The sequence below is a fragment of the Nitratireductor aquimarinus genome, from assembly GCF_017255295.1.
Lineage (GTDB): Bacteria > Pseudomonadota > Alphaproteobacteria > Rhizobiales > Rhizobiaceae > Nitratireductor > Nitratireductor aquimarinus.
Window position 1 is genome coordinate 1 of sequence record NZ_JAFKDE010000004.1, and the last position, 115,343, is coordinate 115,343.

The window sequence follows — 115,343 nt, forward strand, 5'->3', positions numbered from 1 at the left end:
TGGCGAGGTCGATCGCCAAAATATGCACGTCTGACATAGTGTCCTCCTTCGAATGTGCCGCAGCGGCGAAGATGGCATCATACGACGCCGCTCGAAGGGGCATCCACCGCATCAGTTCAACTTGATTGGGGCGGTCGATCTGCATCTTCCTCAGCAAGTACGGATAGACAGGATGCTGGGGATGCGGCTGACTGGTTCTGGGCCGTTTGTAGATCGCCTCCAAGCCCATCTTTGCCATCAACTGCCTGACGCGATGACGGCCAATGGTCGTTCCTTCTCTTCGCAGATAAGCTGCGATCTGGCGGCTACCGAAGAACGGATATTTGGTGAACACGCGGTCGATCTCTTTCATCAGCGCCAGCGTGTCCGGATTGACGCCGACCGGTGTGTAGTAGAAGGCCGATCGTGACAACCGCACCAGCTTGCATTGCTGGCTGATGCTCAGTTCAGGGTGATCCCGTTTGATCATCGCGCGTTTCTTCTCCGGGCTCACCGCTTCAGCCCTTCGGACAAAAAATCATTCTCGACAGCCAACCTCCCGATCTTGGCGTGCAGCTCTTTCACCTCGGCCTCGGTAGGCCCACTCTGCTTCCCGCCCGAGAACACATCGGCCATGCCTTCGATGGCTTGACGCTTCCATGTGCTCACCTGGTTCGGATGCAACTGATGCTTTGCCGCGATCTCTTGCACGGTCTTGTCACCACGCAGCGCTTCCAACGCCACCTTGGCCTTAAACTGGTCTGTAAAGTTCCGGCGCTTCGCCATGCTCGTATCCCTTCAAAGGCTTGGGATACACCTTAGCTGACTGTCCGATTTTCCGGGACCACTTCAGTGTGGCCGGGGTAGGGTCGCCAAGCCCGCACAAAAATTAAAGGTAGGTACTTGCGCTCAGGAATATTGGGGCGGTGCAGTCAGCCATTCAAAATGGACAGGCACACTCTACCCCGCACCGCAACGCAAAACCGCTGAAGCGAACTCAAAACTGGGCAGAACTCGGCGGCAAGGTTACCTACGACGACGATCATACCGATGACCACACTCGACGGACGCCCGAGGCTCATCTAATAATTATGGCAGTTAATTAGGAAGTGGATGGGCGTCGTGGGATATTTTGATCTGTCAGCAAGTGTCAGTGCAGCGCTACTGTTGTCAACCATTTCATCGACCTCGGTTTCCGCCAACGACACAATCAATAAAATTGCACTAAATCAAAAACTCCAAACGCAGGCGACAATCCTAAGTGAATGGCTGCAACACTATTCTTCGTTACTTCCTCCTATAGACTTAACCCAAGGGAGCAATGAGAACGCCTTTCCCGAAGAGGCCGCAGATCCCTATACTGACCAAACGGCGAGCGATATTGGTCTGGTTTCTGAGGGGAGCGATTATGAGATTGTCTTCTCGTGCGACTTCACCAGCATGCGAGTGACTCTGGCGGCCATCGGCAAAAATCTACCCGCAATGAAAACGGTGGAGATCGGCTTACTTCCGAACCCGCTTACTGATGTCACCCGGGATTCATTCAACCCGGACTTCTATGCGGTGCGCGGTGAGTGGGCGGTCGCAACGAAACGCGTTATACCGAATGGAGACCACGGCATTATCATCGGGCAATGGGGAGGCAAGTACGTAAACGCCTGTCGGGATAACGGCGAATTTCGCGATGTTGACGCACTCTACTGTTCGCGCTCGAGTACGGGCAAGCTCAATAGCAGCTACGACAGAGCCAGCCTATCATCTGCGGGTGCACCGACACAGTTTTTTGACTTCAGAAACTGGTCTGATTTTGAAACGATAAAGATATCGCTGCTGAATGGCACCGAATACATCTTTACGCAGGATTTTGCTCCGAATCAGGAGCCTTTTAGGAGCTTTTTCAGCTCCTGCTCGCCGGAACGAGCCAAGTTATTCGGCGAGGGTTTCTACAAGGGTGCAGTAATTTTTAGTCCGGATTTAGCAGGTCGGTTCAGAGATCGCCCCGAGGAGGCGAAAGCATTCTTTGAGAACGAATTGCTGACAACTCGTGAGTTCAGGAAGCTGGTAGAGTGAACGCGTTGGGCGGGGAAGGCATTCGGGAAGCGGTTAGTAACTACTACGCATATGTGCGAGAACCGAATCATAGATACAGATCGTGGGAGCACTGCTACCGCTTCTTTTCCCAACGAGCAGACATTGATAGAGATCGCGCATGCCTCCATCTTGGGTTCTATCTTGCCAGCTGGGGCATGCTTCGTGGTTCTACGAAACTTCTCCAAAAAGACTATAAAGTCCACGAAGAAGCGGTTGATATTATACTTTCACCCCAATATGACTGCCTTCATGGACTACCCTTGGAAAACGCCTGTATTCTTCAGAGTCATTTATTCAGTCTTATATCAAATCTTCGCGAAGCATACAGAATTCTATTACTAACAGAAATTAGAGGAGGGATATCTGACACCTTAATAACAAAAATCCTTCTTGGAACTATGGGATGCATACCGGCATACGACCGCTTTTTAGTTAGAGGACTACGCGATGCGGGGCTCCCCTACTCTGGCTTAAAACAGAGAAACTTCAGTAAAATTATTGAGTACTGTAACATCCATCAAGAATGCTTCAATCTCGCACGCTCTGAAGTCAATCAGAGCTCACAGAAAGAAGAAGTAAACTACCCCATAATGAAGGTGGTTGATATGTACTTCTGGATGCGCGGAGCGAACCTTGCGGCATCGAACTAATCAAACAGCAGCTGACCGTGATTGGTAAAGATCGAGCGCACTCCCTATAGCAAATCATGAAGCCCCGCACACATTCTAGATCGCGCGGACAAGTTGAAGCATTCTCGAAGCTGAATTTCTTATAAGGCAATGAATTCGCAAGAAGACTGATTACCCCCCTTCATAACCCACCAACCATCTAAAGTAAGCGGTGCGCCGGTCACACTGCCTGGTCGTAGTTCCATGGCAGGAGTTCACCGATCCGGGATTGTTTGTGGCCATTAGGGCTGAGACTCAATCATAGCCAGAATGCGACGAGTGTTGCGAGGGCGACGGCGGACAGGAAGTTCCTGGCGAGTTTGTCGTAGCGAGTTGCAACGCGTCGGAAGTCCTTCAGGCGGCAGAAGGCGTTTTCGATGAGATGGCGGCTCTTGTAGCGTCTGGTGTCATACCGGATGGCGCGCTTGCGGTTTGACCGGCCCGGTATGACCGGGACAATGTGAGATTGGCGCAGGTGCTTTCGCAGGCTGTTTGCTGCGGAGCGACAAACAACGTGAGAGTTCAGCGTCAATCAGGATGAGAATGCCGACGGGTTGGAACGCAGGGAGGGCGTAGCCGGGACTATCCTGATTTTTGTGCCCTGACGTGGTAACTGCTCTGAGAGGAGACCCACGTATGAGCATCGACAAAGACCTTCTAGACCGGCTGATGGAAGGCCGCTCGCCTGGCGATCTGTTTGGCAAGACCGGCATCCTGGCGGAACTGACCAAGGCGCTAGCGGAACGTGCGCTGAGCACTGAGATAGACGTCCATCTGGATGAAGAGCGTGCAGAAGAAGCACCTGAGGGCCAGAACCAGCCCCCCAATCGCCGCAACGGGCGCAGCCAGAAGACGGTTACCACCGACAGCGGCAAGGTTGTCCTGGACATTCCTCGTGACCGCAATGGCACCTTCGATCCGGTGCTGATCGCCAAATATCAGCGGCGCTTCGCCATGCTCGTATCCCTTCAAAGGCTTGGGATACACCTTAGCTGACTGTCCGATTTTCCGGGACCACTTCACATCGGCTGGGGCTGGTTCTATCTGTCAACGATCCTCGACGACTACAGCCGGTATATCATCGCATGGAAGCTCTGCACGACGATGAAGACCGAGGATGTGACCGACACCCTCGACCTGGCATTGCAGGCATCGGGGTGTGATCAGGCAACGGTGCTGCACAAGCCGCGCCTGCTCTCGGACAACGTCCTATATCGGGAAGATTTTGGCTGCTTAGGTCAGCAGGTCATGGGGCATCCGGTGTCCCGGATGCCCTGATATGGTTGCCCAAGCGGTCTCCGCCGTCAAGAAGCGGTCTCTCCCATAGCAAACACAGGGTACGCACGATTGCGGCCCTCACCGTCCTTAAGACGAGATCCAAATTCCAAGCGGAAGACCTGAACATTATCTACGAGGTCAGCGAACTGCCTCCACCTGGGCTCACCCCCTCGAAGAAGGGGCGATAGGGTTCGCCGTGCTTGACCACAGCGTGTACGGTGCGCGCCATCTTGGCCGCGATGGCGGTGTAGGCCTTGCGGCGCAAATGGGCGTTATGTCGATCTCGTGCGATGTAGCGTTCGAACTTGTCGCGGAAGCTGTTCGTGCGTTTGAGTACGGCAACCTGCCCAGCCATCCAGAAGGTTCGGCGGAGTCGGGCATTGCCGTATTTGGAGATCCGGCTCTGGCCGCGGAACATGCCGGACTGGACGGTGGCGAGGTCCATGCCGCAGAACTTCAGGAATTGGCGGTGATGGCGAAAACGGCGCAAATCCCCGGCCTCTGCCAGGATGGTCAGGGCGTTGATCGGGCCGATCCCGGGGATGGTTGTCAGAAGCTGGTAATCGGGATGATCGGATAGAAGCTCGACGGCCCGCGCCTCGATCTCGTTGCGTTGGCGAACCAGGCTTCGGCCTTCGGCCAACACGAGGCGGAACATGCGCACGGCGTCGGAATCCGGGTGAACCGGCAGGCCCACAGAGCCAACCGCCGTTGAGTAAATATCTGAGAGCAGGCGCTCTTTGGACACCTTGCGGCCGACCACCTGCCAGGCGTCGGCGACGAAGACCTCCTTGCGCATGGCCGTGATCATGCCGGGCGTTGGATACTTCTCGAGAAAGGCGAGAAACCAGTCGGTTCGCGAGCTTCGATGAAACCGTTCGGCCTCGGGAAAGTAGAGCGGCAGGTAATGCGTCAGAATGCGGTGCCAGAGCTCGGTCTTCGAACGCGAGACGATCTCATGGGTCTTCGACAACTCCTGGATGTCGGCAACGCCGGTCGCAAGCGGATCGTGGAAGAACTGCACCGCGCCGATCTCCAGCATGCGCAGGATGACCTGGGCGTCCTTCGGATCGTTCTTGTCCCAGCTGTTGTGCAGGGCCTCACGCGTTCGAGCCAGGCCAACAGAGGACACGAGCTTCAGATCGAACCCGGCCTGGCCGAGATGATGCGCCAACGGTCGATGATAGTTGCCGGTCGCCTCGAACCCGATCCTCACAGGCAGACCGTAGTCCATAAGTATGGCGGCCAAGCGCCGAAAGTCGTCGAGTGTGTTTGTGATCGTCAATCGACGGCGGCGCTTCTTGCCAGGCGCGCCGATCAGCACCTCATGGCGGTGCTTGGAAATGTCGATGGCGACCAACAAGGTCGAGGCGGTAGTATCGGTGGCGGTCATAGCCGGTCTCCTCAGCGGTGTGATTTGTGCAAAACCACTGTTGAGACCTGAGACCCGGTTATGGCCACCCGCTGCGCTATTTGGGGGCTGCGCGCGCGGCCATAACCTCAAACAAGCGCTTCTTCCCGAGGTGCTACGGGTCGAGCTACATCTCCGGCGAACTGGCGGATTGGCTTGAAGATCAAAAGATGGATCACGTCCGAGGCGCGCCGTATCACCCGCAAACCCAGGGCAAGATCGAGCGCTGGCATCAGACCCTGAAGAACCGCATCCTGCTGGAAAATTACTATCTGCCGGGCGATCTTCGGCAGCAGATCGAGGCCTTTGTCGAGCACTACAACCATCGCCGCTACCACGAGAGCCTGCAGAACCTTACCCCGGCAGACGTCTACTTCGGACGCGGCCAGACCATCTTGAAACAACGAGAAAGGATCAAACGGAAGACCATCGAAACCCGGCGCGTGCTTCACCGCAAATCCGCCGCATAATCAAACCAACCAGATGCGCCAGACCCTCTCTTAGCTCAGGCTGCCAACTGGCCCAAAATCTCTGACGACGGACATACTCCGCCGTTGACATCGTGGACATCTTCCAGCCCGACGAATGCGCCAATTACTTCAGCTCCTGCGGGTATGAACCAGAATGATCGGAAAACGCTCTAATGCAACAGACCCGACAGGACACTTGGCAAAAAACACGAGGTTGCGACAAAGCCATCCGGTTCTAGTTCACAAGTTCACGCGACATGGTACTGGACGATCCATGATACGCATCAAGCTTTTGGGCAGCTATCACGACCTCAACCCTATTGCGTGCGTTCAATTTCTGCATCAACGTTGTCATGTAGTGCTTCACGGTTTTTTCCGCGATCTGGAGCTGTAAGGCGATTTCCTTGTTTGTTCGACCGCACAGTAGAAGCCTGACAATCTGATCTTCGCGAACCGTGAGCTTGAGTGGTTGAGCGGACCTTTCCAGCGATTGGTTTCGAAGCGACGCAATCACCTTCGCCGCCAGGCTGGGAGTGATGAATGTTTCTCCGGCCACAATACTGTCGATTGCGGCAAACAGATCTTCATCGGTGCTCCCCTTGAGCACGTAACCACGAGCGCCCGCCTCCAAAGCCCTGACAGCGTGATCGATTCCGGAAGATGCGGTAAACACCAGCACTTTGGTGTCAGGAGCGACCTCTTGAATTGTCCTTATCGCGCCAAAGGCATCGCCTGGCATATTGAGGTCAATCAGCAATAGATCCGGATGGACGCTGGTTGAGATTGAAACGGCATCCTGAGCGCACTGTCCTTGCTCAACGACCTTGAAGCGCCGAAGCGAGGCAAACATACCCACTAAGCCCTTCAGCAATACAGGATGATCGTCGATGAACGCGACGGAAACTCTACTAACCATGCAGCACCCCCTTAGGCTGCCCAGTTCAATTTTATTCACTTTTTTGGGGCAGCAGCTACCCAAGCAACATCACCAGCAAACGCCCTTCGCTTCACCGGACCAATTACCTGTTTGCTAATTCTCGACCCAAACAGCGCTGTTGATCTTCATTCGTTGCCTCTGCCATTTCAGCGGAACCGATATTTGTTGTCCACTAGTCCATTTGGCGGATGCGAAGCGTCTTGACGCTAACAGAGCACCTTATCACGTATACCCAGTTTACCATAACCGACAGTGATACCCCCTGGCCACTACGTTTGACACCAAGAAACAGAACTCCCAGGGTATGTTCTCAAATCAGCCTCAAGCTGAGCCTGTGAGAAACGGAGGCATTTTGATAAAAACTTCGGTCGGGATAGTCGCATGTGACGATGCTGTCGCTAAAGTCTTAAGAAGCCGCCCACCAATCCAGAGGGCATTCCCCATTTGCGCAAAGTCAAGAGAGTTACAACAAATACGATCACGAATTCGCGGTCGCTGGAAACGTAACCGATACGGTTGTCCCCGCCTGTGGTTCTGAACGAATTTCAACGCGTCCACCGAAGGCCTGCACCCGGTTATGAATCCCGCGCAGACCAAGTCCCGCAATCCTAGGCGACTGCCCCTCCTCCGAACCGATACCGGGGCCGGCATCGGATATCTCCAGTCTTAAAACACCATTGATAAAATGGGCGCGCACCCTTTGGCCTGCGCCATGAGCATGCCTGAATGAATTGTTCAGCGCCTCCTGAACAATCCGGTACAAGCAAATTTTCATGGCTGTGGAGACCCTTGCCGGCAACATTCCTATGACCGTTTCGACCTTGCTGCCCGTCAGGTTTTCATGCCGGTACGACGCCAAGCGAATGGTGTCCTCGGTGGAGATATCGCCGATCTCCGGAAGAACAAGGCCCGTTGACAATGTTCGGAGTTCCTGAACCACGCTTGCCGCTAAATCACGCATCTCCAGGACAGTTTCACGACCTTTGGCAGAGTTCCTCAGTTTGAACGTCCCCAGCCTCAGGACCAATAGAGTAAGAAGCTGAATGGGTCCATCGTGCAGATCCTGACCGATTCGGCCAATCAATTCTTCATTCGCCTCATTCGCTTCCAGCCTTGCTCTCTCAGCGGCAAATCTGAGCGCCTCATTTTGCGATGCCATTTCCTGGTGCACGGACATGCGCCGCTGCAACTCTACCTGTTGCGCCGCGATCTTTCTGCTTCCTTTTTTGACAATGGAGTAGAGCACAAACAGCATAACCAAGGTGGTTAGGCAAACAACTATCCATGTTTTTATGCTGCTTAGGCGCAGCTGCTCCGCCAAGGCAGTGGAATTTTCATATATTTCTCCAACTGCGATCACATTGCTCGTCCCCTGCTTAAACAGGGGGGCATAGACTTCGATGATTGAAAAACTGAGCGCCTGCTCATGCAGGCTTTCAGCACTCACCATGTCTTCAAATTCAGAAACTATCTCGCCTCTGGCTGCTCGTGCCACGTCATTGGATACATGCTTCTCTCCGATGACTTCAGGCGCCAAGCTGCTGTAAAGTATCTGTCCGTCAGTACTCCATATTTTTGCCGAAACGATGCTCTTGGCGATTGGCGTATCCACAAAGATCTGGTCGAGCATTTCGATGCTTTCGGCGGACAGGTGTCCACCCGGTTCAAGGCCCTGGGTGGCTGGTTCCAGGAAGGCGTTGATGAGGGCAACGCCCCCCTCTCCCGATGCGGCCAGCACACCGCGCGTAATCTGTCGATTGATCCATGTCCCCAAGATGGCCATCGACAAAAAAAGTACGATTGTCGCAGCAATCAGGAATTGACTTGCAAGGCTCAGCCTCCGGGTACCGAACTGGCCGGCAGAAAGCCATCTCTGCAAACAAGTTTTCTTTAGCCCAGCCTGTCTATGCACCACTCTGGTTCCCGCTGCTATCAAGCCACCCGCAACCAATCCACAGAACCGTAACACTGTCCAGCTTGCTGCCAAGTATGCAGATCAACCGCAATTCCCTGTAAATGCCAAGCTGACGCAGGGCTTTACCTTTCTCTAAAGGCCCGCTGGAATTGGTCGGTGAGAGGCTTAACCAGATAGGATATGGCGGTACGGTTCTCAGTCGTGACATAAACTTCAACTGGCATGCCAGGGAGTAATTTTTCCGCGCCGAGCTTTTCCAACTCCGCCGTCGGTACATGGATGTCACCGAGATAATGGACTTCCCCAGTGGCAGCATCGCGATTGGTGGCGGGAGAGACATGGATGACTTCACCAATCAACTCGGGGGTGGTTCGCTGATTGAATGCGGAAAAGCGGAGTCGTGCCGGCTGACCGGTTACTACCTGATCAATACTCACCGGTGCGATTTTTACCTCCACTTTCAGCCTTGCATTGTCCGGCACGATGGTCACAAGGACCTCGGCGGGAGTGATAACCCCACCAATCGTGTGCACGTTGAGCTCGTTCACGGTCCCTGAGATGGGTGCTCGGATGTCAGTTCGAGCAAGGCGATCCTCGATGGCAATCCTGCGATCATTTAGTTCCGACAACTTGGTTTCAACGAGGCTGAGCTCGCGCTGTGCTTCGGTGCGGGCTGTTTCGTCAATGGATATGATCTGTAGTCTGACCTCTCCGATACGGGTCTTGGCCCTGGCTATGGCTGCGCCGATCTCGCCTCGCTCACCCATCAGGCGTGCCTTTTCACGGTCCGAAGCGTAGAGACGATTGCCTTCGATCAGCTGCTTTTCTACAAGGCCCTTGATCTTTCTGTGCTCGATGTCCAACAGCGCAATCTCGTCATCCTTGGAGCGGCGTTGGGCTTCCAGGCCATTGATCTCATCGCCGATTTGTTCGATTCCCAATTCAAGCTGCTGCTTCTGGCTTTCACGATGCGCCCTGTTGCCGTCGAAGAGCCTGGTTTCGCCATTCATGGCCGAGGTTGTCTCTGCCTCAAGGAGATCCGCCATGGTGGGAAATTCGATTTCCGCCAGCAGATCTCTTTCCGCCAGCAATCGGGCCTTTCTCACCTTCAGTTCCACCAACTGCGAGCGCACAATAGAGCGTTCCGCCTTGGTCTGAGCGTCTTCAAGTCGTATCAGAACCTGCCCTTTTGCCACCTGATCGCCTTCGCGAACTGCAATGTCGCTGACAATGCCACCATCACGATGCTGGATCGACTTCAGGTTCTGATCCACGACGACAGAGCCCTGAGCGATAACCGCGCCCGTCAGCTGGGCGGTGGCAGCCCATCCGCCAACGCCGCCAACAAGCAAAAAGCCAAGCGTCACCCCCATGATGACGCGCGGCCCGACCCTGAATGTTTTTTCCCTGTCCCGTTGCGGTGTTCCAGCCGGTTCTGTTCTGTTAGCCATACTCCTGCTCCCCATCATGCGTGCTCGACGAACACCATAACGTGGTGCCCCTGAAGAGTGACTGTGATCTCGTAGATGTCATCTTCATCGAAGTCTGTTTCGACAAAGGTTCGCCGCCTGTCGTCTGTATCGTCATGGGAGAACCTGATGGGACCGTTATTCGCCTCGCGCTTGTCGCCATAGATCTCCTCAAACTGGTCCTCGAGTTCGTCACGGACCTCTTCGAAGAGATCGTACTTGGACATGCGGATGCGGTCTCCCACCTTGAAGTCCAAAATCTCATGCATGACCGAGAATGTGGCAGCCGTACTTTGATGAAACTCGAAGATGTTTTCACCATCTCCACCGGTCAAAATGGTAGGCACACTATCCGTGATGAAGTGGTCGTCACCCGCACCGCCAACCACGTTCTCGAAACCGGAAATCGCATCGTCCCCGATCTCAATGCCACTTGCGGTCCCGGTAAGGAGATTGACAGTGACGCCTTTGGACGTTGTCGAATAATCAAGCGTGTCGCAACCAGCGCCGCCATCATACACATCGTCGTCACCGTCGGCGGTGGCCATGACGATATCGTCACCCACGCCGCCATGGAGAGTGTCCTCGCCATCACCATCGGCCAGAACATCATCGCCCTCATAGCCATACAGGGTCTCGGCTTCGCTGCTGCCGGCCAGATCGTCATCGCCGCTACCGCCTCGAACGACTTCGAAGCCAGCCACACTGTCACGGCCAGTTTCGGAACCGAAGACCGTACCTGCAGCAAGGTCAACGATCACGCCCTCCGAAGTCGCTGAGTAATCGAGCGTGTCGTCGCCCTCTCCGCCATGATAAACGTCATCGTCACCGTCTGCGGCCGCCACGATGACATCGTCGCCCGCGCCGCCATGGAGAGTGTCCTCGCCATCACCATCGGCCAGAACATCGGCGCCCTCATAGCCATACAGGGACTCGGCTTCGCTGCTGCCGGCCAGATCGTCATCGCCGCTACCGCCTCGGACGACTTCGAAGCCAGTCACACTGTCACTGCCAGTTTCGCGACCGAAGACCGTACCTGCAGCAAGGTCGACGATCACCCCCTCCGAAGTCGCTGAATAATCGAGCGTGTCGTCGCCCTCTCCGCCATCATAAACATCGTCGTCGCTGTCGAGGGCAGCAACTACCAGATCATCACCCGCTCCCGCTAGAACGGTGTCGCCACCGTCTCCGTCAAGAATGGTATCGTCTCCCTGGCCACCCGACAGCAAATCGTCACCTTCGCCACCACTCAACCTGTCGTCCCCGGAGTCTCCGAAAACGATATCGTTGCCCTGTTCTCCAAAAAGGCTGTCATCACCGTCACCGCCAGATATGTGGTCGTCTCCCGCACCGCCGAAGATTATGTCGTTTCCCTCACCACCGATGATGGTGTCATCACCCGCTCCTCCAACGATGTGATCGTTACCTCCACCGCCCGAAATGACATCATTTCCGGCACGTCCATCGATATTGTCGTGACCGTTACCACCATGAATATCGTCGGCGCACATCGTCCCCAGAAGCATATCATCGGTTTGCCCCCCCTGAATGGGGACCCTGACAACCGAAAAGTGTGCCGTTTGAGCGATATTGAATTCGCCATCAGAGATCTTGTAGCTGATCGTGACGGGACCCACGAACTGCTGCGCACTCTCATAGATCCAGACGTCCCCCGACCGGGTCAGGCTTCCCGACGAGACCGTCAATGCGCTGATCGTCAGCTTGTCGCCATCAGGATCAGTTGCGTACCGCAAAAATTCCGCCAGCCCGATCGCCAATACTGCACAGCTTGATACATCCCTCAGATAGACGGGCCCCGAGACCCGTGGGGCACGGTTTGCTGCGGGGGCTTGTTCCTCGCCGCAGGGTTCCGTGGGGCTGTTTTCTTCGCAGCTTGAGTTGCACGGCGCTGGAGGTTCATCGTTATCTGAACCAATATCACCTGAGGCAGGATCATCCAGGCTGCCGTCAATCGAGTCAGCTGGATCCGTGTCATCATGGCTGATCGGGCCGGAAACGCCCGAATCGAAACCAACGTGGCGCGGACCGTCGACTGAAGTCCAATTGCCGTCACCCAAATTGTCATTGGCGGCCCGGTCGCGGAGAGAAAGCGGCATGAAACCGCTGAGGAAATTTTCGACTTCAGACGGCGCGAATTCAAAACTTGGCGTTTCGATCGACATGAAGTCGATCGGCTGCACCGGCCGGAGACTGCTGCTGTCAGACCCGACAAGACCGTCTGCTGCCGCCACACTTCCTGTAGGTTTGTGATCGAGCGCAGGTTCCGCTCCCTTGGACTGCGCCATTGCGGGCTCGGCTTTTCCTGCCGGCTTTTTTTCCTCGCCAGGCTTTTCCGTCTTGGTTTCAACGAAACCAGGAAAGATCGTTTTAAGATAAAGCGCTATACTGGTCAGAAACAATCCGAACACGTATGGCGTTTTTGATTTCTTCTCGGTGTTCTTGAGAACATAGTGCTGGGCGGGATCCGTTTCCCGCGCCTGAGTTTTACTACCCTTGACATCGATCATGTCGTCACCCGCGCGGACAGGCGTGCGCCCGTCGCCTTATGTTGCTGGTTTTCGGCAGCGGTCTCATCGCGACGCACCGTCTTCCCGATTATCTCGTCCTTGGGCCCAAAAGCCGTCATCTTGCCGTTCTGGATGACGGCCACGAGATCCACGGCCGCCAACGCGCTGGGACGATGGGCGATCACCACGACAATACCACCGCGGTTCTTGACCCCTTCTATAGCCGCAGTGAGAGCGGCCTCCCCTTCTCCGTCCAAGTTCGAATTCGGTTCGTCGAGGACGACCAGAAAAGGGTTGCCATAGAGTGCGCGCGCGAGACCAATGCGCTGGCGCTGGCCGCCTGAAAGCGAGACACCGAGCGGCCCTAGTTCGGTGCGGTAGCCATCCGGCATACGCACGATCATTTCATGCACCCCCGCCGCATTGGAGGCCTCAACGATTGCGCGCGCATCAGGAACTTCCTCCAGGCGGGAGATGTTCTCATCGATGGTAGCGTCGAGCAAAGCCACTTCCTGAGGCAGATAACCGAAGAATTTTCCCAATGCCTCGTCATCCCACTGCGTCAGCTCCGCGTCGTCCAGGCGCACGCTGCCGCGTAGCACCGGCCAGACGCTGGTGAGCGCACGCACCAGTGTGGTCTTTCCGCCACCACTTGGACCAACGATCCCGAGCGCTTGGCCGGCCTTCAGTTCGAATGCGACTTCGCTCAGCAGAACGCGTCCCGATCCGGGCGCAGCGACGGTGATGTTTTCCACCTTTAGCGAGGCTTTCGGAGCCGGCAGTTCCAAAGGTTTGTCACTGTCCGCTAGCGCCATCGCGGTTTCCTTGAGCCGGGCAAAGGCAGTGCGGGCGGACACCACGCTCTTCCAGTTGCCGATAGCGAGATCAATGGGGGCCAACGCCCTGGCCGAGGCAACCGAGGCTGCGATGATTGCACCCGCAGAAATCTCGCCCTTGATAGTCAAGAACGCGCCAAGGCCAAGAACCGCCGACTGCAGGATCATACGCAGGACGCGCGAGATTGCGCCGAATGTACCATTGATATCGTTTGTGCGAGTCTGCAGTTCGAGATGATCTTCATTGGCGCGGCCAAAGCGCGCCACTGCACGCCCGGCAAAACCCATCGCCTTGAGAATCTCAGCGTTACGGGCGTTGGAATCGGCAATAGCGTTGCGGGCGATCACGGCCTGATTGGTGGCGCTACTCAGCCTGCGGGTCATCAACTCAGTGACGATGGTTAGCACCGTCAGCACAAATGCCCCACCCGCCGTTAGCGCGCCCAACCAAGGATGGAGGCTATAGACGAAAATCAGAAACAGCGGCATCCATGGCAGATCGAACAGTGCCATCGGCCCCTGGCTACCCAGAAAACCGCGTACCGTGTCGACGTCCCGGCCACGCTCAAGCGCCTCGGCCGTCGAGAACCCGAAACGCGGCATGTCAACTGCGACCTGATGGGCAATTGGAGCTACCTTGCGATCAAGGCGTGCGCCGATGCGCACCAGTATCTGCGAGCGTATCACGTCGAACAGGCCCTGGAAGAAGTAGAGCCCGATGGCGAGTGCCGAGATGGCCAATAGGGTGGGAATGCTGCCGCTGGTCAGGGCGCGATCATAGATCTGCAGCATGTAGAACGCTCCGGTGAGCGCAAGAATGTTTATAATCCCCGACAACCCGAACAAGTACAGGAAGATGCTTCTGAAGCCCTTGGTCAGTTGCTCGGCAGTCTTACGCCTGGTGGAGCTCATCGAATCTCTGGATCGCATGGCTGCTTCCCCCGCAGTGCCCATATGTTTGCGTCCGGGGCAAGGAATGCTGCCCCGGACACTCAAAGCTAGAGATTGAAGTCACTGGCGTTCAGCTCGTGCGACCCCTTGATGCTCAACTTGAAGTCGGCATCCGGGCCTCCCGTCGTGTTGCCCTCGACGACGGTATAATCCTCGCCGTCCCGGATCTCTTGCTTGATCATCAGCTGTCCGCGCCCACTGAAGGCGTCGGAAACCAGCGTGAAACTCTGGTTACCCGAAGCGCAGCCATTGGCGTCCATCGCGCTGAAGTCGATCTTGTCTCCCGGTTCGAAGCCGATGATTGTATCGCCATCAGCGTGGGCTGCTGACAGAAAGCGGAATACATCCTCGCCGCCACCACCATCGATCACATTGACCGCACCACTGGCTGTAATCCTGTCATTACCGGACCCGGCTATGATGTTCTCGATCCCCCAGACCGTATCACTTCCGGTCTGGATGCTCTCGACACTGCCTCGCCCAAGGAAACCGGTGCCCAGGTCGGCGGTGATGGCTGCCGTGATTGCCGACATATCGAGCGTGTCGTTGCCATGCCCGCCAACCATGTCATCGCCATAATAGGTGTCGTCACCATCATCCTGTTCAGCCACGATGATGTCGTCGCCACTGCCGCCGAACACAGCGTCTCGGCCCGCCCCCCCATTGATGAAGTCGTTGCCGTTCTCACCGAGGATGCGGTCATTGCCATCGTCACCGTAGAGCATGTCCGCTCCACCGCCACCCATCACATCATCGTCGCCAGCCCCGGCAAAGACCACGTCACGATCGCCAAGTCCCATAATCGTGTCATCAATCGCCGTTCCGATCAGGGGATCAGCCTGCTCCGTCCCGACTGAAGTCGAAGGCGGCGTATCGATACCATCTTCTCCACCCTGATCGCCCTCATCGTTGTTGCCAACGGGCTGCGTGTCGTCGTTCTGAGCAGCATTTTCTTCATGACCGACGCTGAACTGCGGCAGGCCACCTACGCTGGTAAACGTGACCGTGTGGCCCGCACCATGAAGCGAATTGGTGCCATTCAGATTGTCGATGATCTCGTAATCGTCGATGGCCGTGCCATCAGGCAGCACCACGACATCCTGTGGGCGCAATGTTCCGACAATAACGTCGTTGCCGCCCTTGGTCTTGAATACGATACGGTGCGCTGAAGTCAGGGATGAGATGTCGACACTATCGTCGCCGCTGGTGCCCGTGATGGTGATGGTGTTGGGCCGGAGGCTCGTCGCAGTGTCGAAATTGCCATAGATCTCGAAAGTGTCTCCGCCGGCGGCTCCATTGCCAGACACATTCGCGCCATTGACTACGATCTCTTCGATCTCAACAAGGACGGAGATGACTGTTTCCGCCTCGCCGGCCGTCTGGCGCGTAACCACGATTTCCGGCTCAAAATCTCCACCTGCATCCTCTTCGGAGAAGCCGATCCGCGCGACTGCTTCCTCGAGTGTGTAGATGCGATAGGTTTCGCTTTCGCTATTGCCAGTAATCACAAGCGTGTCGCCGTTGGGACCTTCAAAACCGCCATGGATGGTGTCGGTTCCGTCGCCGGCGTTCCAGATGAAGGTGTCGTCATCGGTCGCACCGGACGTGGCGTTGTCGCCCTCTGCAAGGTCACTGCCGAACAGATTGTCATCGCCGAGACCACCTACAATCACGTCATTCGCGGCGCTGCCCCGGATTTCGTCGTTGCCGTCGCCACCAAGAATGATCGACGCTTCGGTCGCTTGGAGTGTGCCGTTGGCGCCTGGAGCATCTGCCACGATTGCCATGCTGGCCCCATCTGCGAAGGCCAGCCCTTCGATGTTCGTCAGCGTATCCGTACCGCCGAAACCGGAGAGGTCCGTCATTGAAGTTAGACCGGTGCCGGTAATGTTAAACGCATAGTCAGCTGCTGACCCGGTAAACACCGCCACATCCGTACCGCCCCGGCCGTTCAGCGTGTCGTTGCCAGCGCCGCCAGCGAGACGGTCATTGCCGGCACCGCCGTTCAGGATGTCGTTACCAGCGTTGCCGACCAAGGTGTCGTTGCCACCCCTACCGTTCAGGGTATTGTTTCCGGAGTTGCCAATGATGACATTGTCCTCACCATTGCCTACGCCATTGATGTTGGCCGTTCCGATCAGGGTCAGGTTCTCAACGATGCCCGTGACGTGCTGGTTGTTGCTAAGATTCCGGGAGACCGACGAATAGATGGTGTCGAGGCCGCTCCCACCAGTTTCATTGACGAAGTCGCCACCATTGTTGACGACGTAGGTGTCGTTGCCGACGTCACCGACCATCGTGTCAGCGCCGGCGCCGCCGATAAGGATGTCGTCTCCGGCGCCACCCAGCAACTCATCAATCCCGTTGAAACCGAGTAGGACATCGGAACCGGATCCACCGGAAACCGCGCCTGCCCCGACGTTCGAAGCATTGTTTCCGCTCGCAATAGCGTAGGTTATGCCACCGACCTTGATCTGCTCGATGCTGGTCAGGGTGTCTGTCCCACCAGCCGCGCTGGTCACAGTGATGTTGCCACCACCGATGAACGCGAACTGATAGTCGGTGATATCTCCGTTGAGGACCACGGTGTCGATTCCGCCGCCGCCATCAAATGTATTGTCGGCCGCATTGCCTGTGAATTCATTTTCACTGGCATTGCCCACGCCGCCGGTCGCGCCGTCGAGCAGGACCAGATTCTCAACATTGGCTGTCAGTATGTAGCCCGAGAGCGCGGTGCGAACCGTGTCATTGCCTTCTGACGCATTTTCCATCACCACATCACCGAGAACATCGACGAGATATGTATCGTCACCCACACCCCCGGCCATGTTGTCCTCACCCGCACCGCCGTCGATCAAATTGTTCTCGCCGTTGCCGCTAAGTGTATCGGCAAACCCGCTGCCGACGAGATTTTCAATCCCAATGAGGGTGTCATTGCCCGAACCGGACGTATTCTGCTGCTCATTTGAAGCGAGCGTAACGGTGACCCCCGCCGCGGCATCAGAATAACTAGCGGTATCGATACCGGCGCCGCCATCAATATGATCATCTCCGGCTCCGCCATTGAGTAGGTCGTCACCCTCCTCGCCAAAGAGCCGGTCATTGCCGCCATTGCCTTCGAGCAAATCATTGCCGAAGCCGCCGCGCACTGTGTCGTCGCCGCCCTGGCCGGTCATCACATTGTCAAGACCGTTGCCCAGCAATAGATCAGCGTGAGCGCTGCCATTAACGTTCTCGACACCTCGGATGAAAGAGAAGCCCGTGGCCAGCCCCGCCAGCAGGTTCACCGACACGCCGCTATCTGTCGCAGCGCCATAGGTCAGGGTGTCGTTGCCAGAACCGAGATCGAGTTGCGCGCTTTCAACGGAATTGATCGACGCCCCGGCCGCGTTGTTGATGACGCCGCCAGATACCGTGACCTCGGCGTTGGCGTCGCCGGCGCTCTTGTCGATAATGCTCAGCGTATCCTGGCCAGCGCCGCCATCGATCGTTGCGCCGCCTTCTCCGATCGCGTGGACAATGATGTCGTCGCCGGCCCCACCGTGAATGGTGTCATTGCCGGCTCCGCCGTCAAGCGTATCAGCGCCCTCACCACCATCGATTGTGTCGTCACCATCGCCACCATGGATGATGTCGGCGCCTGCGAGGCCCTGAATGGAATTGGCACTGTCACCACCGAAGACTTCATCGTCACCGACAGTTGTGCCGCCTTCAGCATCCCCGGAAGCACCATCGATTTCTATGGCATCGGACAAAATAAAGTTGCCGACCGTTGCCGTGACTGCCGACTTGACTTGATGGGTGAAGCCGAGATCGTCGGTGTAGTCGACGACGACCTGAATATAGTGTCCCACCTGCTCCCCAGCAGGCGTAAAGGAACGGCTGTTTCCTCCCTGGTCGGCAGGCACATCGATCCAGGGTCCCGAGCCTGTGACCGAGTATTGCCACTGATAGGTCAGCAATGACTCTTCAAATGCGTCGGAAGTACCATCAGGGTCAATGAAGGCCACCGTTGCGGTCAGTTCCTGCCCTTCGGTAGGGGTCATATCGCTGATCAACAACGGGCCGACCGGCGTGTCATTGAGGCCGATAACCACATCAGTGGGCGCCGAGGTAACGGTCTCGATCACGCCACCGCCATCGATATAGGTGCCGATGACACGGATGCGCAGCCCTACATGCGCATCGTCCGGGGTGAAACTGTCGCCCGAAACATTCGCTATGTTCACATAGTCGCCAGTGCCGTCATTGCGCTCGACTTGCCAGCGATAAGAGATGTTGGTTACGACCCCGTCCGGATTGTTGAGATCGTAGATCTGCGCGGCCGAAACCGTGAGCGGGTTGCCCTCGGTGGCGGGCATGCCGCTGATTATCAGCCGGCCTGTCGGGTCGACGTTACCGGTCTGCCGGATTGTGACGATCTGGTCGGCGAACTGGATGCGTTCGATACCGACGAGTGTATCGGTGCCTTCACTGATTTGAGGATCGATCTCCTCCATCTCTCGACGGGCGACCTTTATGATGCCGCCATCAAGCTGGGTGATTTCGTACCAATCCCTGTTGCCGGCAAAGACCGCAGTATCAACATCACCGGTCGGATCTTCGTCGTATTTGATCTCGCGCACAATATGCATCTGGCTTGGCTTGATCGTACCCGACAACAGCAGTTCCGAAAGCGCCTTGCCTTCCCATGATGGATCGCCCGCATCTTGCTCAGTGAATACATGCGTCAGCGTGTCGACAGTCGCGATCTCGTTTTCTTGCGTGTTCTCTGCCCCAACGTCGACCAAGCGGATGCGCACATTGAGCCAGGCGTCGCCATGGATGAAATCATCGCCGCCACGACCTTCGATGACGTCGCTGCCATCGCCGCCGATCAGGATATTGCCCGCCTTGAAAGCGATCAGATCCTCGAAATCACCTGCATAGTCTTCCGGCACCGCCGCGACCAAATCCCCCAACAGCTCCGCCAACCCCGCAATGCGGTTGACCCCGGCCTGCGTGAGTTCGTGGTTCGTCATGTCGAACTCAGCCTCGATCTCCTGGCCGTCACCACGGTCGTCCCCACGTAGGGTGTCATTGTAGATCCAGCCTGAAAGACCTTCGGTCTGGTCAAACCGGTCGCGCAGAATATCGTCGGCTACATTGGTGAAGATTGGGATGCGCATGTCGGAATCCGCTGCGACCCGGCTGCCTTTGTGGATCGCCCAGTCGAAACCGAACATGCCTTCATTGCGCATGACACTTTCGCCCTGAACCATAATGTCGTCACCAGACTCGGCGTCGAAATCATTCTCGTTCTCGCCAGCGAACAAAACGTCATGGCCTTTGATGGTTGAGTTGAAGAAAAGCTCCGAGTTGTCGCCGGCAAGCGTATCGAACCCGTCGCCACCTTCGATCCAGTCGTCGCCTTCGTTGCCCATGAGGAAATCGATGTCGGCGCCGCCCAAAATGAAGTCGTCCCCTTCACCGCCGAACACTTCCGTGCCGTCGACGCCAACCAGGAACACATCTTTGCCATCGCCACCCATCAGCACATCGAGGCCGTTGGAGTTCGCGATGACGTCATCACCATCCTCGCCCTTGATGAAGTCGCCGCTATCGCCAGAATCGGTGATGATGTCGTCGCCCGCTCCTCCAAGGATAAAGTCGACGCCAGCGCCACCTTCGATGCGATCGTTTCCAGCGCCGCCCCAGATTGCATCATCACCGTAGTCGGCAATGATCGTGTCGTCGTTTGCCGAGCCGGCAATGACCGTGTGCTCGCCACCGATGAAGCGGATGTAGTTCTTTGTCGCAGCTTCATCGGCATCGGTAAGGAAATCATCGCGCTGCACCTTGGTCATGCCCATCGCATTCAGCGCGGCGTCATCATGCTCCGGATCCGCCTCGATCTGCTTGTCCGGATCGATATTGAGCACATAATCATGCTTGGCGAAGGGATCGATGCCGGTCGGGAAATTGATCTCGCCATCATCCGCGGTACCGCGGATTCCATCGGCACCGGGATCGATCATGTCACTGTTGGCGGCGATCATTTTTGAGAACGCGTTGTTCTCAAGCTCATTCAGGAGGTTAAGGCCCTGTGTGCGGGTCAGATAGTAAAACCGGTCGAGATCCTGCAGCATCTCCAATTGGGCCTCAAACACCGCGTTAAAGGTTGAGCCCAGCATACCACCGAAAGGCATCTTCTTTTCAGCCAGCCCACCGATCCACATGTCGATCTCGTTGAGACCACTGTTTTCCGGGTTCCATGCACCGGTACTGTTTAGAAAGGCGAGCCGGTCCGTCGGTGCACCGCTGCCTCCCATCACGAGCAGCGTCGCCGCCTCGCGCAGTTCCTGCATGGTCTTGTCACGGAATTGACCGCTGTCCGGCGACGTTTCCACCTGACTGGTCAGCGTCGGGTGCTTGCCATAAGCTGCAATAAAATTGATTACTGAGGCTGGCGTCTTCAGATTGCCGGCAAAATCCGCCCAGCTCGCATAGGGTTTCACGAAGGTCGAGTTACTTGCCTCGTAAAGCTGCTCGCGCGCCTGGTTTAGGCTGGGCATACCCGCATCGCGGCCACGCGCAATGTTAATCGCGGCGAGGTCGAGCGGTAGACCGAGCAGGTTGGTGCGCAGTGCATCGACGATAAACTCGTCGATCTCGTTGCCATGAACCAGGCTCATGCCACGGAAAATCGCTCCTGCAGCCTGGTCGTGAGTGATCACACCGTCCATGTCGAAAGCGACCGGGTTCAGGAAGGCCTCGATCAACCCGGTGTCCTGTCCCCATCCGCCCAGTTCGGCGGGTTCGACCGCAACCGCTGTTCCGTTCTCGTAGCGGATGGGCTCACCCTCCGTGTTCAGGAACAGACGCGTGATCTCTTCGGTCAGCATCGAGTGGCCGAAGCGGTACACCACGTGGGCGAACTCGGCGAAGATCGCCGGGTCTATGTCCGTGATCGTATTGAACACGAACACGTCGATCATCGGCTGCACCTTGCGGCCGAACTCCTCGAAGACGAGATGCTGATACTGCATCTCCGTCGCGAAACGAGCAGTCTGGAACAGACGTTCGCCATCCCAGGAAAGCGCCACCCCATTGAGGTCCGCACCGCTCAGATAGTGCTCCAGATTGCCGGTCATTCCGGCAAGCACAGCATCAAGTTCATCCTGCGTGATATCGTTCAGAAGCCACTCATTGATGAACTCCAGATCACCGGTCTTCAGGATCTCCAGTTTGTTCGTGACAACCTGGCGATTGTGTTCCGAATGGAACACATGATGGACGGCTGTCAGACCGAAATTCTCATTGCCGCGCCCGTCGCCGGTAATGAAGTGCCTGTCGAGCAACTCATTGTCATATTCGGTGTTGCGCCCCGTCAACGGATCGAACTGAACCGCGTTGCCTGCCGGATCGACGCCGGGAACGTCGTCGCCATCGGTGATCAACAAACCTTCCGTGTCGAGCACTGGCACAGCGTTGTGGGCAATATCATCAAGGAATGAATGCGATGTGCGGATAGGCTCCGTACCACCAACCGATGGATGAGGGTTGAGCTTGACCGGATCACCCGGCGTACCACTCATCGTGATGTCGTCGTCAGTGTTGGGAATTCCGTCCGGTCCAAGACCGATGATCACTTGCGCGAAACCGGTATCCGGGTCGCGAATGAACTCGCCATAGAGGTCGGTTCGGACCATCGGGATGTTGAAGACATCGCGATCGGTGAGTTCAATTCCGAGCAGGTTCTTGGCCTGCGACTTGATATCGGCCCATGTCGGCAGGCCGCCATCGGCGCCGTCAAGCAGGCGACCCGTCGCCAGTGGCTTGCCGTCAACGAGCGTGTATTCACGTAGGAACACCTGATGCGATGGGTGCGATGTATAGGTCTGGTTCTGGTCGACGAATGGCGTGGTGACGTTTATCGCCTCGCGCTGGGTGTCATCCGCCGTGCCGAGCACACCGTCGGCACCGGGGCCTGCAACCTGCGTCGCGCGCGTCAGCACCATGAAATTGGTAAAGCCACCCGGCACATAGAGCGGATCGTCCGGCTCCAGCGGCACATAGATAGTGCCGTCTCCACCCTTGGAGATCAGGTCAAGACCATGGTCAAAAAACTGGCCGAAGAAAGTCATCCAGCCGTTGAATGGTGCAGACAGACCTTCATCCGGCGCGACATTCGGAAGCTTTAGGGAGGTGCCGTCGATTTCGAACTCGATGCCAAGTTGGGAGGCAACGTGATCCAGGACATTCTGCGCCCCGGTGATCGTGACGGGCGCGGTGCCGGGGTCTCCATCATCATCTACATTGGGTAGTGAATGAGCCTCAGCGTCCTGAAGCGCGGCCGCCGCAGCCGTCTGGGCTGCCGCAAGGTTGCCCTCCAGAGCTGGCTTTAGGATGATAAGGTCGGGGCTCGGAGACTGCCCGGCGTCTGTGGCAGCCTGTATGGCCGCTTCGACATCATCGAGCGTCTTCTGCCAGCTGTCGACGCGCGCATTCGCCACCTTAAGGGCATGTATCAATGCGAATGGCTCGGTTATGGACGCCATTTTCGCCGTCAGGTCACCTTCATGACCAGCGTGACGCAGCGCTGCGATCAGAGCTGCAGGATTGTTAGGCGTCTGGTCGGCAATCAAATTGGAGATGATGCGGGGATCGGCATCGGCGATGCTGCCACCAGTACTTGGCGTTTCGCCGCCACTATCATAATTGCCATCGACAATTGGGGGAGCGGGTTGTGTCGGGCCGTCCGGATCGAAACTGTCGCCATCGGCCTCGTCGCGCCAGTATGGGTCAAACATACGCGGCATAGTTTGATCCGCCGCACCCCACAACTCGCGACCAGGCAGAATGTTGTTGTAGGTGCCATCAACTGTGCGCAGCCCGTATGGCAGATGCGGCTGAACGATCATGTCGGTCAGCGGCGTGCCCGCGCTATGCGCCTCGGCGATCTTGATCTGCTTTAGAATGAATTCCAGGTCGTGCTTATTGAGTTTGACAGCCATGACACCCTCCGTCCGATGGCACCTATGCTTCCAGCGCTGCTGGAGCGGTCGGCACTGATCCCTTGTTGGGATCGCGCCCTCCCTAACCATTCGGTTTTCCTGCTATGGCCTGCCCATCAGGCAGTGAATGAAACGATAAAAACCGAATGAGCCTGATGCTGACAGAGTGACGGGAGCAGCGAACAACCGGTAGATCGGAAGGTCCAACAACTAATGACCCCTTTGGTCCACCATCGGATCGGACCAAAGTCCCAATTAAGATCAGACTATGGTCTACACTTGGCCAATGAACTGGCCCCCTTTTCGACTGGACACTCGGGCATGACCATGGAGGCTTATGGATATCCCTAAGCGCGTGCTTATGTCTGACTATGAGATCATCACCGATGGCGGTCGCCGACGCCGCTGGGCTTCATCTGAGAAGCTACGGATCGTCGAGGGGCGCTGGAGGAGAACGCCAGCATCTCGGTCGTGGCGCGCCGCAATGGCGTGGCACCGAACCTGCTGTATCGTTGGCGGCGTCTGATGTTGGAGGGAGGGGCCGTGGCCGTGTCTGGAGACGATGACGTCACAAGCAATCGCGCCGTCCGCCAGATGGAAGAGCGCATCCGCGAGTTGGAGCGCCAGCTCGGGCGCAAGACGCTCGAGGTCGAGATTCTGAAGGAGGCGATGGGACTATCCTGAATTTTGTGCCCTGACGTGGTAACTGCTCTGAGAGGAGACCCCACGTATGAGCATCGACAAAGACCTGCTGGACCGGCTGATGGAAGGCCGCTCGCCTGGCGATCTGAACTGATGCGGTGGATGCCCCTTCGAGCGGCGTCGTATGATGCCATCTTCGCCGCTGCGGCACATTCGAAGGAGGACACTATGTCAGACGTGCATATTTTGGCGATCGACCTCGCCAAGCGAAGCTTCCAGGTCTGTGGCACCGATCGGGGTGGGGCGTGTGTGGATGCCCCCTGTTTGGCAAGCAATATCTTCGGTTTGTCGGCGGGGTCTTCGATCGGACGTGTGTTAGGCCTCTGAGCGTGGCCTTCCATGACGCCACGGGCCGGTATGCTGTTCGGAAGGCTGGGTTCACATCGGTTCAGAGAGCTGCAAGCGCTCGAGCCCCGGGACTGAATCTCCCGCCTTGAACTTCGAAGTCCGTGTCGCCTACTCCTCGTCGATCGCTCACCCCGGCCTTGCGGCCATGCCGTGTCCAGACCCTGCTCGGGCTCAGATCACGCCATTCGATAATCCTCGTTCTTCGTTGTCATGGCCCAGATCATGCGAGCCATCTTATTCGCTAACGCGACGGCCGCGACCATCCTGGGCTTGCGCGCCACCAGCGCAGCCAGCCAGCGGTTCGCACTGCCGCCCTTGCGAACCACCCAGCGGATCACGCTCATGGCGCCGACAATCAGAAGGCGGCGGATGTCGGTCTGGCCCATTTTGCTGACCGAACCCAGCTTGGTCTTGCCACCGGTGGACCTCTGCCGGGGCACCAGGCCGAGCCACGCTGCGAAGTTTCGCCCGCTGTCGAATGTGTCGAGGTCCGGGGCGAACGCCGAGACCGCGCCAGCGGTGACCGGGCCGATCCCGGGGATGGTACACAATCTTCGCAGCTGTGCATCTGTCTTCGATGCCGCCTCGAGTTCGCCCGCCAGCTGTTCAATCACCTCGGTGAGCCGCGCGATTTGGCCAAGGTAAATCGTTCCCATTTCCCGAACCGGGTGTGGCAGGTCCGTGGCCTCGTCTTCCAGCGCGTTGTCCAGCACCTTCAGGCTCGCCGGTCCCTTCGGCGCCACAAGGCCGAACTCGGCCAGATGTCCTCGAAGCGCGTTGATGAGTTGCGTGCGTTGCCGGACCAGACATTGATGCGTCCGGAATGCGACCGCGCGCCCCTGGGTCTCGGCGCTCTTGACCGCCACGAAGCGCATGGTCGGGCGCAAGGCCGCTTCCGCGATGGCTTCCGCGTCCGCCTTGTCGTTCTTCTGACGCTTCACAAACGGCTTCACGTAGGCCGCCGGGACAAGTCGAACCTCGTGGCCGTGCCGTTGTGCCACCCGGCCCCAGTGATGCGACGTGGCGCAGGCTTCCATCGCAACGATGCACGCGGGCTGCTCGGCGAGAAGCGTCGCCAGACGCGTCCGCGACAAACTTCGGTTGTATAGAACCGTCCCCTCCGGCCCGACGGCGCAAACCTGAAAGCTACCCTTCGCAAGGTCGATCGCCAGCATGCTGATATTCGTCGTCATCAATGTGCCCTCCGTTCGGTTCCAATGGAACCATCATGGCATATGAGATGCCGTTGGTGGGGGCATCCACCGCATCAGTTCAATCTGTTTGGCAAGACCGGCATACTGGCGAAACTGACCAAGGCGCTAGCGGAACGTGCGCTGAGCACTGAGATAGACGTCCATCTGGATGAAGAGCGTGCAGAGGAAGCACCTGAGGGCCAGAACCAGCCCCCCAATCGCCGCAACGGGCGCAGCCAGAAGACGGTTACCACCGACAGCGGCAAGGTTGTCCTGGACATTCCTCGTGACCGCAATGGCACCTTCGATCCGGTGCTGATCGCCAAATATCAGCGGCGGTTCCCCGAGTTCGACCGCAAGATCGTCAGCATGTATGCCCGCGGAATGACCACCCGCGAGATCCAGGGTCATATCGAGGAAATCTATGGCGTCGAAGCCTCGCCCAGCCTGATTTCCGCGATCACCGATGCGGTAATGGAGGAGGTCACCGCCTGGCAGAACCGCCCTCTGGAGCCCTGCTATCCGATCGTCTTCATGGACGCGATCCGGGTCAACATCCGCAGCGATGGAGCCGTCTCGAACAAGGCGGTCTTCGTGGCCCTGGCGGTTTTGCCAGATGGAACGCGCGACGTTCTGGGGCTGTGGTTCCAGGCCAATGAGGGCGCGAAGTTCTGGGCCAAGGTTCTCAGCGACCTGCGCAACCGAGGCGTCCAGGACATCCTCATCGCCGTCGTGGACGGGCTGAAGGGCTTCCCTCAGGCTATCGAGGCGGCCTTTCCCCAGACGCGGGTTCAGACTTGTATCGTCCACCTGTTGCGCCATTCCATGAACTTCGCCAGCTACAAGGACCGCAAGGCCGTCGCCGCCGGTCTCAAGGCGATCTACACGGCGGTGAATGCCGACGCGGCCGAACTGGCTCTGGCAGAGTTCGAGGATAGCGATCTGGCCAGGCGGTATCCGGCGATCGCGCCCAGCTGGCGACGGGCCTGGAACGAGGTCATCCCGTTCCTCGACTACCCGCCCGAGGTGCGCAGGCTGATTTACACCACGAATTCCATTGAGGCCTTGAACGCGAAAATCCGCCGCGCCGTCAGAACCAGGGGCCACTTCCCAAGCGACGACGCAGCGGCGAAATTGATCTATCTGGCACTCAATGCTACATCGACCGAGTGGAAGCGCTCGGTGCGCGAATGGCACGCCGTCAGAAGCCAGCTCGCCATCATGTTCGAAGAACGCTTCCCAATGGCGTAAAAAAACGCGTCAGGCACAAAATTCGGCACAGTCTCGCTCCTATGGCGGCAAGCCGTCAGTCGTGATCGACAACACCCTTGCCCGGCAGTTCGATGTCGATGCGCCGGACAGGGCGTGGGTGACTGACATCACCTATATCCGGACCCAGGAGGGCTTTGCCTATCTGGCCGTGGTGATCGACCTGTTCTCGCGCCGCGTCATCGGCTGGTCGCTGCAGAGTCGGCAGACCACTGATGTCGTGCTGCAGGCGTTGCTCATGGCGGTGTGGCGTCGAAAGCCGTAGAGCAAGATTCTGGTCCATTCCGATCAAGGATCGCAATTCACCAGCATGGACTGGGCGGCGTTCCTGAAGCAGCACAATCTTGAGCACTCGATGAGCCGTCGCGGTAATTGCCATGACAATGCCGTGGCGGAGAGCTTCTTCAATCTCCTCAAGCGCGAGAGGATACGGCGCAAGACCTACCGAACACGCGAGGCGGCAAGGAAGGACGTGTTCGACTACATAGAGATGTTCTACAACCCCAAGCGCAAGCACGTCAGGAACGGGATGCTGTCACCCGTCGAATTCGAACGGCAGCAGGAAATGTAACCCGAGGGCGTCCACGAAACTCGGGGCTATTCACTCTGCTGCAAATTCGCCCCTTTGGTATAGGGCAAGAAAAGGCCAAGATCAGAAGCCGTTGGGGGCAGGATCATGCATTTTGAAGGCATTGCCCTCCACCCGGTAGATGGAGCAGTTGCGCTGGACCGCACCCGATGACGAGAAACGGAACGAGCCCAGCACGCCCCGGAAACCGGAGCGCGAGGTGAGCGTGCCGCTTGTCAGCCCGGCAGCCCCTCTGGCGCGGGCGATGCCGATGGTGAGGGCTGCCGCATCGAAACCATAGGCTGCATCCCGCGACATGGCCCTGCCGAATTCGGTGCGGTAGCGCTCGGTGATTTCGCCGACGGCCAGCTGTTCGACACGGCACATGAGAACGCCTGCGCCTGCGGGACCGGGCGGAAAGTCAGGCGTGGCGAGAATGAGCGCGCTGGCCGGCAATGTGCCGGTGGCGCGAAGCCCCGCCAGCGTGGCTGCCGGCGAACGCAGGCCGGGCGCAAGAACGATGGCCTGCGCCCCCTGAAGCAGCGCGGCTCTGGATGCCAGTTCGCTGGTGGAATTTGCCGAGACCGGAATGTCTGCGATGACCGTTCCGCCCCTGGCCGCAATGCCGGAACGCAGGCGCGCAAGACTGGCCTGATCTGCATCGGCGGCGTGAACGATCACGATCTTCTTGCGGCCAGCGCCAATGGCGTAAGCCGCAGCCTCAATGCTGCTATCGACCGCATCGGACAGGAAGGCGAAGACGCCGTTTTTGCGCTGAGCGCCATTGGTGACGAACGCCACCACAGGCGGATTGCCGCCCGATGGAACAGCGTTCAGAAGACCGGCCTGCGCCGGGCCGATGATGATCTTCGCGCCGCGTTCAACGAGCGCATCGACGCCGGTTTTCGTACCGGCGGCATTGGGCTTTGCATTGTAGATGGCCAGCGTGACCGCATCTCCGCCAAGCTGCTGCGCGGCGAGCTTCGCGCCATCACGGTAATCGCGTTCAGAGGCGCGCGCGGCGCCTGCAAGCCCGGTGACCATGCCGATTGTCACGGGCCCGGAGCCGATGGTCTCAAGCCCGGCTGCGGAGGATGCAACCTTGCTGTCTTCGACCTTGAGTGTGTCTTCCACGCCGGACGACTGGCACGCGGCAAGAGCCAGCATGGCGCAGACGGCAAGAGGCCGCGTCAGACGCGCGAGCGAAAAGACACAGTCACCAGAGCGTTTTTGCGCAATTTCGGACGGAAAACCGGCTTCCACTTCTCCTGGAATTGCTTCAGGGCGCAGCAACGGCTCGGCAGACACTCTCATCGGGACACCAGGCACCCGCATCAACGGCAGATCAATACATGTACCGAACCATGCGAGAGTGGAAACACTCGCACTTGTTCAGATAGTCCTCATCTCGGTAGGCGGACTGGAGGTAGCCATAGGCCTTGCCGCAGGCGACCTTGGCCTCGGAGGCCCAGACGAAGGCGGGGCGGCCCGAATTGATCCATTGCGGGCTGTCGGCAACGGCGACGGCCTCATCCATGAGGCGGACGACCTCATTGGTGAGGGTGGCGTTGCTTTCGATGGTGAGAAGTTTGGCATTCCCGGCCACAGGGCAATAATCGCCGGTGGAGAGATCGGCAGACTGCGCCCCGCCGGCCAGAATGGTCCCGACAACGACAGCAAGCCCCAAAGTAAGCTTCTTCATAAGTCCCCCGTGGCGTTGCCGCCTGTGGTGTGTTGTGTTCCCTAGCCGGGAAATTACACGGTTCCCGGCGGTTTATCAAACATGCGGCCGCGCAATGGCGGCCGCATGTCGTGTCATTTCACTCAGAATGTGCCAGAAGTGTCACTGCCATTATCGTCCTTGTAGAGGATCGTGATGGAAGCTGGGGGTTGCACATCAAATGTGGCGACTGTCACCCAGTCATCTCCGCCGGCGGTTCCGTCCGCATCCACCTGCAGTTCCTTGCCGTCGCCGGGGTTGAGCCTGACGAAATCACCGATACTGTCGTCGGGCGTGGTCGAGAGCGAAACCAGCTCGGAGATATCCACGACGTCTTCGGAGCTGAAGCCGATGATCTCATCCGGGTTCATGCCGGTGAGTGCGGAAGGATCGAGCACCACCGTATCGATGGCGCCGTCGGTATCGGTCAGATCGTAGGTGTTCTGCCCTTCGCCGCCGATCAGCACGTCCGCACCATCGCCGCCGATGAGGAAATCGTCACCTTCGCCGCCATCCAACAGATCGGCTGCATCGCCACCGACGAGAACCTCATCCGCATCCGTTCCGGTGATGGTACTGCCCGAGACGCCGGTGACGCTGACATGTGCATCGTCGGTGAAGCCGCTGCCATCGGAGACCGAGTAATCGAACCCGCCGCTGGTGAAGGATGGCGTCGGCGTGTACTCGACGTTGACATTGTCGAAATAGACTTCGGCGAATTCACCGCTTTTCGTTTTCTGAGTAAGCAGACCGCCCAGCGCCAGTGTGTGATCACCGGCAGACAGATCGATCGTCGTGGTGAAGGTTTTCCAGCCGGTCACGGCGTCGCCGCCGCTGCTGCCGGATGCACCCAGAAGTTCATCAACGACGCCGCCCGATCCAAATGCTTCGCCATCGACACCGGCCAGAACGCGGACATCTTCGCCCACATCCGTTTCGGCCGTCAGCATTGCGTAATAATCGAACGTGATCGTCACGGTCGCTGCCGATGCAAGGTTGAAGGCTCGCGTGAACGCGCCATTCACATTGTAGCGGTCGCTACCGCCGCCATCGCCGAGCTCGATCTTCATCGCACCGCCACTGGCCGGCCCGCTTGTGGAGCGGAACCCATCGGCTTGCGAACCCGTGCCCGGATAATAGGCGTCACGATAGATGAAGGAGCCTTCACCGCTGCTGAAGTCCTCATCCACGAACTCTACCGGCGTGCTGGATGGTGTGAAGGTGACATCGCCGGCCAGGCTCACACCGCCATTTTGCGGATTGCTCGCCCCGTCGACACTGAGCGGGCTCGCCGGAGCCGGATCATTGTGCAGCAGGGCTGCCGTCGGGATATCGATTGCCGAGTAATCGGTGATATTTGTCAGCACCACGTCATCCGTTGCGCCCGGAGGCGGCAGGATATCGATCGTCAGCGATGCGCCGCTGGTGTCACCATCATTGTCGACCAGAACATAGTCGAAGCTCTCGGTTCCGGGCGTTGTGCCGCCATCGGCCTGATAGCTCCACGCGCCGGTCTCGAAGTTGAACGAGAGTTCGCCGCCAAGTGCACCGTCCACGACAAGGCTCGACCCGCTGATGGCCGGCTGGCCGCCATCATTGAAGATTTTGTCCGGGCCAACCTGGTAGGTGTAAGTGACGCCATCCACCGTGATGGAGAGAATACGACCGCCATCGGCACCAAGGATGTCGTCGTCACCACCGCCAACGGCATTGTCGTTGCCGAGCAGGACATTACCGGAGACATCCACCTGATTGGTGAGATCGAGCAATGCAGTGACCAGATCATCAAAGTTCGAAACCGAGACCACCACATCGCTGCCATCGGCCTCATCGAGATCCTGCAGCTGTTCGTTATCAATGTTATTGCCAATACCGACCGTCTGCACAGTCACGTCATTGTCCTGAACGAAATTGTTCCAGTCCGTCTGCGTACTACCATTGAGCGAATGTCCATCAGTGCCAGTCTGGTCATTCGGATTGCCATCGCTCAGGAAGAAGACCTGATTGTTGTGATCCGAAAGCGGCGTGTAGACGGCCATGGTCTTTTGGATGGCCGCTGTGAAGTTGGTGCCGCCGTTGTAAGGGCGGGAACCGCCCTCATCAGGGTTCCAGGCATTGATCTGCGCTGCGAAGGACACATAGTCGGTGAACGGTCCTGCAGCCCTGGCGCTGGATGAGAAAGCGACCAGCTCGATCTGCACATTGCCCGAGGTTCCATCGAAGAAGGCCTGACCGGCCGCCTTGACCGCGTCGAGCATCGCATCGAGTTCGTTCTTACTCACGCTGCCGCTGAAATCGAGGACGAAAGCGATGTTGAAGTTCTCGGTGCCGAGCGTCAGGCTTGCATTGTCGGCAACGGCCTCCGGTGCATCGTCGAGCACATTGACCTTCAGCGTATCGACGGCCGAATAGTCGCCATCATTGTCCTTTGCACGAACATTGAAGCGTTCCGCCACGCCTTCGGGCGTGCCCTTGCCGGGTCGCACATTATGGTCGAGCGAGTTCTGATTCAACTGGTAAGAGCTGGAGTAACCGCCACTGCCATTCGCCGTGACCGTCAGCAGGCCGAACTTGCCCTGCACCGTGCCACCGCCCGTGACATCGACCCAGTTGCCATTGACGTCGCTCACCTCGAGCGTGTCCAGCGTGTCGCCCGATGCGAGCGCGATGCTGAGCGCGCCCGTGTCCATCGTGCTCGCCGCACCCTCTTCAGAGCCCCCCGCAAGACCAGCCTCGTTGACCTCGGTGGTGAACGCACTGATCGTGGGGGCTGCGTCGGGCTGAAGCGTGATGTCGATCTCGGCAGGAGCCGTATCGCCATCTCCGTCAACGATCTCGATGGGCAGGGTGAAGTCCACCGGATCCGTGCTCACCACGGATGTGCCGAACCCGGTCATGGCGAAGTCGTCGCCCGAGATATAGAGCACTTCGAGGCTGTTATAGCCATCCGCCGTGAAGCTGGTGATTGTGACCCGCGTGTCCAGAACGCCCGTGACCTCTGCCACACGAGCGCCACCCACCATGACGAAATCGACCGTGTAGCTGCGGTCGGCAAGGCCGCCCGAGCTGCCAACCGTGACCGTGGTCGGGTAGGTGTCCTGCTGATCATAGGTGATGACCTGGTTTTCACCGTCATAGGCGATCACGATGCTCGTGATGTCGTCGCCTGTTCCGTCTCCAACCGTAGTGTTGCCGTCCGGGTCATCGAAAGCGCTCAGCTGGATTGTGGTGTCTGACGAACCATCTCCGAAAGTGACCGCTGCGCCATTCACCGTGTAGTGGCCATCGAACAAGTGATCCTGCTGACCGACGTTGCCCTGGTAATCCGCCGGCGCACCGGCCGGATCGCCAGTCAGATCGTGAACGAAGTCCAGCCGGATGCCCTCACCGGTACCAATGTTCTGGCCGCTGCTGCCGCTCCCGCCAACACCAGCCGAATTGGCATTTCCATTGATCGAGGAGCCACTCGCGCCGATCGGCGTCAACAGCAGATCACGGGAGTTATCATCGACCGGCGAGCCGCTTTGCACACTCCCGTCCTGTCCATTGGGCACGAAACCGGCCCACGGATCGTTGCCGCCGACGAAATCATAGATGCCCGGATCGAAATCGACCTGGGTAAAGGCATCGACCGGACGATCCATATCCACAGTGTAGGTGCCATCTGCAGGATCAAGCGTGACCGTGAAGACCGTCGTGCCCTCTGCCCCGCCGACCTTGGCGGTCAGAGCCGTGCCGCCGGCAGACAGGTGGTAGGTGATCGGCTGGCCGCCTGAAGTGAGGCCGCTGTCCTGCCCGTCCGTCACAGTAAAGCGCACCGTACCTGCGCCATCGGTACCGTAATTGTCGGTGACCATGCCATCGAGATCCAGATCGAACTCCCGCGGGGTGCCCGCCGAGTTGCTGAGAACGGCATCTTTCGGGACGATAATGGTAGGACCGTCATCCTCGATCTCGAACACACCACCCGACAGATCGAGATCCGCCGTCACGCTGTCGCCGTCCTGATCCGTCACCGTCTGCTGCAGAACAAGCGTGTCCGCTGCAAGCGACAGCACCTCGGCATCATCCGCATCTTCGACATCGCTGTGCCAGATGTTGTTCAGCTGCGTGAACGTCACCGTGCCCGTGTCATCAACCGTGATCGTGAAGTAATCCTCGCTATCGGCCGAGCCGGTGATCGTCTGGCCGTCCGCGCTCAGGCTGAGCGTGATCTCCGTGCCCTGCGTGAACGTGCCATCGACGCTGTTCAGCGCATAAAGGCCAGACGCCACAGGATCGCCTGACCCTGACAGCGCAAAGCCATAGGTGGTCGTGCCGGCACCATCCGTCCCGTAGTTCACCGCCGCGAAGTGGCCGGCAAGCGCAAGCGTATCGCTCGCAAGGCCGCCGTCAGAAGCCAGGCTCTCATCCAGCGTCAGGGCGCCGGCGGCAACAGCCGTCACTTCGCCAAGAACAGGACCGTCATCCTCGATCTCGAACACACCACCCGACAGATCGAGATCCGCCGTCACGCTGTCGCCGTCCTGATCCGTCACCGTCTGCTGCAGAACAAGCGTGTCCGCTGCAAGCGACAGCACCTCGGCATCATCCGCATCTTCGACATCGCTGTGCCAGATGTTGTTCAGCTGCGTGAACGTCACCGTGCCCGTGTCATCAACCGTGATCGTGAAGTAATCCTCGCTATCGGCCGAGCCGGTGATCGTCTGGCCGTCCGCGCTCAGGCTGAGCGTGATCTCCGTGCCCTGCGTGAACGTGCCATCGACGCTGTTCAGCGCATAAAGGCCAGACGCCACAGGATCGCCTGACCCTGACAGCGCAAAGCCATAGGTGGTCGTGCCGGCACCATCCGTCCCGTAGTTCACCGCCGCGAAGTGGCCGGCAAGCGCAAGCGTATCGCTCGCAAGGCCGCCGTCAGAAGCCAGGCTCTCATCCAGCGTCAGGGCGCCGGCGGCAACAGCCGTCACTTCGCCAAGAACAGGACCATCATCCTGGAACTTGATCAGCGCGCCGAGTTCGGCCGTGTCGCTGGCGGTGTCGCCATCGCCATCGGTCAGAACAACGTTCAGCGAAACGAGACCGCTGTTCATCACCTCCGGCGTCAGGCTTTCGTCATGAGCTTCAGCGTCCGAGCCGGGATTCTGGTCGTGGAACAGCGCACGCGACTGGGAAACGGTGATATCGCCCGTGTTTGCATCCACGCTGATGCGGAACACTTCGTCGCCGCCCGTCTGCGTGCGACCAACGATTGCGCCGCCTTCTTCGCTTAGAACGACCGGCTCGCCCGAGAGCGTGTCGGTGAGGCCGGTCGCGCCGGCGTTCAGGATGAGCGAGTAGACCTTGGACTGCGCGCCATCGGCACCCGGCGTCGCCGTTTCCGTGAAAAGAGCGGAGCCAGGAACGGTGAGGTCAGCCAGAAGGCCGCCCACATCGCCGTCGTCGGCATCATTGTCCGTTTCATCAAGGACAATCTCGCTTTCTGCCGCAGGCGCGAGGTCGATGGCAGGCCCGTCATCCGTAATGGTGATGGTGAGCTCGTCGGACGCCGTGTCGCCATTGCCGTCGGTGACGACGAAATCGAACGTGTCGGTGACCACATCGTCTGCGCCAGTCTGGCCGGCATTGGCGTGATCGATGGTGTTGGTGGTCAGCACATATTCGAAACTGTAGGTGCCATCGCCATTCGGCGTGACGATGAGCTCGCCATAAACACCCTGAATGCTGCCGCCATTGGTGACGTCGACGCTGACGCCGGACGCATTGGTGACGACAAGCGAGCCAAGGCCATCATCGCCCGGATCGACCAGAACATTGCCCAGCGTGCTGGTGGTGCCGCCACCGGATCCACTGGCAAGCGCGCTCTCATTCACCTGTCCGGGCGGCGTTCCGAGGCTCACAATGCTGAGCTCGGGGAAATCGTTCTCCCGGTTCGAGGGGAACAGCTCGCGCCGCTCCAGCGTGCCGAACTGCAATGCCGTGGGAGGCAGAAGATCGATCACGGGGCCGGCATCGCCGATATCGCCATTGGGCGTGTTGAAGCCGCCGCCGCCGCTCTGGGAGGCGGCGGACACCACGGTCAGCGCGCCATCGGGACCGGCCGCGACGTCGATGCCGTTGGCCTGAAGGGCAGCGGCGAGCGCGAGTTCGGGGATTTCCACATCGCCGATCAGGAAGGTGGGCACCTTGAGAGCGGCGTTGAGAATGGTGACGGTCGAGCCGTCGGGCTGCACGAGAACCAGATTGTTTCCGTCGAGCCTGATCTCGTCGATCGAGACACCCTGCGGAAGGCGGACAACATTGTCTGCATCAGCCGCCAGCTCAGCTGGAAGGGACGCAGCGGGCACTTGCGCATCAGGCTGCCCATCCGACTCGACCGTTGCCGGATCCACTGGAACCGGCTCTTGGGCATCTTGGGCCAATAAGACAGAGGATGCATTCTCATCACCAACTGACGAAGGCATCCCCTTGCCAGATGTGATCGTACCACCCGTGAACTTATGATTGGCCATGACAAACCCCCATGTTCGATTTTCTAAAAATCAAGCACGGCAATCATCAACAGACAATGCTAGGGAGTTTCAATTGATATAATCAGATATACAAAATAGAAATAAATTTAACTTGGTTAATGAGGTGAAATAATATTATATATCAATTCTTCTTCGATCGCACCGTTACTAGACCATGAAGCCAAAAGCCGAGTGGACGATGAACGATAAAACCCAAAGCCCAGAACAGACTTTAAGATAAATCACTCTCCCCTCCATCGATACAACGATCAGCTGCGAGGAACCAGTCATCGCGATCATTTTCGTTCACGGTCTCAGCCGTCAATTGGGTAAAACAAAAGCGATGATAGCATCCCTATCTATCATGGGGGCCAAAATTGCGTTGAGCTGCCCACGGACCGTTTGTCCGGCAACCCCAATGACGAAGCCAACTGTCGCCAGACCAGTTCCTTCGGCCTTCAGCCTATCGATCAGTTCGGCAAACGGCATGGCAAGGGATAAGTGCACGCCTTGATTAGCCTTGTGTAACGGAAACCGCGTCTGCACAAAATGAATGAATGCCGGATTTTGTGCGATCAGACGCTTATCATCCGAAAGCGCAAAGCAGGGTGTTGGGCAGGCTTGGACCTGATTTTCTACCGCGTTCAGTTCGCTAACGGACCGGATAGCTTCGCGTTCATTGCGCAGATACTCTACCGCTTCTACACGCAGGGCGGAAGTAAGATTGGCACCTTCATTTAAGCGGCCCTCACACTGGGCAATGACCTCTCCAAGGGGTTCGCCTCTGGAAGCGGCAAGATCATCAAGGGCCTCCCAATAGACTTCTTCCAAACGTATTCCGCGACGTTTCCCGCCGACCCGAACCAAGCGAAAGCGCGGCGCGAGGGCCCATTTCTCATTTGATTTGTGATCATCGCTCATCGTCGCGCACCGCCCCCAAAGCGTTTCATGCAGCTTCTTCTTTTCCGAATTCTCCAGTCAAGCGCGAATGCCCCCTAACTACAATCATATCAACATGGGTGGAGTTGCCAACTTGTTTGCGCATGATTGAGAAGAGCGAGCCCTTCGCTTGTGAGATAGTCCATAAACATCCGGGAACGCCCCCCTCTTCTTGAAGCAATTTCAAGCGCGACAGGGTGCCTACCACTGACCCAATCCGCCAAATGATATCCCGAACAACCCAAAATGCCACCGGCAATGATCAGCCGCCATGCACGGGGCGTAACAGTGCACCTGTTGCCCGACGCAACGAAGTTCACTGGGCCAGATTTTCCGCTGGTGCAGATTACCATCGCACGATGTATTGACGGCGGCCGACCTTACCTTGCGGAACCGTCCGAGTGTCATGCGGTTATTCAGGAGCCATTTTTGATGCAGCAGGAACCGCCGATGAGCCTTTCGAGAATGATCTCGGCGGCCAGTTATCGTTGCGCCATGCGGTCGATCACTTGACAGTTTTTTCTGGTCCCGGTACGAGCGTACAAGATGACTAAACGCGAATGTCAGATATTTGATTGCGAAAATCAATGATTTAGAAGGATTGGAGGTTCGAATCCCTCCTCCGCTACCATTCCAAACAAGCAAGCAATATTGACGAGCTTTATGGAACAGAATTCCCTTGGGCTCTGGAACCTCGCGCACATGTGGGCGCAGGATCCCATCACTTGCGGTTCTGGGGAGACGTTTGGGCATTCTTACGGTTTATCTGGGGCTGTTCCTCAGCGCCTTTGCAGCGGCCACTCTGTTTCCGATGCAGTCAGAGGCTGCTCTTGTCGGCCTGCTACTCACCGATTCCCACGCGGTCTGGGCACTGGTGGCTGCGGCAAGCTTCGGCAATGTGGCGGGATCGTTCGTTAACTGGGTGCTCGGACGCAGCATCGAGCGATTCCGCGACAAGCGATGGTTTCCAGTATCCGAAAAAGCGCTTCAGCGTGCGCAGCGATGGTATCGTCGATACGGAAGATGGTCTCTGCTGTTGAGCTGGATGCCGATCATCGGAGATCCACTGACGCTGGCCGCTGGAATAATGAAAGAGCCGCTGTCTGTGTTCCTCGTGCTTGTCACCATTGCTAAAACTGGACGATATCTGGCGCTCACCGCAGCGACCATGAATCTCATGTAACTTCCGCTCCCGGTCCCTGGCGAATGCCCGAACTCAGGCATTTTGCCGCTCGAACCCGGATGAGCTGAACAGATTGGCGCATCGCCGCTGGTTCGGGTCCCGAGAGGTCATGCGTCAGCTCGATCCAGTCAATCCCGTTTGCACGCTGAAGCTCGCGCACATAGGCAATGACAGCGCTCAGATCGGCATCGGTAAACTCCGGCTGAAGAGGCGTGTTTCCAAACTTCCAGTGATGCGCCCGCACACCATTCTTGACGGCGAGTTCAAACGCCTCGTCTCCATGATGTGATGGCTCATGAATTCGGTGAACCAGCGGCGGGCCGGCATCACTTCCAGCGGCATTGGCCCCATGGCAGGCAGCGCAGGTCGAGTTGAACGCCCTTTGCCCCATAAGCGCGGCCCCTGAAAAGGTATCCGGGAGGGTGACGTTCACCACCGTTTACGTTGTCGTGGCGGACCCGCCCGGATCGCCGCGTCCCCAGATCGTAGCGGCACCGACACCGGCTGCGAGCACCGCCAATAAGACCGTGTTTCTCTTGTTCATTGGACGTCCTTCATTTGAATGCCAGGACCGACGACAGGGCCATGCCACGGACAGATTGCGTCTTTATCGCGTGTCCGGTCGAATGGTTCATCCAGAGCCGCCTGTTTTAAAAATAGCCACGGGACACTCCCCGTGGCTATCGCGATCAACCATCAGGTTGAAACGTCACTCTGGCAGCCGCCACCTGAAGCCGCTGCGCCATATGTGGCAGGCTTCATCATGCTATGGAGCCGGCAGGCGACCATTTGCTGACGGCCCGCCGGGTGCGGTTCATGAGGCACTCACGCGGTCACCCTGAACTCGGTCATCATGCCCGACTCGAGATGAGGCATGTGATGGCAATGCAGCATCCAGTTCGCGGCCTCCCCCGCATCCAGAGCCACTGTGACCATGGACATTGGTGGCACATAGACCGTATCGCGCCGCGCGCCCGCAAAGCGGCGGTTGTTGATGCCAACAACCTGGAAGGCATGACCATGCAAATGCATCGGATGACCCATCATCGACATGTTGTGGAACATTAGTTCCACTCGTTGACCGCTGGTCGCCTGTATCGGCCGATGCCTGCCCCAGGTAGCGCCATCGATGGTCCAGATATAGGGCTGCATGGAACCGCCAAGCATAACCATATGGGTGCGATCCGCCTCACGGGCCGGCAATGTATCGATGGCCCGCAGACGGGCTTCCTTTCCCAGATCGATATCGAAGGCAGGGGCCTCCGTTTCCGCCAGAGAGCTTATCTTTTTGACGGCGGCGCCCGATGTTGCAAGCACGATGCCGGTGCGCTCGCGCGCGCCCTCTCTGCGTGCGAGAACAGGCCACGCACCGCCCTCATTCGGCAGATCGATTTCAATGTCGAGCCGCTGGCCCATGGCCACGCCGAAGCGGGAGCCTGCGACCGGCTGCACCTCATGTCCATCCACCGCAACGAGCCGCCCCTCGACCGCACCCGTGTCGATCCAGAAGACGGTGGCAGATGCTCCATTGATGATGCGGAGCCGCACGCGACCGCCCTTTTCCACCTGAACAATTTCAGGATCGGACAGGGTGCGGTCGTTGGCGAGATAGGCATCCCAGTCATAGTCATTCAGGTCCATGGCGCTCATATCCATCGAACCCATATTGTCAGACATATCGCCCATGGCTCCCGCGCCATGATCCATTCCGCTGTGGTCCATACCCAACATTGCATCGGCGTCGCCGCTTCCGTGCTTGCCTCCATGGCCACGAAGGATTTCTTCCATCACCTCTTCGGGTGCCTTGAAGGAAAAATCATGCAGAAAGAGAACCGCTTCTTGCCGGTCCGCAGCCACGTCTTCCGGCCGGCGCACGATCAAAGGCGCAGCAAGCAACTGCATTTCCTGCATTGGCACATGGCTGTGCATCCAATGGGTTCCAGGTAGAGGCGCGAAATCAAAGCTGCGTGTTTCGCCGGGAGTGAGCAGGGGTTGCGGCATGTCAGGCACTCCGTCCTGAACATTCGGCGGAATCTGACCGTGCCAATGGACAATGGTCGGAACCTCAAGCTCATTGGTCAGATCCACACGGAAATGCTGGCCGGGATCAAGGGTCAAGCCTTGTCCTTCAGGACCGGCAAGGCCGAAGACCGTGGCTGCGCGTCCGTTGATATCAAGCGTGCGGCTGGCCGCAGAAAGCCCCAAAGAAGGCGCCTGTTGGGCGTGGGCCCGGGTCGGAAACCGGGATGCAGCAAGCATGGCTGCGCTTGCGGTCAGAAAACCGCGTCTGGAAAACGTTTTCATATGCGTCACCTTGGGACGACCTGTCCCATTCAAAGCTTCTAAGGATCGCGGCAGGCTGGCCCGCCGCGTGTTCAGAGGAGACGCAATATGGGAGGTCGGTAATTCGACCCAGGTGTCGTTGAAGGCAGAGTTTCGTCTGGAGAACGGAGATATTTCCCCCGCCGGGTCGCTTCGTTCAGCGCGATACGCTCAAGCGATGGCAACACCGACACCCCGGCGCAGATGAAATCACACAGGCCGATGTCGGCTTCATGCTTCTCTTCGCCGCCGCAAGAAGCCTTCGATGACGAGATGTCTTCCACGTGCTGAGAGTGGGCGCTGTAGCCGCCCCCGCCGATCATGCCAGCCTCATGCGCCTGCGCCGTAAAGAGCACAGCGGAAAGCGAAAGCACCGTAGAAATGATCATCAGGATTCGAACCATGGCGACTGGATAGAGGGTCGCCATGGGTTTGTCAGCATCAGGAAATCATGTCTTGGAGAGCTGCGGCACAATGCAGCACACGCTCCCCGTCGGCACGCGGGTGCACTCCACCATGCATCATGTCTGCGTGGCGCTTCAAACGGCCCACGAGGAGTTGGCCTATCGTGCGCCCCAGGTGTCGGAGAGGCGGTAGCCGCCGGGCCAGGGGTCGTCGGGGTCCAGCATGTGCTGGTGAATGCCCGTGACCCAGCCACGCCCGGAAATTTCCGGCAGGATGGCTGGCACGTCGCCCACACGGGTCTCGCCGAGAATGCGGCCGGTAAAGGTCGAGCCGATCAGCGAAACAGCCGTCAGCCGGTCCTGTGGCCCCATTTGCCCACGCGCCGCCAGAACCGCCATGCGGGCGCTGAGCGCAGTGCCGGTGGGCGAGCGGTCGATCTTGCCGGGGCGGATCGCCACCGCAGCACCTGCGCGCAGACCGTCCGCATCGCGCTCGACAGGGCCGGCGAAAAGGCAGAACGAGATATGCCGCCAGTCCGGGTTTTCCGGATGATGGAACCCCAGCGCCTCATTGGCGGCGGCGGTGATCTTCACACCAAGCCGCGCCAAATCATGCGCCTCATCCGGTTCCAGCGAAAAGCCGAGCGCCTGCGCATCCACGAAGACGAAACTGTCGCCGCCATAGGCCGTGTCCACGCTGAGCGTGCCAAGGCCTTCCACTTCCAGCGGCGCATCGAGCCGTGCGGCAAAGCTCGGCAGGTTCTGCACGAAAATGCGCTGCGCCTTGCCATTGGCGCACTCGGCCCGCACCCGGACCAGACCACCCGGCGCTTCAAGCACCAGCTCGGTGACCGGCTCGGTCATCGGCAGAATGCCGCCATCGAGCAGCACCGTGGAGACGCAGATTGAGTTCGAGCCGGACATGGGCGGCGTGTCTTCCGGCTCCATGATGATGAAGGCAGCGTCGGCGCGCGGGTCTTTCGGCGGCACAAGCAGGTTCACATGGCGAAAGACGCCTCCCCGCGGCTCGTTCAGAACGAAATTGCGCAGCGTCTCGTCCCGCGCGATCCACCGGCTCTGTTCCCACAGCGTGTCGCCCGGCGGGGGCGTGACGCCGCCCACGATCACGTCACCCACCTCGCCCTCGGCATGGGCGGAAATGACGTGAACCGTCTTGCTGCTGCGCATCTCATCGTCTCCTTTGCATAAAGTGTCAGGCGAGCCAGTCGGGAAGCGCCGTGCGCGCCCGACCACTCACCGCAGCTTCTGCGCAGTCGCGCAGAGAGCCGAACCGGACGCTGCGCCCGGAAAGGCCGGGCGCGTAATGGGCGTATTTTCCGGAATTGGTCATCAGCGTGCGGGTCTTCGGCGGGAAAACCGGCTCGGAGATCGAACACCAGCACAGATCCGCCACCACCTGCACGCCCGAGGCTTCAAGCCGGGCGATGACACCCGCCTCTCTGGCCTGCGCCAGCGCATCACGCCCCAGCGTGACAATCGCCGCCGTGTCGGCGTGGCAGACATGGCCATCGAGAAGCTGCGCCAGCGCCGCGCACTCGGCGAACGAAAAATGCGGACTGCCAAAGGCCACCAGATCAACCTGCTCGCCGCCGGCATTGAAGGTCTGCCACGCACCGGCCAGATCGGCGGAGCCGATACGCGCGCTGTCGGCATCCGCCGCCACAGGTCCGTCCGCCTCAGGCGTGACGCCAGCCACATGCAGCATGGGTGCGGCCGAGGTCGTGCCGAACGCGGCGCACAGCGCCTTCAAATCGTCTTCGGACGGGTTGGTGCTCTCCAGCCCCGTGAGGAGTGGAATGCGGTCCGGCGAAAGCCGCCCGGCCAGCCAGCCAAGCAAGGGCCAGAGCGCATCGTCATATCCATGGGGCAGATCCACATGGATCACGCGGCGCGGGGCGCGGTTATCGTCGAGATAAACGCCGGAAAGCGGGGCGCGACCGGTCAGCGCAATGCACAGATCGAGAAAATCGGGGTGTTTGACCGTGCGTGCGCCCAGAACACTGTTGGCGTAGATCACCGCGTTGGATTCGGCCCATGCGATGGCCTCGCCCTCACCCGGCGCTTCCGGCAGAAGATAGGGCGCACAGGTGAAGCTGGGGCGTGCGCCCATGTCGACATAGGCCTGCGCCAGACGCGCCGCCGGCTGTCCGAAATCGGGCGAAACGCCCTGCGCGCGCCAGTTTGCGAAATCGACGGAAATCGCGTTCATCGTGGTGGGAATGCGCACCCGCGCGCCAAGCTTCACCATCGCCTCGGCAAAACGCAGATTTGCGGGGCTGGCATAGATGCAGCCATCGATATGGCCGCGCGTGACATCCACCAGCCCTTCCGCGCCCTGGCTCGCGGCCATGGTGCAGATCATCTCCATGGCCAGCTGTGCTGCAGCGCCCTGCCCGCCGGAGAGCATCTCCCGGTCGTCGTCGCCCAACACAAGATCGGCGCCGTCGAGAGGTTTCAACGGCACCGACAGCGCACCGGCCTCAATGCGCTCCGCGTCGATCCGCGCAAATGGTGCGGCGGCAAGGGCGTCGTAGTCCGCCGGCCCCAGCCGCACCACGGAAAGCGGCCTGTCGAACATGCGCGCGGCAATCAGCGCGCCAAGCGTCAGAATGTCCTCCGCCTCGCGGAAGACCAGCGCTGCCGGCGCGTGGCCATTGAGCGCGAGTTCCAGCAGCACGCCGCTGCCGGTGCACGAGCCACGGCTCGTCGGCATGAGCACCACTTTTCCCGCGATGGTCTCGCCACACAGCGGATGATGCGCGTCGATCACACGGCCAGTGGCCGGATCGACCCCGCCCCAGAAGCTCAGGCCCTCGGAGAAGGCGAGCACCGGCCCCTCGGCCACGGCAGACAGAATGAGCTTTTCCATTGGTTCGCGCCGATCAGGTAACAACAAAGCCGTGCGCGAACGGGTCGCGATCATCGATGAAGAGCGTATTGAAGCCGGTCACCCGCGCCCAGCCGGCAATCGACGGCACGATTGCCGCGCGGTCGGCCACCTGCGTCGCCCGCTCGACACGACCGCGAAACAGCGAACCGATGATGCTTTCATGCACGAAATCATCGCCGGGCCTGAGCTTGCCCTTCGCGGCGAGCTGCGCCATGCGGGCCGACGTGCCGGTGCCACAGGGCGAACGGTCGATGGCCTTGTCGCCATAAAAGACCGCATTGCGCGCATGGGCCTCGGGATCGCGCGGCGCGCCAGTCCACAGAATGTGGCTCAGACCGTTGATCGCCGGATGCTCGGGGTGAACGAACTCATATTTCGCATTGAGCGCCGCACGCAGTTTCGGGCTCAGGCCGATCAGCTCGGAGGCAGTGAAGTCGGCCATGTCGCGAAAATTCTTTTGCGGCTCGACAATGGCGTAGAAATTGCCGCCATAGGCAACGTCAACGACGATCTCGCCAAGCCCTTCCACCTCGGCGGAAAGCCCTTCGGCATAAAGGAAGGCGGGCACATTGGTCAGCCGCACTTCCTCGATGAAGCGGCCTTCCTGGCGATAGGTGACATCAACGCGGCCAGCCGGCGTTTCCAGCCGCAATTCGCCCGGCGTCTGCGGACGGATCAGGCCGTTCTCCAGCGCGATGGTGACCGTGCCGATGGTGCCATGCCCGCACATGGGCAGGCAGCCCGACGTCTCGATGAAGAGAACCGCCACGTCGCAATCCTCGCGTGTCGGCGGATAGAGGATCGCGCCGGACATCTGGTCATGCCCGCGCGGCTCGAACATCAGGCCGGTGCGGATCCAGTCATATTCGGCCAGGAAATGCGCACGTTTTTCCAGCATGGTCGCGCCACGCAGCATCGGCGCGCCCCCTGTCACCAGACGAACCGGATTGCCGCAGGTGTGGCCGTCGATGCAGGGAAACGTGTACTGGGTCATGTCTACCTCGTAAAACGCGCCGGCGAGAATGGCGCAATGTCGATGCCGGGCTCCTGCCCCGTCAAAAGATCGGCCACGATATCGGCCGTGCCGGTCGACTGGGTCAGCCCCAGATGACCGTGACCGAAAGCGCAGATCACATCCGGACGGCCCGGCAGCGGGCCGATGGCCGGCAGCGTGTCGGGCAGCGAGGGCCGGAAGCCCATCCACTGCCTGCCGCCGGAAATGTCCAGACCCGGCAGGAACGCGGACGCCTTTTTCAGCATCGCTTCGGCGCGCGCATAGTTTGGCGGCAGGTCGAGCCCGCCAAGCTCCACCGCGCCACCGACGCGCAGGCCCGAGCGCAGGCGCGAAATCACGAAGCCATGTCCGCCGAAGGTGATGTGCATGCGCAGGTCGAACCCACCGCCGGGAAAGGTGGTGTTGTAACCGCGTTCCGTCTCCAGCGGGATGCGCACCCCGGCGGTGCGCGCCAGGCGATGCGAGAATGCGCCGGCTGCCAGAACGACAAGGCCCATCCGGTCACCGGCGGTGGTGCGCACGCCACCCGGTATCAATGCCTGCGCTTGGGCAATCTCGATCTCGCCGCCATTGGCGCGAAACCGCTCGGCCAGCGCCAGCGTGTAATCCTTCGGATCGTCGATGGTCGCCCAGCCCGGCGTGAAGGTGGCGTGGGTGAAGCGCGGCGAGAGCCCCGGCTGATATTCGGCGATCTCGTCGCCCTCAAGATGACGGAAAGCAATGCCCGCGGCCTCGCGCGCCTGCCAGCCGGACAGCGAAGCGCGAAACTCGCGCGCGCCTTCATAGACCTGCAACTGCCCCTCGCGGCGCAGCATGCCGGTCAGGCCAGCCCGCTCAAGGAAAGGATCGAGCGTTTCCTGCGCGCGGCGCATCATCGCCGTCTGCGCGACGATGGAGGCGCGCACCTGTGCCGGCCAGCTCGCCCGCCAGAAACGCAGCATCCAGGGCGCGATGCGCAGCGCATATCCCGGCCGGATGCTCAGCGGCCCGAGCGGATCGAGCAGCCATTTCGGGGCCTGGCGAATGATCCTCGGTGAGGCCAGAGGCAGGATGTCGGGAAAGGCGAATGCCCCGGCATTGCCGGCGGACGCACCCGCCGCCGGCCCTTCACGGTCGATCACCTGAACCTTCAGGCCGCGCGCCTGCGCCGCCAGTGCAACCGAAAGGCCGATGACCCCGGCCCCGACAACAACAACCTCAGGCCGGCTCATTCAGCGTACACTCGAAAGGAAATTGCGTGTCTCTTCATGCTGCGCATCACCAAAAATCTGCTCGGGCGGGCCGATCTCGGCCATGACGCCCTTGTGGAAGAACGCGACCCGGTTCGACACGTCGCGAGCAAAGCTCATCTCGTGGGTCACACAGATCATGGTCATGCCATCGTCTGCCAACATTTTCAGCGTGTCCAGCACTTCACCCACAAGCTGGGGGTCGAGTGCGGAGGTCACTTCGTCAAACAGCATGTAGTCGGGCGACATGGCCAGCGCACGGGCGATTGCCATGCGCTGCTGCTGCCCGCCCGAGAGCCGGTTGGGATAGACCTTCAGCTTGTCGGCGAGGCCGACATGGCTCAACTGCTGAACGGCGATCTCCTCGGCATCGCGGCGCGACATGCCCTTCACCTTGCGCGGGGCGAGCGTGACGTTTTCCAGAACCGTGAGATGCGGGAACGCGTTGAACTGCTGGAACACGATGCCGATCTTGCGGCGTAAGAGGTTCAGGTCCGTTGTCTTCGCGTGCACCTCCGTGCCGTCAACGAGGATGCGCCCGCTGTCGATGGGCTCAAGCCCGTTGATGCAGGTCAGAAGCGTCGACTTGCCGGAACCGGAACCGCCAATCACCGACACCACCTCGCCCTTGTCGACGGTCAGGTTGATGCCTTTCAGAACCTCCAGCGCGCCGAAGGATTTGTGAACGTTTTCAATCTCAATCATTCTCTTGCCACCTTTTCTCCAGCCGGCCTCCCAGGCGGGCGATGGGAAAACTCAGGGCGAAATAGATCGCGCCGGTAATGAGCAGGATGAACATGGGCTCCTGCAGGCGCGTTACGAGGATCTGGCTGGCGCGCAGCAATTCGATGATGCCGAGCCACAGAACCAGGGCGCTGTCCTTCATCACCCCCAGGGTGAGACCGATCCAGCTTGGCAGGGCCACGCGCAGCGCCATCGGAAAGACGATCTGCGTCATGTCCTGTCCCCAGCTCAGCCCCAGCGAACGCGCCGCCCGGCGCGTCACCACCGGCACTGCATCGATCGCGCCACGCACGATCTCGGTGCAATAGGCCGAGGTGTAGAGCGCCAGCACCACGCAGGAGGTGACGAAGGGCGAGAGTTGCAGGCCCGCAATGGCCTGAAAGGCGTTTGCGAGGATCAGCTGGATAAGCAGCGGGACCGAGCGGAAAATGTCGAGCACGAAGACCAGCGGCAGGGTGAGCCAAGGGCTGACATGGCTTCGAAGGACACCGAACAGCAGACCCAGAAGCGTGCCCCCGACCACCGCCAGAATGGTGATAGACAGCGTGACGCCTGCGCCCCTGATCAGGAACAGAATGTCATTGAAGCTCAGAGAGGTTTCAAACATCGCCTTTCCTCCTCAATACCGGAACAGGCGCCAGGCGACGAGCCGCGCTGCGAACATCACGGCCTTGGCGATGCAGTAGTAAAGCACGGCGGCCAGAGCGAAGAGCTCGAAGGTGCGGAAGGTTCGTGCGTTGAGATCCTGCGTCACACCGGTCAGATCGGTGCTCATGCCGACGGTCACACCGAGCGAGGTCATGAGGATCGCCCAGACCATCTGGTTGGTGGTCGGCAGAAACGCGATGCGAAACATCTGCGGCATCACGATCAGGCGAAACGCCTTGGCCTGCCCCATGCCGAGCGAGCGGCCCGCGCGCACCTGCGTGCCGGGGATCGCCCGCAGCGCGCCGCGAAAGGTCTCGCACAGATATCCGGCATTGTTGAAGGTGATGCCGGCCAGAAGCGCGACGAAGGGGCTGAGATAGATACCGAAGGAACCGAGGCCGAAATGCGCCATGTAGATCTGAAACAGGGCGGGCGTGTTGCGCGCCACCTCGACCCAGGCCATGGCCGGCCATTGCAGCCATTTTGAACCGGAGTTGCGCGCCACCGCCAGAAGCACCGCAATGGTTATGCCGATCACCATCGACAGAACCGCGATCTGCATCGTTACAAGCGCACCGTCCAGCATCTGCGGCAGGGCACGAAAGGCCTGCCGCCATTGAAAGGTGTAATCGAACATCCTGCGCTCCGCTTTGTGTCCGTATTGGGCGGGGGGGCGCAAAGCCCCCCTTCCCGGATCAGCGGTAAACCTTGTTGACCGTCAGGTCCGGTGCTTCGCTGCCGACCCACTTGTCGTAGAGTTCCGCGTAACGGCCCGTGCGCACCTGCTGGTTGATGAACAGGTCGAGATAGTTCAGCAGGCCGTATTCGCTGCGCAGCGTGATCAGCGACACATAGTCGGGCAGGTAAGGCGCGTCGCCGCCAATGGTCAGGCCCTCATAGCGGCCGCTCTCCACGATGGAGGAGGCAACCGTGGAAGTCACGACAGTGGCGTCGATCTGGCCCTGCGACAGCGCGAGGAACACATCGGCCTGCGACTGGTAGGGACGGAAGCTGCCGCCCTCACCCCACTTCTTGATGTCCTCTTCCAGAGCGATGGCCTCATAGGTGCCGGCAACCGATCCGACGGTGCGGCCCTTGAGCGATTCATAACCGTCGATCTCGGTGCCATCGCGGGTCAGGACAACATTGGTGAAGGCGAAGTAGGGAATGGTGAAGCCCGCCGTCTTGGCGCGCTCAAGCGTGTCGGACGTCGAGGCGACACCCACATCCGCACGGCCCGAAACGAGTGCGGGAATGCGGTCGGGGAACGGGGTTTCGACGATCTCGGCCTCAACGCCCAGCGCCTTGGCAAGGTCGTTGCAATAGTCGACGTCGAAGCCAATCGGCTCGTTGTTCTCATCGCGCGAGCCCATGGGCGGGAAGTCCAGCACCACCGCACAGCGCAGCGTGCCGGAGGCGATGATGTCGTCCAGCTTGTCGGCCTTTGCCGGGCCAGCAACCATGGCGGCAGCCATCAGGCCACCAGCGATAATCTTGAAGTTCATGTCTCTCTCCCAGGTTTTTGAGTTTCAGCCGGCCGGCACGCAGCGCGGCTGAAACCAGTGCAGGCAATCACAAAACCTACAAAAATACAATTTGCATATTTATTGCCGACAGAAAAAATTTTCCATTGTTTGTCAGAATCCCACGATCCTGTCGGGAAGCCATGTGGCGAGCGCGGGGAAGGAAGCGACCAGCAGCAGGGTCAGAACCTGCAGGGCGATAAAGGGCAGAACGCCACGGCACATCTGGCCATAGGTCATGCCCGGCGGCGCGATCGATTTCAGGTAGAAGATCGACGATGCCATGGGTGGCGTCAGATACCCTGTCTGGATCACGATCAGCACCAGCGTCGCAAACCACACCGGATCAATGCCGGCCGCACGGATGAAGGGCGTGAAAAGCGGCACGCAGATCAGCACGTTCGCGGTCCAGTCCAGAACGAAGCCAAGGACGAAGACCACCAGCAGGAAGAAGATGATCATTCCTGTCGGGCCAAGCCCGGCGCTGTCGATGAACTCGCGGATCAGCCGAGCGCCGCCATTGGCCGCGAACGCTCCCATGAACATCGTGCCGGCTGCAACGATCAGCAGGATCATCGCCGAAATCCGCACCGTGATCGCAAGCGCGTCGCGCAGCATCGGCACGGAGAAACGCCCATTGAGAACACAAAGGGCCAATGCGCCGGCAGCACCCACTGCGGCTGCCTCGGTCGGCGACGCGATGCCGGCCAGGATCGATCCCAGAACGGCAAGGATCAAAAGCACCACCGGCAGCATGACCGTGACCGTCAGCCACAGCTTTTCTCCGAGCGCGACCGTTTCCTCTTCCGGATCACCGGGCTCTGGCTGCGGCGGATTGATGAGGCCATGGATGAAGATGTAGCCCAGGAACAGGACCACCATCAAAAGTCCGGGCACCATCATGCCGGCGAGCAGCTTGCCCACCGACATCTGCGCGAGCGAAGCGTACATCACGGCAATGACGGAGGGCGGGATCATCGTCCCCAGCGAGCCGCCAGCGCAGATCGTGCCTGCGATCAGCGAGTTGCCGTAGCGCGCCCGTTGCATTGCCGGGATCGCCATCATGCCGATCATCACCTCGACCGCACCGACAACGCCGGCGGCAGCAGCAAAGATCGCGCCCATGGCGACGGTCGCCAGCGCCAGTCCACCCGGCAGGCGGGCAAGCCACAGGTTCATGACACGGAACAGGCGTTCGGCGATGCCCGAACGCTCCAGCAGCGCGCCCATGAGAATGAACATCGGGATCGCCGACAGGATAAAATTCGTCGAGGCGGAATAGAACGAGCCGTAAAGCTGGTTGAAAGCCACCTCGCCGAAGGCCGCAAGCCCTGCCCCGACTGCCACGACGATCAGGGAAAAGGCGATGGGCAAGCCCAACAGGATCAGCGCGAACAGCGCCGGAAACATAAGTCCTGCAATCAGCATGTCAGGTCTCGATCTTGAAACTGTCGTCGCTACGCGGTGCGGTCAACGCCCGCAGCCCCTCGGCGACAAGTTGCAGCGCCAGCGCGGCAAGGCCGATCGCCAGAGCGCTGTAGAATGGCCACATCAGCGGGGCCCACGGGCTGACATGCTCCACCTCTCCGGTCTGCCAGGCGCGCAGCGCACGCTGGCCGGCGATCAGCGCCAGCCATGTGAAGACCGGGCAGAGCACCGCAAGAAAGGCAAAACCGTCGATAGCGCCACGCACCCGCACCGGCATGCGCGACGACAGGAAGTCGATGCGCACATGGGCGTCTTCGCGCAGCGCCTGCGCCGCTCCGAGAACGAAGAGCACGCCCGTGCTCATGTAAGCGATATCGAAGGCCCAGAGCGTCGGCGCGCCAAAGACATAGCGCGCCACCACCTCATAAAGCATGGAGGCGATCAGGATCAGCACCATCGCCTGCGCGATGTAGTTCAACCCGAGGGAAATCCGGTCTGCGACGGAGAGCAGGAAGCTCTTCATGATCGCCTCCCCGCGTCTAGTTGCCGTTGCGGATCAGATAGCCGCTCTGCTCCGCCCAGCGATTCTCATAGGCGAAGTACTCGTCGAGGATTTCAGCCATGAGCGGCTTGCCGTCGGCCTTCTGCGCTTCGGCGGTCTTGCGTATCCAGTCGCGCCCGGCATCGGACAGTTCCTGCTGGAAGGCAGGTTCCAGCTCGATCACCTCAGCCTTGCTGGAGCGAAGCGTCTCCATCGCCTTCATGTCCTGATCATAGAAATGGATCAGCGACTGCATCGTGGTCAGCTCGGATGCAGCTTCGATCTTTGCCTTGAGGGCATCGTCGAGTGCGTCCCAGGTCTCCTGCTTGACGACCACTTCCCACAGGAAGGTCGGCTGATGCACGCCCGGCACGACGATATACGGCGCGGCCTCATGGAACCCTTCCGGCAGATTGCCCGAGGGCGGGCCCCACTCAATGGCGTCGACGCCCTTGCGCTCCAGAAGCGTGTAGATTTCACCCGGCGGCACGACGGTCGGAACCGCACCGAAATAGTCGCGCATCACCTCGGCCCAGGGACCGGATGTACGGTATTTCAGGCCCTTGAGGTCGGCAGCGCCTTTGATCGGCTTGTTGGCGTGCGCCATGATCTCGGAAGAACCAATACCGACGACCAGCGACTTCAGACCTTCTTCGGCGCGCAGTTCGGAAAGCTTCTCACGGCCACCGCCTTCGAAGATCCAGGTGGAATAGGCTTCGGGGCCCATGCCGCCAGGAAAACCTGCGAAGATCGCATTCACCGGGTTCTGGTTGACGAGATAGCTCGGCGTGGAGTGGCCGGCCTCGACAATGCCGTCCTTCACACCGTCATAGACCTGAAGCGCCGGAACGAGAATGCCCGCGCCGAATGGCTGGATCTCGACAGCACCATCCGTCAGGCGGTCGACATTGTCGGCAAAGCGCTCAAGGAAATTCACATAGAAGGGAGAACCTTCGGGCACCGAGGTCGGCACGCGCCAGGTCACTTCCTGCGCCTGTGCGGCCGTGGCGGCCAGCGCCACTGCTCCGGCAAAGGCCAAACCTTTGAGATCAAGAAACATATCAACTCCTCCTTTGACGTTCTTGGTGGCATCCAACCAAAGCCGGCTATGGATGCACTCAAAATTTATACAAACTCAATTCTCCATGTCGACAAAAAAAATAATTAAATTTTTGAAGGCGCGCGCCCCCTGTTCCGAAAGCCGGTGGAACCGGTTGAACCCAAAAAAGAAAAGGCGCGGCGCGCATCCATGATGCACACCGCGCCCCTTCAAGGACGATTGGAGCCAAGCTCCCTGAACCGCAGTGCGGTCAGCCGCGCGCGTCTTCCGGCAGCAGCGCCTCGGGCATGTTCTGGTAGCAGACCGGCCGCAGGAAACGCCGGATCGACAGCGTGCCGACACTGGTCGCTCCGAAATTGGTGCTGGCCGGATAAGGCCCGCCATGCACCATCGTGTCGGAAACTTCCACACCGGTCGGGAAGCCATTGACCAGCAGGCGACCGGCCTTGCGTTCAAGGATCGGACGCAGCGCCTGCGCAGCCTCGATGTCGGCTTCGTCGATATGCAGCGTCGCCGTGAGCTGTCCCTCCAGACCGCGCGCGATGGCCTCGAACTCCTCAGCCGAAGCCGCACGCACGACGAGGCCGAGCGGGCCGAACACTTCGTGATGCAGCATCGGGTTCTCGAGGAACTCCGCCGCCGTGGTCTCGTAGAGAGCCGGCGAGGCGCTGCGCCCCTCGGCCTCGGTCACCATGACCGGGCGCGCGGCGCTGCTTTGCGCAATCTGATCACGGCCAGAGCAGAAGGCCTGCGCGATGCCGTCCGTCAGCATCACCTGCGCGTCGATCTGCTTCAGCCCATCGGCGGCGGCCGCGATGAAACGGTCGGCAGCTTCACCATCAATGACAAGGGCGATGCCGGGATTGGTGCAGAACTGCCCTGCCCCCATGGTCAGCGACCCGGCCCAGCCGCGTCCGATTTCCTCGCCGCGCGCCTGAAGCGCCTCCGGCATCACGAACATCGGATTGACCGAACCAAGCTCGCCAAAGAAGGGGATCGGCTCGGGCCGCGCGGCGCACAGATCGAACAGGGCGCGTCCGCCGGCAAGGCTGCCGGTGAAGCCAACTGCCTTGATCAGCGGGTGCTGCACAAGCGCGGCGCCAACCTTGCGGTCGCCGCCCTGGATGAGCGAAAAGACGCCAGCGGGCATGCCGCATTTTTCAACTGCCGCAAGGATCGCCTCGGCGACGATCTCGCCGGTGCCGGGATGCGCCGAATGGCCCTTCACCACGACCGGGCAGCCTGCGGCCAGCGCGGCGGCCGTGTCGCCACCGGCGGTCGAGAACGCGAGCGGGAAATTCGATGCGCCGAACACCGCGACCGGCCCGATCGGGCGCTGCACCATCACCAGTTCCGGGCGCGGAGCGGGCTGGCGATCGGGAAGAGCCGCATCATGCCGACGGTCCAGATAGTCACCCTTGCGGATGTGATCGGCGAACAGGCGAAGCTGGCCGACCGTGCGTCCACGCTCTCCTTCGAGCCGACCGGCGGGCAGGCCCGTCTCCTGCGTTCCGATTTCGGTGATGTCTGCGCCACGCGCATCGATCTCGTCAGCGATGGTCTCGAGGAAGACGGCGCGCTGTTCGCGCGAGGTCGCCGAATAGGTCTCGAACGCCTGCTCGGCAGCCTGAACCGCGCGATCCACGAGATCGACGGTGCCCACCGAATAGTGATGGCTGGGACCGTGCGCGGGCGATGATTCGAACGTGTCGCTGCCAGCGATCCATTCACCTGCAATCAGGTGTTTGCCGTGAGGTTTGAAGGGCATGAGTCCCCTCCTTCTTGCTGTGGGTTTCAGTCCATCGCGAGGGTGTCGGAAAGCCGCAGGTCTTTGCTGCTGCATGGCTTGCATCCGCCTCTTTCTGCATACAATATGTATACAGGATTGCAACCCAGCAACCGGAGGAAAGGACATTTTATGACGGAAACAACGCTGGCCATCGGCGAACTGGAACAGCTCGTCGAGGAGATCCTGCGCAAGGGAGGGCTGTCACCGCTGCATGCGGGGGCGGTTACGCGCGTGATCGTGGCGGGTGAGCGCGACGCCTGCAAATCGCATGGCGTCTATCGCATCGAGGGCTGCCTGCGCACCATCAAGGCCGGCAAGGTCGTGCCGGATGCCGAGCCGGCGCTGACCAGCGACGGGACCGCGATTGTTCGCGTTGATGCGCGCGGCGGCTTCGCCAATGCCGCGTTCGAGCTTGGCGCACCGGTGCTGGCGGAAAAAGCCCGCACGATGGGGCTGGCCGCGCTCGTCATCAACGACTGCACGCATTTTGCGGCCCTCTGGCCGGAGGTCGAGGCACTGGCCGAACAGGGCCTTGCCGCCATGGCCATGTGCCCGAGCTATGCCAGCGTCGCACCCGCCGGCGGCAGCGCCCCGCTTCTGGGAACCAACCCGTTTGCCTTCGGCTGGCCGCGCCGCGACAAAGATCCCTATGTGTTCGATTTCGCCACCAGCGTCGCCGCGCGCGGTGAGATCGAGCTGCATCGACGCGCCGGCAAAACCCTGCCCGAGGGCTGGGCCATCGATCCGGACGGCAACCCGACCACCGACCCGGAAGCAGCACTTGCCGGTGCAATGCTGCCCTTCGGCGGACACAAGGGCTCGGCCATCTCAACCATGGTCGAGCTGCTGGCCGGTGTGATGATCGGCGACCTGACCAGCCCCGAGGCGCTGGAAGCCCTGGGCACCACCACACTCGCGCCCGCCCATGGCGAACTGATCCTCGCCTTCGATCCCGCCCGTTTCGCACAGGGGCGCGCAGGCGACCCGATGGCGCGCGCCGAGGTGCTGTTCGAAGCGTTTGCCGGACAGGGCGCACGCCTGCCATCGCAGCGCCGTTTCGCGGCCAGGGCAAAGGCCCGCGCGGAAGGCATTCGCCTCAGTGCAGACGAGATGGCGCTGCTGGAGCGGCTGCGCGAACAGGGGCTGGACGCGGTCTAACCCCTTAGGGTCAGCCTTCATAACATCGAAAAAAAGCCCTCCCGGAACCAGCCGGGAGGGCTTTATTTGTCGTCACAGGCCTCAGGCGGCGTATTTGGTCACCGCGCCGGGCAGCTTGCTCCACTCCGCATACCATTCGCGGAACAGGCGATACTGCGCCTCGGCATAGCCGCGCTGGCTGTCGGAGAGCTCGTCCGTCTCGTTGAAATGCAGGGTGTATTCCTTGTCGCCGTTCAGCACCATCATGTGCTTGTAGTAGAGGACGAGATCCGGCCCTTCGTCGAAGGAAGAGAGAACGGCCAGCGCCGCATCCAGCTCGGCGGCCCGCTGGCGCGCATCGGCGTCACCGGCAGCGGCAGCCTGGCTGAGCGCAACCAGATGCAGCACTTCCTTCGGCAGCACATTGCCGATGCCGGTGATCGCGCCGCTGGCGCCGCAATTGACGAAACCATGAACGACAGTCGTGTCGACGCCGATCATGAGCTTGATCGTCTCGTCACCGCTGGTGATGTTCTCGGCCGCGTAACGCAGATCGGCAGCGCCGCCGAATTCCTTGAAGCCAACCAGATTGGGATGCTCGGCGCGCAGCGCGAAGAACAGGTCGGCACGGGTGGCGAAGCCATAATACGGGCTGTTGTAGATGACCGCCGGCAGGTCGGGCGCAGCCGCGAGAATGGCCTTGAAGTGGTTGCGCTGTGCTGCGGGCGAATTGCCGCGCGACAGGACACGCGGGATGACCATCAGACCATGAGCACCCACCTTGGCCGCATGCGCCGCATGCTCCACTGCCTTGGCGGTGTTGACCGCACCGGTGCCGACAATCACGGGAACGCCAGCCTCGACCAGACGCGCCACGCCCTCCATGCGCTCCTCATCCGTCAGAAGCGGCCAGTCACCCATGGACCCGCAATAGACAACGCCGCGCATGCCTGCCGCGATCAGCTCTTTTCCCTTGCGCACCAGCGCGTCGAAATCCGGCGTCCGGTCGTCCTTGCACGGGGTCATCAGCGCGGGAATGCAGCCCGTGAAAATATCGTTGCTCATGCTCGTCTCCTTCGAATGCATGGTTTCGCGCGGCGCACGACATCCGTCCGCACCTGATTCCAGATTGGATCAAGAAGAAAATATCACTTGTATTTTTTTTGTCGACACAAATTTTAGGCAATGTGTTTCCCCCGCCCCAGACATTGAGGCGCAGGGAAAACAGACATGCATTTGACAGGCCAGCGTCCCGGACAAAGGACGCCGACATTGGCCTAAAGCGCGATTTGCTGACGATGATCCCGGGCGATCATGTTGCGGATCTGCGCAACGATCTGATCGGCATGCTCGCTTGCCAGCTTGTCGGCCGTTTCCACGTCGCGGGCTTCGATTGCGGCGATCATGTCCTCGTGTTCGATGACATAGCGCTGCGGCAGCCGGTCGTTGAAAGACGAGTAATAGAGCCGCAGAAGTCGCCGTCCCTCGTCAAGCAGGCGCAGGAACAGGCTCTCATAATAAGGGTTGCGCGCGGCTGCAGCGATGGCTGCGTGAAATTCACGATTGGTGGCGATCATCGCCAGCGCATCCTGATCTTCCACCGCCTTGGCGAACTCCGCCTGGCGGGCGCGGATCGTGACCAGGTCTTCGGGCTGGTAGTGCAGCGCCGCCAGCCGCGTGGTCACGCGATACATCAGCGTGATGGCGTCAAAGAATGTGTGCAGGTTGAGAAAGTCGATATTGGCGACGACAGTTGAGCGGTTCGGAAGCGTGGTCACCAGCCCGTCACCGGCCAGACGCACGAGGGCCTCGCGGATCGGCGTGCGCGACATCGACAGGCGCTTGGCCAGTTGGATCTCGTCGATGGGGCTTCCCGGAGCCAGCGCGAGATCCAGAATTTCGTCCCGCAATACGTCGTAGACAAACTGTACGCCGGAACCGCGCTTGCGTTCAGTAGTTTTGCGCGTGGCGCTATCAGACATTTTCGCTCCTCGTGTGCACAAGAAAAATACTGTTAGATGGCAGATGGATTAATCGTCAAGTTCAGTTGAGGCCATAAAGTCAGTTTGTGGCTGGCAACACATGCCGCCTGCGATCCGTGACAGTAAATCCGCAGATCCGGGAAAGATCGGCTGGCGGGCGCGTTTCAAAGCGGCAGCTCCTCAAACACGGAAACGATGGCGTCGCGCACAACGAGCACCGCCGGATCGCGCAGCACGTCTGGCCGCCATCCCAGTTCAATGCCATAGGCCGGAAGTTCCAGCGGGCAGGACAGGACTTCCAGACCAGCCAGGTCGGCCACGGCCCGCGCCGCGTGGGTCGGCATCGTCGCGATTGCGTTTTCTCCGCTGAGAAGAAACGGCACGGCGGCAAAATGCGTCGTCGAGACCTCCACGCGTCGCCGCAGCCCAAGGGCGAACAATGCATCATCGACGATCCCGACATAGCCGCCCGACGAAATCAGCAAATGGTCGCGCTGCAGAAAGGCCTCCAGATCCAGTTCTCCCGCCCCGCCGCCGGGGCGTTTTTGGGCAACACAGGAATATCCACCGGTCATGACCGTCTGGCGTCCAATGGAACGCGATGTAAACCCGCCCGCCGCCAGCACAAGATCCACCGTCCGGCCGGCGAGCATATCCGTCGCCTGATAGCTGTTTGTCTGCCGCAGCAGCAGGCGAAGCCCCGGCGCATCGACCCGCAGTCTGTCTGCCAGCGCTCGGCCAATGGCGATCTCCAGATCATCCGAGAGGCCAATGGATATGGTGCGGTCGCTGAAGGACCGGCTGCCTTCGTCCGTGGCGAGCAGGGTCTTTCGACACAGGTTCAGCGCCTCGCGCACCGTTGCGCTCAGTTCATGCGCCCGCGCGGTGGGCACCATGCCCCCGCCCCCGCGCTCAAACAGCCGGTCCTGATAGACCGTTCGCAAACGGGAAACCGCGGCACTCACGGCAGACTGGGTGAGTCCGAGCCGTAGAGCCGCCCTGCTCGCGCTGCCTTCCTCGTAGATCGCCTCGAAAACCTTCAGCAGGTTCAGGTCCACATCCAGAATATGAATTTCATTCATGATGGTTAGTTCCGACTCGATCTTGATTTATATTACGTCAGGAACCTAGGGTCAGGCCCCATTAATATGGAGGCTCGCCGCTCATGACCAAATCCATCATTTCCGCGTTGCAGATCGGCTCATCACCAGCCGGAAAGGCTGAGACGCTGTCAGCGATCCTGAGCCATGAACAGGAGATCCGCAGCACCGGCGCAAACCTTGTCGTCATGCCGGAAGCCGTGCTTGGCGGATATCCAAAGGGAGAGACATTCGGCACCCGGCTTGGCTACCGGCTTCCGCAGGGGCGCGAGGCCTTTGCCGCCTATTACGAAAATGCCATCGAGCTGCCCGGCCCGGAGACGGAAGAACTGGCCGGCCTCTCAGCCCGCACCGGGGCAAATCTGGTTGTCGGCGTCATCGAGCGTGGCGGCAACACGCTTTACTGCACGGCCCTGTTCTTCACCCCCGAAGAAGGGCTGGTCGCAAAACACCGCAAGCTGATGCCGACCGGAACCGAAAGACTGATCTGGGGTCAGGGTGACGGGTCCACCATGCCGGTCATCGACACTGGCGCAGGACGCATCGGCGCGGCGATCTGCTGGGAAAACCACATGCCGCTTCTGCGGACAGCCCTTTACGCCAAGGGGATCGAGATCTGGTGCGCGCCGACCGTGGACGAACGCGATGTCTGGCAGGCTTCAATGCGCCACATCGCCCATGAAGGGCGTTGCTTCCTTGTCAGCGCCTGCCAGTATCAGCCATCCCCGAAAGAGCTGGGCGTAACCGTCGAAGACTGGGACGATGCGCGCCCGTTGATCAATGGCGGAAGCGTGATCGTCGGCCCTCTGGGCGATGTTCTGGCTGGCCCGCTCACGGGGCGCGAGGGGCTGGTAACGGCCGAAATCGACCGCGCCGAGCTTGACCGCGCACGCTACGATTTCGACGTGGTCGGCCATTACGCAAGACCGGATGTCTTCAGCCTCAACGTGGATGAACGGCCAAAGGCGACGGTGCGGTTTACCGGTTGACCTGATGGGTCGAAAGAGCCGACACCCGCAACCGCTGCCGGCTCATACACCAGCGCCGGGACGAGAGGAGCAGATGGCCAGTTTCGAATTCTACGGCGTGATCGTGGCTGCCGCTCTCCTCGCCACGCTGGTGGGGATCGGGTTTCATTCAATCATTGCGGAGCCATCCGAAGACCGAAGCTCCAGAGCACTCGCCGCCGCGATAGCCGTCGGCGTGGTGGTTCTGGGATCGATTGCGCTCGTGTTCGTGTAGAAGTGGCGTCGCCGGCCACGCGCGGCGAACGCCTGCCTCATCAAAATGCCTTGCCCATCCGGAAGAATAGCCGCGCGCCCGGATCTTCCTGCTCCTCCGGCCTGGTCCAGGGCAGTGCTGCGCCCACTTCAAACAACAGGCTCTCATTCAGCACGCCGCCCATGGTGAGACCATAAGAGCCCAGTCCCTGCTGCACGAGCACATCGCCCGTCCCGTGGTTCCACGCCGAAGCGTAATCGGCAAAAGCCGTGAAGGACAGGAACGGCAGCGCCGAGAGCCCCGTATCCACCCGGTGGCCAAGCTCCACCGCCGCCGCAGCCACACTGTCGCCCATCAGGGCGCCTGCATCGAAGGCACGCCCATAGGCCTGCCCGCCCAGCGCGAATTGAACGGAGGCCGGCAATGCCGTTGGTGAATACTGGCCGGCAGCGCGAACACGAAAGCTGAAATGCTCACCCAGCGGGCGGGAATAATCCATCGAGCCGCGCAGATAGTGATAACTCCCCGGCACATCGCCAAGATCGAGATCGGAAACCACACCGAAATTGATCCCGGCCTCGGCGGAGAGCGAACCTTCACCCAGAACGCGGTCATAGGTCAGGGAAAACCCTGCCCGGCGCACACGGCTGCGCGAGACCGGCATCCCCATCACATCCACATGATCGTTGTGAATGACGACCTCGGCCCGCCCGACAAGGCTCTGCTGCAGGCTTCGCAGGAATGGGAAAGAAAGATAGCCCGTGCCGATCACCGATGCGATGCGGATATCCTGCGCACTGAGATCACCGCCCGGTTTCTGACCGATATAGGCAAGGCTGTAGCCTGCCTTCAGGCCATCATGGCCTATCGGCATGTCCTGTGCGAGCTGAAGAAAGACCATTTCCTGCGGATTGTCGGGAATGGTGAGCCCCAGAAGACTCGTCGTTTCAAAACGACCGAACAGATCGTTGAACTCTGCACTGGCGAGCAGTTCCAGCGGCCCGACACTGCTCGACCCATAATTATCAAGAGAAATGACACCGGAGCGTGGCGAAAAGCCGACCTTGAGCTTCAGGAGACCACCGGCGCTCGGTGTTTCAGGGCGTACGAACGTGCCCTCGATCTCCAGCCCGCCCAGATCACTCATCAGAAGGAGAACCCGCTCCGCCTCTTTCACGCGGATCGGCTGCATGGCGAGAATACGATCGATATAAGGCGCCAGACGCTGCTCGATCCCGGGCAGATCGCTCGTGATCTCCACGCGCTGCACATAACCTTCATAGACCTGCAGGCGTACGCGCCCGGAGGCGAAATCCTGCACCGGTACGACGGTCATGGAGTAATAGCCGGCGGCGAGATAGGCCGCATCCACCGCATCGGCAATCCGGTAAAGCTCGGCCATGGAGATGGTCTTGCCAAGCTGGTCCTGCCAGATTGGAGCCAGCGCTTCCAGCGGCAGGCTGCGCGCGCCATCAACACTGACCGAGCGAAGTTGAATGCGCACGCCTTCCGCATCGGCATCGGAAACGCGTTTGCGCTGATCTTCAACCCTGATGTCCACCGTGCCCAGCGCCTGAGGCGGGGTGAAACGCTGCAGAATGACCGTTTGGCCGGCAACCGTGCGTTCAACCGGCGTTGACTGGGCGAAAGCCGTCTGCGGCATCAGCACCGCAGACAGGAGTAAAGCCGCAAGAAATGCGTGACGGCTCCTGCCACGCACTGAAGACATCGCCTGCATTTCGTTCAACGCTTCCAATTATTCGGCGGGGGTCATGGAGAAGGGATGTCCCAGCGCCACCGAGACCGCATCAAAAATACGGGAGGCAGGCGACGAGCAGCTCACATCGGTCGGGTTGTCCGGCAGCACATCTTCATCCGCGCAATCGCCCGAGCGGATGTCGCTGTTGCCCTGAACGACGACCGTGATGTCATGCGCCGTATTATAGAAGAGCGTCGTGTTGTAGCCCGGAAGCTCACCGGTATGGCCAACCCAGCCGCCCGTGCAGCCCATGCCGATGCCGTAGCCCATGGGTTCGGGGAACGAGCGCAGACGAACCTCCTGCGCCTCTTCTCCCAAAAGCCCCTGCCCCGTGCCCAGGGCACGCCCATAAGTGAGGAGATCGTCGAGGTTCGAGATCATTTCACCAGCGGTCCAGCCCCAGGACGGGTTCCAGTGCGTCGCGTTGGAAGGGTTCTCCGGCGTCGCCGCATTGCCCTGCAGGGTAAAGCCCTGCGGGAAGGGTTCAGGGATCTCCGTGCTGTCGCCCGGCCAGACCGTATTCTTCAGACCCAGCTTGTCGAACACCATGGTCTTCAGGGCTTCGGCGATGGGCATCCCGGTCACCTGTTCGATGACCATCCCCAGAAGAACCGTGTTGGTGTTGGAGTAGTCGAAGGCCTCGCCCGGCTCGAACACCGGCGAATCGGGAATGGCGAAAGCCAGAAGCTGCTCGGGCTTGTAGACCACCTGCGGATGCTCAAGGAAAACCTCCAGAAAAGGCTCGGCCCGCGTGTAGCTGGAAACGCCACTGGTCATGTTGGCCAGATGACGAAGCGTGATCTTGTCGCCATTCGGAACGCCCGGCACATAGGTCTCGATCCTGTCGTCGAGGGAGAGCTTTCCCGCTTCCACGAGCTGCATCAACAGCGTGCCGGTGAAGGTCTTGGTGATCGAACCGATGCGGGTGTGCATGCCCACTTCCATCGGAGCACCGGTTGCGGGATCGGCCACGCCCCATGCCCCGCTCCAGTGCCCCTCAGGCGTGCGCACGCCAACGATGAAGCCCGGCGCTGCGGCTTTGCCCAGCGCATCGCGAACCGCCGCATCGAGCTTTTGCGCAAGTGCGTCCGGCAGCGGCGTCTGCGTCATTGCGGCGGTAGGCGCTGCAGCGATGACGGCAGCCGGATCGGCGACACAGGCCTGCGCCGCCGCGGCCCCGGCGGAAGCGCACAGCGCTGCACCTGCCGTTGCCGCGAGCAGCGTTGCACGCCCCGTGATCTTTTTGGAGATGCCGGATTTCGTCATGTTGCTCTGCCCCTTGATGTGCGAAACGGCCCCGTCCGTCTTGCCAGAGGGGCTCGGCTCCACCAGTCTGAATCGGGTTTCGGTATGACGCGGGCTCGCCGGCAAACAAAGTGATGAAACGGTTCAATTTTGGTATAAAACCATCCCCGGACACGTGAAATCGGCGATGCGCGGATTCGCTTCTGAAGGGCGAGCATGACCAGCGCCAGAAGACAGGCAACTTATTGACACAGGTCGAACTCGACATCGCTGGCGGCGCGCTGCGGCGGGAGGGCGAAACCCTGCCATTGCGCCCGAAGACCCTGGCCGTTCTTCTTGCGCTCATCGAGCGGCAGGGCGAGACGGTCAGTCAGGACGAGTTGCGCCGTCTGATATGGGGAAACCGGCACGGCAGCGATGCCGGCCCGAAACAGTGCATCCGGGAGTTGCGCCGCCTTCTGGGCGACAGCGCCACCGCCCCCCGCTTCATTGAGACGGTTGGTCGCTACGGCTACAGGCTCTCCGGGCAAATCGACATTCCCGGCGCGAACACACCTTCCCCTTCCAGCGAACGTCCCCTATGCGTGGGGCGCGAACGAGAACTGGAAGCACTCACCAAAAGCCTGACCGCCGCCCGCCGCGGCAATCGCGCCATCGCGCTGATCGCCGGAGAGAGCGGAGCCGGCAAGACGCGCCTCGTCGACAGTTTTCTGGCCACCCTGACCGGCGCAGCCCCGGCCATGTGGATCGCGCATGGCCAGTGCCTGCCGCATCCGGGCGCCCGCGAGCCCTACGGCCCATTGCTCGAAATCCTCTCGCAGATCGTCAATGCCCGCCCCGTCGCAAACCTGCCGCGCCTCCTGCGTGAAACGGCCCCCACCTGGCTGGGGCATCTGCCCGGAGCCGATCACGGCCACGACCCGGCAACGTTCGACCCCGGCCAGAAATTCGGCCCCGACCGTCCGGACCCGATGCCGCGCGAATTCACGCTTCTCATGGAGCGGATCACCCGCGAACAGCCGGGCATACTGGTTCTGGAGGATCTGCACTGGTCCGACCAGAGCACACTCGCCTGGCTCTGCGCCTGGGGGCTGCAGCGCACACCCGCGCGCCTGATGGTGCTCGTCACCTATCGTTTCGATGAGGTGGATACTGCGGACGAACTCGCCACGACACTCAGCCACCTGAACCGGCAACCGGGCATCCAGACGCTGGCTCTGGAGGGGCTTGGCGCAGAAGCCGTGCATGACTATCTGGCGCAGCGCTTTCCCGGCAACGCGTTTCCGCCCTCGCTCGCTGCCGCTCTGGCCCACCGCACGGAAGGTCACGCCATCCTCGTCGAAGCGGTCACGGAGCAATGGCTGCGGAATGGCGATATCGGTCGGGCGGCCGGACGCTGGCAGTTGAACCGCCCCGAGAAAGAACTGGTTCTGGCAATCGCCCCCGGCGTGCGTGACGTGATTTCAGCAGAAATTGGCCGCCTCACACCGGCCGAGCGCCAGCTTCTGGAAGCTGCAAGCGTCGCCGGACCACGTTTCTCTGCCGCTGCCATGGCCGACACGCGGGAAGCACGGGAAGACGTCGAACACAGGCTGGAGAACCTTGCCCGCAATCGCCGCTTCATTGAACAGGCCGGCGTGAGCCAACAGCCCGATGGCACGCTCGCCACGCGCTATGCCTTCCGGCATGCGCTTTATCATGAAGCGATCTATGACGGCATCCCCGCCGCCATCCGGCAGGGCCTGCACCAGCGCATCGGCGACCGGCTCGAGACCATCTTTGCATCCGACACTGCCGAAGTGGCGACAACGCTTGCAGACCATTTCGAGCGCGCGGCAGACTGGCTGAAGGCAGCCCGGTATCGCGGGCTCTCCGGCATACGCGCGCTTGATCGCGGCGCAGCCCATGACGCCGCCACGCAGCTTCGTCAGACGCTTGCGCTTCACGAACGCTGTCCGGATGCCGACAGAAGCCAGAGCTCAGCCGAACTCAGGACACTTCTCGGCCTCGGCGCGGCGCTGATCGTCTCCGAGGGTTTTACGCGCGAAGAACTCAGGGCCGTCTACAAACGCGCCAGCACGCTCGCCCTTGAGGTTGGCGACCCTGCCGAAATCGCCCCGGTTCTGGCCGGCATGTGGAACTACCATCTCTCGCGCGCAGAATTCGGCAAGGCCGAAGAGATCGCCCTCGGTCTTCGCAACCTTTCAGCAAACGTCCCCGTGCAGATCGCCATGGCAACGCACAACGCCATTGGTCAGACCGCGTTTTTCACTGGATCCCTTGCGGCCAGCCTGCCTGAGATCGATGCTGCATTGTCCCTGCATGAGGGTGCCGAAGAGGAAGCCGGCGACACGCTGCTCGGCGAAAATGCGGGCATTGTCTGCCGACAATACGCCGCCTGCGTGCAGCAAATTCTCGGAAATGATGCAGAGGCCGACGCGCATTTGACGGCGGGCATGCGCGAAGCCGAAGCGCTCGATCAACCGTTCGGACAGGCCCAGATGTTCTGGGCAGGCGCGATCATTGCCCACGAGCGTGGCGATGCGGCGCTCACGCTGGAGCGCGCGCAGCGCATGATCGAGACCTGCCGGCGCGCCGACATTCCCTACTGGATCCCTCCAGGAAACATGCTGGCTGGATGGGCGCGCGCAATGCTCGGAGACCCCGCAGGCGAGGAGCAGCTGCGCAATGGCCTCACCGCCTATGAGGCGATGAACGCGCGCCTGACCCTGCCCTATGGTCTGGGGCTATTTGCCGAAGTTCTACTCCACGACGGCAGGATCTCCGACGCGCTCAACACGCTCCGCCGCGCGCTGCGCCTCGTTCGCTCCACCGGCGAGTGCTGGTATGAAGCCGAGCTTCACCGCCTCTGGGCGAAGCTGGCGCAGCAGACAGGACGGCCCAAGAACGCGCAACGCGCCCTCGAAAGAGCGCTCAACATTGCCCGTCGTCAGGGCGCAATCGCCTTTGAGAAGCAGGCTTTGGCGCAACTGGCGGAAATCAGCCTGAAAGCCTAGCCAGCGTTGATGCGGGATTATGCGCAGGCAGCGCGCAGACCGTCGCCCGGACCAAGAAAATCGGGCACGCAGATCCGATTGCGCCCGTTGCGCTTTGCCCGGTAGAGCTGGCTGTCCGCAATCGTCATAAGCAACGAGAAGTCAGCCCTGCTTTCCGCAAAGGCCACACCGATGCTCACGCTTAGCGGCACGACCATGTCAGACGGCGTGCGCAGCCCCAGCCGCTCGATATCGGCGCGCACCTTCTCAGCAAGCTGCACCCCGTCATCAAAAGAAGCGGCTTCAACAAACACACCGAATTCCTCACCACCGATGCGCGCCGCAAGCCCGGTCTCGCCAACCACGTTTCGGATAACGCTGGCAATGGCGCAAAGCGCCTGATCGCCGACCAGATGACCGTGCGTGTCATTGATGTTCTTGAAGTCATCCGCATCAATGACCAGCAGAACCCCGCCTGCCCCGCGCTGACCGATCTCATCCAGATCGGTGACAAACGAGCTGCGGTTCAGCAATCTCGTCATCCCGTCCGTGCGCGCGGCAATGGCCAGTTCGTCATATACATCGGCAAGCTCTGTGTGCGCCGCTTCCAGCTGCGCATGCGCAAGCGCGATCCGGTGGTTCTGGTAGAATGTGTAGGTGCACGTGGGAAATGCGATCAAAAGCGGACACAGAATGCTCATGATCACCGGAAACCAATTGATCCCGCCGCCAGCCAGGCTGAGCACAGCCCAGCAGATCACCAGCGAGGCGATGATGGACATAAAAGTGGCGACTGCCGCTTTGAACAATACGAGCTTCATGCCCGCGGCGATTATCAGCGCATGTGTTGCGAGCCGGTTAAGAACGCAAACTGCCCACAGGACAAGCGATGGGCCATGCGTCCAGCACGCTTCCCTGCATCAGAACCTGTAGGACGCGCCCAGACGCAGACCGTGCGTTTTCAGCCCGATGCGCGAGGGGTTTGCGCCATCGTTGAAAACACGGCGACCAAAATCGCTGTAGCGATACTCACTTTTCAGAATGAGCCTGTTTCCCACGGCAAAGTCGACGCCGCCACCCAGCGTCCAGCCGACATGGATTTTCCGTCCACCCGGATCGAACACACCGTTGCCATGCATTCCCACAAAGCGCACGTCAGCGATTGCCGGACCAGCCGCAAGATAGGGCATGCGCCGATCCACCACATAACCGAGCCGTCCGCGCAGCGCCGCTATCCAGTCGAGCCGGGAACGCGCGACGTAACCCGGCGAAATCTGAAATCCGCCCCGCGTGTAGAAATGGCTCCTGCCTTCGGCACGCAGCCATGCCCCATCCAGCTCAACGCCGGCAACGACATTGCGGGTGACCTGTCGCTGATAACCCGCATGGAGGCCCGCAAAGAATGCGCTGACATCCGCCCGGGAATGGTCACCGACCGCGTAGGCCTGATGCAGAGCGCCGCGCAAATTTCCCACCTGCACCCCGGCATAAAAGCCATTCCAGTCAGACGCCGTTGAAAAAAACGCCGCGTCGGGTTCGGCGGACAGCGCCCTTGAAAGCGACAGAAAAAGAACCGCCGAAACGAGACATACCGTGCGCATTGTCATGCCTCTCTGCGCGTGCATTCACGACGAGCAAGTGCATGCGCAAAAAATGAAAATTTAGTTGCACGGCAAATTAAGTAGCGTCGCCTCTCCCTCTCTGCTCCGGCCCGGCGCGCGATTTCACACCCACGCGGTGCGGCAAAAGGGAGCGCTGCGCAGGAACCGCTCGTCAGGCTTCGCGCCTGTGGATATGATCGATAATTATTGACTCATACCCAAACGATCATTATCGATCACACCAGGGAGGATAAATTGACAAGTACGCGCCACCGTTTTCCGCAGGAACGCCAGCAGCAGATGATCGACGTGATCGTCGAGCGTAAGCGCGTGGGCACGGCCGAGCTTGCCAAACTCCTCAAGATTTCACTGCCGACGGTTCGCCGTGACCTGACGGTCCTGGAGCAGGCCGGCATCGTTGCCAGAACCCATGGCGGCGTGGTCGCGCGCGGCATTGGCGAGGGCGACACCGAACCGCTCTTCCTGGAGAAGGTGCGCCACCATCAGACACTCAAGCAGCGTATCGGCCAGAAGGCCGCCGCCAGCATTGAAGACGGTCAGGTGGCGCTGCTCGATTCCGGCACCACGGCGCTGGCCACCGCTCACGCATTGGCGGGAAGGCGCATCACCGTGGTGACGATGGACATAAAAGTCGCCGAGGCAGCCGCCGTCGGGCCAACCGAGGTCCACATCGTCGGTGGGCGTGTGAGAAATGGCTATTTCAGCCTGGTCGGCAACTGGGCGAAGACCGCGCTCGCCACCATTCAGGCCGACATCTGCTTCATCGCCGCCGACGCCATCGATGAAGGCGGCGTGACGACGGCAACCTTCGACGAGGCCGAGACCAAGCGGCTCGCCATGTCACGCGCCAAGCGCACCGTGGTCATCACCGATCACAGCAAATTCGGCAAACGCGTGTTCGCAGAAGTCTGCGGGCTCGACGCCATCGACGAACTCATCACCGACAGGGACGCGGAGGATCTGATTGCGCCCTATCGGAAGCTGATACCGGCCATAACGCTCGCCTGAGGGGGGCGGCCGACAACAAGAAAGAAAGGCACGGAATGTCAAAGTTCAAGCAGCTCTTCGGCGACAGGAAACCCATCATCTCGATGGTGCATCTTCTGCCGATGCCCGGCTCACCGCTCTATGATGCGGATGCCGGCATTGACGGCATTGTCGCCGCAGCGCGCAAGGATCTCACCGCCCTGCAGGAAGCCGATGTCGATGCGGTGATGTTCGGCAATGAGAACGACCGCCCCTATGAGCTCAAGGTCGACATCGCCTCCACCGCCGCCATGGCCTATGTGATCGGCCAGCTGCGCAGCGAGATCAAGAAGCCTTTCGGCGTCAACGTTCTGTGGGATCCGATGAGCACCGTGGCGCTCGCAACGGCAACCGGCGCTTCCTTCGTCCGCGAAATCTTCACCGGCACCTATGCCTCCGACATGGGCCCGTGGACGCCGAATGCCGGCGAGGCGCTGCGCTACCGCAACCGCCTTGGCCGTGACGATCTGGTGATGCTCTACAACGTGTCGGCCGAATTCGCCGATTCCATGGACAAGCGCCCGCTGGCCGACCGCGCCCGCTCTGCCGTCTTCTCCTCCATTCCCGACGCCGTCCTCGTTTCGGGCGCCATCACCGGCGAGGCCGCCGAGATGACCGATCTCAAATCGGTCAAGGAAAAGGTCACCGACACACCGGTTCTGGCCAATACGGGCGTTCGCCACAACACCGTGGCCGACATTCTCAAAATCGCCGATGGCTGCATCGTGGGCTCGTCGCTCAAGGTCGACGGCAACACCTGGAACCCGGTCGATCCAGAGCGGGCCAGGGAGTTCATGCAGATCGTAAAAGCCGCCCGCGGCGGCTAACCATCGGGACCTGGGGAGGAAGACCATGGACGCAAGACAGGACACCACAGGCTCACACTTAAAGAGCCTGGGAATATTGACGGCGCTGATATTCGTTGCGCTTGCAATCGCCAGTCCGACATTCCTGTCATCGTCAAACCTCAAATCCATGGGCTTCCAGTTCCCCGAATTCGGGCTTCTGTCCCTTGCAGTCCTGCCGACGATGATTTCCGGTGGCATCGACCTTTCGGTCGTCGCCATCGCCAATCTGGCTTCCATCGTGGCCGCAGTGACCATGAAAGCCGGACCGGAAGTGGCATGGCTCGCCATCCCCGCCGGTCTCGCCGTGGGGCTCGTCTGCGGCGCGTTCAACGGCTTTCTCATCGCCTATCTGCGGCTGCCGCCCATCCTCGCGACGCTCGGCAGCATGCAGCTCTTCGCCGGCATCGGCATCATCATCACGCGCGGCCCGGCCATCACCGGTCTTCCCGACTGGTACACGGCGTTCGGCAACTGGACGATCGGCGGCGTGCTCCCGCTTCCGCTTGTGCTGTTTGCACTGGTCGCCTCGGGCCTTGCCTTCCTTCTGCGCCGCACGCCGGTGGGCATGCGGCTGCGCCTGTTTGGCGCAAACCCGGTCGCCGCCGATTTCGCCGGTGTGCCCGGCAAGAAGCTGATCATCCAGATCTACGCAATCGCCGGCTTTATCGCCGCACTTGCCGGTCTGGTGGTTCTGGCGCGCGTCAACTCGGCCAATGCCGACTATGGCAGCTCCTATCTGCTGCTCGTCATCCTCATCAACATCCTTGCCGGCGTCAGCCCGGCCGGCGGCTTCGGCACCGTCACCGGCGTGGCTCTGGCCGTGATCTGCCTGCAGTTCATCTCCAGCGGGCTCAACATTCTCTCCTTCAGCGCCTTCTCCCGCGACCTCTTCTTCGGCGGCCTGCTCATTGCGGTCATGTCCTATCGCGCGGCTTTCGGTTCCTTCGATGTGAAGGCGTTCTTCAAACGAAAGGCTCACCAATCATGAAAGAGCGTCTCCGCTCCCTGCTCAAAACCCTGATGCTGACACCGGGCCTGTCCGGGCATGAAGACCGCGTGCGCCGCCGCATCGAGAAAGAGCTCGCCGATCTGCCGCTTTCCATGCGCACGGATCGCCTCGGCAATCTGATCGCCACACTGGAAGGTGACGAAGGTGCGCCCTCCGTCATGCTGTTCGCCCACACCGACCAGCTCGGCTTCATGGTGCGCAAGATCGAGGATAACGGTCTGGTGCGCATCGAGCGGCTGGGCGGCATCCCGGAAAAGGCCCTGCCCGCGCAGGCCGTTCTGTTCTGCGTCGGCGAGGGCCGCGATGTGCAGGGCGTCATTGCCAACAAGAGCCATCACGCCACGCCGCCGGAAGAGAAATACAAGGTCACGCCCTATCAGGAAGTGTTCATCGATGTGGGCGCGGAAGACGCCGGGGGCGTCAAGGCGCTGGGCATCGAGATCGGCACGCCGGTGGTCTATGATCCGCGCGTCATTGAACTCAATGAAAACCGCCTGATCGGCACTTCGGTCGATGACCGGGCCGGCTGTGCCGTCATCGTCGAGGTCGCCCGCGCACTCGCCGCGGAAGGCCCGCGCCCCACGGTGCATTTCGTCTTCGCCGTGCTGGAGGAGTTCAATCTTCAGGGCGCAATGGTCGCGGCCCGCGCGATCAACCCCGACATTGCCATCCAGCTCGATCTGGCGCTCAACGCCGACACGCCCGACATGACCCAGCGCGGTGAAGTCGCGCTCGGCAACGGCCCGGCGATGAGCCTCTACTCGTTCCACGGACGCGGCACGCTGAACGGCACGATCCCGCACCCTGCCCTGCCAAAGCTCTTCTCCGACACGGCTTCATCCGAGGGGATCAATCTCCAGCGCACGGCCCACACGGGTGCACTGACCGATTCCTCCTATGTGCAGCTCGTCAATGAGGGCGTGGCCTGTATCGATATGTGCTTCCCCTGCCGCTACACGCACACCTCGCTCGAAATGTGCGACCTGCGCGATCTGGAAGCCCTCACGAAACTGCTGATCGCCGCGATCCGCCGGGTCGACGCCGGTTTCAGCCTCAACCGGGATGACTACACCTGATGGATTGCTACCTCGGCATCGACATCGGAACCTTCGAAACAAAGGGCGTTCTGGCCGACGGTCAGGGACGCATTCTGGCCACGGCAAAGCGACGGCACGACATGATCGTGCCGCAGCCCGGCTGGGCCGAACATGACGCCGAGAAAGACTGGTGGGGGGAGTTCTGCGCCATAAGCAAAGAACTGATCGCCACCACCGGCATCGCCCCCGGCGACATCAAGGCCGTGGCGGCAAGCGGCATCGGCCCCTGCATGCTGCCGGTCGATGAAGACGGCAAGCCGCTGATGAACGCCGTGCTCTATGGCGTCGACACCCGCGCTTCCGAGGAGATCGAGGAACTGACCGCCGAGATCGGCGAGGAGACGCTGCTTGCCGAATGCGGCAACACCCTCACCTCCCAGTCGGTCGGCCCCAAGATCCTGTGGCTGAAGAACAACCGGCCCGAGCTTTATGCCCGCACCCACAAGGTGATGAACTCCTCATCCTTCCTGGTGCACCGGCTGACGGGACGCTTCGTCATCGATCATTATTCCGCGTCTTCCTCAAGCCCGCTCTACGACATCCACACCAACCGGTGGAGCGACCGTTACGCCGACCGCATCATCGCGCCCGAGCGTCTCCCGGAGCTTCTCTGGAGCACCGAGATTGCGGGCCATGTCACGGAACAGGCGGCGAAGGAAACCGGACTTGCACCCGGCACGCCGGTTACGGCGGGCACCATCGATGCGGCGGCGGAGGCCGTCAGCGTCGGTGTTCTGGGAACCGGCGAAATGATGATGATGTATGGCTCGACCATGTTCATCATCCTCGTCACGGATCACCGCGTGGAGGATGGGCGGCTGTGGTATGCGCCATGGCTTTTCAAGGGACAGCACGCCTGCATGTCCGGCACCTCCACCAGCGGCACGCTCACCCGCTGGTTTCAGGAGCAGTTCGCCCGCGAGCTGGATGCCGAGGAGGCGCTGCGGCTGCTCGCCGAAGAGGCGCAGGGCGCGCCGGTCGGCGCAAATGGCATCGTGGTCCTGCCCTATTTCTCCGGCGAACGCACGCCGATCCACGATCCGCATGCGCGCGGCGTCATTTTCGGCCTCGACCTCACCCACACACGGGCAGACATCTATCGCGGTTTCCTTGAGGGCATCGCCTATGGCGTGACGTCGGTGATCGAGACCTATGAGAGCGCCGGCGCAGCGATCGAGCGCATCGCCGCCGTCGGCGGCGGCACCAAGAACGCCGTCTGGTCGCAGGCCATCTCGGATGCGAGCGGCAAGACACAGGACGTCGCCGCCAACACGGTCGGCGCAGCCTTCGGCAACGCATTTCTCGCAGCCGTCGCCGTGGGAGCGGCCGGGCGCGACGATATCCGGCGCTGGAACCCGATGGAGCGGCGCATCGCGCCGCAGGAGGAGAACCGCGCCGTCTATGACGCGCGCTATCGCACATTCAAGGAATTGTACGCCCGCAACAGCGATCTGATGAGGGGAGCGGAACAGCGGACGTCCGATGAAGCCTGACTGACGGCCATCCCGGTCGACGGGGCGCACTGGAAGTGTATCAAGAGGAGGAAAACATGGCTTTGAATTTGAGGAAACTGACCGCCGGCGTGGCGCTCGGCGCCGCGCTGATCGTCGGGGCCGGCGCCGTTACGCACGCGCAGGATGCCAAGCACTCCATCGTGACGGTGGTGAAGCTTTCGGGCATCGCCTGGTTCAACCGCATGGAAGACGGCGTCAATGAATACGCCGCGGAAACCGGCCACGATGCAACGCAGGTTGGACCGGCTTCCGCCGACGCGGCGCTACAGGTGCAGATGATCGAAGACCTGATCGCCAAGAAGGTCGACGCCATCACCGTCGTGCCGAATTCGCCGGAGGCTCTGGAACCGGTTCTCGGCAAGGCGCTCGACGCCGGCATCAAGGTCATCGGCCACGAGGCGTCCAGCCTCCAGAACATCACCTATGACGTGGAAGCCTTCGACAATGCGGCCTATGGCCGTCACCTGATGGAAGCGCTCGCACAGGCCATGGGCGGCGAAGGCGAATATGCCGTGTTCGTCGGCCATCTGACCGCCAAGACCCACAATGAATGGGTCGACGCCGCCATCGAGTACCAGAAAGAAAAATACCCGAACATGACGCTTGTCACCGACAAGCTGGAGAGCAACGAGCAGCAGCAGACCGCCTACCAGAAGACCAAGGAGCTTCTGCGCACCTATCCGAACCTGAGGGGCATTCAGGGCTCGGCAGGCGAAGATGTCGTGGGTGCGGCTCTGGCCGTTGAAGAAGCCGGTCTCGACGGCAAGGTCAAGATCGTCGGCACCAGCCTCGTTTCGGTTGCCGGCCCTTATCTGGAGACCGGCGCCATCGAGATGATCTCCTTCTGGGATCCCGCGAAGGCAGGCATCGCCATGAACAAGGTCGCTTCCATGGCCATCGCAGGTGAAGAGATCACCGATGGCATGGACCTCGGCGTCGAGGGCTACAACGCCATCAAGCTCGACGGCAAGGTGCTCTACGGCCAGGCCTGGGTCGATGTCACCACGGACAACATGAGCGAATACGATTTCTGATCGTAGCGTGTTGACGTGACCGGAAACGAGAGACGCATGGAGCCCGCCTGCGGTCCTGGCATCAGGACCGGCAGCCGTCTGCGCGCCTCTCGATCCAACCGCCGCCGGGCCTTGTCCGCCCGGCGGCCTTGCCTGAACAACAGAGATTTCCCATGAACGACGAAGCGAGCGGAAGCACGCCCATCCTGCAGATGCGGGACATCCGCAAGGCCTACGGGCCGGTGCGCGTGCTCGAAGACGTCAATCTCGAACTGAGCACCGGTGAGGTGCGCTGTCTGGCCGGCGAGAACGGCTCGGGCAAATCGACACTGATCAAGATCCTGTCAGGCGTGGTGAGCGCCGACGCAGGCCAGGTTTCGCTGAACGGCCGCCAGTTGGGCAACGACCCGATGGGCGCCATCACCGCCGGCCTTTCGGTCATCTATCAGGATTTTTCGCTGTTTCCCAATCTGAGCGTCTGGGAGAACATCGGCTTCCTGACCTCGGTTACCTCCGCAGACGTGCTGCACAAACGCAGCGCGCGCCGCAGACTGGCCATCGACACGCTGAAGCGCATGCAGGTGGAGATCGACCCCGACACGCCGGTCGAACTCCTCCCCGTCGCATCCAAACAGCTCGTCGCCATCGCCCGCGCGCTCGCCAACAGGGCGCGCATCATCGTCATGGATGAGCCGACCACCGCGCTGACGCGCAGCGAGGTCGCCCATCTTCTCGAGATCGTCGGCGCACTGAAGAAGGAAGGCGTTTCCTTCCTGTTCGTCAGCCACAAGATCGAAGAGGTTTTCGCCGTCTGCGACACGGTCACCGTGCTGCGCGATGGCTCCGTGGTGGTGGAAGGCCCCATCGGCGAATTCGACACCGAGCGCCTGGTCGAGGCCATGACCGGCCGTTCCGTGGACAGTCAGCGGCTCCCGCGTGAAGAAGGCGCGGTCCAGCGCCCGTTCCTCGCCGCCAGCGGCCTCGGCCGTCGCGGCAATTTCGTCGATGTCGATCTGGAGCTGCGTCCGGGCGAGATCGTCTCCGTGGTCGGCCTTCTCGGCTCCGGCCGAACCGAACTCGCCCAGACCCTGTTCGGCTACATGAAGCCGGATGCCGGGCGCATCGAGATCGATGGCGAGACCGTCACCTTCAAAAGCCAGCACGACGCCATCGAGCGGGGCATCGCCTATGTGCCGGAAGACCGGCTGACGGAAGGTCTCTTCCTCAACCAGTCGATCCGCGACAACATCACCGTCTCCAGCCTGGAAAAGTCGACCCATTTCGGCATCGTCAGCGCCGCAAGCCTGTTGCAGCGGGCACGCGACGCAGTGAAGAATCTCCGGATCAAGACGCCTGACGTCACGCCCGCCGTGGCGACGCTTTCAGGCGGCAACCAGCAGCGCGTCGTGCTGGCGCGCTGGATGGAGATCGATCCCCGGCTTCTCATCCTCAACGGGCCGACGGTCGGCGTCGATGTGGGGTCCAAACGCGAGATCCACGAACTGCTCGTTTCGCTCAGCCGCAGCGGCACGGCGGTCATGGTCGTCACCGACGACATCGCCGAGGCCATCGCTTTGTCCGACCGCATTCTGGTGATGGTGCGCGGGCGCATCACCGCAGGCTTCGACGCCGCGACGGTGGACGAAGACACACTCTACAACGAAGTCATCAGGGAGGACCGGACATGAACGCGCTTGCCCGCATCTTTGCAACCCCGCAGGGCATCGTGTTCCTCGTCGCGGTGCTTTTCGCAGTCGTTCTCGGCCTGCTGAATCCGGCCTTCTTCACGCCCTCCACGCTGATCGACCTTGCCCGCAACGGGCTGGTGACCGGTATTTTCGCGATGGGCGTGATGATGGTCCTGGCCTCCGGCGGCATCGATGTCTCGCACACCGCCATCGGCGCCTTCGCCATGTATGCGACCATGAAGATCGTGCTGGGCATCGATCTCGACCTGCCGATCATCGCCTATTTCGTCATCGCCGCCGCCATTGGCGCGGGGCTCGGGCTCGTCAACGGCCTGCTCATCGGCGGGCTGGGGCTCAACACGCTGATCGTCACGCTCGGCACGCTTTCCTTCTTCCGCGGCGCGCTGCTCACCTTCCTTGGCACCACCTACATCACCTCGGTGCCGCGTGAAGTGATCAATTTCTCCCGCACCATCCTCATCCGCATCGAGAACGCGGTCGGCCAGATGGTGTCGCTTCCCGCCTCCTTCCTCGTGCTCGTGGCGGTCACCATTGCGCTCGCCATCATCATGAACTTCACCCTGTTTGGGCGGAAGGTCTACGCAATCGGTGGTTCGGAAGAAGCAGCCCAGCGCATCGGCATCCGCATCAAGCGGGTCAAGGTGCTGATCTATGTGATCGCCGGCGCGATTGCCGGTCTTGCCGGCATGACGCATGTGACGCTCTCGCGCATGGCCAACCCGTTCGATCTCGTCGGCATGGAGCTGAACGTCATCGCCGCCGTGGTTCTGGGCGGCGCGCGCATCACCGGCGGACACGGTACCGTGCTCGGCACGCTTCTCGGCGTGTTCGTGATCACCATGATCAACACCACGCTGCTGATGGCCGGGGTTCCATCCTACTGGCAGAAATTCGTCATCGGCTGTCTGATCATCGTGGGCACCGGCCTGCCCATCGTCTTCGACCGTCTCGCAAAACACCGCCAGCGCATGGCGCGCCCGCTGGAAGCCTGAACGCAATCCCCTGGGAGGACAAGGCATGAAAAAGATCCTGAACAACCCCGCAGACTATGTCGATGAAATGCTCGAAGGCATGGTCGCTGCCCATCCTGAAACCTATGCGCAGCCGGTGCGCCGCGTGATTGCGCGGGCAGCGGGCGCGAAGAAGGGCAAGGTCGGCATCGTGACGGGCGGCGGCTCCGGCCATCTCCCGATCTTCACCGGATATGTGGGCACCGGCCTGCTCGATGCCTGCGCCATTGGCGACGTGTTTGCCAGCCCCTCCGCCGAGCAGATGGCCGAAGCGATCCGGCTGGCCGATGGCGGCGCGGGCGTGCTGCGCCTTTATGGCAATTACGGCGGCGATGTCATGAATTTCGACATGGCCGGCGAAATGGCCGAGATGGAACACGACATCCGCACCACCACCGTTCTTTTGACGGACGATGTGGTTTCGGCCCCTAAGGAGGAGGCCGAGAAGCGGCGCGGCGTGGCCGGCATGGTCTATGCCTTCAAGATCGCTGGCGCTGCCGCCGAACGCGGCGGCGATCTGGATGAAGTCACCCGCATCGCCCGGAAAACCGCCGATGCCTGCCGCTCCATCGGCATGGCACTGACGCCCTGCACCATCCCGCAGGCAGGCAAGCCGACCTTCGAGATCGGTGAAGCGGAAATGGAAATGGGCATGGGCATCCATGGCGAGCCCGGCATCTGGCGCGACGCGATCAAGCCCGCCGACGAGATTGCAGAAGAGATGCTGGAGCGCCTCATGGCCGACCAGCCTCTGGCAAAGGGCGACCGCATTTCCATTCTCGTGAACTCGCTCGGCGCAACGCCCGCCGAAGAGCTCTACATTCTCTACCGCCACGCAAAGCAAAAGCTTGATGCGCTCGGTGTCGAGATCGTGATGCCGCTGGTTGGCCGCTACGCGACCTCCATGGAGATGACGGGCGCGACCATCACGGTCATCAAGCTGGACGAAGAGCTTGAAACCCTGCTCAAGGCTCCGGCAGACTGCGCCTTCTGGCGCGTATAGGGAGAGGACGCGATGATCGACAGTTCAGCCATCGCGAAAGCATTGAGCGGCATTGCCGCTCACACCGCGACTGCCAGCGAGGAGTTGTGCAGCGCCGACGGCGCACTCGGTGACGGCGATCTCGGCATTACCGTATCCAAGGGGTTTGCCGAAGCCGCAGAAACCGAGCTTCCCGACGATGTGGGCATGGCGCTTTTTGCAGCCGCCAAGGCCTTCCAGCGCGTCTCGTCATCCTCTTATGGAACGCTGCTGGCCACCGGTTTCATGGCTGCCGCGAAGCTGGAGAAGGGAAAGACGGAAATTGCGCCGGACGACATTCCGGTCCTCGTCGCCGCCGCCCGCGACGCCATGATGGCGCGCGGCAAAGGCAATCTCGGCGACAAGACGGTGCTCGACAGCCTCGACGCCATCGCAGAGGCGCTCGAAGGCGCAACGCCGGAAACCATGGTCGACACGGCCATCACCGCCGCCGGCGACGCCGTTGAACAGTTCCGCAACCAGCCCAACAGGCTCGGCCGCGCCCGTATGTTCGGCGAGAAGAGCATCGGACTGGCCGACCCCGGCCAACTGGCCTTTCTGCGCATCGTCGAAGGGCTGAAACACGGCTAAAGCAATTCCAGGAAAAGCGGGAACGCTCTAGCCACATGCCGGCGGTGCGCATCACCGCCGGTTTCCCGGCGACAGGCAAAACTGCCTGCCTCCGCAACACCCTATCCGATAGTGGTGCTGGCTCGGGTTTCGCCATTCAGGCATACTGCCCCTCCTGACTGGTTCATTCCACAGACCAGATCATTGAGGGGCGCATGTGCTTTGTTAAGCGGACATGGCGATTTACCATCAAGGCGATGGTGCTTTTGTTCGCCCATAACCGCCCCTTCCCCATGAGCAATAACCGGCACTTCGGGCAGGTTCGCCAGATCTGCATGCCCGCGAACAAGGTGTGGACGCACAACACGCATTCAGCCGCAATGCATAACGCGCCAGCAGAAATGGGAGGCTAGCATGTCGACGTCGTACGACCAGATTATCGCCCTGATCATCGCGCTCTCCAGCGGAGAAGCAGATGACATGCATTTCCGCACGATCATGGAAGGTGGCGCACAGAAGGCCTATCCGGTCGCGCTTGCGCCATGCCCGCGCCCCCTTGGAAGAACGGAGATCGAAGGCAAAACCATCGTCTGTGGCACGGTGACGGTTCCGGAGGATCACGCGCAGCCCGAAGCGGGAACGCTCGATCTGGTCTTTACGGTTCTGCGCTCCAATTCCTCCTATCCCGCCCCCGATCCCGTCGTGCATCTGCATGGCGGCCCCGGAGCGGGGGTGCTTGGCGGACTACGGAAATTCGCGGAGATATTCGATCCCTGGCGTGACACGCGGGACATCGTGATCTTCGATCAACGCGCCGCCGGTCTCTCGGCGCGTTCCACCACCTGCTATGACGCACTCACCATCAATGTGATCGACATTGCCAAGGAGACAATCACCTCCACCGAAACCGAGGAGGATACGGTGCGGCCATCGAAACTGGTGGCGGACTGTGTGCGGGAACTGCAGGAAGCAGGCGTCGGACTTGAGAACTTCAACACCTATCAGAATGCGCTCGACGTGCGTGCGGTGGTGAAAACGCTCGGATATGAAACCTACAATCTCTACGGCATATCATACGGCACGAAACTCTCACTGGAAGTCATGCGCAGCGCACCGGAAGGACTGCGCTCGGTCATCATCGATGGCGTCGCACCGCCCGCAATCCATCTCTATGACACGCTTGCGGTGCCGGAGCATGAGGCTATTCTCGCCTTCCTGGCGGAATGCAAGGCAGACGAAGCCTGCAACCGGGCTTATCCGGACCTCGGGCAGAAGCTCAACGAAGCCTATGACAACGCTCTTGCCGGCAAGGTCCGGATTCAGGGCGCGACCATGCCGCCACAGATCGTTTCCGTCCTGCTCAGCAAGCGCAACGGGCAGTACGGACAGGGCAGCTACACGGCCTATATACCCGCAGCGATCTATGAGATGGCGCGCGGCGAAGAGATGCCGACGGTGGCCATGCTTGTCGAAAAAGAGCTGAGCTTTCCCCTGCCCGGCGCCACAGACGCCCGCAATGCAGCAAAGAAACTGACAGATGCAGAAGAGCGTCTCGTAAACATCGTGCTGGCCGAAGCGGAAGCGCTGAAAGCAAGCGACAGCGCGCTCGACCTGACCATACAGGAACTCAAGGACGCACTGTTGCGCGACCGCACCTTCGGTCCTCTTGCAGCCCTTTTCGATGAAGAGATGTCAAAGGCGATCGGCCCGCTTACCACCAACCCGGAACGCCTGCGGGCCGCGGTGATCGACTATGCCGCCATGCAGAACGCAACGCCCTCGAAGGATCTTCTGCGCAATTTTGTCAGCCAGTATTTCGATGGCGCGGCGCAGCAACGACTTCAGGCGCTGGTCACGGCAATGTCGGATAGCGAGGTGCAGAAGGCCTTCGACGCCATCAGGGCCGCGACAGCACGTCTGGAGAAGGACATTCTCGGCAGCTCGCACCTGTGGATCTACGCCTGCCAGGAAGACCGGCCCTACAACAGCCTCGAGCGCTACAGGGAGGTAACGGACGGGCTTGAGTACGGGCGCATCATCCGATCAGGCTGGGACAGGATGGCCCAGGATTTCTACACGGTGTGCGAACTCTTCGAACCGCAGCCGCGTGAGGGGTTTCACGACCCGGTCGTCAGCGACATTCCAACCCTCTCAATCGGCTCGACATGGGATGTGCAGACTGCGGCAAGCTGGGCGCAGCTGGCCGCCGAGACGCTGAGCAACAGCCAGTCCTTCATCATTCCCGAAGCCGGACATGGCGCGGTGGTCTATCAGCCCTGCGTCGTGGATATGGGGGTGGCTTTCATCAACGACCCGAGCCGCAAGCTGGACAATAGCTGTGCGGAAAGCGCCAGACCGACATTCTACATTGCTCCCTGGGTAGAAGAAGCTTCGCAAGCGCAGGACCCGTGAGGCGCCAGCATCTCATTCACCTGCGCTTCACAGGGCGTTCATGCGCAGAACAAGGGAATGAACCGCGCTAAGGCCCGGCCGCTTCAACCAGATAGCGTCCATTGACCCAGCCAGTCATGCTCTGGTCGCCGCCAAGTCCGATGCGGCACCAGCGGGACTTGGCCACCATGCGGCAGCCGAGATTGCGCACCCGGTCGCCATTGGCCAACTGGCCGATCACTGCGGACTTCGTGCCGGGCGCGGTCCGCACATTCAGGAGATCGTTGCGCGCAACACCGGACACCGCCCAGTAATCGGGACCACCGCTCAGACCGTCTGCAAAATCGGGATTGGCGCTGCGTCCCGCACCATCGGCTTCGATGTCGACGGAAAGCCGGTAATTGGCCACTTCATCGCGGCGGGCCGCACTGCGCATCATGTAGACGCGGATGCGATAATCGCCATCGGCCGGCAGGACGCCGGTATATTCGTTCCCGGCGACCGATCCCGTGTGAATGGCCGTCTCGCTGCCAGCCGGCAGCAGGTTGAAGTAATTCGCCAGATTGTCGGTGCCGAGATCAATGGCAATGCGCTGGCCGCGTCTTGCGCCCAGAACGTAATCGACAATCTCATATCCCTTGATCCGGCCATTGATCGTTGTGCCGGAGCGACCCGCCTCGAACTGCACCCGGACCTCACGGAGGTCCTGCGCGGACGCCGGCGACCAGGCAAGCGCCGCAACCAGAAGAACAAAACCCAGAATGCGCATTGCAGATCTCCTTTATCGGCGCACAGAAACCGTGTCACCCGATCCTCAGGGTACCGGCCAGGTCCCCGCTTCTCAACCGAACCCTGCCGCTTCAGGCCCTGCAATCGGCGGCGCTGGCCGCCGCCACCGTCTGATAGCGGCCATCGGCCGTGACAACCCGGGCGCATGTGCCCGTGGACGCCTTCCACCAATAGGCCGTCAGTCCCTGGGTTCTGGCCAGCGTGTAGCCACGCGCCATGAGCTGGGTCTCACCGCCAGCGCCCCGCGCGCCGACCAGATCTGCAATGTCTGCCGGCGGCCCGCCAGCCGGTGCAGACGCAGCCATCGAAGCCTGCCCGCATTCGGCCGGACCAACCGGATCGACGCTCTGATAGCGTCCATCGCTGGTCACCACCCGTACACAGTTTCCGCTGGCCGCGTTCCACCAATAGGCGGTCAGTCCCTGCGTTCTGGAAAGCGTGTAACCGCGCGCCATGAGCTGCATTTCACCGCCAGCGCCCCGTGCGCCAACGAGATCGGTAACACCGGCCCCGCCGCCCGCAGGCGGCATGGTCGTCATGGGTTGTGATGTCTGGGTGTCGGACTGACACCCCGCGAGCCCGACAACGAACAGGCATGCAAAAAGTCGCTTCATCATGGAAATACCCTCGCAAATTTCCCTCGCCTGCCGAGAGTATAAAATGCCGGCAAAACGTCTGCGACCGCGTAATTAGTGGTACGGAACACCGCTTCTTACTGCGGGAATACGTGGGTTCACACGCTTTCGCGGAGGCGTTCCTTTTCCTGCGAGCCCGGCATGAACCTGTTTTCAGCGGCCCGTTTCCTGCCCTTCTTTGCTTCTTTCTGCTGCGACAGGAACCACGCCACGCCATACTGGATGGCGATGCCAATGCCCAGCAGGGCAGCGTCCGACGCAAAATCGGGCTCATAGCGCAGCTTCAGCACCTGAAGCACGATTGCAAGAACCGAACCGGTGGCGAAAACGGCAAGCCCGTTCTTGCCCATCAGCTCAACGGGGCGGAAGACCGGCCACTGGAAGATGCGCAGAACCCAGGCGACATTGGTCAGCACATAGGCCAGCGCCAGCGCATGCAGAAGACGCGGGAGCGACAGGAAGGTCTTGTCGAAACCGGCAATGAAGAAAGGCAGCATCTTGCGGCCCGGCAGCGCCCCTGCCCTGAGCGACACCCAGATGCAGGAGAATACGAGGAAGGCCGTGCAGAGCCAGAACAGCCATGCGCGGTAAGGCACCAGCTTGCGCCCTTCCATCATGGAGAGCCCACCGGCAATGCCCACGGCATAGATCAGCTGCCAGGCGACAGGGTTGAAGAACCAGCCGCCGGGATTGGGGTAATTGGGCAGGTTGAGCCGGAAGGTTCCCGCCAACAGCCACACGCCCACCGCAACACCGATCAGCGCCAGCGGACTGCGCAGGCCGATCATGATGTAGAGCGGCGAGATCACAAGTAGCACGGCATAGAGCGGCAGAATGTTGAAATAGCCAAGCTGGTGCCCGAGAAGCGGCAGCCCAACCATGGTCTCCAGCGGCTTTGCGAGCAGCGGGCCGAAATTGATACGGGTCAGCATCTCATACACGCCGAGATAAAGCGCGCCGGCCGCCACAATGCCGATGGCGATGACCGAGGTCACGATGTGCGTGACGTAGAGCACACCGGCCCGCCGCCACACTTTCATGCAGGCCTCAAAGAACGGACCGCTGCGGAAACCGCGCGAATAGGCAAGACCAACCGCAATCCCGGACATGAGAACGAACGCCTCGGCCGCATCGGAAAAGCCGAAATTGCGCGACGTCAGGTTCTCATAAAGATTGCCCGGCACATGGTTGATGAAGATCGTGATCAGCGCGAGACCGCGAAACACGTCAAGGCGCTGGTCTCGGCCAACGCTTGCGGGAACGAAGGGTGCGTTCATGGCTGGGCCTTACCGCTCCGCGTCGGCGGCTTCAAATGCCGGCTCAGGGACCGGCCGGAATGCCGGCGCAGACGCCTCGGCGCCACGCCAATGCGCGAGAATGGCCTCCTGCCGCAGCACGACGGGAGACGGGTTGCGGTCATCGGCGGTTTCAAACAGCCCCGCCTCGGCCGTGCCCAGCGCGCTTCGCGAACTCACATGAATGAGGATCGGCGCAAACACCTGTGGCCCTGCCACCAGAAGAAGCCAGCCGACATATTCAGGCGCAAACTGGAAAGCAAGGCCCAGCGTCACCAGACCCGTCGCGCTGATCCACCAGCTCGCGGACCAGGCTTCCGAAAGGCTGACGGACCCCGCCTCGCGGTCCGTCGCCGGCCAGCCGCCATCCATGCCGAAGAAAACCTCAAGCACGGCGCGGCACTGATACATGAGCATGATCGGTGCGAGCAGGCTCGTCGAAAGGATCTCGGTCAGCGTGTTCAGAAGCGCGCGGCCTGTGCCGCCAAAAGTCTCATTTACACCGCTGATCGCCCCGCGCGCCACGATCAGAAGCTTGGGCCCGATCAGAAGGCCGAACACACCGACCAGAAGCGTCAGCGCCAGCCCCTGCTCCACGCGCGGAAAGACAGCGGAGAGGCCAGGCTCCGGGAAATAGTCCGGCACGCCCTTCAGCGTGGGTGCTGCAATGGAGGCGATGATGAACAGCGCCCAGAGCGGCGACGCCACATAGGCCATGATGTTCTGCACGAAGACGAACCGGCTCCACGGCTTCAGGCCCGGGGCCACCATCACGCGGCCATGCTGGAGATTGCCCTGGCACCAGCGGCGGTCGCGCTTGGCGAAATCCACCACATTGTCCGGCCCCTCTTCATATGAGCCCGTCAGATCGGGATCGACCCGCACGGTCCAGCCATTGCGGGTCAAAAGCGCGGCCTCGACATAATCGTGGCTCAGAATATGCCCGCCAAAGGGCGGACGACCCGAAAGCTCCGGCAGACCGCAACTCTGGGCAAAGGCGCGGGTGCGCACAATCGCATTGTGGCCCCAGAAAGGACCGGCCGTGCCCTGCAGCGCGGCCAGGCCGCGCGTGTAGATCGGGGAATAATAGCCGGTCGAAAACTGCATGGCGCGACCGAAGAAAGAGCGTGCGTGCACGATCTTCGGCAGGGTCTGCAGCAGGCCAAGCCGTGGATCGTCATCCATGCGCCGCACCATCTCGGCCATGGTCGCGCCTTCCATCAGGCTGTCAGCGTCGAGCACGATCATGTACTCGTAGAGCGCGCCGGATGTGCGGATGAAATCGGCGACATTGCCGGCCTTCTTGCCGGTGTTCTGCTCACGCCGGCGATAGAAGATGTCGGTATGCGCGCCGCATTCGAGTTGCAGCCGCTGGAACCAGCGCTCTTCCTTTTCCGCCACTTCGGGGTCGCGCGTATCCGACAGGATGGCGAAGTCAAAACGGCCCGCCACGCCCAGTGCATGCAGGCTGCCGATCATCGCCGCCACATGCGAGAAGGTCTTGACCGGATCTTCATTGTAGACCGGGACCAGAACCGCCGTGCGGGCGCTGGTCGGCACAAGTTCAAAGGTCTTGTCCTCACGCTTGAGTGGCAGGCTCAGAAGACCGTTGAACGCATAGGCAGCGCCCCATGCGAGCCAGCCAGTGCTGGCCGCCAGAAGCACGATCCTGACCGCGTCGATCCACTGGATGCCGTCAGCGGAAAAATAGCCGACGGCAAGCGAGGAGACGAGGCCAGCCATAAGCAGGCAGAACAGGATCGATAAAACGCGTCTTACGCTGACCATCACTCACTCATAATTGCCGGCATCATTGCAGGGCCGGACCGATGCCGCGCGGATGCGCGGCATGTCGGGTCACTTCCAGGCGAAGCGTTTCAGAAGCATCGAGAAAAGCGCCGGACGGGCGCGGCGGCGCTCCAGCACCTGATCGGGCATGGCCATGGGGGCTGCCGGCAGTGCATGGCGTGCGAGCGTCACGTGCCTGCTATCCGTCTCAAGAACGTGCGTCATCTGTCTCTCTCCACTGATAGCTCCAAATTTCCGAAAGCCGTTTGTCATCCAGCTTGAGATGACCATTCATCTCCACCGGCCCGGAGCCGTTTGGCTTCAGGTCGATCACCAGCCGCCACATCCCGTTGCTCCCGATGCGGGAGACGGTGGAATGGGCGATCTCGCCACGGCTGACATTCACAACGGCTTCAATGTTCGAGTCACCCGGAAGGTTCCGCAAAACCTCACCGTCAAAGTCGACAACGAACTTGCGCAGCCCTTCCTCGTTCTTCACGCCGGAGACACCGCCCTCGCCGCCGCGCAGCGCCATGACGCGCGCAAAACGGTTGGTCGGCTCTTCGATCGCGCCCCAGGTCAGGCGGTAGTTGAATTCCAGCTCATCGCCGGCCTTCACCGCCTTTTCGGGAACCCAGAAAGCGACAATGTTGTCGTTGACCTCGAGATCCGTCGGGATCTCGACCAGTGTGACATTGCCGCGTCCCCACGATTCCAGAGGCTCGACCAGAAGCGAAGGCCGCTCCTCATAGTGCGCACCGGCGTCCTGGAAGTTCGCGAAATCGCGGTCGCGCTGGAACAGGCCGAATGCCTGCGGGCTGTCCTCGGTGAAAAAGGATGTCGCCAGCTCGGACGGGTTGTTCAGATTGCGCCAGAGCTCATCGCCATCCTGACGCACGATCTTCAAACCGTCGCTGTCATGCACCTGACCGCGATAATCGTCGAACGCGCTGTCATTGTTCTCGGCGAACAGGAACATGGAGGTCATCGGCGCAACGCCCAGACGACCGATATCCCTGCGCGCAAAAAGACGCGCCGTCACATTCATCACCGTGTTGCGGCCGGGCGAAATGACAAAGCGGTATGCGCCGGTCACGCTCTCGCTGTCCATTGCCGCGTAGACGGTCACTTCCTTGCTGCGGCGATTCGGCTTCTCGATGTAGAAATCGGTGAAACGCGGGAACTCTTCGCCATTGGCGGTCGCCGTATCAATGGCGAGGCCACGCGCCGACAGGCCATAAAGCGTGTCGCGGCCGAGCGCGCGGAAATAGCTTGCGCCAAGGAAGGAGACGAGTTCGTCCATCACGTCCGGCGCATTGAGCGGGTAGTGCAGACGGAAACCCGCCTCGCCTTCCATCACCAGATCTTCAAAAGCGGTCGGGTCGAGCGGTTTGCGATACTCGAAATCGCGGCCGGTGAAGAGGATCGGTTCAGCCGTCTCACCCTCGACGGCGTAAAGGCGCACCGGCTCCTTGAAGAGCCAGCCCATGTGGAAGGCCTGAAGCTCAAATGGGGCCTCGCCCTGCCACAATGCGTGATCGGGGCGGAACCGAATCGCACGGTGCTGATCGTAGGTCAGTTCGGCGATCTGCTGCGGCAGTTCGAAATCGGCCTTTGCAAAAGGTTGGGAAGCCTTGTTCTTCATGGCCTCCGTCAGCGCATCGAAGGAGAAGGGCTGCGCCCCGCTCTTCACCCCGCCGCCTTGCGCGGCAACGTCTTCGGCGCGCGCAGAGGTTGCGATTGTCATCAAGCTGGAGGCGCCCAACAGCGAGGCTGACAGGCAGGAAACAAGAAAGGATCGTCGGTCCATATATGGAACTCGTATGCAGAAAGTCTCAGGGTGAAGCCGCGGCACAAACCACGCGCTTTCAACGCATCAATTGCGGTTTAGTTTCGGCAGGGCACATAACATTCCAAGACTGCGCGTTACCAAAATTTGAAGGGACAGCGCCAAGCGGCGGATCGCTTTACAGCGTCCCATACCGACTTGCAATCCTCATCTGAATCGTGCCCAATCCCCCACCTCACCCAGGGTGAGAGAACCCACCAAAAGCCGCTGCACCCCAGGCATGTCAGGGCGAACCGCGGCGCAGAAATCCGGGGAATTTGTCAATGGATCTAGGACTTAACAACAAGCGCGCGCTGGTGCTCGGCGCAAGTCGCGGCCTCGGCGCGGCCATCGCGGAAGGGCTGGCGCGTGAAGGCGCAACCGTGATCGCCGCCGCGCGCAGCAAGGACAAGATCGAGGCCTGGGCCGGCAAACTGCCCGATGGCGCAGGCACGGTGGAAGCCTGCGCGCTCGACATTTCAGACCTTGCCGCCATCGATGAGCTCGCCGACAGGCTTCTGGCCGAAGGCGGCGTCGATATTCTTGTGAACAACACCGGTGGCCCGCCCCCGTCATCGGCTGTCGATGCCGGTCGCAGCGACTGGATCTCCAATTTCGAGACCATGGCGGCCAATGTCTTCCACCTGACCGGGCGTCTTCTGCCACCAATGCGCGAGCGCAAATGGGGCCGTATTCTCACCGTCACCTCTTCGGGTGTGGAACAGCCGATTCCGATGCTGGCGCTTTCGAACGGCATCCGCTCGGCCATTGTCGGCTGGTCCAAGACGCTCGCCACCGAAATTGCGCGCGACGGCGTGACGGTGAATGTTCTCATGCCAGGCCGCATTCACACGCAGCGTGTGGTCGAACTGGACACCGCCGCCGCAAACCGCTCCGGCAAGCCGGTGGAAGAGGTTTCGGCTGCTGCCGCCGATACGATTCCCATGGGGCGTTACGGCGATCCTGAGGAATTCGCCAACATGGCCGTTTTCCTCGCTTCCGAACGCGCGTCCTATGTCACGGGCACCAAGGTCCGCATCGACGGCGGCGCGACCCGTTCAGTCTGATCGCCTCGGGTCAGGACCTAGCGCTTCAGCGCGCGCCCAAGAGCATACCATGATGCCTTGGGCGTGCGCTCCAGCGTTTCAAAGTCCACATGGACAAGCCCGAAACGCTTCTCATAGCCGAGCGCCCATTCGTAATTGTCCAGAAGCGACCAGACGATATAGCCTTTCACCGGCGCGCCCTCATCCAAGGCGCGCCGCACCGCCCCCAGATGCCGGTTCAGAAAATCGATGCGCGCGGGATCATCGACCCGCCCGGCCGACAGCCGGTCCGGCGCGGCCATGCCGTTTTCCGTCACATAAATCGGCAGGCCCTTCGTGTAGTTCTCATGCGCCCATGTGATGAAATGGTGCAGGCCCTCGGGATAGATCTCCCAGTCCATGAACGTTTTGGGCAGCGGCCCCTCGACCTCTTTCAGCGCCGGAAACCGGCCTGAACCGTCCGGGGCGATCAGCTTGCGCGTGTAATAATTGATGCCCAACCAGTCGACCGGCGTGCCGATCACGCCAAAATCCTTCTCAAAACCCTGCGGCATGTGAGGCCCGAGCCCTTCCAGCACATCCTCGGGATAGGCCTCGTCAAACACGCCGCCAAGGAACCAGCGATTGTAAATGCCGTCGTAAAGACGGGCGGCCTTCCGCGCCGCCTCGCTGTCATCGGCGGGAGCGGCGTATTCGAAATTGGTGACCAGCCCAAGATTGTCCATGCCGAGCGCGCGCATCGCCTGCGTCGCCCGCCCATGCGCCAGAAGCACGTGGTGCATGGCGCGGGCGGCGGCGCGAATGTCGCGCAGCCCCGGCGCATGTGCCCCCATGAAATGGCTGAGCCAGGCCACGCACCAGGGCTCGTTGATGGTCGCCGCCGTCGCCACCCGGTCTCCGATGCGCTTCATCACCAGTTCCGTATAATCGGCGAACCAGTCTGCAATATCGCGGTTGCGCCAACCGCCCAGATCGGCAAGCGGCGCCGGCAGATCCCAGTGATAGAGCGTGGCGAAGGGTTTCAGCCCGCGCTCCAGCATGCCATCGACAAGGCGGTCGTAGAAATCGAGCCCCTCTGGATTGGCGTCTCCCCTTCCATCCGGCAGCACACGCGACCAGGAGATCGAAAAGCGATAGCAGTCGAACCCGGCGTCACGCACCAGATCGAGATCGCTTTCCCAGCGGTGATAGTGGTCGCAGGCCGTGGCCCCATCCTCGCCGCGCACCGTGTTGCCGGGCGTTGCCGCAAACGTGTCCCAGTGCGAGGTTCCGCAACCGCCAAACCGGCTGCCCTCGATCTGATAGCTCGAAGTGGCCGTGCCAAAGACGAAATCCCCGGGGAAATCGTCGCGTGAGAATTCAAGCTCCATGGCTTCCATTCCGTTGGCGGGCATGAGCCTCTCCCCGTTCTTTCTGGACCCGTTCTTTCTGAAAATGCCGTCTCCGCCCTTTAGCGGCGGCGTGGCGGTGCGGTCGTCTGGCCGATCACGAAGTCGGCCTCCCAGAGCTCGCTCAGAGGCGGCCCGTCCGGGGTCTCGATGCGCTCAAGAAGTAACTGCGCCACCCGTTTTCCCGCCTCCCGGATGGAGGAACGAACCGCCGTGAAATAGGGAATGTCCGGCGCGCTGCCCTTGTAGCCCGACTGAAGAAAGGACAGGCAGTCATCAAAGGCGATCACGGAAACGTCTTCGCCAGCCCGCAGGCCAAGATCGACCAACGCCCGCGTTACGCCCATGGCCGGCAGAACACTCGCCACCAAAATGGCCGTCGGCGGCTCATCCAGTTCCATCAGCGCCCGCGTCGCCTGATAGCCATAGGGCTCGACCATATCGGCGCTGTGAAGCAGGCGCTCGTCAAGTGCGACGCCGGCCTCTGCCAGCGCCGCCTCATAGCCCTGCCTGCGCCGCTCGGCAAAGTTCATCGTCTCAAGACCGTTGATCAGCGCGATGCGCTCATGTCCCAGATCCAGCAGAAACTTCGTCGCACGATGGAAAGCCCGCCGGTTGTTTACGTCCATCCAGCAATAATCCGCCCCCTCCTCATCGCAGCGCCCATGAACCACGAAAGGCATTCCCAATGCATTCAGAATGCCGATGCGGCTGTCGCCGGTCAGCGGTCCATGAACCACCACGCCATCCACACGCTGGTCTTCGGCAAGGTTCAGATAGATGCGCTCCTGCTCTTCCAGCGGCGCGAGCCGAAGGAGAATGTCGTAGCCGCTCTGCGCATAGATTTCGCCCGCCCCGGCGATGAAATCGGCGAAATGCGGATTGATCATGATGTGTTCGGAAAGGCTCACCACATGCCCGATCATGCGTGACTTGCCGGTCGCCAGACTTGCCGCGCTGGGGCTCGGGCGATAGTTCAGCCGCTCCGCCGCCTCGACCACGCGGGCGCGCGTTTTCTCCGCCACTTCCGGAAAGCCGTTGAGCGCGCGCGAAACGGTGGTCTGCGACAGGCCAAGCGCCTCGGACAGCATCTTCAGGTTCATGGCTTTGCGGGTAGCCAAGGCGGTTCCTTTCCTTCAAAGCGCTTTAAAAAAATTGGTGTCACAGCGTTTTGGGGAGATCAAGCCCTTCAGGCGGACAATTGGTCGTTTTCATATCAATACGGCGGTGAAACCAATTTTCTTCATGAATCTTCGCGCTGGCAGCAAGGCGCTCTTGACTCAAAGGCTTCCCGGATTGATGCTGCCAAAATCCAAAGCGCTTTGAATTTCGTTTAAAACGTTAGCAATGCGCCGGACCCGCAAAGACCTGAGGAGGAGCGGCTCCGGCCGCAATTGGAGGAACCATGAAGACGTCCATGCTTATTGGCGCGTTTGCCCTGGCACTGTCCGGCAGCGTCGCCCATGCCGCCGATCTCAAATTCGCCCCGGGCGAGGATGCCCGTTTCAACTGGCAGAGTTTCGAAGACTTCAAGGCCGCGCACGATCTCTCCGGCCAGGAGATGAGCCTGTTCGGCCCCTGGCTCAGCTCCGACAAGGATCTGATCGAATCCGTCACCGCCTATTTCGAGGAAGCGACCGGCGCAAAGGTCAATTACTCAGGCTCCGACTCCTTCGAGCAGCAGATCGTCATCGACACGCAGGCCGGCAGCGCACCGAATGTCGCAGTCTTCCCGCAGCCGGGCCTCGCAGGCGACCTCGCCTCCAAGGGCCTGCTCGTGCCGCTCGGCAACGAAACTGCCGGCTGGATGAAGGAAAACTATGCTGCCGGCCAGTCCTGGGTGGATCTCGGCACCTATGCCGGCAAGGACGGGGCGAAGGCCTTCTTCGCCTTCCCCTACAAGGCAGATGTCAAATCGCTGGTCTGGTACGTGCCGGAAAACTTTGAGGATGCGGGCTATGAAGTGCCGCAGACCATGGAAGAACTGAAGGCGCTTTCCGACCAGATCGTCGCCGATGGCGAAACGCCCTGGTGCATCGGTCTCGGTTCGGGCGGCGCAACCGGCTGGCCGGCCACCGACTGGGTGGAAGACCTGATGCTGCGCACCCAGTCGCCCGAGGTCTACGACCAGTGGGTGACCAATGAAATCCCGTTCAACGATGAACGCGTCGTTGCGGCCATCGAGGAATTCGGCGCGTTCGCGCGCAATGACGACTATGTGGATGGCGGCGCGGGCGCCGTGGCCTCCACCGACTTCCGCGACAGCCCCAAAGGCCTCTTCGCCGTCCCGCCGAAATGCTACATGCACCGGCAGGCGTCCTTCATCCCCTCCTTCTTCCCCGAGGGCACGCAGCTTGGCCGCGACGCAGACTTCTTCTACCTGCCGGCCTATGCGGAAAAGGATCTCGGCACCCCGGTTCTGGGTGCTGGCACCGTGTTCGCCATCACGAAGGATTCGGATGTGGCGCGCGCCTTCATCGAATTCCTGAAGACGCCCATCGCGCATGAAATCTGGATGGCGCAGGCCGGCTTCCTCACCCCGCACAAGGGCGTGAACCCGGAGGCCTACGCCAATGATGCGCTGCGCAAGCAGGGCGAAATCCTGACCAATGCGACCACATTCCGCTTTGACGGCTCCGACCTGATGCCTGGCAAGATCGGCGCAGGCGCTTTCTGGACCGGCATGATCGATTATGTCGGCGGCCAGTCCGCCGAAGAGGTCGCCGGCGAGATCCAGAAGGAATGGGACGCCATCAAGTAGGACTGCGCATGCAACACCGCCCCACCCCGCCGCCATTGAGCATGCGGGGTGGGAGCACCGGCACAGCCGGCATGCGCCCAGGAGGCTGACATGGCCATCTCCTCGACCGAAGCCGCCCCGCGGTCCCGTCCACCGGGCCTCGGCCGCTTCCTTTTCAATATGGCGATTGCGCTTGGCATCATGATTGCCGGCATCGTCTTTGCGGTGCTCTGCGCCGTCGCCGTCTTCACCGCGCTCAACACGGTCCTGCCCGATATCAAGCTCGTCCAGGCAGTGCTTGTCATGGTGCTCGGCGTGGCCGCCTGCTTCGGCTATTTCTGGGGTTCCAACCGGCTCCTCGACCTGATCTATCCGCCACGCGGCAGCCGCGTCGCGGACAACATCAACGCCGCCAACGGCATCCGCCCCTGGCTCTTTCTGGGGCCGGCCATCGTCATTCTCGGCATTTATCTGGTCTATCCGGTCATCAACTCGATCTTCCTGTCGTTCCACGGGCCGAGCGGCGAAACCTGGGTCGGCGGAGCCAATTACGCCTGGCTTGCCAAGGACGCAGCCTTCCGCGAGAGCATGCGCAACAACATTCTGTGGCTCATCGTCGTGCCCGCCGCCGCCACCTTCTTCGGCCTCATCGCCGCCGCCCTCACCGACCGCATCGGCTGGGGCAATGTCGCCAAGAGCCTCATCTTCATGCCCATGGCGATCTCCTTCGTCGGCGCGAGCGTGATCTGGAAATTCATCTATGATTACCGCGCCGAAGGCTCCGAACAGATCGGCATCCTCAACGCCGTCGTCACCTTCTTCGGTGGCGAGCCACAGGCGTGGATCACCATCCCCTTCTGGAACAATTTCTTCCTGATGGTCATCCTGATCTGGATCCAGACCGGCTTTGCCATGGTCATCCTCTCGGCCGCGCTGCGCGGCATCCCGGAAGAGACCATCGAGGCGGCCATCATCGACGGCGCCTCGCCCTTCCAGATTTTCTACAAGATCAAGGTGCCGCAGATCTGGGGCACCATCGCCGTGGTCTGGACCACCATCACCATTCTGGTTCTCAAAGTGTTCGACATCGTGCTGGCCATGACCAACGGCCAGTGGGGCAGCCAGGTGCTCGCCAATTACATGTTCGACTGGATGTTCCGCGGGCTCGATTTCGGCCGCGCCTCGACCATCGCGCTGGTCATCATGGCCATGGTCACGCCGATCATGATCTGGAACATCCGCGAAGCACGGAAGGACATGAAATGAGCACGCCCGTCGGCTCGCGCCCTGCCCTCTCATGGGTTGTCAACATATCCGTCCTCCTGCTCGTGGCGCTGTGGACCCTGCCGACCTTCGGCATTCTCGTCTCATCGCTTCGCGACAAGGACCAGCTCGCCGTGAGCGGCTGGTGGACCGCCCTCACCGCGTCCGAACGCAACGTGGTCGCACGCGCAGCCCCGCCGGAAAACGCCACGCTGGAAGACGGCCGCTACGTGCTCACCGGCAATGTGTTCGAGGATGGCAGCGGCAAGGCCGTCGGCTTCGGCATATCATCGCGCGCGCCTTCAGCCTTCGCCGTCGGCGAGAGCGCTGAATTGCGCGACGGTGGCATGCTCACCGTCGAGGCCAGTGGCGACTACACCATCACCTATGCCGAACAGCCCGAACCCGGCCGCGGCCAGCGCATCTTCGTGAGCTCGGTCGAGCCGCCGCGCTTCACCACGGAAAATTACAAAAACGTCCTGTTCTCCGAAGGGCTCGGCAAGAGCTTCATCAACACGATGACCGTGACCATTCCGGCGACCGTCATTCCGATCCTGATTGCGGCCTATGCGGCCTACGCACTGGCATGGATGGAGTTTCCGGGCCGCGCGCTTCTGCTTGCCGCCATTGTCGGCCTGCTCGTCGTCCCGCTACAAATGTCGCTGATCCCGCTTCTGCGTTTCTACAACACGATCGGCATCGGCAAGTCGTTCATCGGCATCTGGCTCGCACATACGGGGTTCGGCCTGCCGCTCGCCATCTATCTCCTGCGCAACTACATGGCCGGCCTGCCGCGCGAGATCATCGAAAGCGCGCGCGTCGATGGCGCGTCGGATTTCGAGATCTTCCGCAAGATCATTCTGCCGCTGTCGTTTCCCGCACTCGCCTCTTTCGCCATCTTCCAGTTCCTCTGGGTCTGGAACGACCTGCTCGTCGCCACCGTCTTCCTTGGAAACAATGAAGAACAGCTGGTTCTGACCGGCCGGCTGCGCGAACTGCTCGGCTCGCGTGGCGGCAATTGGGAAATCCTCACCGCATCGGCCTTCGTGGCCATCGTGGTGCCCATTCTCGTTTTCTTCGCATTGCAACGTTACCTGGTCCGCGGCCTTCTGGCCGGGTCCGTCAAAGGAGGCTGACCGCTCCCATGAATGTCCTTCACGATGCTCCCTTGGAACATGCTCCCGGAGCCGTAAGCCGCCACGCCGAAGACGCCGACTGGTGGCGCGGCGCGGTCATCTACCAGATCTATCCGCGCTCCTTTCAGGATTCCAACGGCGACGGGATCGGCGACCTCAAAGGGATCACCCAGCGTCTGCCCTACATCGCTTCGCTTGGGGTTGATGCGATCTGGCTGTCACCCTTCTTCAAGTCGCCCATGCTCGACTTCGGTTATGATGTCTCCGACTACACCCAGGTCGATCCGATGTTTGGTTCGCTGGCCGATTTCGACGCCATGATCACCGAGGCCCACCGGCTCGGCCTCAAGGTGATGATCGATCAGGTGATCTCGCATTCTTCCGCACGGCATCCCTGGTTCGTGGAAAGCCGGCAGAACCGCACCAATCCACGCGCCGACTGGTATGTCTGGGCCGATCCGAAACCCGATGGCAGCCCGCCCAACAACTGGCTGTCGATCTTCGGCGGCTCCGCATGGGAATGGGACACGAGCCGCTGCCAGTATTATCTGCACAATTTCCTGGCCAGCCAGCCGGACCTGAACTTCCACAATCCCGATGTTCAGGACGCGCTGCTTGAAACGGTGCGCTTCTGGCTGGAACGCGGCGTCGACGGTTTCCGTCTCGACACGATCAATTTCTATGTCCACTCGGCCGGTCTGGAAGACAATCCGCCGCTTGAGCAGGACCAGCGCAACGCCTCCATCGCGCCTGCGGTCAATCCCTACAACTTCCAGAACCACCTTTACGACAAGAACCAGCCCGAGAACCTGGAATTCCTGAAACGCTTCCGCGCGCTGCTCGATGAATATCCCGGCACCACGGCTGTCGGCGAAGTGGGTGATGCGCAGCGCGGCCTCGACATCGTCGCCGAATATACGAGCGGCGGCGACAAGGTTCACATGTGCTATTCCTTCGACTTCCTGTCGCAGGAACCGCTCACGCCGGGCCGTGTCCGGCGCGTCATCGAGGCATTCGGCGACAAGGCGCCCGATGGCTGGTCGTGCTGGAGCTTCTCCAATCATGACGTGGTGCGCCATGCCTCGCGCTGGGCCGATCAGGTCCACGACCGCGACGCCTTCCTGAAGATGACCACGACGCTGCTTCTGTCGCTGCGCGGTTCCGTCTGCCTCTATCAGGGCGAGGAGCTGGGCCTCACCGAAGCCGTACTCGACCTGAAAGACCTGCAGGACCCGTATGGCATCCAGTTCTGGCCGACCTTCAAGGGCCGCGATGGATGCCGCACCCCGATGGTCTGGTCGGAAACGCAGGTCAATGGCGGCTTCTCCGGCGCAAAGCCCTGGCTGCCCGTGCCGCCGGAGCACCTCCATCTGGCCGTGTCGGCGCAGGAGGGGCAGGACACGCTCCTGTCGCACTATCGCAATGCACTTGCCTTCCGCGCCCGCCATCCCGTTTTCGCCAAGGGCGAAATCACCTTCCGGGAAGGCACTGAGGAGGTGCTTGTCTTCGAGCGCTCCATGGCCGGCCACGCCATTCTGGTGGCGGTGAACATGAGCGACGGGCCGGTCACGCTGAAGCTCGATGTCCGGGATTATGCGACCATGGCCGATTCCGGCGCAGCCGGAACGGTGGAGGACGGCATCGTCACGCTGCCGGCCTATGCAAGCTGGTTCGGCAGCAAGGGGATGGAGACATGACGGATCTCTCGCTCAAGAACATCCAGAAGAGCTACGGCAACACCAGGGTCATCCACGGTATCGACCTGGACATAGAGGAAGGCGAGTTCATCGTCTTCGTCGGTCCTTCGGGCTGCGGCAAGTCCACGCTCCTGCGCATGATCGCCGGGCTTGAAAGCATCACCGGTGGCGAGATGTTCATCGGCGGCGCGCGCGTGAACGACATCCCGCCATCGCAGCGCGGCATCGCCATGGTGTTCCAGTCCTATGCGCTCTACCCGCACATGACGGTCTACGACAACATGGCGTTCGGCATGAAGATCGCCAAGGCCCCGAAGGAAGAGATCGACAAGCGCGTACAGGAAGCGGCCGAGATCCTGCAGCTGACACCATATCTTGATCGCCTGCCCAAGGCGCTTTCAGGCGGTCAGCGACAGCGCGTCGCCATCGGCCGCGCCATCGTGCGCAATCCGAAAGTGTTCCTGTTCGACGAACCGCTCTCCAATCTGGATGCAGCGCTTCGTGTCGCCACCCGCATCGAGATCGCCAAGCTCAAAAGCTCAATGCCCGACACCACCATGGTCTACGTCACCCACGATCAGGTGGAGGCCATGACGCTTGCAGACCGCATCGTCGTCCTGTCGGCGGGACATATCGAGCAGGTCGGCGCGCCCATCGCGCTATACGAAAAACCCGCCAATCTTTTCGTCGCCCGGTTCATCGGCTCGCCCGCCATGAACATCCAGCCGGCCCGCATCGAAAAGACCGGCGGGCAGACCGTGATTTCCCTTTCCGGCAGGCAGGTCGCCGTTCCCATCCCTTCTCCCGAAAGTCTGGCAGGCGCGCCGGCCCATTTCGGCGTAAGGCCGGAAGACCTGCGGGTTGCAGATGGAGATGACTTTCTCTTCGAAGGCGAAGTGCACTTTGTCGAACGGCTCGGCGAGGTCACGAATGTTTACGTAAATGTGAAAGATGTGGATGAACCGGTCGTCGTGAAGATCGCCGGCGTCCAGAAACATGCCAGGGGCGAGCGCCTTCGCCTCACCGCATCCGCAGAAAAGATGCATCTTTTCACTAAAGAGGGGCGTTCTCTGTTCTACATTTGAAGCATTTCAACCGGTTTGAGCTTTTCTTGACCCGAATCGAAACCTTACCTAACGATTAACGAGGTGACTGGGGGGCCACTGAATGACAAAGCTGTTCTGGCCCGAGAGCGCTGCCCGTTTCAAAGCGTATTTATACGGTCATGCCGGTTGTACGGACACCGATTTCGACGCTGGGCGGGGGACGTTGCGGGCCTCGTATTGCGTATCCGCAAAACCAACAATACCGGCTTCCCGCCGGTGGGGATTTGCGATGAGAGCGAATGGCAACTGATACACGCGAAAAGCAATCCGTCCGGCCCTTGAGGGCCATATCGCGGCGCGACCTCGCCAGCCTTGCCCGCAGCTATTGCCCCAACAGTGGCAACACCTCCTACCTGATCGCCGAAGCAGCACCCGACAGTTCCACCGGCATGGCCCGGATCCTCGTTTCCAACTGGAGCTTCGACACAATCGAAGATGTCGGGATGACGGCCATATCCCGGCTTATCGAAAGCTCTGCTTCCACCTTTCCCGGCCTCACCTCACGCCCCTGGCACCCGGCTGCACTTGCCGCCCTTCTCTCCTGCGAAGACATTGCCAATCTGAGCCTTCATGATCATCAGGAAATCTTCCTCCTCAAACTGCCAGCGGGAAAGAAGCGCTACATCGCGCTGATTTCCGGGGATCGGCCAGGCGCTCTCGATCCGGCGGACCTGCGGCGCATGCACATCAATCTGTGCCACCACCTTTCAGGCTTCAGAACAAAGACCAATGCGCTCGGCGAACCCTTATCGGAACGCGAGCGCGAGTGCCTTTACTGGGTCTCCGAAGGCAAGACCGCGGATGAGGTCTCTCTCATCCTCAACGTGTCTTCCAACACGGTAAACAGCTATGTCGCCCATGCGATTCACAAGCTGGCAGCAAAAAACCGAGCCATGGCCATCGCAACGGCCATTCGCAACGGGCTAATCTAGAACGGCAGATCAATGACGCTTTCGGACATCGCACAGGAGCTGCAAAAGCTCACCGAAAGCACCGGTGCCGACCGGTTCCATCTCTATACGGTCAAGGGCCTCACAAGACAGCGACTGTCCCCCGCCCTCACCGGTAGAAGCCCGCAGACAGATGATGAAGCGCAGGAACTCGCCGGTCGATTACCAAAGCGTTTCTGCAAGAAAATCGCCGAGGCCTTTCACCCCTTTCACTGGGGCATCGCCATGCCCGGTGACGACACCGGCATGCACAGCGAGGAAATCCCGCCTGCGCATGAGGCCGGCGGGCTTGTCCTGCCGCTCACCACAGAGCAGAGACACCTTGGCGCGGTCATCATGGTCGGTCAGAACATCCAGATCGAGCGCGACGCGCTGCTCGACCTGCACAGCCGGTGCAACGCGCTTTTTGCACAGATCATGGAGCAGGATCCGCTCCCCGAGGACAGCGAAGGCGCGTCGATCTCCAAACGCGAGCTGCAGTGCCTGAAGCTCACCGCCAACGGGCTGACCAGCGAAGAAATCGCCAAACGCCTCGGCCTGTCGGTGCACACTGCAAACCAGTATCTCGCAAACACCACGCAGAAGCTGGATGCGGTCAACCGCGTTCACGCGGTCGCCAAGGCGCTCCGCAACGGCCTGATCGACTGAAGAAGGCTAACCGTTGATCAGCGGTCGCTCGCTACGCACGATCCGCGAAGCCTGCAGCGCATCGGCCAGGTAGCGCGAATTCACTTCCGGGTCTTCGGCCGGATCATCAAAGGCCACGTAATTGACCTCGACAGCCGCATTGTCGTCGCTCAGTTCGAGCGTGAAATAGACGGTCACGCCACCCGGGCGCAGTTCCAGATCGAGCGAAATTTGCGGGCTTCCGCTCCACGAAACACGCGCATCGCAGCCATGGCCCAACCGTAATGTGCCCGGCATGAAATAGAGTTCGGCAGCGGACTCCACGATATCCGCAACACTCGCCAGGCTCTCAAGCCTGATGAACGCGATGTAGTCGGCAACATCGACAAGACGCAATTCGTTCGCCACCGCGCGAATGGCATTGGCGACTATGATTTCGCGAGCAGGCGAATGCGGCTGCTTATCCATAATATAATCCTGCTGACTACGGTTTATCGCCAGTTCTGTAGATGCGGCGGATCAGCTCCGCGACAGCCTTGTAGAACTGTGATGGAATCAAACTATCAACCGAAACTTGTTTGTACATGGATCGGGCGAGCAGTGGCTCTTCGAAGACGGGGATGTTATGATTCGTCGCTATCTCCCTGATTTTCAGCGCAATGAGGTCCTGCCCCTTCGCAACCACGACGGGCGCTGCGTCCTCGTCACGGCGATATCGAAGGGCAATTGCAAAGTGCGTCGGGTTCGCGATCACAAGCGTGGCCTGCGGCACGGCCGACATCATGCGCTGGCGTGCGCGGTCGCGGGCGAGTGAGCGCAGGCGAGCCTTGACGATCGGATCGCCCTCCACCTGCTTGTGCTCATCCTTCACTTCCTGCTTGGTCATGCGCAGGTCGACACGCCACTGATGGCGGGACCAGAACAGATCGGCCACCGCGATCACCGCCACCACGAGCGTGACAACCACGAGGCTTTCCACAGCAATGTCGCGAATGACCGTGCTGAACTCGACCGGATTGGTGATCATCCCGGCAAGCAGGCGGGTCTCCGCCTCACGCATCGCAAATATCAGGAACCCGCCCGCCACAAGGATCTTGCCAAGGGATTTGGCGAATTCGACCATGCCCTTGACGCCGAAGATGCGGCTCCAGCCTTCCTTGAGCGAGATGCGCGAGACCTTCGGCTTGATGCGGTCGAGCACGAAACGGGGCGTGTTTTGCAACACTGAAGCTGAAATGCCGGCGGCCACCAGAAGCAGCATCACGACGCCGACCACCTTGGCGATCTCGAAGAACACCAGCTGATAGATCGCCATCGCATCCGAGCGGGTTTCGAGCGCCCAGCCATCGGCCCGTTCAAGGAAGGTCGACAGGAAGCTGCTCAGCCGCACCGCGCTGTCCTGAGCGAAGAAGATCGTAAAAGTAAGGATCGCCAGAAAGGACGCGAAAACAGGCACCTCCTTCGAGAAAGGCAATTGTCCCTTCTCGACGGAGTCACGGATTTTCTTCTCCGTGGCCTCTTCTGTTTTGCTTTCCTTGTCAGCGCCTTCCGCCATCAGACCCTTCGCTCAAACGCATTCAGACCAGACCGGCCGCCCGGAACGCCTTGTCAGGCGCGACCCGGACAGGCCTTGCGAAAAGCGTCAGGCGGCGGCCTGCTGCTGCATTCCGGGCAGTTCGAAACTGCCCTGCTGCGAAAGCTGAACCGCCATCGCGGAAATGCGCTTGCGGGCCTGATGGATCTCCGTCTCAGGCACATCCTCGGAACCGACACTGAGTTCCGCCTCGATCATGCGCCGCGTGCGCTGGCCAAGAGCGGAAAGAACCGCCTCCACCGCATCGGGCGAAGCATTGCGCAGCGCGGTCGTGACAAGATCGCTCGAAAGACCGTCGAACAGGGCGACGCGCGCCTTCTGGTCGAGAAGAACGATCTCCTCGAAGCTGAAGAGCTGCGAACGGATGGCTTTCACATCGCTCGTGCCGCTGCGCTCCAGCTCGTGGATGACCTCGTCGGCCTGTTCCTTGTCGAGTTCGTTGAGCAGCGAAGCCACGCGCGCCAGACCCACGGTGGAATCCTTGCCGGCGCGCATGTCGCGCAGCAGATCGGCCATGCGGTTCTCGATCAGCTTCTTGGCCGCCGCCGGCATGTCGCCGGTGGCCGCCATGCGCGCCACAACGGCGGTGCGCAGCGCCTTTTCCAGGCTCACCAGAACCTTGGCCGCAATCGCCGGCGAAATACCGCTCAGAATGGCGGCGATCACCTGCGGATGCTCGCTCGAAACCAGCTCGATCAGCTCTTCGGATTTCAGCTTTTCCAGCTCGGCCCAGATTTCCTCGGCCTCGCCGGCCTTCGGGTCGTTGCGTCCCATGAGGAGGTTCATCTCCTCCTCGGAAAGCGTCTCGGTCAGAATGGTGTCAATGCTGTCGGCAGAATCCAGCAGGCCGGCGCCTTCGGTAAACTCGGCCTCGAATTCGCCGACCACCTTTTCCAGCTCCGCCTGCGGAATGGTCCGCAACAGGCGTGCGCCTTCCATCAGCGCCTTGAGCTCATCCTGCTTGAAGAATTTGAGCAGGCGGCCCGCTGCGGGCTTGCCCATAGCCACCAGAATGGTGGCCGCTTTCTGCGCCTGTGTCAGAGCCAGAGCTTCCGTCATGACCAATCCGACCTTTCTCTTCGCAATCCAGTTTACTGGGCAGAAGCCCTGCCGGCAATTTCCGTAAGCTTCACGCCAAAGCGAGAAGGATCATCCTCGACCAGCGTGATCTCGCCGCGCGCGATGCGCCGGCCGTTCACCACGATCTCCACCGGCTCGCCGACACGACGGTTCAGCGAAACCGTCGATCCCTTCTTGAGCGCCATCAGCTGGGAAACAGGCATTTCCGCACTGCCCAGAACGATCTGCACCTCGACCGGAATGCTCATCACCAGTTCGGGATTGCTCGCAAAAGACCCGGCTTCGCCGCTGGTGCCCGACGTTTCCTCGTGGAGAACGTCCTTCAGCTCCTCAATGGCCTTGTTGAGCTCTTCCTCGCCGTTTTCCTGCGGCTCAGGCTCGGCATTGGTCATAGTCATTCTCCTTCACCGCGTTCCCGGCGCATCATTGCGCCAGAAGACCTTCGACGACGTCCTTGCGGGCATCGAAGGGTTGTTTGATCCGCACCGTGTAGTGATGTCCGGCCTTGCCGAAATCACAGGTGAACACCGTCTTGTCGCGCACCGCCAGCCGCGCCTCGGGCTGCGCGCCGTCACCGAACTCAATGACCTGGCCTTCGTGCAGCGAGGCAAGCTCGCCGAGCGCCATGCGCATCAGCGGGATGGTCGCGCGAATGCGCACATTGGAGCGCATCACTTCATCGCTGAAACGATTATGCCAGTCGGCCGCCTTCGCATTCTGCTGGCGCTGGTCGCTGCCTTCCAGCTCCCGCGCTTCCAGAAGCAGGCGCTGCGGCATCCAGGCCGTAAGAACGCCGCCGCTTTCCTCACCGCCGATAGCGAAGCGCATCCGCACGCCCGGCCCGTCGCGAACGACGAAACGGCGGAAATCCGCTCCCGATTGAACGGTCGGCAGCAAAAGGCGCAGGCCAAGCGAGCGAGCGCCCTTGCCATTGAGAGCCTTGGCGAAAATATCAAATGTCAGCGCCGCCACATCGCGCTCAATCGCCGATGGCGGGCGCTGCAGCGGAACAGCCGGCAGTTCCGGATTGCCGCCAAACATCGTCCCCACGAGAATGGAGATGGCCGTCGGGTCAAGACGCATGGTCAGCGCATCGCCCGAAACTTCGCCGGCGATGACCGCGAGCGCGTCGCAGCAATCTTCCTTCGGCTTCAATTCCGCCAGTCGAACGATCTCCACATCGATCAGCTCAACCTTCACCGCTGCGGGGAGTTTTTCTTCCAGAGCGTCCATCACGCGCGTCAGGGCGCGGGTCGCACAGGAGCCCGCTGCTTCCGACACGCGGCGCGGATCGCCGGTGGCTCCCACCAGACGCTCCACGACGAGCGCACGCATCAGTTCTGGATCTTCGGTCAGCGCCATGGTCGGTTGTTGCTCCGTTGACGATCGCGCATCACGCGGCCTGCTTGTCACCGGCCCCGCCGGTATTCATCGTGCTCTGCTCCACCGCATCGATGGTCGGCCGGTCATGGGCCGAAATGGTCTTGCGGCCGAACTCCAGCGCCACCTGCGGCAGCGAGCCGTTCATGTAGGCAAGCAGCGTCTGCTTCACGATCACGTAAAGCCGGTTCTTCTTCTCACGCACGATCTTGATCTTGGTGGCGATCGGACCGACCACCGCATAGGACATGAAAATGCCGAGGAAGGTGCCGACGAGCGCCGCGCCAACCAGGCCACCCAGAATTTCAGGCGACTCGTTGATGGCGCCCATGGCCTTGATGACGCCCAGCACCGCCGCAACGATGCCCAGCGCCGGCAGACCTTCGGCCACCGCAACGAGCGCATTGTAGGATTTCAGCTTGTCGCGGCGGATGGTCTGGATTTCCTCATCCATCAGCGCCTCGATCTCGAACGGACGGGCATTGCCGATGATGATGATGCGGCAGTAATCGCAGATGAAGCTGGTCAGATCCTTGTTCGCCAGCACCGTCGGGTAGGACTGGAAGATCGCCGATTCCTCGGGATTGTCGATATGCGCTTCCACTTCGCTGCGCGACTTGGTGCGCAGTTCCCGCATCAGGCTGTGAAGAACGCCCAGCGTCTCCAGGTAGTCTTTTTCCTTGGGAACCGAGCCCTTCAGGGCTTCGACACAGGCTTTGCCGGCGTCCTTGACCGTCGACATCGGATTGGCGACCAGAAACGTTCCGAAAGCCGCGCCGCAGATGATCACGACTTCCCAGGGCTGGAGAAGCACGTCCACATGGCCGCCCATCGCCATGTAGCCGCCAATCACGCAGCCGAGCGTTACCACGAGTCCGACAAGAATACCCATCTATACCGCCATCTTTTACAGGCCTTTTCTCCTGTGTACCCGCCGTGGCTTGCGTGAGGCTTGAATCCCGGAACGGCGTGCGGAAAGCCTCGCGCAAGATACGCAGACTAATTTGGCGCAACCGAAGATGGCGGAGGGTGCGCCTTGATCAACACGTTCACGAGCTACAACCTGATCAACCGCGACTTGTCGCGCTCGCTGGAGCGCGTCCAGTCCCAGCCAATGGTGCAGCGCGAAACGGAATATTATCAGCAGAACATCGGCCGGGTGACCTCCATCGAGGAATTCGTCAATGATGACCGCCTGTTCCGCTACGCCATGAAGGCGCACGGTCTGGAAGACATGGCCTATGCCAAGGCTTTCATGGTGAAGGTGCTTGAAGAAGGCATCAGCGACCCGGAAAGCTTCGCCAACAAGCTGACCGACAAGCGCTATATCGAGTTCGCCCGCACCTATAATTTTGCCGCCGGCGGCCCCGACACCACGAATTACAATCCGGCCCAGAAGGGCACCGTCGACAAATATCTCACGCGCGCCATCAAGAATGGCGTCCCGCCAAACGACCCGACGCTGATCGCCAGCCTCAACAACTATCTGGCGAAGATCCCCGACATCAAATCGGTCGACGATCTGATGGGCGATCAGGAGATGCTGACCTTCGCGCTCATGGCGCATGGCTTCGATGTCGAGGAGGTGATCGACCTCCGCTTCCTGCGCTCGGTGCTCGAAGGCGGGATCGACGATCCGCAAAGCCCGGCCAACCAGACCGAAGACAAACGCTACAGGGCACTGGCCGAAGCGTTCAACTTCGCCCGCTATGGCGAGGACGCGACGACCTACAACATCGCCAACAATCTGGCCGTCGAGCGCTATATGCGCCAGACGCTCGAAGAGGATGCCGGCAAGGAAAACGAGGGCGTGCGGCTTGCGCTCTATTTCCAGCGCAAGGCCCCCGAATTCCGCTCCTACTACGAATTGCTGGCCGACAAGGCCATCGCGCAGGTGGTGCGCACCGCGCTCGGCTTCCCCCCTGCGCTGGCGCAGGCCGACATCGACAAGCAGGTCGAGATGATCAAGGAGCGCGTCGAGATCGCGGACTTCAAGGATCCCGAGAAGCTTGAGGATTTCCTGAAGCGTTTCACCACCATGTGGGAGCTGGAAAACCCCTCCGGCTCGCAGCAGACCTCCATCGCCGCGCTGTTCAGCCAGCCGGCGGAGTTCGGCATTTCCACCGACATGCTTTTCACCATTGCGCAGTTAAAGAGGTAGCAGACCAGATGCAGACCGGACTTTACGTCGCTCTTTCTTCTCAGGTCGCACTGGAAAAGCGCCTTGGAACACTGGCCGACAACGTCGCCAATGCCGGCACGGTGGGCTTTCGCGGCACATCGGTGAACTTCCGGGATCTGGTGAGCGGCGACGGGCCGGATTCCGTCTCTTTCGCCGCACCCGGCTCCCCCAACATCGACACCCATCAAGGGGGCCTGCGCGAAACCAAGAACCCGTTCGATTTCGCGGTACAGGGGGAAGCGTGGTTTGGGCTCGAAACACCGGCGGGAACCGTCGTCACGCGCGATGGCCGCTTCACCATGCGCGAGACGGGCGAACTGGTCAGCCTCGACGGGCACCCGGTGCTTGATGCCGGCGGCGCGCCGCTGCTGCTCGATCCGCTGGCCGGCCCGCCGGAAGCCAGCGCCGATGGCACACTGCGCCAGAATGGCCAGCTTGTCGGCGCCATCGGCCTCTATGAGTTCGCCCCCTCGCAAAACTACGCCCGCTTCGGCAATTCCGGCTTCGTTGCCGATGACGCACAGCCCGTTGTCGATCAGCCCGGCGTCGGCGTGGCGCAGGGCTTTGTGGAAGAAGCCAACGTCAATCCCGTGCAGCAGATGATGAACCTCATCGAAGTGCAGCGCACCTTCGAGCACGTGTCGGCGCTCATGAGCGATAGCGACACCGCGCTCAAGGACGCCATCAAGCTTCTGGGTGGGTGAGCATCACCGTGACAGAACTGCCCTCCTCCGCAACGCCGCCACGGGAAACCGTGCTGACCGCCCTGGAAGAAGCCTATCGGCGGATTGCAGGCGATGCGCGTTTTCTCGTCAGCCATGGCGGCCGGGTGAGCGAGGTCTCGCCCAGCCATTACAGCGTGCGCGGCCTGTCGGAAACGGCAAGGCTTGGCGATCTCGTGTCGCGTCGCGGCCGCAATGGCGGCGCTGCGGGTGCGGGCGAAGTCGTGCGGATTGCCCGCGACGGCGTGGTGGTTGCGCCTTATGAACGGGCCGGTGAAGTCGGGCTCGGCGAAGCGGTCTTCAATCGCGGACCGCTCAGCCTCGCCCCCGGCCCCTCATGGCGTGGCCGCGTGGTTGATGCGCTCGGACGCCCCGCAGATGGCGGCCCTGCGCCCGCCGGTGGACCGCTCACCACGGGCCAGGCCCCCGTCACACCGCCCGCCATGCAGCGCCAGCGGGTTTCGGAAGGTTTCCGCACCGGCGTGCGCGTGATCGACATTTTCACACCGCTCTGCCACGGGCAGCGGCTCGGCGTTTTCGCCGGTTCCGGCGTCGGCAAATCGACGCTTCTTTCCATGCTGGCGAATGCCGACGCATTCGACACCGTGGTGATCGCGCTCGTTGGCGAGCGTGGCCGCGAAGTGCGCGAGTTCCTCGAAGACACGATTGGCCCGCAGGGCATGGCGAAATCCGTGGCAGTGGTCGCCACCAGCGACGAAAGCGCCATGATGCGCCGCCGTGCGCCGGACACGGCCATGAGCATCGCCGAATATTTCCGCGACCGTGGCGACCGGGTTCTGCTCATCGTGGATTCCATCACGCGCTTTGCCCACGCCCTGCGCGAGGTCTCCATCGGAGCCGGCGAACCGCCGGTCGCGCGCGGCTACCCGGCCTCGGTCTTCACCGAACTCCCCCGCCTTCTGGAACGCGCCGGCCCCGGCGAGACGGGAAGCGGCTCCATCACCGCCATCCTGTCGGTGCTGGTCGATGGCGACGATCACAATGACCCGGTGGCCGATGCAGTGCGCGGCATTCTCGACGGTCACGTGGTGCTCGACCGCGCGATTGCCGAACAGGGGCGCTTTCCACCCGTCAATCCGCTGGCCTCGATCTCGCGTCTTGCGGACCGGGCCTGGACCCCGGACGAAAAGCGCCTCGTCACGCGGCTGCGCGCCATGATCGCCCGCTTCGAGGACACACGAGACATCCGCCTGCTCGGCGCTTATCAGCCCGGTCATGACCCCGAGCTCGATCAGGCCGTGCGGCAGATCCCGCTCATCTACGACGCCCTCACGCAGTCGCCGAACGATCAACGCTCCGCCGATCCCTTCACGGATCTGGCGATGAAACTGAAAGCCGGGGAGCCGGTACAATGACAATCAGACTGGCAAGTCTCGAACTTCCGGACGGGCGGCGAACGGAGCCCAACCCGACCGCAGCAGACCCCGCGCCCGAGCCCCCGCAGGCGGCAAAGGCAGCGCCACGGCGCAGGTCCGGTTTCCTGCCCCGGCGCATACCAAAGCCGGGCATGCTGCACACGCCGAGCAGCAGCCGCAGCGACTGGATGATCATGCTGGGCGGGATCGGCCTCGCCGCCGTCTGCGCCATGTTCCCCTGGTACATCTTCTTCAATCAGGAACAGTTCGGCGTGCGCCCGATGACCTTTGCCGGACGTCCCACGCCGGAAGGCCCATCGCGCGACGCCCTGCCCGCGCTCATTGGCGCGCGTCTGCCCACCAACATGATCCCGCTGCCGCAGGTGGATTACACCGCCACCGGCACCGTGGACCGTGGACCGGCGGCGGTGCTCGAGGATCAGCCCTTCCCCGGAGACGAGCCGGGCTTTCGCCTGGTTCACGTGGTCGGCGGCCGCGCCATGATCGAAGACGAAGATGGCTACTGGATGCTCCAGCGCGGTTCGCGCCTGCCCGATGGCAGCCGCATCTCCCGTATCCAGTGGAAGAATGGCCACTGGGAAGTGATCACCTCACGCGAACTCGTCATCACGCTTTCCGCCGACGCCGGCAACGGCACGTAAGGCCCGCACAAGACTGGCTGCCTAAAGTGCCGGAAGACATGTTCGCATAGACCGAGAGACTTGCCAGATGCAGCCCGTCAATCTGTTCGACCTCGCCACACAGCAGGCCAAATGGCTGTCCGTGCGTCAGACGACGGTGGCCAGCAACGTCGCCAACATCAACACGGCCGGCTACAAGGCGCTGGAAGTGGAGCCGTTCGAAAACGTTCTGAACGGCACGCGGGTGGCGCTCCGGAACACCAATCCGAACCATCTGCAGTTTGGCGCAACGAATGCCTCCTTCTCCGTGACCAGCAAGGATGACCCGGCAGTCCTGCCATCGGAAAACACGGTGAACATGGAAGACGAGCTGTCCAATGCCGGCGAGGTGCGCCGCTCGTTCGAGCTCAACACCGCCATCGTCAAGGCGTTTCACCGCATGCTCATGACCACGTCGAGGGGGTAAATCTTGGATCCGCTTTCCGCTTCCCTGAAAGTCGCCGCATCCGGCCTGCAGGCGCAGTCCGAACGCATGCAGGTGGTTTCGGAAAACCTGGCGAACGCCAAGTCCACCAGCGACGTCCCCGGGGGCGATCCCTATCGCCGCAAGACGATAAGCTTCGTCGCGGAACTCGACCGCAATATCGGCGGCAGCGTCGTCGAGGTCGGCTCGGTCGCCCGCGACCCGTCCGATTTCACGCTGCAGTTCGACCCCGGCCATGAGGCGGCGGACGAGCGCGGCTACGTGAAAATGCCGAATGTGAACGTGCTGATCGAAATGGCCGACATGCGCGAGGCCAATCGCGGTTACGAAGCGAACCTGCAGGTGATCAAGCAGGCGCGCGAACTCATTTCCATGACCATTGATTTGATGCGGAGCCAGTCATGATCCCTCCAGTCGGCAGCATTGCCCCTTCGACCCTGACCGAGACCACGGGCCTTCAGCCCACCCGCCAGATGCCCGCATCCGAAACCGGCGAGGCTTTCTCCGCCATGCTCGGCGAGGCGGCGGCCAGCACGGTTGCCAAGCTCAACCATGCCGAAGGCGTTTCGCTCAAGGCCCTGCAGGGCGAGGCCGACACCCGCGAAGTGGTGGATGCCGTGATGAGCGCCGAACAGGCGCTGCAGGCCTCCATCGCCGTGCGCGACAAGCTCGTCACCGCCTATCTCGACATCAGCCGCATGGCCATCTGAGGAGCCTGATCCATGAAAGCCCTTTCGATCGCCGCAACCGGCATGAGCGCCCAGCAGCTCAACCTCGAAGTCATCGCGAACAACATCGCCAATATCAACACGACGGGCTTCAAGCGCGCCCGCGCCGAGTTCTCGGATCTGCTTTATCAGACCGAGCGCATGCAGGGCGTGCCGAGCCGCGCCAATCAGGCCATCGTGCCGGAAGGCGCGAATGTCGGTCTTGGCGTGAAGGCCGCAGCCGTGCGCAACCTCCACATTCAGGGCCCGATGAACAACACGGGCAACAAGCTCGACGTGGCGCTGGTCGGCAAGGGCTGGTTCGAGATCGAAGGCACCGATGGCGAGCCACTCTACACACGCGCCGGCTCCTTCAACACCAATGCCACCGGCCAGCTCGTGACCACGCAGGGCTACAACGTCAACCCGGCCATCATCGTGCCGGAGGACGCCATCGAGATCGTGATCAACAAGACCGGCCAGGTCTTCGCCCGTCTCGACGGACAGGCCGACCTTCAGGATCTCGGTCAGCTCACGCTTGCCAATTTCGCCAATGAAGCGGGTCTCGATCCGATCGGCGACAATCTCTTCCGTGAAACGCCGGCTTCCGGCGAGGCCATTCAGGGCGTGCCGGGCGATCCGGGCTTCGCCGTCATCGAACAGGGCTATCTCGAAGGCTCCAACGTGGACCCGGTGAAGGAAATCACCGAGCTGATCTCCGCGCAGCGCGCCTATGAGATGAATTCCAAGGTCATCCGCGCGGCCGATGAAATGGCCGCAACCGTCACCCAGTCGATCCGGTAGGTTCGCATGATACGGCACAACCCCATCCCCGCGCTTTTCCTCGCACTGGCAAGCCTCTTCGCCACGGGCCTTTCGGCTGTGGCGCAGGAGCAGGCGGTTGTGTCCACCCGCGTCATCTATCCCGGCGAGACGATCTCCGTCGATGCGCTCAACGAGGTGATGCTGCGCCGCCCGCCGCGCGGCAACACCGCCGTTGCCCGCATGCTGGAAGACATTGACGGCAAGGTCGCCCGGCGCACCCTGCTGCCGGGCCGGCTCATTCCCATCAGCTATGTCCGTGAGGCCTATCTGGTGGAAACGGGCAGCCCCGTCACCGTCACCTTCAATGAAGGCGCGCTCTCCATCTCGCTGCGCGCCGTGCCGCTTGAGCACGGGGCAGCCGGTGACATGATCCGCCTGCGCAATATCGAAAGCGGCCGCACCTTCACCGGTGTGGTCCTCGCTGACGGAACCGTCGAGGTCGGCGCCATATGATTTCCCGTCTCCTTTTCGCAGTGATGATGAGCGTCACGCTGGCCCTCCCGGCCGGCGCGGCTTCGCGCATCAAGGACATCGCCGTCTTGCAGGCCGCGCGCGACAACCAGCTTGTCGGCTACGGTCTGGTTATCGGCCTTCAGGGCAGCGGCGACAGCCTGCGCAACTCGCCCTTCACCGAACAGTCCATGCGCGCCATGCTCGAAAATCTCGGCATCGCGTCCGAAGGCGTGCGCTCGCGCGCCAAGAACGTCGCCGCCGTCATCATCACGGCAAACCTGCCGCCCTTCGTTCAGTCGGGCGCACGCATCGACGTCAACGTCTCTTCGCTGGGCGACGCCACATCGCTTGCCGGCGGCACGCTGGTCATGACGCCGCTGCGCGCTGCCGATGGCGAGATCTACGCCGTGGCGCAGGGCTCCGTCATCGTTTCCGGCTTCAATGCGCAGGGCCAGGCCGAAACGCTGACCCAGGGCGTGCCCACATCCGGACGCGTGCCCAGCGGCGCAATCATCGAGCGCAAGGTCGAGGCCTCCATGTCCGACAGCGCAACGCTGGTGCTTCAGCTGCGCAATGCCGATTTCTCGACCGCCGTGCGTGTTGCCGACGCCATCAACTCCTACACCGGCCCGCGTTTCGGCGCGCAACTCGCCAAGGAAGAAGACGCGCGCACCATCCGCATTCGCCGGCCCAAGGGCGTTTCCTACGCCCGTTTCTACGCCGAGATCGAAAACCTGATGGTCGAATCCGACGGACCGGCCCGCGTCGTGGTGGATGAGCGCAGCGGCACCGTGGTCATCGGCAATGATGTGCGCATCTCCCGCGTCGCCATCAGCCATGGCGCGCTCACCGTGCGCATCACAGAAACGCCGCGCGTGGTTCAGCCCGAACCCTTCTCGCGCGGGCAGACGGCTGTCGAGCCGTTCACCGAAATCGAAGCCACCCAGCCCGACGCCAGAGTGGCGGTGCTGGACGGCCCCAACCTGCAAACCCTCGTTTCCGGCCTCAACCGGCTGGGCGTGAAGCCCGATGGCATCATCGCCATTCTTCAGGGCATCAAGTCCGCCGGCGCGTTGCAGGCCGAACTCGTGCTGCAATAGGTGCGCCGCATGTCTCGCAGGAACCCATTGAAGAAAATCGCAACGGGCGCTTTCGCCGGCGTTCTCCTTGCCGCGCAGCTTGCGCCGCTGCACGCGCTGGCAGCAGAAAATCCCGCCACCATGAAGCCCGCCGAAGTGGAACGCTTCTGCGCCAACATCGCCGATGCGGCGCGCGATCGCCGTTACGCCCTTCAGGCCATGGAGCTGGAAAAGCTCAAGGGCGAGGTGGACGAACGCATCGCGGCTCTTGAGCAGAAGCGGGCCGACTACGAAGGCTGGCTCCAGCGCCGCAACATCTTTCTGGCGCAGGCCGAGGCAGGCATTGTCGAGATCTATTCGTCCATGCGGCCCGACGCCGCCGCAGAACGACTGGCGGAAGTGCGCGTCGAACTCGCCGCCGCCATCCTGATGAAGCTCGAGCCACGCACGGCCGGCATCATCCTCAATGAAATGAACAGCAAGTCCGCAGCGACGCTGACGACCATCATCGCCAGCGCCGCGCGGCCGGAGGACCCGTCATGACGTTCCGGCCCCTACTGATTCTGCCGCTGGCGCTGGTCGCCGGCTGCTCGCAGTCGATGAAGGAAATCGGCAAGGAACCGGCCATGACCCAGGTCGGCGCGACCATCGACCCGGAAGTCATGGCCGCCTACAATTATCCAAAACGCCCGGCCCCGGCCCTCACCCGCTATTCGCTGTGGGACGACAAGCAGAGCCGGCTCTTCACCGATGCCCGCGCGCTCAATGTGGGCGACATCCTGACGGTCGAAATCTCGATCAACGACAAGGCGCGTTTCAAGAATGAGTCGGAGCGCTCCCGCGACGCCTCGCGCAGCCTTGGCCTGTCCGGCTCCTATTCGGTGGGCGGTGCCGGTTCTTCGGCAGCAGCCGAAGGCCAGATCGGTTCGGGCACCTCCACCACCGGCGGCGGCCAGACGGAGCGCTCGGAAAACATCCGCCTGCTCGTTGCAGCCGTCGTCACGCAGGTTCTGTCCAACGGCAATCTGCGCATCCGCGGCACGCAGGAAGTGCGCGTCAACGCGGAACTGCGCATCCTCACCATTGAGGGCATCGTGCGGCCGAGCGACATCAACCCGCAGAACATGATCTCTTACGAACGCATCGCCGAAGCGCGCATCTCCTATGGCGGGCGCGGACGGATCAGCGAGGTTCAGCAGCCGCCCTACGGCCAGCAGTTCCTCGATCAGGTGCTTCCCTTCTAACCCGCCGCTGGAGCCTCAACACGCATGGCGCTGCTCGAACAACAACCACCGGAAAGCAAGGGACCATCCCTCGTCCTCCAGCTGGCCATCCTGCTGGTCATGTCGGCGCTTGCCGGTGGCGCTGCCTGGTTCGCCGGCAGCTATCTGGAAAGCAGGACCGCCATCGAGGAAAGCGGCACGGCGGAAAGTGAAGACGCAGCGCACGGCAATGCCGGCAGCGAACAGGCTGCCGTTCCCGGTCCCGTTGGCGTCTACACGATCGAGCCAATCACCACCAATCTCGCCGAGCCCAGCGAAATCTGGGTGCGCGCGGAAATGGCGCTGGTCTTCGAGGGCGAACCCGACCCGGTTATTGCAGAGGCCGTCCATCAGGATCTCTTTGCCTATCTGCGCACGATCAAGCTGCGCCAGGTGGAAACAGCCAGCGGCTTCCAGCATCTGCGCTCCGATCTGGAAGAACGCGCCAGAGTTCGCAGCGACGGCGCCGTCAAGCAGATCCTCTTCAGGGCGCTGTTGTTCGAATGAAACGTTTATTCCTGACCCTTGCCGCCGTGCTTGCGCCCTCCGCAGCGGCGGCGCAGTCCATCGATCTTGGCGCGCTGACCGGCGCGGACGGATCGACCATCGGCACGATCATCCAGCTTTTCGGCCTGTTGACGGTTCTCTCTGTCGCGCCCGGCATCCTGATCATGGTCACAAGCTTCACCCGCTTTGTGATTGCCTTCTCGATCCTGCGCGCCGGCATGGGCCTGCCGACCACACCGGCCAACCTGATCCTGATCAGCCTTTCGCTGTTCATGACCTTCTACGTGATGGCCCCCACATTCGACCGGGCCTGGGCGGACGGCATCCGGCCGTTGATGAACAACGAGATCAGCGAACATGACGCGGTGCAGCGCATCACGGAGCCGTTCCGTGGCTTCATGGTCAACAATGTGCGCGAGAAGGATTTCGCCCTCTTTGCCGACCTCGCCGCAGAACGCGGCAATGCCGACATCGACGTCACGGTCGAAAGCGCCGATCTGCGTGTGCTGGTGCCTGCCTTCATGATCTCTGAAATCCGGCGCGGTTTCGAGATCGGTTTTCTGATCGTTCTGCCATTCCTGGTCATCGATCTGATCGTCGCAACCATCACCATGTCGATGGGCATGATGATGCTGCCGCCGACCGTCGTCTCGCTGCCGTTCAAGATACTTTTCTTCGTGCTGATAGACGGGTGGAACCTGCTCGTGGGCAGTCTCGTCCGGTCATTTGTTTAGGGCTTTGATCCGGCAATGCAGGGCGGCGTGATCCGCCCTGCCTGAAAAGCCGACAAAAATTTTCCAGACTCTTCCAAATTAACTTTCCCGGTTATCCTTTTGGTAGGAAATCGCCGCCATAAATGCTCGTGCATGGCGGACAGATCCTGCAACGGGATCAAGGGCATGATGCCACTCCGTCAAACCGGTCAGCCCGGTATGTCCCTCGTTTATTTTGTATTTCAGGGGCGTTTATCCCATGTCTAGTCTTATGACCAATGCGTCGGCAATGACCGCGCTGCAGACCCTCAACACCATCTCCAAGAACATGGCCACCACCCAGTCCCGCATTTCGACGGGCCTGCGCGTTGGTGAAGCTGCCGACAACGCAGCTTACTGGTCGATCGCGACTTCGATGAAGTCCGACAACAAGGCCCTGTCCAGCGTTCAGGATGCTCTGGGTCTCGGCGCCGGTAAAGTCGACACGGCTTACACGGGCATCAACGAAGTCATCGACACCGTCGACAAGATCAAGCAGAAGCTTGTCACGGCACGCGGCGCTTCGCAGGAAGACCAGCAGAAGATCCAGGGCGAAATCAATTCGCTTCAGGAGCACATCACGTCGGTCGTCGGCAACTCCAACTATGCCGGCTCCAACATCATCCAGGACAACGCCGATGTTAACATCGTCGCTTCCTACAACCGCACCGGCACGACCGTCTCCATCGACGAAGTCACGCTGACGGGCGCCGAAGTTCTGGTGCTCGATGCAGCCGGCACCGCCGGTACTGCAGCAAACGTTGTTGCAACCGCTCTGTTCGACGCTTCCGGCGGCCAGGTTGCCGACGCGGCAGTCGACACGGCTCTTGGCACCGTCGAGACGGCTCTTGCCGCCCTCGCCGACCAGGCAGCAGAGCTCGGCGCAGCCAAGTCGCGCGTCGATCTGCAGAAAGACTTCGTTGGCAAACTCTCCGACGCCATCGAGCGCGGTGTTGGCCAGCTGGTCGATGCAGACATGAACGAAGAGTCGGCCCGTCTGTCGGCCCTGCAGGTTCAGCAGCAGCTGGGCATTCAGGCGCTGTCGATCGCCAACTCCAACTCGCAGAACATCCTTTCGCTGTTCCGCTAATGGATTGATCCCGGTGCTCAGGCACCGGTATCTTTCACAAGACCCGCGGGCCGTTCGCAAGAACGGCCCGTTTTTTATTGGCCTCATCCATAACAGTTAACCTGCGTTAACAGCCTGTTAACCATGTGTGCCTACCTATTGTTAACCATACCCGGCGTCATCGCATGGCGCTGATCGGGGGCGGCTGAACAAAGGGGTGATCACGTGGCCAGCATCATGACCAACACATCTGCAATGGTTGCATTGCAGAGCCTGAAAATGACCAACAAGTCCATGGACGTGGTTCAGGGCCGCATTTCCACCGGTTATCGCGTCGCCGAGGCGAGCGACAACGCCGCCTACTGGTCGATTGCAACGACCATGCGCTCCGACAACAAGGCGTTATCCGCCGTGCAGGACGCACTCGGTCTGGGCGCGGGCAAGGTCGACACCTCTTACACCGCCATGAACAACGTGCTGGAAGCCGTCGACGCCATCAAGTCGAAGCTGGTCACCGCACGCGGCGCAAGCGCCGAGAACCAGGGCAAGATCCAGGCCGAAATCAGCATCCTGCTTGACCACATCAAGAGCGCCGCCACGGGCGCAAGCTATGCCGGCACCAACATTCTGGCGACCGACGACACCGGCGACATGGAAGTGGTTTCCGCCTACAACCGCTCCTCCGCAGGCGCTGTCACCGTTGGCACCATCAAGATCGACATCGGCAGCGTCAAGCTGTTCGCTGCCGGCGGCGCCGCCGGTGGCCTGGCTGACGACATCATGCTGATCGACATCGTCGCCAACGGCACGGACGCCCAGATTGACGGTTACCTGACCGACATCGAAACCGCCCTGTCGGCAATGTCCAATGCCGCAGCCGATCTCGGCGCGGCGAAGACCCGTCTCGACCTGCAGAAAGACTTCGTCTCCAACCTGATGGATTCCATCGAGCGCGGCGTCGGACAGCTTGTCGATGCCGACATGAACGAGGAATCCACGCGCCTGCAGGCCCTTCAGGTTCAGCAGCAGCTCGGCATTCAGGCCCTGTCGATCGCCAACCAGAACGCCCAGAGCATTCTCGCGCTGTTCAAGTAAGAC

The 115,343-nt window shown here is 61.0% G+C and carries 93 protein-coding genes and 6 pseudogenes; 48 read left to right on the forward strand and 51 right to left on the reverse strand.

Translation table 11 applies throughout. From position 1 onward, the window contains the following. Together JYP46_RS07390 and JYP46_RS07395 are read right to left on the reverse strand one after the other, a co-directional pair. Positions 1-493 (reverse strand): IS3 family transposase (locus tag JYP46_RS07390; protein WP_206547737.1); only part of this gene is annotated, 493 nt, incomplete at its 3' end. After that, positions 490-765, reverse strand: a complete 276-nt coding sequence (locus JYP46_RS07395; protein WP_007120588.1) for a transposase — start codon at positions 763-765, stop codon at positions 490-492. The genes JYP46_RS07395 and JYP46_RS07390, both read right to left, overlap by 4 nt. Before the next feature lie 327 nt (positions 766-1,092). Here JYP46_RS07395 and JYP46_RS07400 point away from each other — a divergent pair, with 327 nt between their 5' ends. Continuing rightward, the gene (locus JYP46_RS07400) at positions 1,093-2,049 is read left to right on the forward strand and encodes a hypothetical protein (RefSeq protein WP_206547738.1); all 957 of its coding nucleotides are present in this window, start codon (positions 1,093-1,095) and stop codon (positions 2,047-2,049) included. A gap of 948 nt (positions 2,050-2,997) precedes the next feature. On the opposite strand, the pseudogene JYP46_RS07405 reads toward JYP46_RS07400, so the two are convergent. Further along, positions 2,998-3,234, reverse strand: a pseudogene (locus JYP46_RS07405) (transposase); the annotation flags it as partial. Between the two features lie 140 nt (positions 3,235-3,374). Here JYP46_RS07405 and JYP46_RS07410 point away from each other — a divergent pair. Further along, positions 3,375-3,689 (forward strand): annotated as a pseudogene (locus JYP46_RS07410) (transposase); the annotation flags it as partial. Between the two features lie 72 nt (positions 3,690-3,761). After that, positions 3,762-3,944, forward strand: a pseudogene (locus tag JYP46_RS07415) (DDE-type integrase/transposase/recombinase); the annotation flags it as partial. 202 nt (positions 3,945-4,146) lie between these two features. Here JYP46_RS07415 and JYP46_RS07420 read toward each other — a convergent pair. After that, on the reverse strand, positions 4,147-5,409 hold the full coding sequence (locus JYP46_RS07420) for an IS110 family RNA-guided transposase (protein ID WP_206547740.1): 1,263 nt from the start codon (positions 5,407-5,409) through the stop codon (positions 4,147-4,149). 137 nt (positions 5,410-5,546) lie between these two features. Here JYP46_RS07420 and JYP46_RS07425 point away from each other — a divergent pair. After that, a pseudogene (locus JYP46_RS07425) lies at positions 5,547-5,897 on the forward strand (integrase core domain-containing protein); the annotation flags it as partial. 235 nt (positions 5,898-6,132) lie between these two features. Here the strand turns inward: JYP46_RS07425 and JYP46_RS07430 are convergent. The 6 genes from JYP46_RS07430 to JYP46_RS22085 all read right to left on the reverse strand — a co-directional run bounded on the left by JYP46_RS07430 (position 6,133) and on the right by JYP46_RS22085 (position 23,529). After that, a complete protein-coding gene (locus JYP46_RS07430) occupies positions 6,133-6,813 on the reverse strand; it encodes a response regulator (protein WP_206547741.1) in 681 nt (226 codons plus the stop codon). A gap of 499 nt (positions 6,814-7,312) precedes the next feature. Then, positions 7,313-8,713 carry a sensor histidine kinase gene (locus tag JYP46_RS07435; protein ID WP_206547742.1) on the reverse strand — a complete coding sequence of 467 codons (1,401 nt, stop codon included), beginning with the start codon at positions 8,711-8,713 and terminating at the stop codon, positions 7,313-7,315. 158 nt (positions 8,714-8,871) lie between these two features. Then, the gene (locus tag JYP46_RS07440) at positions 8,872-10,200 is read right to left on the reverse strand and encodes an HlyD family type I secretion periplasmic adaptor subunit (protein WP_206547743.1); all 1,329 of its coding nucleotides are present in this window, start codon (positions 10,198-10,200) and stop codon (positions 8,872-8,874) included. Between the two features lie 14 nt (positions 10,201-10,214). Beyond that, positions 10,215-12,746, reverse strand: a complete 2,532-nt coding sequence (locus tag JYP46_RS07445) for a cadherin-like domain-containing protein (protein WP_206547744.1) — start codon at positions 12,744-12,746, stop codon at positions 10,215-10,217. Beyond that, positions 12,743-14,512: a type I secretion system permease/ATPase gene (locus tag JYP46_RS07450; RefSeq protein ID WP_206547745.1), complete on the reverse strand. Its 1,770-nt coding sequence runs from the start codon at positions 14,510-14,512 to the stop codon at positions 12,743-12,745. Before JYP46_RS07450 ends, JYP46_RS07445 begins: the two co-directional genes overlap by 4 nt. A 68-nt stretch (positions 14,513-14,580) precedes the next feature. Next, complete coding sequence (locus tag JYP46_RS22085; protein ID WP_222474004.1) at positions 14,581-23,529, reverse strand: peroxidase family protein; 8,949 nt, start codon at positions 23,527-23,529, stop codon at positions 14,581-14,583. A gap of 343 nt (positions 23,530-23,872) precedes the next feature. Between JYP46_RS22085 and JYP46_RS07490 the strand changes: the two are divergent. Beyond that, positions 23,873-24,201 (forward strand): annotated as a pseudogene (locus JYP46_RS07490) (transposase); the annotation flags it as partial. Between the two features lie 554 nt (positions 24,202-24,755). On the opposite strand, the gene JYP46_RS07495 reads toward JYP46_RS07490, so the two are convergent. Continuing rightward, entirely contained in the window at positions 24,756-25,772 is a 1,017-nt protein-coding gene (locus JYP46_RS07495; RefSeq protein ID WP_206547746.1) for an IS110 family RNA-guided transposase, read from the reverse strand. Positions 25,773-25,814: 42 nt separating this feature from the next. On the opposite strand from JYP46_RS07495, the gene JYP46_RS07500 reads away from it, so the two are divergent. Next, the gene (locus JYP46_RS07500) at positions 25,815-27,023 is read left to right on the forward strand and encodes an IS256 family transposase (protein WP_206547917.1); all 1,209 of its coding nucleotides are present in this window, start codon (positions 25,815-25,817) and stop codon (positions 27,021-27,023) included. A gap of 40 nt (positions 27,024-27,063) precedes the next feature. Beyond that, a pseudogene (locus JYP46_RS07505) lies at positions 27,064-27,612 on the forward strand (IS3 family transposase); the annotation flags it as partial. Positions 27,613-27,693: 81 nt separating this feature from the next. Here JYP46_RS07505 and JYP46_RS07510 read toward each other — a convergent pair. From JYP46_RS07510 to JYP46_RS07525, 4 genes are all read right to left on the reverse strand, one after another. Beyond that, positions 27,694-28,872, reverse strand: a complete 1,179-nt coding sequence (locus JYP46_RS07510) for an ABC transporter substrate-binding protein (RefSeq protein WP_222474003.1) — start codon at positions 28,870-28,872, stop codon at positions 27,694-27,696. An 82-nt stretch (positions 28,873-28,954) separates the two neighbouring features. Continuing rightward, the gene (locus JYP46_RS07515; protein WP_206547747.1) at positions 28,955-29,311 is read right to left on the reverse strand and encodes a hypothetical protein; all 357 of its coding nucleotides are present in this window, start codon (positions 29,309-29,311) and stop codon (positions 28,955-28,957) included. 122 nt (positions 29,312-29,433) lie between these two features. Continuing rightward, positions 29,434-35,673 carry a DUF5801 repeats-in-toxin domain-containing protein gene (locus JYP46_RS07520; RefSeq protein WP_206547748.1) on the reverse strand — a complete coding sequence of 2,080 codons (6,240 nt, stop codon included), beginning with the start codon at positions 35,671-35,673 and terminating at the stop codon, positions 29,434-29,436. 486 nt (positions 35,674-36,159) lie between these two features. Next, positions 36,160-36,759 (reverse strand): ribbon-helix-helix domain-containing protein, encoded by a 600-nt coding sequence (locus JYP46_RS07525; protein ID WP_206547749.1) that lies wholly within the window; start codon positions 36,757-36,759, stop codon positions 36,160-36,162. A 763-nt stretch (positions 36,760-37,522) separates the two neighbouring features. Here JYP46_RS07525 and JYP46_RS07530 point away from each other — a divergent pair. Further along, a complete protein-coding gene (locus tag JYP46_RS07530; RefSeq protein ID WP_113152807.1) occupies positions 37,523-37,960 on the forward strand; it encodes a YqaA family protein in 438 nt (145 codons plus the stop codon). Here JYP46_RS07530 and JYP46_RS07535 read toward each other — a convergent pair. From JYP46_RS07535 to JYP46_RS07605, 15 genes are all read right to left on the reverse strand, one after another. Further along, complete coding sequence (locus JYP46_RS07535) at positions 37,953-38,396, reverse strand: c-type cytochrome (protein WP_206547750.1); 444 nt, start codon at positions 38,394-38,396, stop codon at positions 37,953-37,955. The two genes, JYP46_RS07530 and JYP46_RS07535, sit on opposite strands and share 8 nt — an antisense overlap. A 389-nt stretch (positions 38,397-38,785) precedes the next feature. Further along, positions 38,786-40,264 carry a multicopper oxidase family protein gene (locus tag JYP46_RS07540; protein ID WP_206547751.1) on the reverse strand — a complete coding sequence of 493 codons (1,479 nt, stop codon included), beginning with the start codon at positions 40,262-40,264 and terminating at the stop codon, positions 38,786-38,788. 71 nt (positions 40,265-40,335) lie between these two features. Next, a complete protein-coding gene (locus tag JYP46_RS07545; protein ID WP_206547752.1) occupies positions 40,336-40,710 on the reverse strand; it encodes a hypothetical protein in 375 nt (124 codons plus the stop codon). A gap of 135 nt (positions 40,711-40,845) precedes the next feature. Continuing rightward, entirely contained in the window at positions 40,846-41,874 is a 1,029-nt protein-coding gene (locus JYP46_RS07550; protein ID WP_206547753.1) for a trans-3-hydroxy-L-proline dehydratase, read from the reverse strand. A 25-nt stretch (positions 41,875-41,899) separates the two neighbouring features. Further along, a complete protein-coding gene (gene lhpI, locus JYP46_RS07555; RefSeq protein ID WP_206547754.1) occupies positions 41,900-43,576 on the reverse strand; it encodes a cis-3-hydroxy-L-proline dehydratase in 1,677 nt (558 codons plus the stop codon). A gap of 13 nt (positions 43,577-43,589) precedes the next feature. Then, a complete protein-coding gene (locus JYP46_RS07560; RefSeq protein WP_206544107.1) occupies positions 43,590-44,591 on the reverse strand; it encodes a 4-hydroxyproline epimerase in 1,002 nt (333 codons plus the stop codon). Between the two features lie 2 nt (positions 44,592-44,593). Continuing rightward, positions 44,594-45,823: an NAD(P)/FAD-dependent oxidoreductase gene (locus tag JYP46_RS07565; RefSeq protein WP_206547755.1), complete on the reverse strand. Its 1,230-nt coding sequence runs from the start codon at positions 45,821-45,823 to the stop codon at positions 44,594-44,596. Further along, positions 45,824-46,546 carry an amino acid ABC transporter ATP-binding protein gene (locus tag JYP46_RS07570; protein WP_113152815.1) on the reverse strand — a complete coding sequence of 241 codons (723 nt, stop codon included), beginning with the start codon at positions 46,544-46,546 and terminating at the stop codon, positions 45,824-45,826. After that, the gene (locus JYP46_RS07575; RefSeq protein ID WP_113152816.1) at positions 46,539-47,192 is read right to left on the reverse strand and encodes an amino acid ABC transporter permease; all 654 of its coding nucleotides are present in this window, start codon (positions 47,190-47,192) and stop codon (positions 46,539-46,541) included. The genes JYP46_RS07570 and JYP46_RS07575 overlap by 8 nt, the downstream gene beginning before the upstream one ends. 12 nt (positions 47,193-47,204) lie before the next feature. Further along, positions 47,205-47,870: an amino acid ABC transporter permease gene (locus JYP46_RS07580; RefSeq protein ID WP_113152817.1), complete on the reverse strand. Its 666-nt coding sequence runs from the start codon at positions 47,868-47,870 to the stop codon at positions 47,205-47,207. Positions 47,871-47,928: 58 nt separating this feature from the next. Further along, a complete protein-coding gene (locus tag JYP46_RS07585) occupies positions 47,929-48,738 on the reverse strand; it encodes an ABC transporter substrate-binding protein (protein ID WP_113152818.1) in 810 nt (269 codons plus the stop codon). Positions 48,739-48,870: 132 nt separating this feature from the next. After that, positions 48,871-50,184 (reverse strand): TRAP transporter large permease, encoded by a 1,314-nt coding sequence (locus JYP46_RS07590; RefSeq protein WP_113152819.1) that lies wholly within the window; start codon positions 50,182-50,184, stop codon positions 48,871-48,873. Between the two features lies 1 nt (position 50,185). Then, the gene (locus tag JYP46_RS07595) at positions 50,186-50,707 is read right to left on the reverse strand and encodes a TRAP transporter small permease subunit (RefSeq protein ID WP_113152820.1); all 522 of its coding nucleotides are present in this window, start codon (positions 50,705-50,707) and stop codon (positions 50,186-50,188) included. Positions 50,708-50,723: 16 nt separating this feature from the next. Next, positions 50,724-51,785: a TRAP transporter substrate-binding protein DctP gene (gene dctP, locus JYP46_RS07600; RefSeq protein WP_222474002.1), complete on the reverse strand. Its 1,062-nt coding sequence runs from the start codon at positions 51,783-51,785 to the stop codon at positions 50,724-50,726. 250 nt (positions 51,786-52,035) lie between these two features. Then, complete coding sequence (locus JYP46_RS07605; protein WP_206547756.1) at positions 52,036-53,553, reverse strand: aldehyde dehydrogenase (NADP(+)); 1,518 nt, start codon at positions 53,551-53,553, stop codon at positions 52,036-52,038. 150 nt (positions 53,554-53,703) lie between these two features. Between JYP46_RS07605 and JYP46_RS07610 the strand changes: the two genes are divergently transcribed. Further along, a complete protein-coding gene (locus JYP46_RS07610) occupies positions 53,704-54,732 on the forward strand; it encodes an Ldh family oxidoreductase (RefSeq protein WP_206547757.1) in 1,029 nt (342 codons plus the stop codon). Between the two features lie 81 nt (positions 54,733-54,813). Here the strand turns inward: JYP46_RS07610 and JYP46_RS07615 are convergent, their stop codons facing one another. The 3 genes from JYP46_RS07615 to JYP46_RS07625 form a co-directional block, all read right to left on the reverse strand. Next, positions 54,814-55,776: a dihydrodipicolinate synthase family protein gene (locus JYP46_RS07615; RefSeq protein ID WP_113155991.1), complete on the reverse strand. Its 963-nt coding sequence runs from the start codon at positions 55,774-55,776 to the stop codon at positions 54,814-54,816. Positions 55,777-55,988: 212 nt separating this feature from the next. Then, on the reverse strand, positions 55,989-56,693 hold the full coding sequence (locus JYP46_RS07620) for a GntR family transcriptional regulator (RefSeq protein ID WP_206547758.1): 705 nt from the start codon (positions 56,691-56,693) through the stop codon (positions 55,989-55,991). A gap of 164 nt (positions 56,694-56,857) precedes the next feature. Beyond that, a complete protein-coding gene (locus JYP46_RS07625) occupies positions 56,858-57,775 on the reverse strand; it encodes a LysR family transcriptional regulator (RefSeq protein ID WP_206547759.1) in 918 nt (305 codons plus the stop codon). 83 nt (positions 57,776-57,858) lie between these two features. On the opposite strand from JYP46_RS07625, the gene JYP46_RS07630 reads away from it, so the two are divergent. Both JYP46_RS07630 and JYP46_RS07635 read left to right on the forward strand, forming a co-directional pair. Beyond that, the gene (locus tag JYP46_RS07630) at positions 57,859-58,782 is read left to right on the forward strand and encodes a carbon-nitrogen hydrolase family protein (protein WP_206547760.1); all 924 of its coding nucleotides are present in this window, start codon (positions 57,859-57,861) and stop codon (positions 58,780-58,782) included. Between the two features lie 73 nt (positions 58,783-58,855). Further along, entirely contained in the window at positions 58,856-59,035 is a 180-nt protein-coding gene (locus JYP46_RS07635) for a hypothetical protein (RefSeq protein ID WP_206544115.1), read from the forward strand. 40 nt (positions 59,036-59,075) lie between these two features. On the opposite strand, the gene JYP46_RS07640 is transcribed toward JYP46_RS07635, so the two are convergent. Both JYP46_RS07640 and JYP46_RS07645 read right to left on the reverse strand, forming a co-directional pair. Next, positions 59,076-60,743, reverse strand: coding sequence for a ShlB/FhaC/HecB family hemolysin secretion/activation protein (locus JYP46_RS07640; protein WP_206547761.1), 1,668 nt, complete (start codon positions 60,741-60,743; stop codon positions 59,076-59,078). A 27-nt stretch (positions 60,744-60,770) separates the two neighbouring features. Further along, positions 60,771-62,039: a serine hydrolase domain-containing protein gene (locus JYP46_RS07645; protein ID WP_206547762.1), complete on the reverse strand. Its 1,269-nt coding sequence runs from the start codon at positions 62,037-62,039 to the stop codon at positions 60,771-60,773. A 224-nt stretch (positions 62,040-62,263) separates the two neighbouring features. Between JYP46_RS07645 and JYP46_RS07650 the strand changes: the two genes are divergently transcribed. Beyond that, complete coding sequence (locus tag JYP46_RS07650) at positions 62,264-65,035, forward strand: AAA family ATPase (protein ID WP_206547763.1); 2,772 nt, start codon at positions 62,264-62,266, stop codon at positions 65,033-65,035. 17 nt (positions 65,036-65,052) lie between these two features. On the opposite strand, the gene JYP46_RS07655 is transcribed toward JYP46_RS07650, so the two are convergent. Further along, positions 65,053-65,796, reverse strand: coding sequence for a GGDEF domain-containing protein (locus JYP46_RS07655; RefSeq protein WP_244974851.1), 744 nt, complete (start codon positions 65,794-65,796; stop codon positions 65,053-65,055). 138 nt (positions 65,797-65,934) lie between these two features. Continuing rightward, positions 65,935-66,621, reverse strand: coding sequence for an outer membrane protein (locus JYP46_RS07660; protein ID WP_206547765.1), 687 nt, complete (start codon positions 66,619-66,621; stop codon positions 65,935-65,937). A gap of 249 nt (positions 66,622-66,870) precedes the next feature. Between JYP46_RS07660 and JYP46_RS07665 the strand changes: the two genes are divergently transcribed. The 11 genes from JYP46_RS07665 to JYP46_RS07715 all read left to right on the forward strand — a co-directional run bounded on the left by JYP46_RS07665 (position 66,871) and on the right by JYP46_RS07715 (position 79,865). After that, a complete protein-coding gene (locus JYP46_RS07665) occupies positions 66,871-67,644 on the forward strand; it encodes a DeoR/GlpR family DNA-binding transcription regulator (protein ID WP_206544121.1) in 774 nt (257 codons plus the stop codon). A 35-nt stretch (positions 67,645-67,679) separates the two neighbouring features. Further along, the gene (locus JYP46_RS07670) at positions 67,680-68,489 is read left to right on the forward strand and encodes a BtpA family protein (RefSeq protein ID WP_113152834.1); all 810 of its coding nucleotides are present in this window, start codon (positions 67,680-67,682) and stop codon (positions 68,487-68,489) included. 25 nt (positions 68,490-68,514) lie between these two features. Beyond that, positions 68,515-69,498, forward strand: a complete 984-nt coding sequence (locus tag JYP46_RS07675) for an ABC transporter permease (protein ID WP_113152835.1) — start codon at positions 68,515-68,517, stop codon at positions 69,496-69,498. Next, positions 69,495-70,595 carry a M42 family metallopeptidase gene (locus tag JYP46_RS07680; RefSeq protein WP_206544122.1) on the forward strand — a complete coding sequence of 367 codons (1,101 nt, stop codon included), beginning with the start codon at positions 69,495-69,497 and terminating at the stop codon, positions 70,593-70,595. Before JYP46_RS07675 ends, JYP46_RS07680 begins: the two co-directional genes overlap by 4 nt. Then, the gene (locus tag JYP46_RS07685; RefSeq protein WP_206547766.1) at positions 70,595-72,109 is read left to right on the forward strand and encodes an FGGY-family carbohydrate kinase; all 1,515 of its coding nucleotides are present in this window, start codon (positions 70,595-70,597) and stop codon (positions 72,107-72,109) included. Before JYP46_RS07680 ends, JYP46_RS07685 begins: the two co-directional genes overlap by 1 nt. Before the next feature lie 56 nt (positions 72,110-72,165). Then, positions 72,166-73,164, forward strand: a complete 999-nt coding sequence (locus JYP46_RS07690) for an autoinducer 2 ABC transporter substrate-binding protein (RefSeq protein ID WP_204360835.1) — start codon at positions 72,166-72,168, stop codon at positions 73,162-73,164. Between the two features lie 152 nt (positions 73,165-73,316). After that, the gene (locus JYP46_RS07695) at positions 73,317-74,831 is read left to right on the forward strand and encodes a sugar ABC transporter ATP-binding protein (RefSeq protein ID WP_206547767.1); all 1,515 of its coding nucleotides are present in this window, start codon (positions 73,317-73,319) and stop codon (positions 74,829-74,831) included. Then, positions 74,828-75,844 (forward strand): ABC transporter permease, encoded by a 1,017-nt coding sequence (locus JYP46_RS07700; protein ID WP_210344023.1) that lies wholly within the window; start codon positions 74,828-74,830, stop codon positions 75,842-75,844. The genes JYP46_RS07695 and JYP46_RS07700 overlap by 4 nt, the downstream gene beginning before the upstream one ends. A gap of 25 nt (positions 75,845-75,869) precedes the next feature. Continuing rightward, on the forward strand, positions 75,870-76,865 hold the full coding sequence (locus tag JYP46_RS07705; protein WP_206547768.1) for a dihydroxyacetone kinase subunit DhaK: 996 nt from the start codon (positions 75,870-75,872) through the stop codon (positions 76,863-76,865). 12 nt (positions 76,866-76,877) lie between these two features. After that, entirely contained in the window at positions 76,878-77,474 is a 597-nt protein-coding gene (locus JYP46_RS07710) for a dihydroxyacetone kinase subunit L (protein ID WP_206547769.1), read from the forward strand. Between the two features lie 393 nt (positions 77,475-77,867). Further along, complete coding sequence (locus JYP46_RS07715; protein WP_206547770.1) at positions 77,868-79,865, forward strand: alpha/beta fold hydrolase; 1,998 nt, start codon at positions 77,868-77,870, stop codon at positions 79,863-79,865. 67 nt (positions 79,866-79,932) lie between these two features. Here the strand turns inward: JYP46_RS07715 and JYP46_RS07720 are convergent, their stop codons facing one another. The 6 genes from JYP46_RS07720 to JYP46_RS07745 form a co-directional block, all read right to left on the reverse strand. Next, positions 79,933-80,613, reverse strand: a complete 681-nt coding sequence (locus JYP46_RS07720) for an SH3 domain-containing protein (protein ID WP_206547771.1) — start codon at positions 80,611-80,613, stop codon at positions 79,933-79,935. A 91-nt stretch (positions 80,614-80,704) separates the two neighbouring features. Next, a complete protein-coding gene (locus tag JYP46_RS07725; protein ID WP_206547772.1) occupies positions 80,705-81,250 on the reverse strand; it encodes a hypothetical protein in 546 nt (181 codons plus the stop codon). A gap of 116 nt (positions 81,251-81,366) precedes the next feature. After that, a complete protein-coding gene (locus tag JYP46_RS07730; protein WP_206547773.1) occupies positions 81,367-82,545 on the reverse strand; it encodes an OpgC family protein in 1,179 nt (392 codons plus the stop codon). 9 nt (positions 82,546-82,554) lie between these two features. Next, positions 82,555-84,351 (reverse strand): glucans biosynthesis glucosyltransferase MdoH, encoded by a 1,797-nt coding sequence (mdoH, locus tag JYP46_RS07735; protein ID WP_206544132.1) that lies wholly within the window; start codon positions 84,349-84,351, stop codon positions 82,555-82,557. Between the two features lie 69 nt (positions 84,352-84,420). Beyond that, positions 84,421-84,576 carry a hypothetical protein gene (locus JYP46_RS07740; protein ID WP_162742196.1) on the reverse strand — a complete coding sequence of 52 codons (156 nt, stop codon included), beginning with the start codon at positions 84,574-84,576 and terminating at the stop codon, positions 84,421-84,423. Next, a complete protein-coding gene (locus JYP46_RS07745; protein WP_236042149.1) occupies positions 84,560-86,098 on the reverse strand; it encodes an OpgD/OpgG family glucan biosynthesis protein in 1,539 nt (512 codons plus the stop codon). Before JYP46_RS07745 ends, JYP46_RS07740 begins: the two co-directional genes overlap by 17 nt. Before the next feature lie 365 nt (positions 86,099-86,463). On the opposite strand from JYP46_RS07745, the gene JYP46_RS07750 reads away from it, so the two are divergent. Next, positions 86,464-87,246 (forward strand): SDR family oxidoreductase, encoded by a 783-nt coding sequence (locus tag JYP46_RS07750; RefSeq protein WP_206547775.1) that lies wholly within the window; start codon positions 86,464-86,466, stop codon positions 87,244-87,246. Positions 87,247-87,263: 17 nt separating this feature from the next. On the opposite strand, the gene JYP46_RS07755 is transcribed toward JYP46_RS07750, so the two are convergent. Together JYP46_RS07755 and JYP46_RS07760 are read right to left on the reverse strand one after the other, a co-directional pair. Further along, complete coding sequence (locus tag JYP46_RS07755; protein WP_236042140.1) at positions 87,264-88,619, reverse strand: GH1 family beta-glucosidase; 1,356 nt, start codon at positions 88,617-88,619, stop codon at positions 87,264-87,266. Between the two features lie 56 nt (positions 88,620-88,675). Further along, the gene (locus JYP46_RS07760) at positions 88,676-89,734 is read right to left on the reverse strand and encodes a LacI family DNA-binding transcriptional regulator (protein WP_244974852.1); all 1,059 of its coding nucleotides are present in this window, start codon (positions 89,732-89,734) and stop codon (positions 88,676-88,678) included. On the opposite strand from JYP46_RS07760, the gene JYP46_RS07765 reads away from it, so the two are divergent. The 8 genes from JYP46_RS07765 (at position 89,715) to JYP46_RS22225 (ending at position 98,153) form a co-directional block, all read left to right on the forward strand. Next, on the forward strand, positions 89,715-89,939 hold the full coding sequence (locus JYP46_RS07765; RefSeq protein ID WP_206547776.1) for a hypothetical protein: 225 nt from the start codon (positions 89,715-89,717) through the stop codon (positions 89,937-89,939). The genes JYP46_RS07760 and JYP46_RS07765 overlap by 20 nt on opposite strands. Positions 89,940-90,018: 79 nt before the next feature. After that, positions 90,019-91,374 carry an ABC transporter substrate-binding protein gene (locus JYP46_RS07770; protein WP_206544135.1) on the forward strand — a complete coding sequence of 452 codons (1,356 nt, stop codon included), beginning with the start codon at positions 90,019-90,021 and terminating at the stop codon, positions 91,372-91,374. A gap of 282 nt (positions 91,375-91,656) precedes the next feature. After that, on the forward strand, positions 91,657-92,619 hold the full coding sequence (locus JYP46_RS07775; RefSeq protein WP_206544332.1) for a carbohydrate ABC transporter permease: 963 nt from the start codon (positions 91,657-91,659) through the stop codon (positions 92,617-92,619). Beyond that, positions 92,616-93,752: a carbohydrate ABC transporter permease gene (locus JYP46_RS07780; protein WP_113152853.1), complete on the forward strand. Its 1,137-nt coding sequence runs from the start codon at positions 92,616-92,618 to the stop codon at positions 93,750-93,752. The genes JYP46_RS07775 and JYP46_RS07780 overlap by 4 nt, the downstream gene beginning before the upstream one ends. A gap of 8 nt (positions 93,753-93,760) precedes the next feature. After that, a complete protein-coding gene (bglA, locus tag JYP46_RS07785; protein WP_206547777.1) occupies positions 93,761-95,449 on the forward strand; it encodes a beta-galactosidase BglA in 1,689 nt (562 codons plus the stop codon). Continuing rightward, positions 95,446-96,534 carry an ABC transporter ATP-binding protein gene (locus JYP46_RS07790; protein WP_206547778.1) on the forward strand — a complete coding sequence of 363 codons (1,089 nt, stop codon included), beginning with the start codon at positions 95,446-95,448 and terminating at the stop codon, positions 96,532-96,534. The genes bglA and JYP46_RS07790 overlap by 4 nt, the downstream gene beginning before the upstream one ends. 260 nt (positions 96,535-96,794) lie before the next feature. Further along, a complete protein-coding gene (locus JYP46_RS07795) occupies positions 96,795-97,487 on the forward strand; it encodes a helix-turn-helix transcriptional regulator (RefSeq protein ID WP_113152856.1) in 693 nt (230 codons plus the stop codon). 12 nt (positions 97,488-97,499) lie between these two features. Continuing rightward, the gene (locus tag JYP46_RS22225; RefSeq protein WP_206547779.1) at positions 97,500-98,153 is read left to right on the forward strand and encodes a response regulator transcription factor; all 654 of its coding nucleotides are present in this window, start codon (positions 97,500-97,502) and stop codon (positions 98,151-98,153) included. 6 nt (positions 98,154-98,159) lie between these two features. Here JYP46_RS22225 and JYP46_RS07805 read toward each other — a convergent pair whose 3' ends face one another. From JYP46_RS07805 to motA, 6 genes are all read right to left on the reverse strand, one after another. Beyond that, positions 98,160-98,600 carry a hypothetical protein gene (locus tag JYP46_RS07805; protein WP_113152858.1) on the reverse strand — a complete coding sequence of 147 codons (441 nt, stop codon included), beginning with the start codon at positions 98,598-98,600 and terminating at the stop codon, positions 98,160-98,162. 16 nt (positions 98,601-98,616) lie between these two features. Then, the gene (gene flhB, locus JYP46_RS07810; protein WP_206544139.1) at positions 98,617-99,687 is read right to left on the reverse strand and encodes a flagellar biosynthesis protein FlhB; all 1,071 of its coding nucleotides are present in this window, start codon (positions 99,685-99,687) and stop codon (positions 98,617-98,619) included. Between the two features lie 87 nt (positions 99,688-99,774). Beyond that, positions 99,775-100,785, reverse strand: a complete 1,011-nt coding sequence (locus JYP46_RS07815) for a FliG C-terminal domain-containing protein (RefSeq protein WP_113152860.1) — start codon at positions 100,783-100,785, stop codon at positions 99,775-99,777. A gap of 32 nt (positions 100,786-100,817) precedes the next feature. Continuing rightward, positions 100,818-101,204: a flagellar motor switch protein FliN gene (gene fliN / locus JYP46_RS07820; RefSeq protein WP_222473998.1), complete on the reverse strand. Its 387-nt coding sequence runs from the start codon at positions 101,202-101,204 to the stop codon at positions 100,818-100,820. 25 nt (positions 101,205-101,229) lie between these two features. After that, on the reverse strand, positions 101,230-102,168 hold the full coding sequence (locus tag JYP46_RS07825) for a FliM/FliN family flagellar motor switch protein (RefSeq protein ID WP_206547780.1): 939 nt from the start codon (positions 102,166-102,168) through the stop codon (positions 101,230-101,232). A gap of 31 nt (positions 102,169-102,199) precedes the next feature. Then, positions 102,200-103,078 carry a flagellar motor stator protein MotA gene (gene motA / locus JYP46_RS07830; RefSeq protein ID WP_113152863.1) on the reverse strand — a complete coding sequence of 293 codons (879 nt, stop codon included), beginning with the start codon at positions 103,076-103,078 and terminating at the stop codon, positions 102,200-102,202. 144 nt (positions 103,079-103,222) lie between these two features. Between motA and JYP46_RS07835 the strand changes: the two genes are divergently transcribed. From JYP46_RS07835 to JYP46_RS07910, 16 genes are all read left to right on the forward strand, one after another. Beyond that, positions 103,223-104,347, forward strand: coding sequence for a DUF1217 domain-containing protein (locus JYP46_RS07835; RefSeq protein ID WP_113152864.1), 1,125 nt, complete (start codon positions 103,223-103,225; stop codon positions 104,345-104,347). A gap of 8 nt (positions 104,348-104,355) precedes the next feature. Next, a complete protein-coding gene (gene flgF / locus JYP46_RS07840; RefSeq protein WP_206544141.1) occupies positions 104,356-105,072 on the forward strand; it encodes a flagellar basal-body rod protein FlgF in 717 nt (238 codons plus the stop codon). An 8-nt stretch (positions 105,073-105,080) separates the two neighbouring features. After that, positions 105,081-106,466, forward strand: coding sequence for a flagellar protein export ATPase FliI (fliI, locus tag JYP46_RS07845; RefSeq protein WP_222473997.1), 1,386 nt, complete (start codon positions 105,081-105,083; stop codon positions 106,464-106,466). Beyond that, positions 106,463-107,128: a hypothetical protein gene (locus JYP46_RS07850; RefSeq protein ID WP_206547782.1), complete on the forward strand. Its 666-nt coding sequence runs from the start codon at positions 106,463-106,465 to the stop codon at positions 107,126-107,128. The genes fliI and JYP46_RS07850 overlap by 4 nt, the downstream gene beginning before the upstream one ends. Before the next feature lie 67 nt (positions 107,129-107,195). Then, positions 107,196-107,573 carry a flagellar basal body rod protein FlgB gene (gene flgB / locus JYP46_RS07855; protein ID WP_113152868.1) on the forward strand — a complete coding sequence of 126 codons (378 nt, stop codon included), beginning with the start codon at positions 107,196-107,198 and terminating at the stop codon, positions 107,571-107,573. A gap of 3 nt (positions 107,574-107,576) precedes the next feature. Beyond that, positions 107,577-107,996, forward strand: a complete 420-nt coding sequence (flgC, locus tag JYP46_RS07860; protein ID WP_113152869.1) for a flagellar basal body rod protein FlgC — start codon at positions 107,577-107,579, stop codon at positions 107,994-107,996. Continuing rightward, on the forward strand, positions 107,993-108,301 hold the full coding sequence (gene fliE / locus JYP46_RS07865) for a flagellar hook-basal body complex protein FliE (protein WP_206544144.1): 309 nt from the start codon (positions 107,993-107,995) through the stop codon (positions 108,299-108,301). The genes flgC and fliE overlap by 4 nt, the downstream gene beginning before the upstream one ends. Positions 108,302-108,313: 12 nt before the next feature. After that, the gene (flgG, locus tag JYP46_RS07870; protein ID WP_113152871.1) at positions 108,314-109,102 is read left to right on the forward strand and encodes a flagellar basal-body rod protein FlgG; all 789 of its coding nucleotides are present in this window, start codon (positions 108,314-108,316) and stop codon (positions 109,100-109,102) included. Between the two features lie 6 nt (positions 109,103-109,108). Then, positions 109,109-109,576, forward strand: coding sequence for a flagellar basal body P-ring formation chaperone FlgA (flgA, locus tag JYP46_RS07875; protein WP_113152872.1), 468 nt, complete (start codon positions 109,109-109,111; stop codon positions 109,574-109,576). 23 nt (positions 109,577-109,599) lie between these two features. Beyond that, positions 109,600-110,676, forward strand: coding sequence for a flagellar basal body P-ring protein FlgI (locus JYP46_RS07880; RefSeq protein ID WP_244974854.1), 1,077 nt, complete (start codon positions 109,600-109,602; stop codon positions 110,674-110,676). A 9-nt stretch (positions 110,677-110,685) separates the two neighbouring features. Beyond that, the gene (locus JYP46_RS07885; protein ID WP_206547783.1) at positions 110,686-111,198 is read left to right on the forward strand and encodes a MotE family protein; all 513 of its coding nucleotides are present in this window, start codon (positions 110,686-110,688) and stop codon (positions 111,196-111,198) included. After that, positions 111,195-111,899, forward strand: coding sequence for a flagellar basal body L-ring protein FlgH (gene flgH / locus JYP46_RS07890; protein WP_113152875.1), 705 nt, complete (start codon positions 111,195-111,197; stop codon positions 111,897-111,899). The genes JYP46_RS07885 and flgH overlap by 4 nt, the downstream gene beginning before the upstream one ends. Positions 111,900-111,923: 24 nt before the next feature. Then, on the forward strand, positions 111,924-112,424 hold the full coding sequence (locus JYP46_RS07895; protein WP_206547784.1) for a flagellar basal body-associated FliL family protein: 501 nt from the start codon (positions 111,924-111,926) through the stop codon (positions 112,422-112,424). Continuing rightward, the gene (gene fliP / locus JYP46_RS07900) at positions 112,421-113,158 is read left to right on the forward strand and encodes a flagellar type III secretion system pore protein FliP (protein ID WP_206547785.1); all 738 of its coding nucleotides are present in this window, start codon (positions 112,421-112,423) and stop codon (positions 113,156-113,158) included. Before JYP46_RS07895 ends, fliP begins: the two co-directional genes overlap by 4 nt. Before the next feature lie 238 nt (positions 113,159-113,396). Continuing rightward, positions 113,397-114,266: a flagellin N-terminal helical domain-containing protein gene (locus JYP46_RS07905; protein ID WP_206544146.1), complete on the forward strand. Its 870-nt coding sequence runs from the start codon at positions 113,397-113,399 to the stop codon at positions 114,264-114,266. Positions 114,267-114,470: 204 nt separating this feature from the next. Continuing rightward, positions 114,471-115,340: a flagellin N-terminal helical domain-containing protein gene (locus JYP46_RS07910; RefSeq protein WP_206544147.1), complete on the forward strand. Its 870-nt coding sequence runs from the start codon at positions 114,471-114,473 to the stop codon at positions 115,338-115,340. The last annotated feature ends 3 nt before the right edge of the window (positions 115,341-115,343 follow it).

What these genes read in the sequence shown, in the direction of transcription:
- JYP46_RS07395 (WP_007120588.1), bottom strand. Translation starts at nt 765, where the DNA reads ATGGCGAAGCGCCGGAACTTTACAGACCAGTTTAAGGCCAAGGTGGCG.
- JYP46_RS07400 (WP_206547738.1), top strand. Translation starts at nt 1,093, where the DNA reads ATGGGCGTCGTGGGATATTTTGATCTGTCAGCAAGTGTCAGTGCAGCG.
- JYP46_RS07420 (WP_206547740.1), bottom strand. Translation starts at nt 5,409, where the DNA reads ATGACCGCCACCGATACTACCGCCTCGACCTTGTTGGTCGCCATCGAC.
- JYP46_RS07430 (WP_206547741.1), bottom strand. Translation starts at nt 6,813, where the DNA reads ATGGTTAGTAGAGTTTCCGTCGCGTTCATCGACGATCATCCTGTATTG.
- JYP46_RS07440 (WP_206547743.1), bottom strand. Translation starts at nt 10,200, where the DNA reads ATGGCTAACAGAACAGAACCGGCTGGAACACCGCAACGGGACAGGGAA.
- JYP46_RS07445 (WP_206547744.1), bottom strand. Translation starts at nt 12,746, where the DNA reads ATGATCGATGTCAAGGGTAGTAAAACTCAGGCGCGGGAAACGGATCCC.
- JYP46_RS07450 (WP_206547745.1), bottom strand. Translation starts at nt 14,512, where the DNA reads ATGCGATCCAGAGATTCGATGAGCTCCACCAGGCGTAAGACTGCCGAG.
- JYP46_RS22085 (WP_222474004.1), bottom strand. Translation starts at nt 23,529, where the DNA reads ATGGCTGTCAAACTCAATAAGCACGACCTGGAATTCATTCTAAAGCAG.
- JYP46_RS07495 (WP_206547746.1), bottom strand. Translation starts at nt 25,772, where the DNA reads ATGACGACGAATATCAGCATGCTGGCGATCGACCTTGCGAAGGGTAGC.
- JYP46_RS07500 (WP_206547917.1), top strand. Translation starts at nt 25,815, where the DNA reads ATGAGATGCCGTTGGTGGGGGCATCCACCGCATCAGTTCAATCTGTTT.
- JYP46_RS07515 (WP_206547747.1), bottom strand. Translation starts at nt 29,311, where the DNA reads ATGAAGAAGCTTACTTTGGGGCTTGCTGTCGTTGTCGGGACCATTCTG.
- JYP46_RS07525 (WP_206547749.1), bottom strand. Translation starts at nt 36,759, where the DNA reads ATGAGCGATGATCACAAATCAAATGAGAAATGGGCCCTCGCGCCGCGC.
- JYP46_RS07540 (WP_206547751.1), bottom strand. Translation starts at nt 40,264, where the DNA reads ATGAAAACGTTTTCCAGACGCGGTTTTCTGACCGCAAGCGCAGCCATG.
- JYP46_RS07545 (WP_206547752.1), bottom strand. Translation starts at nt 40,710, where the DNA reads ATGGCGACCCTCTATCCAGTCGCCATGGTTCGAATCCTGATGATCATT.
- JYP46_RS07550 (WP_206547753.1), bottom strand. Translation starts at nt 41,874, where the DNA reads ATGCGCAGCAGCAAGACGGTTCACGTCATTTCCGCCCATGCCGAGGGC.
- lhpI (WP_206547754.1), bottom strand. Translation starts at nt 43,576, where the DNA reads ATGGAAAAGCTCATTCTGTCTGCCGTGGCCGAGGGGCCGGTGCTCGCC.
- JYP46_RS07560 (WP_206544107.1), bottom strand. Translation starts at nt 44,591, where the DNA reads ATGACCCAGTACACGTTTCCCTGCATCGACGGCCACACCTGCGGCAAT.
- JYP46_RS07565 (WP_206547755.1), bottom strand. Translation starts at nt 45,823, where the DNA reads ATGAGCCGGCCTGAGGTTGTTGTTGTCGGGGCCGGGGTCATCGGCCTT.
- JYP46_RS07570 (WP_113152815.1), bottom strand. Translation starts at nt 46,546, where the DNA reads ATGATTGAGATTGAAAACGTTCACAAATCCTTCGGCGCGCTGGAGGTT.
- JYP46_RS07575 (WP_113152816.1), bottom strand. Translation starts at nt 47,192, where the DNA reads ATGTTTGAAACCTCTCTGAGCTTCAATGACATTCTGTTCCTGATCAGG.
- JYP46_RS07580 (WP_113152817.1), bottom strand. Translation starts at nt 47,870, where the DNA reads ATGTTCGATTACACCTTTCAATGGCGGCAGGCCTTTCGTGCCCTGCCG.
- JYP46_RS07585 (WP_113152818.1), bottom strand. Translation starts at nt 48,738, where the DNA reads ATGAACTTCAAGATTATCGCTGGTGGCCTGATGGCTGCCGCCATGGTT.
- JYP46_RS07590 (WP_113152819.1), bottom strand. Translation starts at nt 50,184, where the DNA reads ATGCTGATTGCAGGACTTATGTTTCCGGCGCTGTTCGCGCTGATCCTG.
- JYP46_RS07595 (WP_113152820.1), bottom strand. Translation starts at nt 50,707, where the DNA reads ATGAAGAGCTTCCTGCTCTCCGTCGCAGACCGGATTTCCCTCGGGTTG.
- dctP (WP_222474002.1), bottom strand. Translation starts at nt 51,785, where the DNA reads ATGTTTCTTGATCTCAAAGGTTTGGCCTTTGCCGGAGCAGTGGCGCTG.
- JYP46_RS07605 (WP_206547756.1), bottom strand. Translation starts at nt 53,553, where the DNA reads ATGCCCTTCAAACCTCACGGCAAACACCTGATTGCAGGTGAATGGATC.
- JYP46_RS07610 (WP_206547757.1), top strand. Translation starts at nt 53,704, where the DNA reads ATGACGGAAACAACGCTGGCCATCGGCGAACTGGAACAGCTCGTCGAG.
- JYP46_RS07615 (WP_113155991.1), bottom strand. Translation starts at nt 55,776, where the DNA reads ATGAGCAACGATATTTTCACGGGCTGCATTCCCGCGCTGATGACCCCG.
- JYP46_RS07620 (WP_206547758.1), bottom strand. Translation starts at nt 56,693, where the DNA reads ATGTCTGATAGCGCCACGCGCAAAACTACTGAACGCAAGCGCGGTTCC.
- JYP46_RS07625 (WP_206547759.1), bottom strand. Translation starts at nt 57,775, where the DNA reads ATGAATGAAATTCATATTCTGGATGTGGACCTGAACCTGCTGAAGGTT.
- JYP46_RS07630 (WP_206547760.1), top strand. Translation starts at nt 57,859, where the DNA reads ATGACCAAATCCATCATTTCCGCGTTGCAGATCGGCTCATCACCAGCC.
- JYP46_RS07635 (WP_206544115.1), top strand. Translation starts at nt 58,856, where the DNA reads ATGGCCAGTTTCGAATTCTACGGCGTGATCGTGGCTGCCGCTCTCCTC.
- JYP46_RS07640 (WP_206547761.1), bottom strand. Translation starts at nt 60,743, where the DNA reads ATGTCTTCAGTGCGTGGCAGGAGCCGTCACGCATTTCTTGCGGCTTTA.
- JYP46_RS07645 (WP_206547762.1), bottom strand. Translation starts at nt 62,039, where the DNA reads ATGACGAAATCCGGCATCTCCAAAAAGATCACGGGGCGTGCAACGCTG.
- JYP46_RS07655 (WP_244974851.1), bottom strand. Translation starts at nt 65,796, where the DNA reads ATGTCCATCATCGCCTCGCTGGTGATCTGCTGGGCTGTGCTCAGCCTG.
- JYP46_RS07660 (WP_206547765.1), bottom strand. Translation starts at nt 66,621, where the DNA reads ATGACAATGCGCACGGTATGTCTCGTTTCGGCGGTTCTTTTTCTGTCG.
- JYP46_RS07670 (WP_113152834.1), top strand. Translation starts at nt 67,680, where the DNA reads ATGTCAAAGTTCAAGCAGCTCTTCGGCGACAGGAAACCCATCATCTCG.
- JYP46_RS07675 (WP_113152835.1), top strand. Translation starts at nt 68,515, where the DNA reads ATGGACGCAAGACAGGACACCACAGGCTCACACTTAAAGAGCCTGGGA.
- JYP46_RS07680 (WP_206544122.1), top strand. Translation starts at nt 69,495, where the DNA reads ATGAAAGAGCGTCTCCGCTCCCTGCTCAAAACCCTGATGCTGACACCG.
- JYP46_RS07685 (WP_206547766.1), top strand. Translation starts at nt 70,595, where the DNA reads ATGGATTGCTACCTCGGCATCGACATCGGAACCTTCGAAACAAAGGGC.
- JYP46_RS07690 (WP_204360835.1), top strand. Translation starts at nt 72,166, where the DNA reads ATGGCTTTGAATTTGAGGAAACTGACCGCCGGCGTGGCGCTCGGCGCC.
- JYP46_RS07695 (WP_206547767.1), top strand. Translation starts at nt 73,317, where the DNA reads ATGAACGACGAAGCGAGCGGAAGCACGCCCATCCTGCAGATGCGGGAC.
- JYP46_RS07700 (WP_210344023.1), top strand. Translation starts at nt 74,828, where the DNA reads ATGAACGCGCTTGCCCGCATCTTTGCAACCCCGCAGGGCATCGTGTTC.
- JYP46_RS07705 (WP_206547768.1), top strand. Translation starts at nt 75,870, where the DNA reads ATGAAAAAGATCCTGAACAACCCCGCAGACTATGTCGATGAAATGCTC.
- JYP46_RS07710 (WP_206547769.1), top strand. Translation starts at nt 76,878, where the DNA reads ATGATCGACAGTTCAGCCATCGCGAAAGCATTGAGCGGCATTGCCGCT.
- JYP46_RS07715 (WP_206547770.1), top strand. Translation starts at nt 77,868, where the DNA reads ATGTCGACGTCGTACGACCAGATTATCGCCCTGATCATCGCGCTCTCC.
- JYP46_RS07720 (WP_206547771.1), bottom strand. Translation starts at nt 80,613, where the DNA reads ATGCGCATTCTGGGTTTTGTTCTTCTGGTTGCGGCGCTTGCCTGGTCG.
- JYP46_RS07725 (WP_206547772.1), bottom strand. Translation starts at nt 81,250, where the DNA reads ATGATGAAGCGACTTTTTGCATGCCTGTTCGTTGTCGGGCTCGCGGGG.
- JYP46_RS07730 (WP_206547773.1), bottom strand. Translation starts at nt 82,545, where the DNA reads ATGAACGCACCCTTCGTTCCCGCAAGCGTTGGCCGAGACCAGCGCCTT.
- mdoH (WP_206544132.1), bottom strand. Translation starts at nt 84,351, where the DNA reads ATGGTCAGCGTAAGACGCGTTTTATCGATCCTGTTCTGCCTGCTTATG.
- JYP46_RS07740 (WP_162742196.1), bottom strand. Translation starts at nt 84,576, where the DNA reads ATGACGCACGTTCTTGAGACGGATAGCAGGCACGTGACGCTCGCACGC.
- JYP46_RS07745 (WP_236042149.1), bottom strand. Translation starts at nt 86,098, where the DNA reads ATGACAATCGCAACCTCTGCGCGCGCCGAAGACGTTGCCGCGCAAGGC.
- JYP46_RS07750 (WP_206547775.1), top strand. Translation starts at nt 86,464, where the DNA reads ATGGATCTAGGACTTAACAACAAGCGCGCGCTGGTGCTCGGCGCAAGT.
- JYP46_RS07755 (WP_236042140.1), bottom strand. Translation starts at nt 88,619, where the DNA reads ATGCCCGCCAACGGAATGGAAGCCATGGAGCTTGAATTCTCACGCGAC.
- JYP46_RS07765 (WP_206547776.1), top strand. Translation starts at nt 89,715, where the DNA reads ATGGCTTTGCGGGTAGCCAAGGCGGTTCCTTTCCTTCAAAGCGCTTTA.
- JYP46_RS07770 (WP_206544135.1), top strand. Translation starts at nt 90,019, where the DNA reads ATGAAGACGTCCATGCTTATTGGCGCGTTTGCCCTGGCACTGTCCGGC.
- JYP46_RS07775 (WP_206544332.1), top strand. Translation starts at nt 91,657, where the DNA reads ATGGTGCTCGGCGTGGCCGCCTGCTTCGGCTATTTCTGGGGTTCCAAC.
- JYP46_RS07780 (WP_113152853.1), top strand. Translation starts at nt 92,616, where the DNA reads ATGAGCACGCCCGTCGGCTCGCGCCCTGCCCTCTCATGGGTTGTCAAC.
- bglA (WP_206547777.1), top strand. Translation starts at nt 93,761, where the DNA reads ATGAATGTCCTTCACGATGCTCCCTTGGAACATGCTCCCGGAGCCGTA.
- JYP46_RS07790 (WP_206547778.1), top strand. Translation starts at nt 95,446, where the DNA reads ATGACGGATCTCTCGCTCAAGAACATCCAGAAGAGCTACGGCAACACC.
- JYP46_RS07795 (WP_113152856.1), top strand. Translation starts at nt 96,795, where the DNA reads ATGGCAACTGATACACGCGAAAAGCAATCCGTCCGGCCCTTGAGGGCC.
- JYP46_RS22225 (WP_206547779.1), top strand. Translation starts at nt 97,500, where the DNA reads ATGACGCTTTCGGACATCGCACAGGAGCTGCAAAAGCTCACCGAAAGC.
- JYP46_RS07805 (WP_113152858.1), bottom strand. Translation starts at nt 98,600, where the DNA reads ATGGATAAGCAGCCGCATTCGCCTGCTCGCGAAATCATAGTCGCCAAT.
- flhB (WP_206544139.1), bottom strand. Translation starts at nt 99,687, where the DNA reads ATGGCGGAAGGCGCTGACAAGGAAAGCAAAACAGAAGAGGCCACGGAG.
- JYP46_RS07815 (WP_113152860.1), bottom strand. Translation starts at nt 100,785, where the DNA reads ATGACGGAAGCTCTGGCTCTGACACAGGCGCAGAAAGCGGCCACCATT.
- fliN (WP_222473998.1), bottom strand. Translation starts at nt 101,204, where the DNA reads ATGACTATGACCAATGCCGAGCCTGAGCCGCAGGAAAACGGCGAGGAA.
- JYP46_RS07825 (WP_206547780.1), bottom strand. Translation starts at nt 102,168, where the DNA reads ATGGCGCTGACCGAAGATCCAGAACTGATGCGTGCGCTCGTCGTGGAG.
- motA (WP_113152863.1), bottom strand. Translation starts at nt 103,078, where the DNA reads ATGGGTATTCTTGTCGGACTCGTGGTAACGCTCGGCTGCGTGATTGGC.
- flgF (WP_206544141.1), top strand. Translation starts at nt 104,356, where the DNA reads ATGCAGACCGGACTTTACGTCGCTCTTTCTTCTCAGGTCGCACTGGAA.
- JYP46_RS07850 (WP_206547782.1), top strand. Translation starts at nt 106,463, where the DNA reads ATGACAATCAGACTGGCAAGTCTCGAACTTCCGGACGGGCGGCGAACG.
- flgB (WP_113152868.1), top strand. Translation starts at nt 107,196, where the DNA reads ATGCAGCCCGTCAATCTGTTCGACCTCGCCACACAGCAGGCCAAATGG.
- fliE (WP_206544144.1), top strand. Translation starts at nt 107,993, where the DNA reads ATGATCCCTCCAGTCGGCAGCATTGCCCCTTCGACCCTGACCGAGACC.
- flgG (WP_113152871.1), top strand. Translation starts at nt 108,314, where the DNA reads ATGAAAGCCCTTTCGATCGCCGCAACCGGCATGAGCGCCCAGCAGCTC.
- flgA (WP_113152872.1), top strand. Translation starts at nt 109,109, where the DNA reads ATGATACGGCACAACCCCATCCCCGCGCTTTTCCTCGCACTGGCAAGC.
- JYP46_RS07880 (WP_244974854.1), top strand. Translation starts at nt 109,600, where the DNA reads ATGATGAGCGTCACGCTGGCCCTCCCGGCCGGCGCGGCTTCGCGCATC.
- JYP46_RS07885 (WP_206547783.1), top strand. Translation starts at nt 110,686, where the DNA reads ATGTCTCGCAGGAACCCATTGAAGAAAATCGCAACGGGCGCTTTCGCC.
- flgH (WP_113152875.1), top strand. Translation starts at nt 111,195, where the DNA reads ATGACGTTCCGGCCCCTACTGATTCTGCCGCTGGCGCTGGTCGCCGGC.
- JYP46_RS07895 (WP_206547784.1), top strand. Translation starts at nt 111,924, where the DNA reads ATGGCGCTGCTCGAACAACAACCACCGGAAAGCAAGGGACCATCCCTC.
- fliP (WP_206547785.1), top strand. Translation starts at nt 112,421, where the DNA reads ATGAAACGTTTATTCCTGACCCTTGCCGCCGTGCTTGCGCCCTCCGCA.
- JYP46_RS07905 (WP_206544146.1), top strand. Translation starts at nt 113,397, where the DNA reads ATGTCTAGTCTTATGACCAATGCGTCGGCAATGACCGCGCTGCAGACC.